General features: G+C 41.8%; 98 protein-coding genes (2 of these 98 cut by a window edge). 36 read left to right on the top strand and 62 right to left on the bottom strand.

From position 1 onward, the window contains the following. The 7 genes from A923_RS0110500 to A923_RS0110470 form a co-directional block, all read right to left on the bottom strand. A protein-coding gene (locus A923_RS0110500; protein ID WP_017221638.1) for an efflux RND transporter permease subunit crosses the window boundary here: on the bottom strand, positions 1-2,114 show its 5' portion. The gene continues 1,213 nt to the left of window position 1, outside the view; the window shows 2,114 of its 3,327 coding nt (coding positions 1-2,114); its start codon is at positions 2,112-2,114; its stop codon lies off the left edge, out of view. Beyond that, on the bottom strand, positions 2,111-4,498 hold the full coding sequence (locus tag A923_RS0110495) for an efflux RND transporter periplasmic adaptor subunit (protein WP_017221637.1): 2,388 nt from the start codon (positions 4,496-4,498) through the stop codon (positions 2,111-2,113). Before A923_RS0110495 ends, A923_RS0110500 begins: the two co-directional genes overlap by 4 nt. Before the next feature lie 139 nt (positions 4,499-4,637). Then, entirely contained in the window at positions 4,638-5,753 is a 1,116-nt protein-coding gene (locus tag A923_RS0110490) for a GNAT family N-acetyltransferase (protein WP_017221636.1), read from the bottom strand. Between the two features lie 53 nt (positions 5,754-5,806). Next, entirely contained in the window at positions 5,807-7,459 is a 1,653-nt protein-coding gene (locus tag A923_RS0110485) for a GH3 family acyl-acid amido synthetase (RefSeq protein WP_017221635.1), read from the bottom strand. A gap of 9 nt (positions 7,460-7,468) precedes the next feature. After that, a complete protein-coding gene (locus tag A923_RS0110480) occupies positions 7,469-8,260 on the bottom strand; it encodes a hypothetical protein (protein ID WP_017221634.1) in 792 nt (263 codons plus the stop codon). A gap of 570 nt (positions 8,261-8,830) precedes the next feature. Beyond that, positions 8,831-9,133 carry a putative signal transducing protein gene (locus tag A923_RS0110475; RefSeq protein WP_017221633.1) on the bottom strand — a complete coding sequence of 101 codons (303 nt, stop codon included), beginning with the start codon at positions 9,131-9,133 and terminating at the stop codon, positions 8,831-8,833. A 36-nt stretch (positions 9,134-9,169) separates the two neighbouring features. Continuing rightward, positions 9,170-9,376, bottom strand: a complete 207-nt coding sequence (locus tag A923_RS0110470) for a DUF3565 domain-containing protein (protein ID WP_017221632.1) — start codon at positions 9,374-9,376, stop codon at positions 9,170-9,172. Between the two features lie 226 nt (positions 9,377-9,602). Here A923_RS0110470 and A923_RS0110465 point away from each other — a divergent pair, with 226 nt between their 5' ends. After that, entirely contained in the window at positions 9,603-10,346 is a 744-nt protein-coding gene (locus A923_RS0110465) for a sulfite exporter TauE/SafE family protein (RefSeq protein WP_017221631.1), read from the top strand. Positions 10,347-10,425: 79 nt separating this feature from the next. Here the strand turns inward: A923_RS0110465 and A923_RS0110460 are convergent, their stop codons facing one another. Further along, positions 10,426-11,361 (bottom strand): LysR family transcriptional regulator, encoded by a 936-nt coding sequence (locus tag A923_RS0110460; RefSeq protein WP_017221630.1) that lies wholly within the window; start codon positions 11,359-11,361, stop codon positions 10,426-10,428. A 218-nt stretch (positions 11,362-11,579) separates the two neighbouring features. Here A923_RS0110460 and A923_RS0110455 point away from each other — a divergent pair, with 218 nt between their 5' ends. The 3 genes from A923_RS0110455 to A923_RS0110445 all read left to right on the top strand — a co-directional run bounded on the left by A923_RS0110455 (position 11,580) and on the right by A923_RS0110445 (position 16,579). After that, complete coding sequence (locus tag A923_RS0110455; RefSeq protein ID WP_017221629.1) at positions 11,580-12,656, top strand: efflux RND transporter periplasmic adaptor subunit; 1,077 nt, start codon at positions 11,580-11,582, stop codon at positions 12,654-12,656. Positions 12,657-12,659: 3 nt separating this feature from the next. After that, positions 12,660-15,728 carry an efflux RND transporter permease subunit gene (locus A923_RS0110450; RefSeq protein ID WP_026006192.1) on the top strand — a complete coding sequence of 1,023 codons (3,069 nt, stop codon included), beginning with the start codon at positions 12,660-12,662 and terminating at the stop codon, positions 15,726-15,728. Positions 15,729-16,093: 365 nt separating this feature from the next. Continuing rightward, the gene (locus A923_RS0110445; RefSeq protein ID WP_026006191.1) at positions 16,094-16,579 is read left to right on the top strand and encodes a L,D-transpeptidase family protein; all 486 of its coding nucleotides are present in this window, start codon (positions 16,094-16,096) and stop codon (positions 16,577-16,579) included. A gap of 18 nt (positions 16,580-16,597) precedes the next feature. On the opposite strand, the gene A923_RS0110440 is transcribed toward A923_RS0110445, so the two are convergent. Continuing rightward, positions 16,598-17,026: a DUF4399 domain-containing protein gene (locus A923_RS0110440; protein ID WP_017221626.1), complete on the bottom strand. Its 429-nt coding sequence runs from the start codon at positions 17,024-17,026 to the stop codon at positions 16,598-16,600. A 274-nt stretch (positions 17,027-17,300) separates the two neighbouring features. Between A923_RS0110440 and A923_RS0110435 the strand changes: the two genes are divergently transcribed. The 5 genes from A923_RS0110435 to A923_RS0110415 all read left to right on the top strand — a co-directional run bounded on the left by A923_RS0110435 (position 17,301) and on the right by A923_RS0110415 (position 23,953). Next, entirely contained in the window at positions 17,301-18,686 is a 1,386-nt protein-coding gene (locus A923_RS0110435; RefSeq protein WP_033197608.1) for a BamA/TamA family outer membrane protein, read from the top strand. 19 nt (positions 18,687-18,705) lie between these two features. Next, on the top strand, positions 18,706-19,827 hold the full coding sequence (locus tag A923_RS0110430) for a hypothetical protein (protein ID WP_017221624.1): 1,122 nt from the start codon (positions 18,706-18,708) through the stop codon (positions 19,825-19,827). A gap of 60 nt (positions 19,828-19,887) precedes the next feature. Next, a complete protein-coding gene (locus A923_RS0110425; RefSeq protein WP_051039743.1) occupies positions 19,888-21,234 on the top strand; it encodes a BamA/TamA family outer membrane protein in 1,347 nt (448 codons plus the stop codon). A 329-nt stretch (positions 21,235-21,563) separates the two neighbouring features. Continuing rightward, entirely contained in the window at positions 21,564-22,874 is a 1,311-nt protein-coding gene (locus A923_RS0110420) for a BamA/TamA family outer membrane protein (protein ID WP_017221622.1), read from the top strand. Between the two features lie 71 nt (positions 22,875-22,945). Continuing rightward, positions 22,946-23,953, top strand: coding sequence for a hypothetical protein (locus tag A923_RS0110415; RefSeq protein WP_017221621.1), 1,008 nt, complete (start codon positions 22,946-22,948; stop codon positions 23,951-23,953). A gap of 117 nt (positions 23,954-24,070) precedes the next feature. On the opposite strand, the gene trhO is transcribed toward A923_RS0110415, so the two are convergent. Continuing rightward, entirely contained in the window at positions 24,071-25,075 is a 1,005-nt protein-coding gene (gene trhO, locus A923_RS0110410) for an oxygen-dependent tRNA uridine(34) hydroxylase TrhO (RefSeq protein ID WP_017221620.1), read from the bottom strand. Between the two features lie 220 nt (positions 25,076-25,295). Between trhO and A923_RS22225 the strand changes: the two genes are divergently transcribed. The 7 genes from A923_RS22225 to A923_RS0110370 all read left to right on the top strand — a co-directional run bounded on the left by A923_RS22225 (position 25,296) and on the right by A923_RS0110370 (position 33,828). Next, entirely contained in the window at positions 25,296-27,122 is a 1,827-nt protein-coding gene (locus tag A923_RS22225) for an HAD-IIB family hydrolase (protein ID WP_017221619.1), read from the top strand. Between the two features lie 54 nt (positions 27,123-27,176). Continuing rightward, the gene (locus A923_RS0110400; RefSeq protein ID WP_017221618.1) at positions 27,177-28,406 is read left to right on the top strand and encodes a glycosyltransferase family protein; all 1,230 of its coding nucleotides are present in this window, start codon (positions 27,177-27,179) and stop codon (positions 28,404-28,406) included. Between the two features lie 29 nt (positions 28,407-28,435). After that, the gene (locus tag A923_RS0110395; protein WP_017221617.1) at positions 28,436-30,286 is read left to right on the top strand and encodes a sugar phosphorylase; all 1,851 of its coding nucleotides are present in this window, start codon (positions 28,436-28,438) and stop codon (positions 30,284-30,286) included. Positions 30,287-30,374: 88 nt separating this feature from the next. Then, positions 30,375-30,914: a hypothetical protein gene (locus A923_RS0110390; protein ID WP_017221616.1), complete on the top strand. Its 540-nt coding sequence runs from the start codon at positions 30,375-30,377 to the stop codon at positions 30,912-30,914. A gap of 398 nt (positions 30,915-31,312) precedes the next feature. After that, positions 31,313-32,062, top strand: coding sequence for a glycerophosphoryl diester phosphodiesterase (locus A923_RS0110385; RefSeq protein ID WP_017221615.1), 750 nt, complete (start codon positions 31,313-31,315; stop codon positions 32,060-32,062). After that, complete coding sequence (locus tag A923_RS0110380; protein WP_017221614.1) at positions 32,062-33,357, top strand: MFS transporter; 1,296 nt, start codon at positions 32,062-32,064, stop codon at positions 33,355-33,357. The genes A923_RS0110385 and A923_RS0110380 overlap by 1 nt, the downstream gene beginning before the upstream one ends. Before the next feature lie 123 nt (positions 33,358-33,480). Continuing rightward, positions 33,481-33,828 (top strand): DUF4156 domain-containing protein, encoded by a 348-nt coding sequence (locus A923_RS0110370; protein WP_017221612.1) that lies wholly within the window; start codon positions 33,481-33,483, stop codon positions 33,826-33,828. A 12-nt stretch (positions 33,829-33,840) separates the two neighbouring features. Here the strand turns inward: A923_RS0110370 and A923_RS0110365 are convergent, their stop codons facing one another. The 6 genes from A923_RS0110365 to A923_RS0110340 all read right to left on the bottom strand — a co-directional run bounded on the left by A923_RS0110365 (position 33,841) and on the right by A923_RS0110340 (position 39,115). Continuing rightward, positions 33,841-34,824 carry a hypothetical protein gene (locus A923_RS0110365; RefSeq protein ID WP_017221611.1) on the bottom strand — a complete coding sequence of 328 codons (984 nt, stop codon included), beginning with the start codon at positions 34,822-34,824 and terminating at the stop codon, positions 33,841-33,843. 92 nt (positions 34,825-34,916) lie between these two features. Next, positions 34,917-35,339: an MAPEG family protein gene (locus tag A923_RS0110360; RefSeq protein WP_017221610.1), complete on the bottom strand. Its 423-nt coding sequence runs from the start codon at positions 35,337-35,339 to the stop codon at positions 34,917-34,919. Between the two features lie 250 nt (positions 35,340-35,589). Further along, positions 35,590-35,976 carry an autonomous glycyl radical cofactor GrcA gene (gene grcA / locus A923_RS0110355; RefSeq protein ID WP_026006189.1) on the bottom strand — a complete coding sequence of 129 codons (387 nt, stop codon included), beginning with the start codon at positions 35,974-35,976 and terminating at the stop codon, positions 35,590-35,592. A 153-nt stretch (positions 35,977-36,129) separates the two neighbouring features. Beyond that, a complete protein-coding gene (locus tag A923_RS0110350; RefSeq protein WP_017221608.1) occupies positions 36,130-36,687 on the bottom strand; it encodes a hypothetical protein in 558 nt (185 codons plus the stop codon). A gap of 109 nt (positions 36,688-36,796) precedes the next feature. Then, positions 36,797-37,531 carry a response regulator gene (locus A923_RS0110345; RefSeq protein WP_017221607.1) on the bottom strand — a complete coding sequence of 245 codons (735 nt, stop codon included), beginning with the start codon at positions 37,529-37,531 and terminating at the stop codon, positions 36,797-36,799. Positions 37,532-37,576: 45 nt separating this feature from the next. Beyond that, the gene (locus A923_RS0110340) at positions 37,577-39,115 is read right to left on the bottom strand and encodes an ATP-binding protein (RefSeq protein ID WP_017221606.1); all 1,539 of its coding nucleotides are present in this window, start codon (positions 39,113-39,115) and stop codon (positions 37,577-37,579) included. 162 nt (positions 39,116-39,277) lie between these two features. On the opposite strand from A923_RS0110340, the gene A923_RS0110335 reads away from it, so the two are divergent. Then, positions 39,278-40,828, top strand: coding sequence for a cytochrome-c peroxidase (locus A923_RS0110335; RefSeq protein WP_017221605.1), 1,551 nt, complete (start codon positions 39,278-39,280; stop codon positions 40,826-40,828). Positions 40,829-41,056: 228 nt separating this feature from the next. Beyond that, entirely contained in the window at positions 41,057-41,818 is a 762-nt protein-coding gene (locus A923_RS0110330; RefSeq protein ID WP_017221604.1) for an enoyl-CoA hydratase/isomerase family protein, read from the top strand. Between the two features lie 11 nt (positions 41,819-41,829). Here A923_RS0110330 and A923_RS0110325 read toward each other — a convergent pair whose 3' ends face one another. After that, positions 41,830-42,735, bottom strand: coding sequence for a LysR substrate-binding domain-containing protein (locus tag A923_RS0110325; RefSeq protein WP_017221603.1), 906 nt, complete (start codon positions 42,733-42,735; stop codon positions 41,830-41,832). Positions 42,736-42,913: 178 nt separating this feature from the next. Between A923_RS0110325 and A923_RS0110320 the strand changes: the two genes are divergently transcribed. Then, positions 42,914-43,582 (top strand): cupin domain-containing protein, encoded by a 669-nt coding sequence (locus tag A923_RS0110320; protein WP_017221602.1) that lies wholly within the window; start codon positions 42,914-42,916, stop codon positions 43,580-43,582. A gap of 121 nt (positions 43,583-43,703) precedes the next feature. Beyond that, positions 43,704-44,825: a flavin monoamine oxidase family protein gene (locus A923_RS0110315; RefSeq protein ID WP_017221601.1), complete on the top strand. Its 1,122-nt coding sequence runs from the start codon at positions 43,704-43,706 to the stop codon at positions 44,823-44,825. 80 nt (positions 44,826-44,905) lie between these two features. On the opposite strand, the gene A923_RS0110310 is transcribed toward A923_RS0110315, so the two are convergent. From A923_RS0110310 to A923_RS22220, 5 genes are all read right to left on the bottom strand, one after another. Continuing rightward, positions 44,906-45,961: a serine hydrolase domain-containing protein gene (locus A923_RS0110310; RefSeq protein ID WP_017221600.1), complete on the bottom strand. Its 1,056-nt coding sequence runs from the start codon at positions 45,959-45,961 to the stop codon at positions 44,906-44,908. 49 nt (positions 45,962-46,010) lie between these two features. Continuing rightward, on the bottom strand, positions 46,011-46,442 hold the full coding sequence (locus A923_RS0110305; protein WP_017221599.1) for a GNAT family N-acetyltransferase: 432 nt from the start codon (positions 46,440-46,442) through the stop codon (positions 46,011-46,013). 192 nt (positions 46,443-46,634) lie between these two features. Further along, positions 46,635-47,942 carry an NCS2 family permease gene (locus A923_RS0110300; protein ID WP_017221598.1) on the bottom strand — a complete coding sequence of 436 codons (1,308 nt, stop codon included), beginning with the start codon at positions 47,940-47,942 and terminating at the stop codon, positions 46,635-46,637. Between the two features lie 62 nt (positions 47,943-48,004). Further along, positions 48,005-49,138 (bottom strand): adenosine deaminase family protein, encoded by a 1,134-nt coding sequence (locus A923_RS0110295; protein WP_017221597.1) that lies wholly within the window; start codon positions 49,136-49,138, stop codon positions 48,005-48,007. Positions 49,139-49,275: 137 nt separating this feature from the next. After that, complete coding sequence (locus A923_RS22220) at positions 49,276-50,196, bottom strand: LysR family transcriptional regulator (protein WP_017221596.1); 921 nt, start codon at positions 50,194-50,196, stop codon at positions 49,276-49,278. A gap of 242 nt (positions 50,197-50,438) precedes the next feature. Between A923_RS22220 and A923_RS0110285 the strand changes: the two genes are divergently transcribed. Continuing rightward, positions 50,439-51,347, top strand: a complete 909-nt coding sequence (locus A923_RS0110285; protein ID WP_237716204.1) for a glycosyltransferase family 2 protein — start codon at positions 50,439-50,441, stop codon at positions 51,345-51,347. A 125-nt stretch (positions 51,348-51,472) separates the two neighbouring features. On the opposite strand, the gene A923_RS0110280 is transcribed toward A923_RS0110285, so the two are convergent. The 10 genes from A923_RS0110280 to A923_RS0110235 all read right to left on the bottom strand — a co-directional run bounded on the left by A923_RS0110280 (position 51,473) and on the right by A923_RS0110235 (position 63,127). Further along, positions 51,473-52,744 (bottom strand): SAF domain-containing protein, encoded by a 1,272-nt coding sequence (locus tag A923_RS0110280; protein ID WP_017221594.1) that lies wholly within the window; start codon positions 52,742-52,744, stop codon positions 51,473-51,475. 23 nt (positions 52,745-52,767) lie between these two features. Beyond that, entirely contained in the window at positions 52,768-53,757 is a 990-nt protein-coding gene (locus A923_RS0110275; protein ID WP_017221593.1) for an SDR family oxidoreductase, read from the bottom strand. Positions 53,758-53,788: 31 nt separating this feature from the next. Next, positions 53,789-54,322, bottom strand: coding sequence for a dTDP-4-dehydrorhamnose 3,5-epimerase (gene rfbC / locus A923_RS0110270; protein WP_017221592.1), 534 nt, complete (start codon positions 54,320-54,322; stop codon positions 53,789-53,791). Next, on the bottom strand, positions 54,323-55,210 hold the full coding sequence (gene rfbA / locus A923_RS0110265) for a glucose-1-phosphate thymidylyltransferase RfbA (RefSeq protein ID WP_017221591.1): 888 nt from the start codon (positions 55,208-55,210) through the stop codon (positions 54,323-54,325). It abuts the gene before it with no gap. After that, a complete protein-coding gene (gene rfbB / locus A923_RS0110260) occupies positions 55,200-56,291 on the bottom strand; it encodes a dTDP-glucose 4,6-dehydratase (RefSeq protein ID WP_017221590.1) in 1,092 nt (363 codons plus the stop codon). Before rfbB ends, rfbA begins: the two co-directional genes overlap by 11 nt. Before the next feature lie 50 nt (positions 56,292-56,341). Beyond that, positions 56,342-57,208 carry a glycosyltransferase family 2 protein gene (locus tag A923_RS0110255; protein WP_017221589.1) on the bottom strand — a complete coding sequence of 289 codons (867 nt, stop codon included), beginning with the start codon at positions 57,206-57,208 and terminating at the stop codon, positions 56,342-56,344. Next, positions 57,201-58,214: a glycosyltransferase gene (locus A923_RS0110250; protein ID WP_017221588.1), complete on the bottom strand. Its 1,014-nt coding sequence runs from the start codon at positions 58,212-58,214 to the stop codon at positions 57,201-57,203. Before A923_RS0110250 ends, A923_RS0110255 begins: the two co-directional genes overlap by 8 nt. Continuing rightward, positions 58,204-59,373 (bottom strand): glycosyltransferase, encoded by a 1,170-nt coding sequence (locus A923_RS0110245; RefSeq protein ID WP_017221587.1) that lies wholly within the window; start codon positions 59,371-59,373, stop codon positions 58,204-58,206. Before A923_RS0110245 ends, A923_RS0110250 begins: the two co-directional genes overlap by 11 nt. Positions 59,374-59,644: 271 nt before the next feature. Then, complete coding sequence (locus tag A923_RS0110240; protein ID WP_017221586.1) at positions 59,645-61,888, bottom strand: peptidase U32 family protein; 2,244 nt, start codon at positions 61,886-61,888, stop codon at positions 59,645-59,647. A gap of 225 nt (positions 61,889-62,113) precedes the next feature. Beyond that, the gene (locus A923_RS0110235; protein ID WP_017221585.1) at positions 62,114-63,127 is read right to left on the bottom strand and encodes a hypothetical protein; all 1,014 of its coding nucleotides are present in this window, start codon (positions 63,125-63,127) and stop codon (positions 62,114-62,116) included. A gap of 393 nt (positions 63,128-63,520) precedes the next feature. Between A923_RS0110235 and A923_RS0110230 the strand changes: the two genes are divergently transcribed. The 5 genes from A923_RS0110230 to A923_RS0110210 all read left to right on the top strand — a co-directional run bounded on the left by A923_RS0110230 (position 63,521) and on the right by A923_RS0110210 (position 69,942). Then, on the top strand, positions 63,521-65,368 hold the full coding sequence (locus tag A923_RS0110230) for a M3 family metallopeptidase (protein ID WP_017221584.1): 1,848 nt from the start codon (positions 63,521-63,523) through the stop codon (positions 65,366-65,368). 476 nt (positions 65,369-65,844) lie between these two features. Continuing rightward, a complete protein-coding gene (locus tag A923_RS0110225; RefSeq protein ID WP_017221583.1) occupies positions 65,845-68,205 on the top strand; it encodes a S8 family serine peptidase in 2,361 nt (786 codons plus the stop codon). 168 nt (positions 68,206-68,373) lie between these two features. Next, positions 68,374-68,568: a hypothetical protein gene (locus tag A923_RS23245; protein WP_237716203.1), complete on the top strand. Its 195-nt coding sequence runs from the start codon at positions 68,374-68,376 to the stop codon at positions 68,566-68,568. A 248-nt stretch (positions 68,569-68,816) separates the two neighbouring features. Continuing rightward, positions 68,817-69,242, top strand: coding sequence for a thiol-disulfide oxidoreductase DCC family protein (locus A923_RS0110215; RefSeq protein WP_017221581.1), 426 nt, complete (start codon positions 68,817-68,819; stop codon positions 69,240-69,242). Beyond that, positions 69,208-69,942: an SDR family NAD(P)-dependent oxidoreductase gene (locus tag A923_RS0110210; protein ID WP_017221580.1), complete on the top strand. Its 735-nt coding sequence runs from the start codon at positions 69,208-69,210 to the stop codon at positions 69,940-69,942. The genes A923_RS0110215 and A923_RS0110210 overlap by 35 nt, the downstream gene beginning before the upstream one ends. Before the next feature lie 99 nt (positions 69,943-70,041). Here A923_RS0110210 and A923_RS0110205 read toward each other — a convergent pair whose 3' ends face one another. From A923_RS0110205 to A923_RS22215, 5 genes are all read right to left on the bottom strand, one after another. After that, positions 70,042-71,742, bottom strand: a complete 1,701-nt coding sequence (locus A923_RS0110205; protein ID WP_017221579.1) for a bifunctional metallophosphatase/5'-nucleotidase — start codon at positions 71,740-71,742, stop codon at positions 70,042-70,044. Positions 71,743-71,896: 154 nt separating this feature from the next. Then, a complete protein-coding gene (locus A923_RS0110200; RefSeq protein ID WP_017221578.1) occupies positions 71,897-72,400 on the bottom strand; it encodes a CIA30 family protein in 504 nt (167 codons plus the stop codon). After that, positions 72,397-73,293: a LysR family transcriptional regulator gene (locus A923_RS0110195; RefSeq protein ID WP_026006187.1), complete on the bottom strand. Its 897-nt coding sequence runs from the start codon at positions 73,291-73,293 to the stop codon at positions 72,397-72,399. Before A923_RS0110195 ends, A923_RS0110200 begins: the two co-directional genes overlap by 4 nt. A 164-nt stretch (positions 73,294-73,457) precedes the next feature. After that, on the bottom strand, positions 73,458-74,663 hold the full coding sequence (locus tag A923_RS0110190; RefSeq protein WP_017221576.1) for a trypsin-like serine protease: 1,206 nt from the start codon (positions 74,661-74,663) through the stop codon (positions 73,458-73,460). After that, positions 74,663-75,343, bottom strand: a complete 681-nt coding sequence (locus tag A923_RS22215) for a hypothetical protein (RefSeq protein ID WP_017221575.1) — start codon at positions 75,341-75,343, stop codon at positions 74,663-74,665. Before A923_RS22215 ends, A923_RS0110190 begins: the two co-directional genes overlap by 1 nt. 254 nt (positions 75,344-75,597) lie before the next feature. Here A923_RS22215 and A923_RS0110180 point away from each other — a divergent pair, with 254 nt between their 5' ends. The 5 genes from A923_RS0110180 to oleD all read left to right on the top strand — a co-directional run bounded on the left by A923_RS0110180 (position 75,598) and on the right by oleD (position 81,677). Further along, on the top strand, positions 75,598-76,800 hold the full coding sequence (locus tag A923_RS0110180; protein WP_017221574.1) for a multidrug effflux MFS transporter: 1,203 nt from the start codon (positions 75,598-75,600) through the stop codon (positions 76,798-76,800). Between the two features lie 127 nt (positions 76,801-76,927). Continuing rightward, entirely contained in the window at positions 76,928-77,977 is a 1,050-nt protein-coding gene (locus A923_RS0110175; RefSeq protein ID WP_017221573.1) for a 3-oxoacyl-ACP synthase III, read from the top strand. A 16-nt stretch (positions 77,978-77,993) separates the two neighbouring features. Beyond that, positions 77,994-78,872 (top strand): alpha/beta fold hydrolase, encoded by an 879-nt coding sequence (locus A923_RS0110170; RefSeq protein WP_017221572.1) that lies wholly within the window; start codon positions 77,994-77,996, stop codon positions 78,870-78,872. A 5-nt stretch (positions 78,873-78,877) separates the two neighbouring features. After that, complete coding sequence (oleC, locus tag A923_RS0110165; protein ID WP_017221571.1) at positions 78,878-80,605, top strand: olefin beta-lactone synthetase; 1,728 nt, start codon at positions 78,878-78,880, stop codon at positions 80,603-80,605. Between the two features lie 22 nt (positions 80,606-80,627). After that, positions 80,628-81,677: a 2-alkyl-3-oxoalkanoate reductase gene (oleD, locus tag A923_RS0110160; protein ID WP_017221570.1), complete on the top strand. Its 1,050-nt coding sequence runs from the start codon at positions 80,628-80,630 to the stop codon at positions 81,675-81,677. A 291-nt stretch (positions 81,678-81,968) separates the two neighbouring features. On the opposite strand, the gene A923_RS0110155 is transcribed toward oleD, so the two are convergent. Beyond that, on the bottom strand, positions 81,969-82,346 hold the full coding sequence (locus A923_RS0110155; RefSeq protein WP_017221569.1) for an Imm51 family immunity protein: 378 nt from the start codon (positions 82,344-82,346) through the stop codon (positions 81,969-81,971). Between the two features lie 410 nt (positions 82,347-82,756). On the opposite strand from A923_RS0110155, the gene A923_RS0110150 reads away from it, so the two are divergent. Continuing rightward, positions 82,757-83,866 carry a site-2 protease family protein gene (locus A923_RS0110150; RefSeq protein WP_017221568.1) on the top strand — a complete coding sequence of 370 codons (1,110 nt, stop codon included), beginning with the start codon at positions 82,757-82,759 and terminating at the stop codon, positions 83,864-83,866. A gap of 168 nt (positions 83,867-84,034) precedes the next feature. On the opposite strand, the gene A923_RS0110145 is transcribed toward A923_RS0110150, so the two are convergent. The 4 genes from A923_RS0110145 to A923_RS0110130 all read right to left on the bottom strand — a co-directional run bounded on the left by A923_RS0110145 (position 84,035) and on the right by A923_RS0110130 (position 89,411). Continuing rightward, positions 84,035-84,889, bottom strand: coding sequence for a mechanosensitive ion channel family protein (locus A923_RS0110145; protein ID WP_017221567.1), 855 nt, complete (start codon positions 84,887-84,889; stop codon positions 84,035-84,037). Between the two features lie 221 nt (positions 84,890-85,110). After that, the gene (locus A923_RS0110140; RefSeq protein WP_017221566.1) at positions 85,111-86,235 is read right to left on the bottom strand and encodes a lipocalin-like domain-containing protein; all 1,125 of its coding nucleotides are present in this window, start codon (positions 86,233-86,235) and stop codon (positions 85,111-85,113) included. Further along, complete coding sequence (locus tag A923_RS0110135) at positions 86,232-88,724, bottom strand: FtsX-like permease family protein (RefSeq protein ID WP_017221565.1); 2,493 nt, start codon at positions 88,722-88,724, stop codon at positions 86,232-86,234. Before A923_RS0110135 ends, A923_RS0110140 begins: the two co-directional genes overlap by 4 nt. Next, a complete protein-coding gene (locus A923_RS0110130; protein ID WP_017221564.1) occupies positions 88,725-89,411 on the bottom strand; it encodes an ABC transporter ATP-binding protein in 687 nt (228 codons plus the stop codon). 235 nt (positions 89,412-89,646) lie between these two features. Between A923_RS0110130 and A923_RS0110125 the strand changes: the two genes are divergently transcribed. After that, positions 89,647-90,123: an LEA/WHy family protein gene (locus tag A923_RS0110125; RefSeq protein WP_017221563.1), complete on the top strand. Its 477-nt coding sequence runs from the start codon at positions 89,647-89,649 to the stop codon at positions 90,121-90,123. 119 nt (positions 90,124-90,242) lie between these two features. On the opposite strand, the gene A923_RS0110120 is transcribed toward A923_RS0110125, so the two are convergent. Further along, on the bottom strand, positions 90,243-91,454 hold the full coding sequence (locus tag A923_RS0110120; RefSeq protein WP_017221562.1) for a DEAD/DEAH box helicase: 1,212 nt from the start codon (positions 91,452-91,454) through the stop codon (positions 90,243-90,245). A 127-nt stretch (positions 91,455-91,581) separates the two neighbouring features. Continuing rightward, positions 91,582-92,553, bottom strand: a complete 972-nt coding sequence (locus tag A923_RS0110115) for a sensor domain-containing diguanylate cyclase (protein WP_017221561.1) — start codon at positions 92,551-92,553, stop codon at positions 91,582-91,584. 122 nt (positions 92,554-92,675) lie between these two features. On the opposite strand from A923_RS0110115, the gene A923_RS0110110 reads away from it, so the two are divergent. Continuing rightward, complete coding sequence (locus A923_RS0110110) at positions 92,676-93,773, top strand: YcjF family protein (RefSeq protein ID WP_017221560.1); 1,098 nt, start codon at positions 92,676-92,678, stop codon at positions 93,771-93,773. Then, positions 93,760-95,301: a GTPase family protein gene (locus tag A923_RS0110105; protein ID WP_017221559.1), complete on the top strand. Its 1,542-nt coding sequence runs from the start codon at positions 93,760-93,762 to the stop codon at positions 95,299-95,301. The genes A923_RS0110110 and A923_RS0110105 overlap by 14 nt, the downstream gene beginning before the upstream one ends. An 89-nt stretch (positions 95,302-95,390) precedes the next feature. Here the strand turns inward: A923_RS0110105 and dsbD are convergent, their stop codons facing one another. From dsbD to A923_RS0110015, 18 genes are all read right to left on the bottom strand, one after another. After that, a complete protein-coding gene (dsbD, locus tag A923_RS0110100) occupies positions 95,391-97,340 on the bottom strand; it encodes a protein-disulfide reductase DsbD (protein WP_017221558.1) in 1,950 nt (649 codons plus the stop codon). Next, complete coding sequence (locus A923_RS0110095) at positions 97,337-98,224, bottom strand: FAD:protein FMN transferase (protein ID WP_017221557.1); 888 nt, start codon at positions 98,222-98,224, stop codon at positions 97,337-97,339. The genes dsbD and A923_RS0110095 overlap by 4 nt, the downstream gene beginning before the upstream one ends. After that, entirely contained in the window at positions 98,214-99,419 is a 1,206-nt protein-coding gene (locus A923_RS0110090) for a DUF3570 domain-containing protein (protein ID WP_017221556.1), read from the bottom strand. Before A923_RS0110090 ends, A923_RS0110095 begins: the two co-directional genes overlap by 11 nt. Before the next feature lie 117 nt (positions 99,420-99,536). After that, positions 99,537-100,187, bottom strand: a complete 651-nt coding sequence (locus tag A923_RS0110085) for a DUF4266 domain-containing protein (protein WP_017221555.1) — start codon at positions 100,185-100,187, stop codon at positions 99,537-99,539. Next, positions 100,184-100,648 carry a TlpA family protein disulfide reductase gene (locus A923_RS0110080; RefSeq protein ID WP_017221554.1) on the bottom strand — a complete coding sequence of 155 codons (465 nt, stop codon included), beginning with the start codon at positions 100,646-100,648 and terminating at the stop codon, positions 100,184-100,186. The genes A923_RS0110085 and A923_RS0110080 overlap by 4 nt, the downstream gene beginning before the upstream one ends. Before the next feature lie 77 nt (positions 100,649-100,725). After that, entirely contained in the window at positions 100,726-101,916 is a 1,191-nt protein-coding gene (locus A923_RS0110075) for a vWA domain-containing protein (RefSeq protein ID WP_017221553.1), read from the bottom strand. After that, the gene (gene tadF, locus A923_RS0110070; protein ID WP_017221552.1) at positions 101,913-102,518 is read right to left on the bottom strand and encodes a tight adherence pilus pseudopilin TadF; all 606 of its coding nucleotides are present in this window, start codon (positions 102,516-102,518) and stop codon (positions 101,913-101,915) included. Before tadF ends, A923_RS0110075 begins: the two co-directional genes overlap by 4 nt. Continuing rightward, the gene (locus tag A923_RS0110065; protein WP_017221551.1) at positions 102,508-102,978 is read right to left on the bottom strand and encodes a TadE/TadG family type IV pilus assembly protein; all 471 of its coding nucleotides are present in this window, start codon (positions 102,976-102,978) and stop codon (positions 102,508-102,510) included. Before A923_RS0110065 ends, tadF begins: the two co-directional genes overlap by 11 nt. Next, positions 102,975-103,781, bottom strand: coding sequence for a tetratricopeptide repeat protein (locus tag A923_RS0110060; RefSeq protein WP_017221550.1), 807 nt, complete (start codon positions 103,779-103,781; stop codon positions 102,975-102,977). Before A923_RS0110060 ends, A923_RS0110065 begins: the two co-directional genes overlap by 4 nt. Further along, a complete protein-coding gene (locus tag A923_RS0110055; protein WP_017221549.1) occupies positions 103,781-104,677 on the bottom strand; it encodes a type II secretion system F family protein in 897 nt (298 codons plus the stop codon). Before A923_RS0110055 ends, A923_RS0110060 begins: the two co-directional genes overlap by 1 nt. Next, a complete protein-coding gene (locus A923_RS0110050; protein ID WP_017221548.1) occupies positions 104,677-105,609 on the bottom strand; it encodes a type II secretion system F family protein in 933 nt (310 codons plus the stop codon). Before A923_RS0110050 ends, A923_RS0110055 begins: the two co-directional genes overlap by 1 nt. Continuing rightward, positions 105,609-106,964: a TadA family conjugal transfer-associated ATPase gene (locus A923_RS0110045; protein ID WP_017221547.1), complete on the bottom strand. Its 1,356-nt coding sequence runs from the start codon at positions 106,962-106,964 to the stop codon at positions 105,609-105,611. Before A923_RS0110045 ends, A923_RS0110050 begins: the two co-directional genes overlap by 1 nt. After that, positions 106,964-107,782, bottom strand: a complete 819-nt coding sequence (locus tag A923_RS0110040; RefSeq protein ID WP_017221546.1) for a CpaE/TadZ family protein — start codon at positions 107,780-107,782, stop codon at positions 106,964-106,966. The genes A923_RS0110045 and A923_RS0110040 overlap by 1 nt, the downstream gene beginning before the upstream one ends. Positions 107,783-107,784: 2 nt before the next feature. After that, a complete protein-coding gene (locus A923_RS0110035) occupies positions 107,785-108,414 on the bottom strand; it encodes a CpaD family pilus assembly lipoprotein (protein WP_026006185.1) in 630 nt (209 codons plus the stop codon). 7 nt (positions 108,415-108,421) lie between these two features. Then, positions 108,422-109,819 carry a type II and III secretion system protein family protein gene (locus A923_RS0110030; RefSeq protein ID WP_017221544.1) on the bottom strand — a complete coding sequence of 466 codons (1,398 nt, stop codon included), beginning with the start codon at positions 109,817-109,819 and terminating at the stop codon, positions 108,422-108,424. Then, positions 109,812-110,678: a Flp pilus assembly protein CpaB gene (gene cpaB / locus A923_RS0110025; RefSeq protein WP_017221543.1), complete on the bottom strand. Its 867-nt coding sequence runs from the start codon at positions 110,676-110,678 to the stop codon at positions 109,812-109,814. Before cpaB ends, A923_RS0110030 begins: the two co-directional genes overlap by 8 nt. A gap of 55 nt (positions 110,679-110,733) precedes the next feature. Beyond that, positions 110,734-110,913 (bottom strand): Flp family type IVb pilin, encoded by a 180-nt coding sequence (locus A923_RS0110020; protein ID WP_017221542.1) that lies wholly within the window; start codon positions 110,911-110,913, stop codon positions 110,734-110,736. 103 nt (positions 110,914-111,016) lie between these two features. Then, on the bottom strand, positions 111,017-114,208 hold the full coding sequence (locus tag A923_RS0110015; protein WP_017221541.1) for a hypothetical protein: 3,192 nt from the start codon (positions 114,206-114,208) through the stop codon (positions 111,017-111,019). Positions 114,209-114,411: 203 nt separating this feature from the next. Between A923_RS0110015 and A923_RS0110010 the strand changes: the two genes are divergently transcribed. Continuing rightward, positions 114,412-115,343: the start of a hypothetical protein gene (locus A923_RS0110010; RefSeq protein ID WP_051039741.1), read on the top strand. It continues 1,117 nt past the right edge of the window; 932 of the gene's 2,049 nt are visible here — the first part of the coding sequence; its start codon is at positions 114,412-114,414; the stop codon falls past the right edge of the window.

Raw genomic sequence — 115,343 nt, 5'->3', positions numbered from 1 at the left:
TCAATACTGTCTTCAATTTCTCCAACCCGATCACGCCAACGACCAATGATGTCATGGCCTGAGATTATCCGGTCGTTCGATACCGATAACTCCAAATAAACTCTGCCAATATGATCATCTGCAGCCGCTTGTGATTCGCGTGAATACTTACTTATCGGAGCCACAACTGAATACACGTGAGCAATAGCAGAAATACCGTATTCATCGGTCAATTCTTGTTGTAATTGCAAGGCTTCATGTTCAATTTTTAACAGCGCAAGTTTGGTTTTCTGGGGATTACTGCCTTCTGCAAACGTAACATTTGCATAGGCAATATCACCTTCAATGGCCGAAAATAATACTGTCCGTAACCAACCACTGGAAAGTAAGGTTAAAGAAATAAAGAATAATCCTAAAAACCCAAGTATATAACTCCAACGCCAGCGTAATACATGGTCTAAAAAAGGCTTATATTGACGGATAACGAACGTTTCTAATGTCGCAGAGAACTTTGTCTGTATCCCTTCCAATACCCGGCCAATCATTTTAACCTTGCAGATGAACCACCTTAATTTTGAAGTAAATAGGCGTGAAGTAGAGTCGTTTGTAGCTGATAACGTCGAGGTAGATTCGTTAGCAGCAGGCAGATTGGCTAACTTGCTCGTATCGTGATCATCGGGTTGATGGCTTAAATGCGCAGGTAAGATAAATAACGATTCAAACAACGAAAACAGCAGCGTGGTAATGACAACCACAGGAATAACCTGCATGAGTTTACCTTCAGGTCCAGGCAAAAACAGCAACGGCATAAAAGCAATTACACTGGTGATAATGGCAAAAGTAATAGGTTTAGCGACTTTGTAAGCACCTTCAATCGCCCCCTCAACGCCTTTGTTACCTGACGCTTGCTCGGTAAAAATACTTTCACCGACAACAATCGCATCATCAACGACAATACCGAGTACCAATAAGAAGGCGAACAAAGAAATAATATTAATAGAACCATCAAAAACAGGTAATAACCAGAAAGCGCCCATAAATGAAATTGGGATCCCCAAGCTGACCCAGAAAGATAAACGCCAATTTAAAAACAACAATAAGATGACAAACAATAAACACAAGCCACTAAACACATTACCAACCAATAAATCGATACGGCTCATGAACAACTTAGAATCGTCTTGCCAAACGTACAAACTGATCCCTTCAGGCAAATACGTTGCGGGCGATTTTACGTACTTATTTATAACATCAGCAACCTCAATAATATTCTGATCGCCCACCCGGTAAACATCTAATGATACCGCCCGTTGACCATCAAGCTGGGCCATTGTGCCCTCATCACGAAAACCATCGTGAATAGCCGCAATATCACTGAGTAAGATACGGCCACCGTCTTCATTCGCTTGTAAAATAATACTGGCAAAGTCATCTGCGCTGTCAATTTTACCTAAGGTTTGAATCAATATGTCACCCTGCTCTGTCGCCAGACTACCACCCGGTAAATCAAGTGCAGTGGCTTTTAACGTATTAACCACATCCTCAAACTTTAAGTTATATTGCGCCAAACTGTCTTCAGATAAGGCGATACTGATTTCGTAAGGTCTGGCATTTTGTAACTCAATAACAGAAATAACCGGATCTTCGAGTAAATCTAAACGAATGTTTTCTGCCAAACGCTTTAATGCCCATTCATCACCAGTACCAGAAATAATAAGCTTTGCAACCCGATAGCGTTCAATCAATTCACTGACAACTGGTTTTGCTACTTCTTCAGGGAATGAGTGTATGCTTTCAATCCTTGATTTAACTTCATCCAATACCGCTTTGGTACTATAACCATCGGCAATATCAATGGTGGTATAACAAGAGCCTGAACTCGCAAATGACGTTAAATCTAACGTCCCTGCAATATCATAAACAACGGCTTCAATACGCGTGCAGACAACCGCTTCCACTTCTCGGGGAGCTGCGCCAGGATACAATGTCGAGATCGCGATACGCTCTAATGACACACCCGGAATTAACTCTTTACGGGTTTCCGGCAACGCTAAACAACCCAGTGCGATGATCACCATCATGATCAAATTTGCAGCGACTTTATTTTTGGCAAACCAAGTAATTAAGATCCTCATGAGCGCACCACGTTCAACTTCATACCATCTACCGCGACATCAAGCGGTGTTAATATCAGTTTGTCGCCTGCATTTAAACCACTGGTGATATAAACCTGTTCTTTGCCTTGATGAAGCACATCAACTAAGACAATTTTAAGACGTTGTTCAGCATCCAACAGCCACACTTTATTATCATTACGCAGTGCTAAACGGGGAATAATAACCACTTGTTCAAATTCACGACCCGCAATTTCGGCAGTCACAAATCGGCCAGGCTGTAGATACAGAGGTTGCTCCGGATCGTTTAATACCTCGGCAACAACGTACTGCAATCTATTCTCGGCTAATCCACCTTCAGTGCCCGTAATCGTCCCTTGCCATTGATAACGCTTATTATTCACACTCACAGACAGGGTAACGAGAGGCATTTTGACTGTGTGCTTGCCAGCTGAATGCTCCGTATGCTCGTCATGACTAAATGAGGTAACTTTGAAGGGTAAGTCCATCAAGGTGAGATATTTATCCGCAACGGGCAGTCGCACATGCATCTTATCTAACGCGTATATCTCGCCAATGATTTCACCCGAATTAACTAACTGTCCTCGACCAACACTCACGGTTTTAACACGACCAGAAAATGGTGCTTTAATAACCGCTCGTTCTAGTTTTATATTGGCTAAACGTAAATCAGCCTCAGCGGCCTTAACTCGACTTTTAGCATCATTAATTTGCGGAATGTGACGAGCAAAATTGGTTGCTTTGCTCGATACCCCTCGTCGGGCGACATGGGCTTTTGCTTTAGCCTCAGCTAAGTGCAATAACGCACCATCTACGGCCTGCTTCTTTTTAATGACTTCAAGTTGATATGCTTCATCATCCATCGATAACAGCACATCGCCTGCATTAAAGTAACCACCAGCAGTAAAATTATCAGCTACCGATTTAACCCTTGCAGTGACTTCGGAATTAAGACTAATTTGTGTTTTAGCCGCAACGATGCCACGACTAAAAATAGGGATCACAGCATCGTCAAAAGCCACATCCATATAACGCACAGATGGAAAACGGTTAATTTCAGGGCTAATCTGACTTTGCGGTCTGATCACAGATAATAATGTCATGCAGATAAAGGTAAACAAGATAATTGATAGCGGGATGGATACATTTTTATAGCGAATAAACAATACTCGCCCTTGTTGCCAATAAGGTGATAACGTTGTTTTAGCTTGCTGAATACCTTTCTGGATCTTAGGTAGCAACACCCGGTTAAACTTACTGGGCTTATGCGCTTTTGATAATGTGACTATCGGCGCGACAGCCTCGCTCATAACAGCACCAGCAAGCGTTTCTTTTGGCGTCAGTAAATCACCTTGTAACAAATGCTGCTTCCAACATTGCATCACGGCTTCTGTCGTATTGATGTCTTTAGCAATATAAGGGTGTAGTTTTAACCCCAAAGACAACTGATCATGCCACAATAAAATACCCGTCGATACGGGGTAGTTTTTGGTACCGATACCACAGCAAACCCACAATTCATCTTGATTAATTGGTGGGTTATTATCATCTTTAAGCGGCCAGTTACCCAAGAAACTGAATGAACCAGCATAGAATTGGCGTTCACTGACATATTGGTAAATACGACGTACGCCGCTTTCACCAATGATCTTACCGATATGCGCTTGCCACCAAAGCTGCCAATGACTTTTGGCTTTAATTTGCTGCTTCACTTGCAACTGAATATCACGCGGTGCAATCGTATTGTTAAGCAGCACATTAATGCCTGAAGAGCAATTACTGGTTTCTGCAATGTGCGGTAATGCACCACGTAGATTCACCGGATAGAGCCAGTAATAATCTTGTTGAGAAGCGAGGAGCTGATCTGCAACCGCTCTATTTAACGCCCAGAAAAGATAGATATTCAGTGCCACTTTATGCTTTTTAGCCAGTTTTTTTATCTCAATCGTTTCAGCTAGACTGAAATATCGATTAACAATAGGGGCATCATTACTGTACTGATAAGTATTAATATTATGATCAGTGACTTGAGCAAGTTTATTCTCAGCGAGGTTCGCGGCGGCATGATCTGGAAAAGTGGTTTGCCAACGCATTTTCTTAGGTACTTTAGATTTGCCACCAGCAAATAACATTTTAATTTGCTGCCAATTTGACGGCGCAACTTTGTCTGCTGTTTTTGGTAACACCTGACACGGATAATCATGCTCACGTAATATGGTGGTAAGTCCACCTAAGCCATCCATTTGACTGTGTGCAAATTCAAACCAGTTAATGTCATCCGTGGTTTTATTTAGCAAGCCGACATTCATCCGGTCACCGATCCCAAACTCTTTACGTGCTTGGAACCACATTGCTATGTAATCTTTATTTTGGCTACTACTCATCGGTTAGCTTCCTTGTTAACCAAACTGAATGCCTCGAAAAAATCGAAACTGCTTTATTCTTGATTCTTGATTCTCTCTGTTTACAATCTAACGACCAATACTCATATTCTAAGTGACTCTCGGCATAAAAATAAACGATTTACAGTCTTGCTGGCTCTAAATATAACGGGTAGGTGGTATCAAATTTGCTGCGAGGGTCATCATGATAACTCGCAATAAAGTGTTTGCTGTGCAGCACTTTAGAACGGTATTGTTCAAGAATACGCTGGCGAGCATCTAACGCCGGTAATCCACAAACTAATGCCTGAAAATTTTGCGCTAAACAATCATTGTAAATATACTGTAACAACCGTGAAAATAACTTTTCATCGTCATTAATCACTAACAAGCTATGTAGCGACACATAACTCAGCTTGTCTCCGGCTTTCGGTAGCATCATGCCGCCAAATAACGTGGAGTAAGCATTATTGAGTAAACGCGCCACCGACATCAATTTACTGTAAGCAACAAAACGGGTTTGCTTAAAACTACTCTGGTCCCAAATACCAGCCATTGCCACTAACTGGTTGCCTTCGAACATCAAGTAATAATTACTGATAACGAGTCCTCGGTAGTACTCATCACCGTTCAACAATTTAATAAAATCATAATGCGGATAAAACTGTTTAGTCTTGGCTTGCTGTTCAAAAAACACTTGCATCATGTCGATATCATTATGATCTGCTTTTCGGATCTTGAACTTACTATCTTGACTTGGACGCGGCCTCGTTAAACAAGGCTTGGTTAAATACAACATATGCGTGGTCATTTCACCAAAGTCATAATAGGTCGGGGTGATACTGCGTCCACTACCCATTGAATTCAATGAGGCTTCGTTATCACTCAAGATCACCGTCTGCATCCAATCACTGCCCATCGCTTTGCGATAACATTTAAGCAGGTTAAATAAAGTACGGCCACTTTGAAACTCAGGGTGAATACGCAAATCATTACCATAACGGACTTTCTGACGTGCACCATTAACATAAACATCACGCTGACCAATACTGAAAATAGCCGCAACACGATCGCTTTCACGCTCAACAGCGACCCACACATCGAGTATTTGAGTCACGACTTTTGTTGCCATGAAGAAATCAGGCGTACGTTCAAAATTGATCGTAATCGCACCAGCCTGAGGTGTCGCTGCGATTAACGCGATTAATTCATCAGAATCACTTGCTTGCGCTGGCCTTGTATAGAATCTGCTTGCCATTTTCTTTACCTCTACGACTTAATGAAGCTTTATACGCTGTGTTTTCGATATCGTTACGCCGCAATGGCCTCTAGAAATACATTTGGCATATCTATATCCCAAAGTACTAAAGGCTCAATTTTGATATTGCCAATTACCATACCGCGCGCTTCACAACGTGAATAATAGAGGTCTCGAGCGTTCTGGCTACAGCATACTTTTAACGCCCCCAACTGACCAAGATCCCTAGCAAGTTGATAATGGAAACAAGCCTTTAATTCAGCTTCGGCATTCGCTGCAACCTGCTTCATTTCAAGTTCGGAAATATGACTATTTGGTTCACACAGTAAAAGATAAAATGGTTTTTCATTTGGAGTATTAGACGGTACAGCAAAAACAGTGATTGCTGTTAAGCGTGGGTTTTGCTCCGCCGACTTCATGATTTCAAGCGCAATTTCAGGACTCATTTTTTCACCGACAAGATCAATACCATCCAAGCGACCTAAAAATTCAAAACAAGGGCAATCTTGCAGAAAACCACTCACACGTAATTTATCTTTCATCGCATAACGCAGCAAGCCACTACCCGTAGTTAATACAGGGCGTACGATTTGATCTGTTGTCAATTGCCAAGCAGGAAATACTTCGTCAGTATCAAGATCGATAAACTCATAAAAATGGCTGCATATAGCCAATGGATACTTATTTTGGAAAGGAATAGTGACCACGCCTTCAGTCGCCCACAACCCTTTGCCCTGGAACTCACCTTGTGGCAGTAAATTTTGTAATTTATTTGCCCATGTAGCAGATGACGAGGTATCCCACGCGCTCACCAACGCGAGTTTCGGCCAAATTTGCTGTAATAGCTCCGCTGAAATACCACCTTGCCACTGTAATAGTAACTCTGCGACACGGTGTGATTTAGGGCATTTTAAGTCAGGTAATGCGGGGGCACGTTTGCCCCACTTACCCGTCGCGAGTACCGACACCAATTCTAATTTATGTTTAATAATATTATCGAACAAGGTAAGCGCAAACGTTGGACTCCATACCGACAAAAACGACAGTGATTTATCAGCGAGTAAATAAGCTAACGTAGCAAACTGAGAGTCCTCTGAAGAGTCAGCTAAAGACACCGACTCCGGTACTGAACTCGTTAACCCCATGAAAATGCGTTTCCACCAAGGTAATAGTTTTAAATCATCATTAACCGCGCCAGAGATCGTGCGTCTTAGTTCAGTCGGAACCCAAGATAATGACCAGTAATGCGTCCCTTTTAACATCCCTGGATTATGCTTATACATATCCATCATCCAGGGAGAAATAGCCGCATCGAGTTCATTCAAAAATGACTGTGTATACGGGATCCATTTGATCTTAGAGGTTGAACCACTCGTCGGTTGAAATCGCTCATTCGCTTCAACACTCAACTCTTGACTGCTACCAGACCTGGCTTTGTCTATTTGTGCTGCCCAGTCATCGTATTCAGTAATCGGTACTTTACGAATAAATTCTTCATAAAATAGCGAACTGGATAAATTATATTTTTTACCCGATACACTCGGTGCAATCACTTTGAGTAATGAACTCAACTTTTCACGTTGCACGGCTTGTGGATGTGCTAACGCTTTACAAAACTGTTTGTATCCACGCGAGCTCAGGCTCTGCGCTACCTTATGGGTGATCTTATAACCGACCTTTCGGGTAATGCCATTTATTAATGCCATAATATCTCCCTACTTCACTAAACGGCGAGTTAAATTGATGAGCCCTAAATCCCAATTAATATTGTTCTTTTGTAATATTTTACGTAATGATTTTTGTGCAAAGAAAGTAAACATGGATGCGTTAATTTCGCCAATACAAGGCAGTTCCTTACCTTCACGCCAGTTAGGATTACGCTCTTCAAAAAAGCCAATTTTAGGCACGCTTCGCTTCAACTCGGCAGTAATTTCGGCCACTTCACCACGCAGCTTTTGATAATCACCACCAAAGTCTAAAATTTGTTGTTGCGCATCAAAATAGCTTGGATACAGGTTCTCGCAATATTGTTCAACAACAGTTGCTAGCTCATCGAATTTGCCTTGATGATGTGGGTAATGTTTAGGGAAGTTGTTGGCTAATAATAAATAGGTTTTATAACCTTTAGAAATAAGTAACCAGAATAATGGTGTGAGTGGATCTCTTAGTTTTTCTTTCAGCAAGACCTTAACAAAACAGATCATCGCCTTATTCGTGCCCCAATATTTACGCTCTAAAATAGTATCACCACTAAAGATACCTTTTACTTCTTTTCCTTTAAGCCTAAAGCGTAATGTTTTAAGGGTACTAAAACCAACAATTCGCTTTGACTTACTCTCTCGAATTAAAATCAATCCGTCTTTTTCGGACAAATCATCGACGAACGTTGAAAACTCAGCATTGTGATAATACTGAATAAATAAGCTATGCATTTCTTTTATTTGTTGTAACGAAAGGTTATCTAACTTGATGTGATTGGCAAATATCTTGTGTTTTTTAGTGTCCATTTGAGATCCATCCTTGGCAAATGTGTGAGAATAAAGCGTATTCTCCTTCAACCTCAAGCCATCCTTAGCTTGACTGTCTTTCAGTGTTCATCAAATGAATCTGAAAGTTAAATTAATGTATCACTAAAATATGATCGCTTGAAGTAAGTTAGCAAACCGTATCTTCACAAAGAAAATCGACACAAACAGGCAATAAAAAGCAAAGTAGCCTTTATATTCAACATATAAATTTCAATAAGCACTATTACTTTAGTTTAATGCGCTAACAAAAAACATTTTAAACCTTTAGATCCGACAATTATATCTGTGGAAAAGTGACCGTAATCACAGGAAATAATACGTGGCGATAGAATAAAGGATCTAACTTTTAACCTGTTAGCATTAGCCCTAATTAGTACTTTTTAACAAGTATTTACAATTAGTTAAGTCGTTGTAATGAATGCGTATGAACAACGACTATTAATGATTAACACCGACTTTCGCGATATCGGCTATCGGTAGTGGCTATGGATAATGGATAATGGATAATGGATAATGAATAATGAAGAGTGAATAAATAGATTCATCTGACTAATGCTCGTATTGGCAATTCCAACAAACATCAAATGAGGCTCCGTTTTCTTCTGCGCATTGCTCACAGAGCCAGTCCGGATCATCCGCTTTACTTTGCATCGTTGAGATAACGTCAAGTGCGCGTTCACAATCGCTATCATTAATGACCCAAAGTTCCATCCAAGCGTCAAATGCGGAAACCTCCCCTACTGCACCAGATGAGAACTCATTTTTAAGCACAACATCAATGCCATGTCCTTCGATAATATTTTTCACATTGTTAACCAGAAAGCCATTTTCATGGGTATAGATTAGTTTCATTGACTTACTCCATCTTCTATTCAATCGGTAAATATATCAATCCTTATCGCGAGGTGCACCTTCATCGCATTTTTTACAGTTAAGTTGAAACCCTAACATAGACTCGCGCCCCTCTATTGTAATAACCCAAGGGCGACAAAACCAAGGTGGGTTGTGGCGCACATGCTGAAAATGATCACAGGCGAGTTCTGCTACCCAATCATCCTCTTCATCTTTATGATATCCAACAATTGGCTGTTGCATCTTCTTCTCCAATAAACCATTCAATAACACAAGCCATTACACCTTCATCGAATTTACACTAAATAACGCCTGAAAGGATACAGAATAATTGAGTAATTGTTATATTCTCAGTACAATACAGACCACTTCGAAAATGTTAAGTCGTTACACATAACAGCGCATTTATGCCAACTTTAGTACGTAAATACCACACGTTCGTATCAATGACCACGATTAGGAATACATAATGCTCGTCGAAACTTTGCTGCCCTTTATGGCTATTATTGCTGTCGCAACCTACGTACAAAGTGTCGCCGGCTTTGCTTTAGGCATGATAGTAATGGGGACAGTGACCACCTTTAATTTAGTGCCCATAGCATTCACCTCAGTAGTGATCAGTTTTGTTACCTTGATTAATAGCATATTTATTCTGAAAGGCTGTATGCAACAACTCAATAGACGTTTAGTGCTGTTGACCGTTGCGGGGATGCTACCGGGTTTAATGATTGGCTTAACATTGCTTGAATATTTAAGTAGTGAATACAATCAAATATTACAAAATATTCTTGGTATCGCGATTATTGGTGCTGGTATTAGCATGATTTTAAAGTCGCCACACAAAGACCGCAAACAATCTCACGAAGGCATGTTCCTTGGCGCGGGTACGGCGTCGGGCATTTTAACCGGACTGTTTAGTATGGGCGGACCACCACTGGTTTATATCTTCTATCGCCAACCTTTTACCCTTAATCTTATTCGTTTATATCTGTTAAGCATTTTCTTTGTTAGCTCAATAAGCCGTATTACCATGGTTGGTATTCAAGGCGGCCTGACGAGTGACATGCTATTGTTCTCCGTTATTTGTATTCCCGTCGTATTGGGTATGAGCTGGATTGCTAAACATTATCCACCCCCTATTAGCCTAGATACCATGCGTAAATTCGCATTTTGTTTATTGATGATTATCGGTAGCAGCTTATTGTTCAGCTAAAATGACTCGGGTGTTTCCTTGCTGACAATCACATAGTAATCAACCGTTATACTGCATCAAAATACGCTCTAGCAAGGCGTTAATACCAAGCTTTACCTTCCCTGCTTTTAGTACAGATAGGCAGACCATCTAACGTCATAAAGTTCAGCATATGATCAATCAAACGTTGGCTAGCCAAACTAACAAAACGGCGTGACGGATAAGTGAGATAGCATTTACCTTCATAGGGTTGGACATCAGCAAACAGTCGTACCAACTTACCTGCTTTAATATACTCTTCACACAAGCGCTCTGGTATATAAGCAATACCGCGGCTAGCGAGCGCACTTTCCAATGCCAGTTGCACGCTGTTAAGGCAAATATTGCCGCTGACAGATAAGAATTCATTGTTACCTAACGGCAGTTCATTAAATACTTGGCCATTAGGAAAGCGGAACATGATCGAATTATGTTGGCTAATGTCACTGAGTTTTGCCGGTGTTCCTGCTTTATCAAGATATTCAGGACTAGCGACAAAATGCAATATCTCACTGAGAACAGGACGCGCGACCATGTCGATATCAATGTTATTGAATGCTTCATCCACCATAAAGGCGATATCAATATTATGGCGGATCATATCAAGCGGTTCTGCATTCACAATAAGCTCCACAGTTAACTTGGGATTAAGATCCATAAATTGATAAATCCCGTTAACAATGAGCATTAAATCTGGCACTGGAAATAGCAGAATACGTAAATGACCACTGACCTCTGCATTTTTATCGGTTATATCAGTGATTGTTTGCTCTAAGCTTGCCAACAAAGACAAAGTTTTATCATAAAAGTGACTGCCTGCAGTGGTTAAGGTCATCGCCCTATTTTGGCGGTGAAATAATTTAACGCCTAAATCATCCTCTAACCCTTGCAAACGCCGACTGATTGTCGATTTAGGCAGATATAATAACCCAGCAGCATCAACCAAACTGCCCGCTTCAACAATCCGGTGGAACAAGGCTATATCTTCTGTTTTCATCTAGTTTCCCCTGATAGTGCAAATAAAAGTGCAAATAAGAGTGCACATAAGAGTACACAAATAAGTGTGCATTACACCACACCACATAAGATCACACCACCGTATAGTTCCATTATATGCAACCGGTAGTTCCATATAGATTCATTTTTATCAACCTTATATATTGTTATATTGCCCTCAATTGTATTATCAACGTCAATATGACTGGAATTAAGGTTATGAACCTCTACATAAAAACCATTGTACTATGCACGATTGCGGCTATTATCAGCGGCTGCAGCGCGGAATCAAAAGAACCTTTAACCCCCTCAATAAGACCCGTTAAATTATTAACCATTGCCGACATGCAGAGCGGTGATATCCACCGTTTTCCAGCCAAAGTAACCGCTACAGAACAGGCAGATCTAGCTTTTCGCTTATCCGGTCAGTTAGTTGAATTATCATTAGTTGAAGGTCAGCATGTGAATAAAGGGGCTGTACTTGTCCGCCTTGATGATAGAGACGCACGTAATACCTTGCTGCATAGGGAGGCCGAGCATGAACTTGCATCGGCAGACTTTAAACGTAAAGGGAAACTGCTCGATACTCAATTACTCTCTCAAGCAGAATATGACCTCGCTAAAGCGCAACTAAAGTCAGCACAAGCGGCTCTTTTTACGGCCCGTGATCAACTCAGTTATACGGTATTAAAAGCACCTTACAGTGGCACGGTCGCCAAGATATTGGCCGATAACTATCAGATGGTGCAAGCTAACCAAACGTTATTAGTATTACAACAAGATCGTAATATCGATATCGTCATTCAAGTATCCGAAACATTAGCAACCCGCGTGACGCAACTAACCCCAGGTACGGCTAATCAAGCGCAGGTTATATTTTCAGCACAACCGCATAAATCTTATCCAGTGACATTAAAAGAATACGCCACACAAATAACCCCAGGTACACAAAGCTATGAAGTGGTATTTACCTTACCGCAACCGAGTAATAACCAAATCTTACCCGGAATGAGTGCAGAGTTGACCTTAGACATAGCCACAGCAAAAAAAACCGTCGCCATATTACCCACCAGCGCGGTGATGAAAAGGGATACCAACGGTCAAAACATCATTTGGTTATACAACAGTGATACTCACACAGTAACACCGCAAACAGTCACCTTGGGTAAAGTCCGCTCACACGGCATTGAAATAACATCCGGTATCAAAGCTGGTGATCAGGTGGTCATCGCTGGTATTCAACAGTTATCCGCAGGACTCGTGGTGAAGCCTTTGCATTGGCAACGTGGAGTATAACCGATGAATTTCGCTCAATACTCAATCCAACACAAGGTCGTTAGTTGGATGTTCGCGCTGTTATTATTGGTTGGCGGCAGCATCTCATTTTTCGGGTTAGGCCAATTAGAGTTTCCTGAATTTACCATCAAACAAGCTTTAGTTGTGACAGCTTATCCAGGTGCATCACCTGAGCAGGTCGAAGAGGAAGTCACATTACCGCTAGAAGATGCGCTGCAACAACTTGATGCAATCAAGCATATCACCTCGATTAACAGTGCTGGTTTATCACAAATTGAAATTGAGATTAAAGAACAATATGGCGCCAACGAATTACCGCAGATATGGGATGAAGTTCGCCGTAAGGTCAACGATGCCATCAAGCTATTACCTCCTGGGGTAGCAACGCCCAATGTCATTGATGATTTTGGCGATGTATTTGGTATTTTAGTCAATATCACTGGCGATGGATACAGCAATAGAGAGCTACAAAATTACGCTAATTTCTTACGTCGAGAATTAGTGCTCGTGAATGGCGTCAAAAAAATTGTGATTGCCGGTAAAGTTGCGGAACAAGTAGTAGTGGAAATATCCCAACAAAAACTCTCGGCGTTGGGACTTAACCAAGATTACATTTATAGCCTTATTAACGCGCAAAACGTGGTTTCGAATGCCGGTAGTATTCGTGTTGGTGATGATCGTATTCGTATTCATCCGACAGGTGAGTTTAGCAATGTAACACAAATGGAACGTCTGTTAGTCAGTGCGCCAGGTAGCACCAAACTGATTTACCTTGGTGATATAGCCAAGATTTATAAAACCGCAGATGAAACACCGTCAAGTCTTTATCATGGTCAAGGGGAAGCGGCTTTATCTGTCGGCATCTCGTTTTCCAGTGGTGTCAATGTGGTTGATGTCGGTGCGGCGGTAAATCAACGACTGGCAGAACTCGAAGGCGAACGTCCCATTGGTATCGAGCTATTGACCGTTTATGACCAAAGTAAAATGGTCGATGATACCGTCAATGGTTTCTTGATCAATTTGGCCGAATCTATCGCGATTGTTATCGTGGTACTACTGGTCTTTATGGGGCTACGCTCTGGCTTATTAATGGGGCTGGTATTACTACTGACGATACTCGGTACCTTCATTGTCATGAACATACTCAACATTGAGTTACAAATCATTTCATTAGGTGCGCTTATTATCGCCCTCGGTATGCTAGTTGATAATGCGATTGTGGTCACCGAAGGTATTCTTATCGGTATCCAACGTGGTCAAACACGGTTGGAAACGGCCAAACAAGTGATATCCCAAACCCAATGGCCACTACTCGGCGCTACCATTATTGCGATTATTGCTTTTGCCCCGATTGGTCTGTCAGATAATGCCACGGGTGAGTTTTGTGCCTCTTTATTTCAAGTATTGTTGATCTCGCTGTTTATCAGTTGGATCACGGCGATGACGCTTACCCCATTCTTTTGTCATTTAATGTTTAAAGACGGTGATAACAAATCAACCCAAGATGATGACCCGTATAAAGGTGTTATATTTCAGTTCTATCGTGGTGCTCTTATGCTGGCGATCCGTTTCCGTATTGTTACGGTTGCCATGGTGATCGCTGCGCTTATTGCTTCAGTTATCGGTTTTGGCCATATTAAGAATGTATTTTTCCCACCTTCGAGTACACCGATATTTTTTGTCGATGTGTGGATGCCTGAAGGGAGTGATATTAATGCCACAGAGCAACTTGTCGCCCGCATTGAACAAGACCTAATGCAACAGCAACAATCTAAGGATGTCGGTTTAGTTAACCTAACTAGTGTGATCGGCCAAGGTTCGCAGCGCTTTGTATTATCTTATGTGCCAGAAAAAGGCTATAACGCCTATGCCCAGCTACTGATTGAGATGACCAATCTCGATACCTTAAATACCTTTATGCGTAAACTAGAAGTAGACCTGTTGCAGGATTATCCTGAAGCCCAGTTCCGCATTAAGTATATGGAAAATGGTCCCAGTCCAGCGGCTAAAATAGAGGCTCGATTCTATGGGGAAGATCCACAAATACTACGCCAATTAGCGGCTCAGGCTGAAGCTATCTTAATCGCTGAACCGACGGCCACCGGTATCCGTCATAACTGGCGTAATCAAGTCACCTTAATCCGACCACAACTGGCATTAGCACAAGCACGAGAAACGGGCATAAGTAAACACGATTTGGATAATGCCCTACTGACCAATTTTAGCGGTAAACAAGTCGGCATCTATCGTGAAAATAGCTATCTGATGCCCATCATAGCCCGCGCCCCTGCGACCGAACGCTTGGATGCCGATAGTATTTGGAAACTCCAGGTATGGAGCGCGGATAATAATCTGTTCGTCCCAGTGACTCAAATCGTCAGTGATTTTAACACTGAATGGGAAGACCCAATGATCATGCGCCGTGATCGTAAACGAGTACTGTCGGTATTAGCAGATCCGATTAATGGCACAGGGGAAACCGCAGATTCGGTATTTAATAACATCCGTACGAAGGTGGAAGCAATACCTTTACCTGCTGGTTATGATCTCGAATGGGGTGGTGAATTTGAAACAACCACAGAGGCGCAGACCTCGGTATTTAGCTCCATTCCTTTAGGTTATTTAGCGATGTTTTTGATCACCGTCTTGCTGTTTAATTCTGTGCGTCAACCGCTGATCATTTGGTTTACTGTACCGCTAGCATTAATCGGGGTGGTATCTGGTCTACTGCTTTTTGATGCCCCTTTTAGCTTTATGGCGCTATTAGGCTTGCTCAGTCTAACCGGGATGATTATTAAGAACGGCATTGTACTCGTCGACCAAATAAATTTGGAGTTAAGCCAGGGAAAAGCACCTTATGCAGCGGTAGTCGATTCATCAGTAAGTCGAGTTCGGCCCGTGTTAATGGCGGCGATAACCACGATGTTAGGTATGATCCCATTACTGTCGAACGCGTTTTTCAGTTCAATGGCAATAACCATCATCTTTGGTTTAGGTTTCGCGTCGATATTAACCTTAATTGTATTACCTGTTACTTACACGTTGGTATTCAAGATCCCTAATCGAGATTAGTGCGTTGTAAATACACCCGACACAACATCTTACTTTGCTTTAGATCTAACTTTAGCGCTAGCAAAAATGTAGTGTCGGGTATCTTTCCAGTTAATACGCAGTTATCACTCTTTAGACCTGTCATTTTGTGTGTTTTTTGAGCATATTCTTATGGGGTTATGATATTTTATAAAGCTTCGTCATAGTTTATATTCTTGGGCCGGTCATAAATAATTATCTATCAACCCCTTATATTCACGCTGTTAATTGGCATTTAAATATGTGACTTAGATCACTTAAAATTATAAGCTAAAAATTGAAGGTGATTAAGATATACGGTCTAATCACCCTATCATTCAATGCCGACAGATTATTCACTTTTTGCCATGACATACCAATTAATACTCTTTTCACTCGTGATATTTACACTCAATAGCTATGCCTCACAACTTGCGCAAGCGGATTATGTATTGGTTAAAAAATCAGATCGGACTCTTTCTCTTTTTAGCAATGATCAGTTGATTAAGTCGTATCAGATCTCCCTTGGAAAAAACCCGATTGGCGCTAAAATACAGCGCGGCGATAGAAAAACACCGGAAGGTTTGTATCAAATTGACTTCAAAAATAGGCAGAGTAAATATCATCTAAGTCTTCATATCACCTACCCAAATAAACGCGATAAAGCACGTTCGCTCGAACGTAATCTCAATCCCGGTGGCAATATTTATATCCATGGTTTACCGAATAAAAACAATGCAGCGTTACTGATTGGATCTGACTGGACGAATGGCTGTATTGCAGTCAGCAATAAAGCCATTCAAGATATCGCTAAATATGTACCCGATGGCACCCCTATCCAGATAACACCTTAACAGTCTATATGCCTGCTACTACTTAACAATCACCGTTATTTTTTTCGACATCAGCGGTTTGTCATGTGGTACATGCGCATAATTTCCTAACAATAACTGTAGAGTATGCTTACCCGGTTTTAGTGTTATTTCGGTTTCCGTTTGACCACCACCAAAATGGCGTACTTTATCTGTCGCTTGTAGCGGTTTGGTCAAATCAGGCAACACCTTAGTATCGATAAGCAAGTGATGGTGAGCGGTTTTATCACGATCGATTCCCGCCGGCGCAATGCCCATTCCACTTAAACCAAAACGCACCGTAAATGTCGGTGAAACAGTCGCACCATCAACCGGACTTATAATGTAAACATTAACCCCAGAGGGTGCTGAACTTGCCGGTTCCTGCTTTAAAGCAAACGTATTTGAACTGACCATAAACATTACAAAAAACAATGATATTTTAAACATAATTAGCACCTCATTAATGAATACTTCACTATCTCACATTAATTGTAGACTAAGGTTCGAATATCCCCGACACCAATTCGTTATAAGTAACATTAATCTAGCGCTCCGTTTTGAACATTTAATTAATAATATTTTGATAAAACCCTAACCACTTGCATGCAAAAAAATCCACACCTAAAATACGCCCTCTTTGTGATAACGCGGCCTTAAATTGATTTAGATATAGCTGATTAAAGTATTAGTAAATCTTATTTCACGTAATTATCCCAGTTGTATGACAACACCCGCCTTGCCTATACTAGCGATTTTTTGGAGACCTCTTATTAAGCGTATTTACTTAGCCTTGCTTGTCTTAGCCTCGCAACTTGTTTTAACACCGTTGACAGCAAATGCCGACCAGCTCACCAAGTATCAATATCTACCGACCAATGTTGCTGATATGCCTTTCTTTACGACTGAAGAACAGGCAGAACAACGCACGGGTGAATATAACAATGCTATCGATGCGATTGATAATGCTTTAGAACGGTGCGAAGAGACTGAGTGTAAAACGTTAGCTCAACGTCAAGCCGATCTAGAATATGCAATTGACGATCACCAAGAAAAAAATGGTGCTTCAATTATGTCTTTGCTTGGCGGGCCAGCGTACACACCTGAAGTTGGCTTAATGCTGGCTGCTGGTGGGTTATTTTCATTTAGCAGTAACCGTGAACAACAAGCACTGCAACGTTCAAGTGTGTCTTTATTTGTAGTAGGAACCCAAGGTGATGCCGGAGTTGGTTATGGGATTCGTTCTAAGCAAAACTTGTTTTTCGACAATAATGATACGCGCTTTACAGGTACGTTGACATTCAGTGATGATGCCGAAAATTATTGGGGTGTGGGTTACGATAAAGGTAAAGCACAAGATGCATCCGCCGATACCTTGATGCGAAATACCGCACTGACCTATGACGCCAATTTGTCGTTTAAAAACGGTTATGGTTTCTATTTTGGTCCTGCTTTACGGCTGAAATATTACCAAGCAGATGAAGACGAAATTCCACTTACTGCACAACAAGATGACGATTTTAACCAATTTAAAGACAAACCCTTATCCATAGGTCTGGGTGTCACATTAAATTACGATACCCGAGATGTCACCGTTAACGCATGGCAAGGCCAGTATTTCAATTTTGAATACATTAACTATGGCTCGAATATCGGTAGCGACAATGATTACCAAAAGGCGCTGATCGATTATCGTTATTACCACAGCTTTAATCCAGGTCGTGTCATCGCCTTTTACAATGCGCTGCAATGGAGTAATGGTGACGTGCCGTTTTACGATATGCCGACACTTGGTGGTAGTTTCTCACTTCGTGGCTTATACGCGGGTCGGTTTAGAGATAATAACGCCATTGAGCATACGACCGAATATCGCCACACATTCTTGCGTGATAACGGCAATTTATCTGCCCACGGCATGACTGTATGGGCGGGTATTGGCTCTGTTGCAGGTGATACAGATGCAGATAATAGCCACTTGTATGAAGATTTATTATATAGCTACGGGTTTGGCTACCGCTATGAATTACAGCCAAGAATGAATGTACGCATAGACTTCGGATTCAGTGCTGATGACAGTGGCTTTTTCCTTACTTTTACTGAAGCATTTTGATCACGACAGGCACTTTACGATGAAACGAATAATACTTACTTTATTAACGGCTTTAACAGCGCCACTCACTTTTGCAAACAACACCAATGCTATAGCAGAAGTTGATACAGCATCTAGTAATGCGTTATTCCCACCGTTATTTGAACTGCAAGATGAAACTATATTTGGTTTACCGTCTCTTATGTCTCAATATATATATCAAGAGCAAAATGCAGCGTTCCTAACACAGGAGGACACTGAGAGTGAAGTTCCCAAATTAGACCTTACAATAGCAGATAAAAAAACAGCTAATCCAGGGAAGAAATGGGAACACGCTTTACCCTTTTTTGCTGAAGACGTCATCATGAATGGTTATGACTTACCACTGCCATTTGGTATCAGTATTATTTATGCCAACGTCCAACAGGATATGACTCTGACTGATTTATCGGTTGGTTACGATGGCAGTCCAAAGTATGACATCGATTTTGTTTCGTTTGATAACACCGAATCCAATACCCACACCCCACAGTTAAAGTTAGATGCTTGGGTCTTTCCTTTTATGAATGTATTTGCCACAGTAGGTAAATTAACAGGAACGGTCGGCATTAACTTTGCTATTGATGGTGACGATGCATTAGAACAAGGAAACGTAGATTGTACTTTAATTAAAAATCGCCCTCTATGTAACGCTTTAGGAGGCGCTAGTCTTGAAGTCGAAGACATTGAAGCTAGCCTAACCGGGATGTCTTACGGTGCGGGGATGATGTTTGTCGGCGGTTGGAACAGTTACTTTATTTCTGTCCCAGTGACATTCACTTGGACTGATATGGATCGCAGTGAAACCGAGGGTTATGTGGTCAATGTGCTGCCGCGAGTAGGTAAACAGTTTCAGTTTAATAACGGCTCAAGCTTATCACTGTACGTCGGCACCAGTTATTTAAAAAGCCAGCTAACCCTGTCCGGTACTCAGTATCTGCCTGTGGGCGAAGACGGATTTAGTGTTGACTACAAAATAGAACAAGAAAATGTGGATAAATGGATGGGACTTGTCGGTGGTAGTTATAACTTAAGTAAACACTGGATGCTGGCCTTTGAGTATGGCGGTATAGGTGGGGCAAGTCGCCAACAATTTATTACCAACCTGTCTTATCGTTATTAACCATTAGTCCATGTATTAGACTAATATTGAAGAGATTGATTATAGGGATATGGAGTCTCCATGCGATTAGAAAGGAAATTCAAGAGCATCACTCGACTAGGGCTTGTTATAGTGACAGCTACCTGTTTCTCTGCATTCAACGTTATGGTCCATGCCAAACCTTCAGCAAAAGTTAAATCAACCCTAAACCGCGCTGAAACCCCGAATAAGGTGACAGAAAAACTAATCCTGCCGTATTTATTTTCTACAGACTCAATGGGGTTAAATATAGGCGTCGGTGGTATGGTCAGCGGCTATTATCAAGATCAAATGACCATAGGTGGAGCCGCATTTGGTGGTGACGTAAGTTATGGCGCAGGGCTCGGCGTTTGGGATTATCGCTTACCAAAAACAGATCGCTTATACTTTAGCATACTAGGCATGCTGGGGTACTATCCTGATCAACGAGCTTATGCCAGCCCCAGAGATACCTACACTCCGATTAGCGATCCATTAGCTGGCAGTAATGATTCATCGAACGACAATTATATTGAAGCTAATGGGTCGTCAAATTGGTGGGAAATGAAATTAGAGTTTTCATTGCCCATCGGCGCGACCCGAACTCAGGGGATGGTTAAATATGAAACTAGCCGTGGTTTATTAACCTCTGAGCCAACTGGCGGAGAATCCTGGAACCCATTAGACACGGGAGTATCAGTATTAATTCTAAGGCAATTTAATCGCTACCAAAGCTTTGAAACTGGACCTGATGCGATTGATGGTACTATCCATGCTTTTGAGCTGGGGTTGTTATACAACAATACTGACTTTGCAATTAATCCCTCAACTGGCAGTAGTCAATATATTGCCATAACCCACGATCCTGCTTGGCTCGATTCAGATCGTCGATGGACATTCATTGATCTCGAAATGAGTAAATATGTCTCGCTTGGACAATCTGAAAGTGCATCACAACGTATTATCGCAATGAATTTTTGGACTGGGTTCTCACCGTCTTGGCAACTTGAGCATGATAATGCCGGAGGTCAACAAGTGACAAATTCAGCACCGTATAATGAAGGCGCTACATTAGGCGGTTTCTATCGTATGCGTGGTTATGATCAAAATAGATTTCATGATAAAGCGGCTATTTATGGTAGCCTAGAATATCGTTATACCTTTAAAAATAACCCTATTGCAGATATACGCTGGTTGAAATTTCTACGCCTTGATTGGTTTCAATTAGTCGGTTTTGCTGAAGTTGGACAGGTAGCGGACGCCTATACGAGCAACGCATTATTTGCGGATATAAAAACCGATGTAGGTCTTTCCTTACGCTCCTTAATGGCAGGGATGGTGATCAGAGCTGATATTGCCGTTTCCGATGAAAGCACTAACCTATGGTTGATGGTAGACCATCCTTTCTAAATCGATTATAAATATACTAAACAACAGGCGTTACAACTTCATCACGCGATGACACCTCGCACGGTATGATTTAGCGTCTAAAAACCTCGTAAAAAAATAATTCCTGCATAGTAAAACATAACATATCTAGTTATTCATTATTGAATACTTTCAACATCTTGCATTCGTTTTGCTGCACACCTAGAATACGCCCTCTTTTGAATACCAATGACTAAAATTGATTCTTCTATTGTCATAAATAAAGTCTCAATTAGCGGTAACTTTCACGTATTTTTCACAACTGGAAATTTACAATCACGCCGCTTATAAATACCATTTTTGGAGATCTCTTGACTAAACGATTTTACGTACCTTTACTTGCTTTCACTCCGTTAATGGTAAATGCAGATCCACTCACCGAGTATCAGCATTTACCTACAGCTGTAACAGAAATGCCTTTCTTTTCGACAGACGCGCAAGCACAACAACGCACTGAAGAATACAACACTGCGATTGATGCGCTTGATACTGCCCTGGATGACTGTGAAGCAGAAGTATGTGAAACGTTAACGCAACGCCAAACTGATCTTGAATATGCTATCGATGATCACCAAGAAAAAAATGGTACATCAATCACGTCTTGGTTAGGCGGTCCTGCTTATACTCCTGAAGTCGGTTTAATGGTCGCTGCTGGTGGTTTATTTTCGTTTAGTACTAATCGTGAAGAGCAAGAACTACAACGTTCAAGTGTGTCCTTATTTGCTGTAGGAACACAAGGTGACGCAGGTTTTGGTTATGGTATCCGCTCAAAACAGAATCTATTTTTTGATAACAATGATACCCGTTTCAGTGGTGCGTTGACATTCAGCGATGACGCTGAGAATTACTGGGGGATTGGTTACGACAAAGGCAAAGCCCAAGATTCATCTGATGACACCTTAATGCGTAATACCTCGTTGACCTATGACGCTAATCTATCATTTAAAAATGATTACGGTTTCTACTTTGGTCCTGCTTTACGGTTGAAATATTACCAAGCTGACGAAGACGAGATCCCACTAACGGCAAGCCTAGACGATAACTTTAACGAATTTAAAGATAAACCTTTATCAATCGGCTTAGGTGTCACGGTCAATTACGATACTCGAGATGTCACAGTTAATGCCTGGGAAGGTCAATACCTTAACTTTGAATACATCAATTATGGATCGGTGATCGGTAGCGATAATGATTACCAAAAAGTGCTACTTGATTACCGTTACTACCATAGCTTTAACCCTGGCCGTGTTGTCGCTGTTTACAATGCGATGCAATGGAGTAAAGGCGATGTACCTTTCTATGATATGCCAACACTCGGCGGTAGTTTCTCGCTACGTGGTTTATACGCCGGTCGCTTTAGAGATAATAATGCCATTGAACACACGGTTGAATATCGTCATACGTTCCAGCGTAATAATGGCGACCTATCTGCACACGGTATGACTGTTTGGGGTGGTATTGGCTCTATTGCTGGTGATGATAGCAATCTGTATGACAACCTTTTATATAGCTACGGTGTTGGTTATCGCTACGAATTACAACCGCGCATGAATGTGCGTATCGATTTTGGCTTTAGTGCCGATGACAGTGGCTTGTTCCTGACGTTCACTGAAGCGTTCTAGCAAAGACCAGTTCGCTTAATAGTTACTTAAATCTTACAACTTAATATTCTCACTTTGGATTTTTACAATTAATGAAATTAACAACGCTTGCTTTATTAACTACATTGACCGCACCGCTTGCATTTGCGAACGACACAACCGTAACCACGTTAACGCCTGAAACGTCAGTAGCTATTGATAGTGTGGCAACCGAGAGTGTTGGATTCCCAGAATCATTCAAACCTCAAGGCGATGCAGTATTGGGTTTACAATCGCTTGAATCTCAAGAAATAGCAATTCAAGAAGAGCATTGGAGTGGCTTACCTTTCTTAGGTAAGAAAGCGCGTGAAATGGGTTATCAATTACCTATCCCACTGGGTTTCAATGTGTTTTATAACAAGCAAGAAGTGGGTTATGTCGCGCAGGATGATTTTAATGTGAAGCTAAATGGGCTTAATGTAATTGTTCCAAAAGACGATGTGACGATCACAGGTGAGGATGAAAGTGTGCAGCTTAAAGTTGATGCTTGGATCCTACCTTTCTGGAACGTTTATGGTTTAGTCGGCCACACGAAAGGCAATAAAAAAATAAGAGTAAACCCTGAGAATGTTTCAAACCCAGCTTTAAGTCTGCTGCCACCATTTACACTACCAATTGAGTACACAGCGAACAATATCGGTATCGGGACTGTATTAGCAGGCCAAGTGGAAGTTATTTCTGGCATGCACCCTTTTATTTTCACCGGTGTTATGGCGTTTACCAATTCGTGGACGACAACCACAGATAGCACCATTCAAACATATATCGGTTCATTCCGAGCAGGACAACGTTATGCTGTTCCCGGTGGACAATTAGCGGTGTTACTTGGTTACAACTATCAGCTAATTAACCAGAACATAACTGGTAATTATGCCTTTCCAGATTTAGGTAGAAATGGATTAGATGTAGAATATGACCTTGACCTTAAAAGTGAAGAAACGGGTAACATGTCTGTAAGCATGGTGTATGACTTTGGTCCAAAACAAGAATGGAACATGTTCTTGGAATACGGTTTCTTAAACTGGAACCAAGTGATCTTCTCTATAGGTCGTCGTTTCTAATATCGACTCTTTAGCGACAGCTAAACACGAATGTATGGATAATAAAAAGCCGCTGTTACTTGCAAAAGTAACAACGGCTTTTTAGTTCTTAGCTAAACACTCAAATAAGTTTAAACCTTATTTTGAATTCTGCTCAGCTTTCTTCTTGGCTTTTTCAACACGGCGTTCGTCAATGATGTGTTTAATCTCACCACCGATGTGTGACTCGCCACGTTTTTCAGCTAATTCCATTTGACGTTCACGTTCAGCAAAACGGCTACGTTGCTCATCTGTCACTTTATCGTGACAACGATGACAGCTAAGGCCCTTCACGTAATGTTCACTTTGCAATTCGTCTTGTGTTAACGGGTAACGACAAGCGAAACACTGGTCACATTCGCCTTGCTCTAGATCGTGATTCACAGAAACACGGCCATCGAATACAAAGCACTCGCCTTCCCACATCGTTTCTTCTTGTGGTACTTCTTCAAGATACTTAAGAATACCGCCTTCTAAGTGATAAACTTCTTCAAAACCTTGCTCTTTTAAATAAGCAGTCGATTTTTCACAACGAATACCACCGGTACAATACATCGCTACTTTCTTGTGTTTTTCTTTGTCTAAGTTGTTTTTCACATACTCAGGAAATTCACGGAAAGTCGCTGTATTCGGGTTCACAGCGTTTTGGAATGTACCGATTTCAATTTCATAATCGTTACGGGTATCAATTAAGATCACTTCCGGATCAGAAATAAGTGCATTCCAATCTTTCGGTTGTACATACGTACCCACGACTTGGTTAGGATCAATCCCTTCCACGCCCATCGTTACGATCTCTTTTTTCAACTTAACCTTAGTACGTAAGAACGGGTTCTCGTCGTTATAAGATTGTTTAACAGAGATTTCGCCTAGACTTGGGTCTTGAGATAAAAAGCTTAATACAGCATCAATACCTGCTTGTGGCCCAGCAATGGTACCGTTGATACCCTCAGCCGCTAATAACAGCGTACCGCGAACATCTTGGCTTTCCATTTTTGCTAATAAAGGCGCGCGTAACGCTTCAAAATTTTCTAAACGTACGAATTTGTACAAAGCACAAACTGTAATTTGAGCGGTATTATTGGTCGTAATTGGTGCTGACATTTGGTTATTCCCCATTGAGCTAACTGGAACGTAAATCCAGCGCTGTAGATTAAGGCGGCGATGGTAACAGAAATGCGATATTGCGACCAGTGAAATTGATCTAGGTCAAAATGTAATCCCAACACCACCGATGAAAACATCCAAACTTATACCTTAGAGGTATACATGGCACGGTTATTGAACAACTCATTATAAGATTCGCTCATTTAGGATGGCTTTTATGATGACAAACCCGCAATTAACCGCATTCATTAAGCGTAATATGCTCGATACATCTTATTTAGCAAATGCGACAAAATGGTACACGACGATCATATCGGCGATCAGAGCGCACCAATACAGTGCAAAAGACCACGCTATCACTAACATAGAAACTAGCCATCACAATCAAGCACCTGTTTTAGTTGGTATTAATGGTTGCCAGGGCGCTGGTAAATCAACGCTTGCAGATTATCTTGCGACCTATTTAACCAGCGAATATAAAATGAATGTCGCAGTGCTATCTCTAGATGATTTTTATTATAGCCACCAGCAACGTAAAAATTTGTCAGTGCACGAGCACCATTTATTACAAACCCGTGGCGTACCCGGCACCCATAATTTATCGCTGGCACACGATACATTAGATAAATTGCAATCGGCGACGAATAATACCGCGCCCGTTGCGCTACCGCGGTTTAATAAAACCACCGATAACCCTTATCCAGAATCAGCATGGCCAGTGATTCACGGTGTTGTCGATGTGATTATCTTAGAAGGTTGGTGTTTAGGTGTGCAGCCACAGACAGATGAAGCCCTGCTAGAGCCAGTCAACAACCTTGAAGCAACAAAAGATAAATACGGTATTTGGCGTCGTTATGTGAACGATCAAATAAAGTATCATTATGCTGATCTTTATAAACGGTTAGATATGTTAGTCATGCTAAAAGCACCTAATTTTGATACTGCTTTTCAGTGGCGATTAGAGCAAGAATTAAAATTAAAACAACAAACACTAACACTCAGTACCTCACTTGACCGTGTCATGAGTGAATCTGAAATAAAGTTGTTTACTGCTTATTTTCAACGCCTCACAGCGCATGGGTTAATCACACTACCAAATTTATGTAATTGGGTATTTGAGCTAGATGCTAAGCGTAATATGGTGCATTCATATACCCCACAATCAATCGAGCTTAATCGTTACCCTGCCATATTCACCGATCTTGATGGCACCTTGTTAGATCATGACGACTACAGTTTCACACCCGCCTTGAGTACGCTTGCTGAATTAAAAAACGCAGCAATCCCCGTGATCCCAAATACCAGTAAAACCTATGCCGAACTGCTCGAGTTAAGACATAAGCTCAATTTGAATGGGCCATTTATTGTTGAAAACGGCGCTGCTATTTACATCCCTGTTAACTACTTTAGCCATCAGCCTATCGGCACAATACAACAAGATGGCTACTGGGTTAAATCCCTCGTGCAGTCACGCGCACATTGGTTATCACTATTACAAACAGTGTCCGAACAGCAGGCTGAGTTGTTTACAGGTATGAGCATGATGACGCTTAACGACATCATTAACGCTACGGGGTTGGACGAGGCAAGTGCTGTCCTTGCAAGTCAAAGACAATATGGCGAACCCCTACTCTGGCAAGGTAATGCAGCTCAGAAACAAGTATTCATCCAGCAACTTAAAAAACAAGGCGCGACCATCTTAGAAGGCGGACGTTTCTTGCATGTCTGCGGTGATAGCAACAAAGGCAAAGCGATGGACTGGTTAATGCAGCAATTTAAATTCTTTAACCTACAACAAACACCCTACTCTATTGCACTCGGCGACGGTAACAATGACATTGCTATGCTAGAAGCGGCGCAATACGCCGCGATCATCTTATCACCAGTACATACGCCACCAAAATTAAAACGTAAACAGGGTTTAACCATCAGTAAGCATACCGGACCAACAGGCTGGGCAGAAGTATTATCGACGCTATTACCCAAGCTGTTATCTGAACGGTTACCAACACGAGTACCAACATTAAAGCTAACAAGCATTTAGTCAATTCAATACTTAGGCTTAATACTGCAATTCAAATATCAAGGAAGGTTTATCATGGCTGATTTCTATCAAAATGGTGTCATAACGACACTGCATAATTTAAACCAACGTCCATTAGCTGCAATGGAAGCAGAGCTCACCGAGTTTGCTAAATTGCGTTCAATGTCGTTAATTTTACCGTCATTATTCTCAGAACTAGAAGGCGAAGCACTGCCTAACATCATTCAGCATTTACAAGATGTGCCGTATTTAAACGAGATTGTCATTGGTTTAGATCGAGCCAATGAAGCGCAATATAAACACGCGTTAAAATTCTTTGGCGCGCTACCACAACATCATCGTATTTTGTGGAATGATGGCCCCCGCCTGCAAGCACTCGATGCTGAACTTGCCAAACTTGGTTTAGCGCCAAAAGAGTTAGGTAAAGGTCGAAACGTCTGGTATTGCATGGGTTATACACTCGCCTCTGGCAAATCAGAATCAGTGGCACTGCATGATTGTGACATTCTAACCTATGACAGATCACTGCTCGCCCGCTTGATTTATCCCGTGGCTAATCCACAATTTAACTACGAATTCTGCAAAGGCTTTTATGCCCGTGTAGCTGACGGTAAGATCAATGGCCGTGTATCGCGGTTATTAATTACACCATTATTACGCTCACTAAAACGCGTTGTCGGTCATAACGATTACCTTGAATACATGGACAGCTTCCGCTACCCACTCGCGGGGGAGTTCTCATTCCGTAAAGATGTACTCAACGACATTCGTATTCCCAGTGACTGGGGTTTAGAGATTGGCGTATTGTCAGAAATGCACCGCAATTATTCGCATAATCGATTATGCCAAGCGGATATCGCTGACGTATACGACCACAAACATCAAGACTTATCCTTGGATAATGAAAATGGCGGTTTGTCAAAAATGTCGATTGATATTACCAAAGCCTTCTTCCGTAAATTAGCCACCCAAGGCCATACTTTCACCAATGAAAACTTCCGTACCATCAAGGCAACGTATTACCGTATCGCCCTCGATTTTGTTGAAACCTATTATAACGATGCGGTGATGAACGGCCTGACACTGGATATCCACGCCGAAGAAAAAGCGGTTGAAATGTTTGCCCAGAACATCATGACTGCCGGACAGAACTTCCTCGATAACCCGATGGAAAAACCATTTATGCCCAGTTGGAACCGCGTTATCTCAGCAATGCCGGACGTATTAGAGCGCCTTAAAGAAGCCGTCGAGTTAGATAGAGCCGACTTTATCTCTCAATCATAGCGGATCAACTTTTAAAATGGATGGTGACGATGTTAAATCCAAAAATTGACTTACAGCTACAATTACAACAACAGTTACAGCAACGCTTAGCGCAACAGCTCAGTACGATTTATGCTGATATTAATTTGCCCATATCAATTGCCAGTTTAGTCGCAGAGTTAATGTCGACGATGCGATTAACAGAGCAGTTGCATACACCGACACCACAAGTGAATCATTGGTCAGAAAAAGACACCATCTTAATTACCTACGGAGACAGTATTGTTCATTCCGATGAAAAACCGTTACAGACACTGCATCACTTTCTCCAACATTACTGTGCGGATACCATCAACAGTGTCCACATACTGCCTTTCTTTCCGTACAGCAGTGATGATGGTTTTTCGGTTATTGACTACGCCAGTGTTAACGAGGCTTTAGGTGATTGGAGTGATATAAAGCAGATAGCCCAAAGCCATCACCTTATGTCCGACTTAGTGATCAACCATTGCTCTAGCCGGAGTAAATGGTTTGATAATTTCATTCGCGGTGAAGGCACTGGTCATGATTATTTTTACACGGCTACCACCTATGCTAATTCGGCATATCCCAACGCCAGCGATACCATAACGCATCGCGATGACAGTATAGAAGCCGTTGTCAGGCCGCGTACTTCGCCTTTGTTTCGGTCAACAACAACCGCCTCTGGAAAACAGCAAGTATGGTGCACATTTAGTCACGACCAAGTCGACCTTGATTTTACCAATCCCAAGGTACTCATCAACTTCGTGTCCATCATTCGTCAATACCTAGACAATGGCATCAAGATATTCCGCCTCGATGCAATTGCCTTTTTGTGGAGGAAAGCGGGCACACCGTGTATTAATCTGCCCGAAACCCACGAAATGGTGCGCCTGTTAAGAACGCTCATCGAGCACGCCCGTGCTGATGCCGTGATCATTACTGAAACCAATATACCGAACAAAGAAAACCTGACCTATTTTGGTAATGGTAACGAAGCACACTGCATCTACAACTTCGCCCTGCCGCCATTGTTGGTTAATACCTTGATCACCGGTAATTGCCTGTACTTAAAACAGTGGATGATGAGTATGCCACCAGCACAAAATGGCACGGCTTACTTTAATTTTATCGCCTCGCACGATGGTATTGGTTTACGGCCCACAGAAGGTTTACTGTCTGATCAAGAGATAGATCAGTTAGTCACCACAATGCAAGCATTTGGTGGCCAAATATCGTGGCGTACAGTCACAGTGGATAATAACAACAGCGAAAATAGACAAACCAAAGAAATACGCAAACCCTACGAATTGAACATTACCCTGTACGATGCATTACAAGGCACAACAAAAGGACCCGATAAGTGGGGACATGCGCGTTTCATCTGTGCACACACTATCATGCTGGCACTGGAAGGGATCCCTGGTATTTATATTCACAGCTTGCTTGGCACCAGTAATGATTATAAAAAGCTCGAACATACCAGTCATAATCGTTCCATCAATCGGCATCGCTGGCAACTGGACGCGCTGAACGAACAGCTTAACGATCCCAACAGCCAGCACGCGCGTGCATTGCACGATATCAATCACCTGATCTCATTACGCACGGCGCAGCCGGCCTTTCATCCAAACGCGACGCAATTCACCTTACAGTTGGGCGAACAAGTTTTTGGATTTTGGCGACAAAGTATTGATCGTAGCCAAAGCATATTTTGCATCACTAATATTGCAGATACGCAGCTGACACTGCCACTAGCGAATGTAAACTTGATCAGTAGCGATTTTTGGTATGACTTAATTACCGGCGATACCATCAAAGACATTGGCCAATTTTTAACGCTTGCACCCTATCAAACACTGTGGTTGAGCAACCGTTAAAATAGACCCATAATATGGCGCAGTAAAATAAAGCAAAGTCATATTGAACTATACTCAGGAGTGACATAACCAAACCGAGGATAACGTAATGAAAGTTACATCCTATATCTTAAGTGCAATATTACTTTGTATCAGTTTTACCGCTACGGCTTATAATGACGGTAAATCCAAAAATTTACTCAACGATGCCTTGAGTGCAGCCCCGATTGCATTGCGTGATGGCGTGACAGTGGTTGATTGGAATAATAATGTATTAAAGAAAGGCACCAACAATTACACTTGTTTTCCAACACCCCCCCACCTAACAGGTAAAGCCCCCATGTGTATGGACGGTCCTTGGATGGCATGGGCGGATGCATGGATGAACAAAAAACCATTCCAAGCTCAAGCAATGGGGATCTCGTATATGCTCGCGGGAGACGAAGGCGCCAGTAATATTGACCCTTACGCTAAAAGTAAAACCAGTGATAACCAGTGGGTCAAAGAAGGGCCGCATTTAATGATTATCACCCCCGATAAAGCCCTACTCGATTCACTACCGACAGATCCCCACTATGGTGGTCCTTATGTGATGTGGAAAGGCACGCCTTATGTCCATATAATGATCCCTGTTGCGACCCAAAAATAAAGCAAACGACAACTTTGGGGCTATCTTGTGATGCCCCTTATTATGTCTATATTAGAATGATGTAGTGAAAGGTACTTAGAAAAATTAACATCTCGTATTTGCCATCTCGAATACATAATAATAACAATACAGTTAACCCCACCTTATTTAACCTAGCCTTAACTCTACTTACAAACACACTCATTTATACCTTCGAATGTAACCTTCAATCGAAACCAAATGTTTTTTTACGTATTTACACTAGTCAAAAAGTAGTTTCGGTTGGTGACTTATCGAACAAACAGTAGCTTATATCGAACATTAACCCTTTCGAAGGGTGATAGTACTATCCATGTCACATTTCATTTATATAATCTCCTTTATTATCTCGACATCATTTAGTTGCAAAAAGGTTAACAATGAAAAGATTGATTGCTCATCGTGGAATGTCATCACTGGCACCAGAAAATACATTAGCCGCATTTTCTTTATGTAAAGAACATAATATCCAATGGTTTGAATGTGACGTCGACATTTTAAAAGACGGTACGATCATTGTTTCTCACGACGATACATTAGATCGTTGTACTGATAAGAGCGGTCAATTATGTAAAATCAGTCATGCAGACATCGGTAATATCGATGCAGGCAGTTGGTTTGCAGATGAATTCATTGGTGAAAAACTACCGACCCTGCAAGAGTTAATTGCATTAGCCAATAAGCTTGAGCTAAACATGAACATCGAACTTAAATCATGTGCGGCAAGTGCAGCGTTAAGTTATACCATGATTGATAACCTCATTGTTGGTTTGAAAGAACTGAACCCTGAGCGTGAGTTAATCGTATCAAGTTTCAACCACCTTGCACTAACCGAATTTAAACGCCGTAGCCCAGATACTCAAGTTGCTTGTTTATTTGAAAGCCATACCTTGTGGGACGATTGGAACTCAATTTTAGATTGGTGTAACGCCGATTATATCCATCCACAAGACAAAGGCTTAACGCAAGAAATGGTACAAAAATTTAAAGCTGCAGGTTTTAAAGTTAATGTGTGGACTGTTAATGATCTTGCGCGCGCAAATCAATTATTCAACTGGGGCGTTGACGGTATTTGTACCGATATCGCTCATAAATTCCCATCAAAATACAAAACGTTAGGTAATAAATAATGAGCTTATTAAGCAAAATTGGTTTCGACTCAAAAAGCCGTTTTTACGGTTTCTTGTCTGTCGTGCTATCAGGACAAATCATCTACTCTGCTTTTGAAGCATTTAAAGGTACGTTTTATAACTTACTGCTAGAAGTATTAAGCATCGACAATACACAGATGGGTGTATTATTTACCTTAATCGGTTCTGCGATGTTCTTCTATATTCCAGCTGGTTGGGTAAATAACCGTTTCTCTGTGCGCTCTATTTTGATGACCAGTATGTTCATCCGATTCTTGAGCATGATGGTCATTATCATTTTCCAACCACAGTTTAGTGTGTTAATCGTGATAGCCGGTCTTTGGGGTCTAATCGACGCTATCTTCTGGCCAGCAGTTGTTAACGGCGTGAACTTAATGTCAGGCGATAACAACAAAGGCATGGCGTTTGGTTTATTAGAATCAATCCGTCGTGCAACAGAGATGAGCATGAACGCGATTATCGTTGGTATCATGGCGCTAGTGAGTGGTTCAATCTTGGTTTTCCAAGGTGCGATCGTATTCTATACCCTGCTTATCCTACCAATGATCTTCTGTGTATGGAAATTCGTACCAGACAATCAACTAGAAGTTAAAGCGGGCGAAAGTAAAAACAAAGCGGCATTACAAGGTTTATTCTACGTATTGAAAATGCCGACAGTATGGTTAGCGGCGCTTACCTCTCTGACTGTTTACTGGACTTACATTACGCTTATCTACACGGTGCCATACCTGCAAGCGGTATTTGGTTTAACTACTGCAGAAGCGGCTATCTTCGGTATCATTAATACCGGTGCGATGGGTGTTGTTGCAGGTCTTGTTGCTGGCTCAATTGCTGACTTTGTATTCAAGTCATCGATTAAAATGATGTTGTGTGCACTTGCTCTTACCGTTATCTGTTTAGGCATTACCATTATGCTACCGAAATCAGCTGAAATGTTAGTGATGAACATGATTTTATTAATGTGTTTCTCGTTCAGTATCTTCCTAGCAAAAGGCATTATCTTAGCGCCGATTGCTGAAGCTGGCGTGCCAAAAGAATTCAGTGGCGCGGCGATGAGTGTTGGTTCATTTGCAGCTTATGCGTCAGTGTTCTGGGCTTACGCATTAAACGGTTGGATCATTGATACTTACCCTGCGATTGAAGCTTATCAAATGATCTTTGGTATTGGACTAAGTGTGTCTGCATTTGGTATGTTCACTGCAATTTGTCTGCTGTTATTAAAACGCAAACAAGGTGATGGCGATATCTCTGCGGATGACGCAACACTAGCTTAATATTTTGCCTCTAAAAATAAAATAGCCGCAGTAATTGCGGCTATTTTTAAAGCGCTGTACACTTTAATAATTAAAGTAAAAAATAACTTAATTATTAAAATCACAAAACAGCGGCCAGACAACATGATATTCAATCATTTCAAAATTTTATTCATCTTTATTACTGCTTTAACACTTACTTCTTGTAGCCTATTCGATATCCAGCCACTCGATGACACAACCAACGTCATTAAAATTTATGATAGATACGAACATATTGCACAATGTACATTCGTCAATGAGTTAGTCGGCTCTGAAGGCACTTGGTACAACTATTTATTTATTTCCAACACAGACCTCACGCTTGGCAGTATTCATGATTTAAAAAACCAAGCCAACGCAATGGGCGCTAACGCGATCCACATTCAATACAACTTGAGCTTTAATACATCGGTGACCTTTTTTGCTCAAGCTTATGACTGTCCGCAATAGCCGGCATTATGATTAATGGCCATAATAACTGATTAAGCTAAAGATAATACCAACCTCAGTGTTAAAGTCATTAGCTTGATTAAATTCAGCAAATGGTTCTACTTCATAGTACATCCAGGACTTATACATAAGGTTTCGATAACGGATCGAAATGAAGTAATTTTCATTGGGAATATCTTCTGCATCATTGCTTTTACTGTATTGAACACCACTGACAAGTAGCTGATTTTTACCGGTAGGCTTGATGTGATAAAAACCTATCTTACGCCTGGTGTTTGCTTCTGTCTGCAACTGTTGCCAACTGGCGGATAAAGACAAAGAACTGCTTTCCAGCGGATAAGCAGCAGCCGTTTTGATACTTGGTTCCCAGCCGTCTTCTAGAAAATAAGTTAAACGAGGCTGTAAACTAAAATCAACATGCTGCACCTGCCAATTAAACTGTATTTCACTTCTTAGGTATACCTGACTTCGACTAAAGCCAACTCTATTTTTAACCTGCCTGTCTTGACCAAACCGCTTAATATATTGAAATGCAAAATTGATCCCCTCTTGCTCGTTATCAATATCCTTTGATTCATAATCTAATAAGAGTTCATCTTCATCATTATTATCAATAACCAAAGCAAACCTTTCATCCCACTTTGGTAAATGCAAAGACACTTTAAAATTAACATCCACATCGCCTAAATCTGCGGTTCGCGGTAACCAAGATAATTGTAAATAGCCATTCGCCGAACCCTTATTCTTGTTCCCGTTACTGTCATCACTACCGATATCATCAACCCAAGCAGCTGTATCTTGCATCATGGTATTAAGCTGGCTTTGTAGCACGTCAACCGTGGGGACATTTTCTTTTTCCGAGACGATTTCTTCTACCGAGACGATTTCTTCTACCGAGACGACTTCTCCTGTCGGGGGTATGCCTTCTGCCGTTATCTCTTCTGATAAGGCAGCGAAAGAACTTGATAAACAGATACAGGCGATAATGACCTTCATGCGTAATAACACTCTACAAACAAGACATTGTTAAGATGAACTAGGTAAAGTGTATAAACATTAATGCGATCCCGCCATAATAAAATCGATGACTAGATATTCATCATGATATGTACCGAGGTTTGAATTAACAGCAGTAACATTGCCACTAAAGACAGCGCAAACGCACGTAAACGATATGGAATATAGTTAGTACCGACATGCACATAAGCATGGATATATCTGAACACCACATATGCAACTGACAATCCAATAGCAAAACCATTCACGGCGCCCACCAGTACTGTAATGATACACAATCCATAAAATACCAACGGAGATTCAAACTGATTATCTAAGTTATTAGATACTTGCACCACATCTTCCGGCCAAGCTTTGTTGTTTAACGCGGTTTTATTAAAATCGACTGCCTTGGCTTTAATCGCTTTTGACTTACGCATTATCAACAGAATATACAGTGATATAACTAACAGCATATGTCCAAGTAGTGGATATAAAATGGCTATTCCATCCATCGTGCCTTTCCCTTTTGTCTAAATTAGATAGCACTAGATATAAAGTAAAAACCAGACGATGGGAAATGATTAATCACAATTGAATTAGATAAATAAGGAAAGAGTGACAGGTGTTGAATAAAGAGTTAAATAAAAGGCTGAATAAATAGAAAGGTTAAAAATAAAAAAGCCCCAGTAAAAAACAGAGGCTTTAGGGACGTAATTAAGTCATACCGTTAAACGGATCTTGAAACCACGTCACGAAATAGCATTACATTGTTTTAGAGAATGTACGGCTGATAACGTCTTGTTGCTGCTCAGATGTTAATGAGTTAAAACGCACAGCATAACCCGATACACGGATTGTTAACTGTGGGTAAGCACTTGGGTTTTTAATTGCATCTTCAAGCGTTTCACGTGTTAATACGTTCACGTTTAGGTGTTGACCACCTTCAATTTTAGCAGGTTCTTCAATTGCAACATCACGCGATTCAAAGTTGCCTAGCTCAGATAAGCTAACCACTGCATCTTGCGCAATGAAATCATCCACAGTACCAATACATCTAGCTTGTTCTGCACTTTCATCAATGAGCCAAATTGAATTATTTAGACGCTGATCGTCAGCTTTAGTGATTTGAATACCTTTTAATTTACTCATTGTCTTACCTTCTTGTTGTATGGTTAAGCTCACCATACAACAAGAAACCTTAATAATACAAGGGATAACCGATAAAAAGATAACACTTTATGAGTAGTTTGAATTTTTGTACTTATTAGGTTAACAATGGGTTAATTCAGAGCGTTAACACTGTTAAAATACACGTTTTTTAACATTTTCTAAAGTATCTTGACAGCTAACAACCCAGTGCGGTGTCGCTGCACCACAACCTGCGGCTTTAACACGTGGATGGGTTTTCATTATCTCTCTAAAATTATGTTCTTGCACTGGGTCAACATCGACAAACAAAATATGCTTGCCTTTCTTGAGTAACGTTTGAAATCGACAAAAACGCGTATTCGGCTTTTTGAAACCTAAAAAACCACCTTCCCAAGTACAAAAGATGAAACAGCACAGGGCTATAATAATAAATGTTTCCCAACCGATAGGGCCATAATGCCAACCCGCCATATAGGGAATAATGAGTGCTGCTAACGCCAATAAACTACCGATACCAGCACCGATACCCGTTCCTCTAATAACATCTTGTTTAAATAAAGGGTCGACGTTATTCAATTTATGTTCCGAAATACTGGCATTATCTAAGCTTAATACATGGATTTGCGGTTCGGTAAACCCTTCGTCTTCAAGTTCCCTTTCAACAATAACAAGTTCGTCAAGGTCATCTGCGATGTAATAGTGTCTTAACATATTATTCACCCCCTAATACAGCTGCAATAAATACAATAAAAAGGCATAATCTTGCTAAACTTTAGTTCGGTTATTAGTATAAGTGAAGTACAAAAGGTCAATTAATGCATTATAGCGCTAATTTATAACCCACACTGTATACCGACTGCACCAGGTCCATATCGGGTTTAATCCCATTTAACTTCTTCCGCAGTTTCTTCACGTGGCTGTCGATAGTACGCTCACTGACGACACGATGGTCTTGATATACCTGCCCTATTAATTGTGAACGAGAAAATATTCGCCCCGGGTGCTTGGCTAATATTTGTAATAGATTAAACTCAATCGCCGTCAACTCGACCGGACAGCCAAAGACATGCGCTTGGTATTTATCGGGATCTAATTCGATGACCTTGGGCGTTGAGCTTGTAGTATTCGCTTCACTCGCGGCAATATTTAACGCTTGTATCGATACCGGAGATTGCGTGCGTCGTAATACCGCTTTTACCCTTGCAACCACTTCTCGGGGTGAAAACGGTTTACAAATATAGTCATCAGCACCCAATTCTAAACCAATCAACCGATCTATCTCATCGACCTTCGCTGTCACCATAATAATTGGCACAGCAGAAAACTGACGAATTTCCCGGCACAGCGTGACACCGTCTTTACCGGGCAACATGAGGTCTAACAAAATAATATCAAAAGCGTGTTCACGGGCAAGCTCAACATTGTGTTGATAAACAAGTTCAACAACATCATTGCCATCATGTACCATCACGGTTTCTAAATCCGATTGCACCAAGTAATCCGTTAACAACTGAGCAATTTTGACTTCATCTTCAACGATCAATACCTTTGACATGTTCCCTCACTTATCGGTATTAATGGGACGTTTCCTACTTTCAGGTTAGTTTAAGGGTAATGTAATTTGTATACCTAATCCACCTTGCGGTGATGCAAACGCATTTATCGACCCTTGGTGTGCATGAACAATATTCTTACAAAGCGCCAATCCCAAGCCTGAACCACCCGTTTTACGATTACGAGAACTTTCTACCCGATACAAATGTTCGAATAACTTAGCAAGCGCACTATCTGGTACCGCTGGCGCACTGTCTTCAATAATAATATCGACGCTTTGTTTATTTCTCGTTAACGTAACGAATAGCTTACCTGGGGCATCGGTATATTTAAGACAGTTTGACAACAGATTATCGAGAAGCTGATTAATACGTGTTTCATCGGCCCATACAACAACTGGTGCACTGGTGAATTGAGTATGAACGAGCAAGCCTTTTTTATCTAATATGGTTTGATGACGTTCTACATTTTGAGAGACTAGCTGAGTCAAATCAAGCGCGTGCTTTTGATAACGTAACGCCCCGATTTCAGCATTCGTCAGTTCATTGAGATCGTCAATCAATTTTTGTAAATGCGCAACCTCTTCTGATAAAGACAATAATCCGGCTTTATTTAACGGCCGAATGCCATCTTCCATCGCTTCGATTTCACCTTTTACTATCGCTAAGGGTGTTCTCAGCTCATGAGAAATATCAGCAAGCCAACGTTTTCTTGAATCTTCGTTTTGCTCTAATGTCGCAGCAAGATCGTTAAAGTTTCGCGCCAATGTCGCTAACTCATCGCGGCCAACAACGGCTAATCGGGTTTGTAACTCACCTTTATTCAACTTAACGACGGCTTTTTTTAGTTTGGTGATCGGTAATACAAAGTGACGTGATAACGGCAGTGTTATAATAAAAATCAGTCCAAACACACCGGCAATAATAACCCCAATGTTCTGGTTGTTCTCGGCCACAAACGCGATATCAAATTCATCGGTTAACGCCTTACTCGGCGGTAAGGCAATGTAACCGACAATCTCGCCATTAAGTAAGATCGATTTGGTATTATATTTATCTTTAAACCGCCCAATTAGGCTCAGTTTATCTTTGTCTAATAAACTAATCCGTAGCGCATGTTGCTTTGGTGGGTAGTTGTTCACTTGTTCCGTCATACCCGCAGGGTAATGTAAACCTTGGGCTGATAACGCTAATATCATAGGCCAATAGTCTGCTTCAGTTCGCTGTCCTCGCCGCCTCGGTGGTGGTGGCCGACGCTCAAACTCTCGATGTCTAAATTCGCGAGGTCCGTTGCCTCTGTTGTCTTCTCGTCTCTGTTGATTAGGTCTATGCTCATTCGGGCGCTCACCTTTCCTTGGTGGCGGAGGTCGCTGCAGAGACGATGTTACCAATTCATCCCAACGGCCTTTTTGTTTATAAAAAGAGGCGAGATTATCAGATAACAACTGCATACTTTGAAGCTCGCGCTGATTAACATAATTCAGCATGCCGCGATCAAAGCTCCACTGCATCAAGGTATATAAAAGTGATAAAACCATGGCGCTGGTTAATAATAGAATAAGTAATAATTTAGGAAATATACGCATCGAGTCTCCCTACCGATATCTCTAAGTTATACCTTTAAATGGCATAAATGTCTCAACTTAGTATCACTTTGCACATTTGTTCCTTATTTATTGCATCGTTCTTCCATACTCCTTCATTAAACTGAATGTAATCAAATAAAATATAAATGAATGGAGTCTGATATGATATTTACAGTAAAGCAGCCATTGGTATTCGCTGTCATGTTATCCCTACCCTTGGTGTTATCAGGGTGTAATACCAGTGAAGATACCGCCACCAATGGTGCTACAGCCGATAGCACTGAGCCAACCGAATTCGACATTTCCCTACAAGCAGTCATTAGTCAAAAAAACCTGGATCGCTCTGCGATTGCAAACCGAGATATCCCCTCGATTGATTCTCCACTTGCTAACCTAGGTAAAAAACTATTTTTTAGCCAAAGCCTCGGGGGTAATTTTGATACCGCTTGCGCCAGTTGCCATCATCCAACTCAGGGTGGCGCAGACGCGCTAAGCCTGCCTATTGGTGTCGAAGCAATCAACCCACACGTGCTTGGCCAAGGCCGTGAAAATAGTGGTGGTATCCCCGTTATACCACGTAACAGCCCAACCATATTTAATGTCGCGTTATGGGACAGTAGTTTATTTTGGGATTCTCGTATAGAAAGCTTAGGCAAAGAAAATAATCAAAATGGTGCCGCGTCAGGCATTAGTACCCCAGATAGTGGCTTTGGTATCGCTGACAGTAACGCTGGTTCTAACTTAGTGACCGCACAAGCTAGGTTTCCAGTTACGTCAGCGGAAGAAATGAAAACCACTGATTTTGAAAATGGCAGTAGCAATGATGTTATTCGTCATCACCTTGCTGCACGTTTAGGCGATTATGATGAAGGGGCGGGCGATCTAAGTCGAAATGAATGGTTAAGTGAATTCGAAACTGCGTTCAACAGTAATGTCGATGCCGAAGATCTGCTTACATTCGAAAATACCGCAGAGGCCATTGGTGAATATGAACGCTCGATGGTCTTTATTAACTCACCTTGGCGGGATTATCTCGATGGCGATATGAGCGCATTAACAGAACAGCAAAAACAAGGTGCGTTATTATTCTTTGATGCTCCTGACGAGGGTGGTGCAGGCTGTTCAGCTTGCCATAGCGGCCCGCTGTTAAGTGACGAACGCCACAATATTGTCGCCTTTCCACAGATAGGTGTTGGTAAAGGTGATGGCAATAATAGCGATGATGATTTTGGTCGAGAACAAGTTACTGGTGATGAGCAAGACAGATATAACTTCCGTACACCAAGCTTATTAAACATTGCCGCTACAGCACCTTACGGGCATGCGGGGACATTTGATTCACTCGAGAGAGTGGTGCGTCATTATAACAACCCAACTCGCAGTATTGATGATTATGCGGATGATAATGAGTGGTGCCAATTAGCGCAATTTGATAATGTCGCCAACTGCACCAACTTGTATCCTAACGTACGAGAAAACGGCGAACTTGCACTGGATAAACTTGACGATGAACGTCAAGAAGGCACATCGCGATTACCCAATATTAACTTAAATAATGATGAAGTTGACCAGCTGGTGGCTTTCCTCAATAGCTTGACTGATCCTTGCATTGAAGAGCGTGAGTGTCTTGCGCCGTGGATAGCAAATGACACCACAGATAATCCCGATGACCAAGTACTGATTGCCACGGATGTTAATGACAGTCCTTTATAACCGTTAACGACTTATACCTGAATTCATGACTGAAATAATGACTAAAAAAGGTGTGAACTAAGCTGTAAATATATAATATAATTATTGCCTTAGTTCACAAAACTCATCATCACTCACGTCATAAAAAACACACGTGATTCATGCGACAAATCTGTCATTCAAGTCATGCTAAAGTAAAACCTTAATGGATATTATATAAATATCCAGCTCAAATTTAAGGTTTATAACATGGATAACTTCATTACTTCAGTTGTGCAGGATAATATTTTAACCCTAACAATCAACCGTCCTAAAGCGCGTAATGCCTTAAACCAAGCCATGTATTTATTACTCGCGCAAGGATTTGAATCAGCACAACAAGACGATGCAATTCATGTCGTCACGCTTCAAGGTATGGGCAATATTTTTTGCGCCGGTAATGATATGCAAGATTTTCAAGCCATGTCACAAGGCAAACCAGATCAATATGGTGCCCGCTTTATGCGCGCATTAATCAACTGTGATAAACCGATTGTTGCCGCTGTTAATGGCTCAGCGATGGGGATCGGCACCACAATGTTACAGTTTGTTGATTTCCTCTACTTATCGCCAACAGCAAAGTTTCAAACACCATTCGTGGCGATGGGCTTATGCCCTGAACTCGGCTCTAGCCAATTATTAGCACAACAGATAGGCGTACGTAAAGCGCGGGCGATGTTGTTAGCGGGAGAGTCGATGCTGGCAAGTGAAGCGGTTACGTTAGGGTTTGCGAATGAAGTCTGTGACTCACCAGATAATGCAGCAATGCAAAGGTCAATCACACTTGCAAAACTGGCACCGATAGCCATGCGCACCAGTAAAGCCATGTTGATGAAAGAATCTCGACAGCAGCTATTAGATATCGTCGAATATGAAAATAAAAGCCTTGCTCACTTAGTCACTCAACCAGAATCCCGTGAAGCGGTTAGCGCTTTTATGGAAAAACGCCAACCGGATTTTAGCCAGTGCTAGCTAGCATTATTTTAAGTTACAACAGTTGTTAATAACCAGGTCTTAAAGGCCTGCACTTTTGTTAACGAGTTATGCTCAGGTCGCCAAACAATGTAATAAGCGAGCTCTGTACTGCTATCAAGTGCTGGAAATGGTTTAACTAAACGCCCACAAGCAAGATCATCTTTAACCAATACACTGCGGCCTAATGCAACGCCCTGCCCAGCCACGGCCGCTTGTATTACCGACGCTGAGTTATTAATTTTCAAGCCTTTATTGGTATCCACACCATTAATTCCCTGCACCGCTAACCAACTAGCCCAGGTCGGAAAGCCCGAACTTACCGGCATGGAATGATCGTGTAACAGTGGGAAGTTAGCTAAGTCCGTCGGCAGAGCCATCCCCTGTTTAATCAGGTCAGGTGAACACACCGGAAAGATATCTTCATCCATCAGTAATGTTTGTGATAATCCCGCCCAATTGCCTTTGCCATAACGCACGCCGATATCAATGTCTTCAGCAAAGTAATCAACCGAACGCGAATTGGTATTTAAGCGTAGGTCATAGTCAGGGTGCTTAAGTTGAAAATCATCAATGTGCATTAATAACCACTTCGCGGCAAACGCAGGGCTCACTGACACAGTAATGGCATTATTGATAATCGGTTTTTGTAATAACGCCAACCCTTGTGATATATGCTCTAAACCGAGACTGATTTCGGGCAGCGCAAGCTTAGCCTGTAGCGTCAATGTCAAACGTGAAGCACCACTACTGGCGCGGATAAACAAGCTTACGCCTAGCCACTCCTCCAATAAACGGACTTGCTGGCCTATTGCGGCAGGGGTGACACTCAGCTCTTTTGCCGCCAAAGAAAAGCTAAGGTGTCTCGCAGATGCTTCAAAAGCACGTACTGCATTTAAATGGGCTATATTATTCATGTACGACATGACCTCACTGCAATTAACCACTAAACAAAAACTATATCGACAGTATAGAAGTAGTGCTTTGTCTTATGCAAAGAATAGCCCCATAATTAATGCATAAATCTAACTCTTATCTAATGCAGACACGAGATGCATTTACCCACTCCCTATAATGAAACAGTGGAATAACAAGATGAACATTAATAGCGACCTAACCCAACCTGCAAAGGTATTCTTTAATGTATCAACATGGACACCCTCTCCGCTTAAAGGTGTATCACGTAAAATGCTAGAACGTGACGGCGATGAATTTGCAGCAACGCCAACAACACTGGTTGTGTATGAACCTAACAGTGTTTTCACTAATCACGTGCATACTGGCGGCGAAGAGTTCTTAGTTTTAGAAGGTGTATTTGGCGATGAACACGGTGAATATCCTGTTGGCACGTATAAGCGTAACCCTGTCGGTACTGAACACGCGCCAATCGTCAAAGACGGCTGTATGATCATTGTAAAACTCGGTCAGTTCCAAGACGGTGACGACCAAGATGTAGAGATCAATACCGCTAATCAAGCTTTTATCCAAGATGAAAAACGCGATGCGGTGCAATACCAATCACTGCATGCTTTCAAACAAGAAGTCGTGCGTTTAGAACGTTGGGCGCGCAACTCACATATCACCCTAGACAACCCTGGTGGCATTGAAGTGTTAGTGGTTGCTGGTGAGTTAAATCATCAGGGTGAGGTTTATAGCAAGTTTGACTGGTTACGATTGCCGGTTGGTGAAGCGCTAGATATCACCACAACTGCTGACGACTGCGTTGTTTGGATCAAAATGGGTCATCACAGCTATCGTTTATAAAAAAGCATATACAAGAAGTCGGTATACGACATCGGGTATAAAAAATGCTTATAAGACGCTGTGACTTAAAAATTTATAAACGATCATTTCGATATTTACATCTAACAAGGTCTAGTTAAAGATGAAAACAGAATTTGTCATTATTGGCGGTGGATTAAGCGGTTTATATGCAGCTTATTTATTAGAACAACAAGGTAAAGACTATATTTTACTCGAAGGTCGAAATAGACTTGGTGGTCGTATTTATACCGAAGACCAGTTTGATATGGGACCGTCTTGGTTTTGGCCAGATATGCACCCGCGCATTACTCAGTTGATTGATGAACTGCATTTACCTGTATTCCCACAACATGATAAAGGCGCATTCTTGTTTGATAAATACGAGAACAAAGCCCCACTACGTTATGAATCAGGTTATGCCGGTTCACCACCATCAATGCGGGTTGCTGGCGGCATGCAAACCGTTATCGATGGTATCAAGACTAAGCTAACCGATGAGCATATTATTTGTAATGCCAAGGCCACTCACGTCGAGTACTATGCAGAACACAGTGCCGAGCATCAAGATCGTTATTCTATCGTTACCGCAGAAATAAACGGTGCAACACAAACAATCCAAACGCGCCAGGTCATCTTTGCGATGCCATTACGCTTACTTGCCAATAGTATTAAATTTACGCCAGCTTTACCGAAGCAAGTGCAGAACAAGTTTGCAGCGACTGCGACATGGATGGCGGCGCATGCCAAATTTTTCGCTGTTTACGATACACCATTCTGGCGTGAAACAGGTTTGTCCGGTTCTGCCAGCAGCCAAGTGGGTCCGTTAGCAGAAATACATGACGCCAGCACTATTGATGCGACAAATAGCGCGACTAGCAGTGGTAATGGTGCGCTATTTGGCTTTGTCGGTATCGATGCCCACACTCGCCAATCGGCAGGTAATGAACTCATCAAATCATTAGCCGTCAAACAGCTTGTACGGATGTATGGTGAACAAGCGGCGCAACCAATTGATGTGAAGTTAGTGGACTGGAGCCAAAAAATACTGACAGCAACTGATGCCGATAAAAATGCACCTAGTGCCCATCCACATTATGGATTACGCGATATTCATTCAGCGCTAATACCTGTTAATCAACAAGGTTGGTACTTCGCGGGAACAGAATCTGCAGAAGAAAACGGCGGTTATATCGAAGGCGCATTAGAGGCAGCTGAAATGGTAATGTCACGAGTAAAGCTTTAGCCTTAAGCCTGTTTATAGTGACTGTTATAGTAACTTTCACGGTCAACAGGCTTATCCATCCCGACCACTGATTATCAAGACTAGTGATTATCAATCGCGGTTTTTAATAACTGCTTTCTCAGCTGATCATGATAATAAAACACTCGCGTCATATCTTTGGGATACCAAGAAATATTCTCAAGTAAAATCATGCTGGTATCTGATTCTGGGTAATAACTTAGCGTTGAAATATAACCGAGTACATAGCCGCTGTGACTCCACTCTTTCACCGTACCAGTATCTGATAACTGCAGGCCAAAACCATATCCTAGGTCACCCCAACGGTGCTGTCTTGTCGCTGCTTTCGATACCATTTGCAAGTGTGACTTAGCCGATAACAAATCACTATTATGTAAACACTGATTCCATGCAACCAAATCTTCGGCGGTAGAAATAATACCTGCACTCGGCGCGAAACTAGCAGGTAAATCTTTAGTCATCGCCACCAGCTCACCAACAGACTTTTCGTGATAGCGTACTGCATTATTGGTATTACTTGATGCGTTCGTATTATCCATCCCACAACGTTTAAACATCTCAGAGGCTAACAAGGGATAACCTTCACCTGATGCCTTAACGACTATTTCACCTAATATGTTATAGCCTGTATTTGAATAAGCGAATACTTCACCTGGGATCGTTTTAAGTGGCTTGTCGATAGCAACAATACCAGACAAATGGTTAAGCAATTGTCTGACAGTAATAACTGCATCCCACTTGCCGTTCAAGTATTCAAGATATTGGGTAATAGGGGCATCAAGTGTGATTCGACCTTGGTCAACTTCTCGCATGACTAACGCAGCCGTCATTTGTTTACTTAATGACGCGGTAACAAAAGGGGTTTGTAATGTAAATGCCGCAACCTCCAAGCCATCGACCACAGGCTGAGATGTCGATGCATAACTAAACGTAATATCACTCCCCTTTGCGATAACAGCTATGCCACTAAATACTCTTGGTGCATTCGTACTCGTAAATACTGATTGCAGATCTGTCTCATTATTTACAGCAGCAAGGCTTACCATTGGTAATGTCATAGCCAAGCTATACACCAAGCCATGTGCCAAACGACAGGCAAGTACGTTCGTTTTTATCATTTTATAAGTCCATGTATAAAGGTTGTGAGCAATTATCTAAATTTGCTGTTTATTGACGTGACATATAAACAAACTGTTCATCACAGCTATCAATCACAAAGCCAAAACGTGCATATAACTCACCTACTCGATTACCTTGTAAATGGCTTAGCTTGCAAGGTAATTGCTTCTCTTTGGCAAGAGTAATGAGCTGCTTTAATACCTGACTACCAATCCCTTTACCTTGATGTTCCGGTAATAAGAAAAAGCGACAGAAATGAATGTGGTTATTTTCCACTTCAATCTTATAACTGCCGACCGCTATGCCATCAATACAGATCAACATAGGCTTACCATCAGCCCACTCTTGCGCATGCATTTGCTGCTGGACGATTTCATCCCAACCAAAAATAGCTTTAATCGGTTCGTATTCCGCCGCTTTTTTTAACTTAAACGCGAAATCATAATCTTGCTCAGTCGCAAGTCGGTATGCAATATTCATTAGCCCTACATTCTGAATGTATTTTAAGAAGTTTGATTGATAACTAAAAAACGAAGAGTACCTATAAGTAATTAATATAACAAGTTTATTAGATTAGAATTTAGAAACAAAAAAGCCAACACAAACCTAAGTCTGTGTTGGCTTTTTACTATAAGTTAATAACATTGTTATCAACTCATTCAGTACTCAATATTAGTGGCTAGCGACTACCGAGAAGTAGTAAATCATCGCAAGGGCAATAACATATACTGACCAATGATCTTCTTTCATACGACCAGTCGCGATCTTAAGGAAAGCATACACAACCATGGCCGCAGCAATACCGTTACCAGAATTGAAGCTAAAGATAGTCATAGCAACACAGATGAACGCTGGGAAGTATTCAGTAATATCTTCGTAGTTCACTTTCTTCATTGACGACATCATCGAGAAACCAATGTAGATAAGCACAGGTGCTGTCGCAACAGTTGGGATCATCGTTGCTAGTGGTGACAAGAACAAGGTAAACAAGAACAAGATAGCTGTAACAACCGCAGTGAAACCAGTACGACCGCCCGCTTCAACACCCGCAGAACTTTCTAGATAAGTAGTAAGCACAGGACATGAGAAGAACGCACCAAAGGTCGTTGCACATGAATCTACGTGGAAGTTCTTTTCAATACCCGGTAAGTTACCATCTTTATCCAAGTAACCCGCTTGTGAACCCACGCCCAACAGCGTACCTAACGTCGAGAAAAAATCAGGAATAAAAAACGCCAACAAAAAAGGCAGATACTTAGGATCTAACGCACCAATAATATCTATTTGAAACAGCATGCCTTCCATGCTACCCGGCATAGCAAACAATGAATCAGGTACTTTAGCGAGACCAAACGGAATACTAATCGCCGTCGTAATCAAGATAGCTAAGATGATACCGCCACGGGTTTTCTGCGCGACAAAGAACATCACCAAAAAGAAACCAAGCATCGACATCAGCGCTTTAGCAGAAGATAAGTCACCCAGGTTAAGTACATTCTTCGACGGGTTAGCAATGACAATACCCGCTTGTTTCAAGCCTAGTAACGCAATAAACAAACCAATACCAACACCAACAGATACCTTGATGCTATGCGGTATAACGCGAACAATAAAGTCACGAATACCTAAAAATGATACCGCCATAAAGATCGCACCACTGATAAACACGATACCCGACGCAATACTTAGTGGCACGCCGTCACCTAACAAGGTAAACGAGAAGATCGCCACACTGCCTAAACCAGGACCCAGTACAAACGGACGATTGGTGTAAAACGCCATCGCCAAGGTAGTCAGCACTGTCATGACGATAGTCACCGTCATCGCTGCCGAGAAAGGTAAACCACCTTTACTCAACATCCCAGGTACAACTGCAATCAGATAAGCCATCGTTGCAAATGTTGTAAAACCAGCAATGACCTCAGTCCTTAAGTCCGTGTTGTTCTTCTCGAACTCAAAGAACTCCTTTATTTTAAACATTACTGATTTCCTTTCCATTTATAGTTTTATGCAAGATATAAGAGTGTTTTATGTGCGGGTAGTTAATCTTTATTAATGTAAAACTTTTGTTTTGAAACTGGGTGGCGGCGATATTCAATTAAGTGTTCCGGCGCTATTTCAGGGTCTTTATCTATTTGCGCCCGCAGTAAATCAAACTCAGCCGCCCACTCTAAACGCAATTGCTTTCTGGTCTCTTTCGGTAACCAACTCGCGTCTAGGCTATTGAGCATAAAGTGTTTCAGGCTTTCGATATCAAAACCAAAGTCTTCCACCATCACCCGATAACAATTAGTACTATCCGTCGCGTGCATATGCCAATCATCAGTACACGGAATTATATTTAATCCCGCTTTGGCCATGGCTCTTATCGGGTGTTTAACCTGCCACTCTGCATGATCAGGCCACTGGCTTAAGAAATATGTATTCGACGGCACCACGGTAAACGGAATACCCTGCTCCGCGTATTGCGCGGTTAGCTCAGGATTGTCGATAATGCTGTACCCGTGATCAATACGATCCACTTCCACCAGCTCGATACCAGCAACTACATTACGCCAATGCAAACCGAATTCAGAACAGTGCGCTGTCAATTTGTAACCATTGTCTTGTGCTAAACGATAAGCCTGCCAGAACTGTTCTACCGACGCGTTATGTTCTTTATAATCAATGCCAATACCCAATACATAGGGGTGTGGGTGCTGCAACATAAGTTCAACCATTTCCACAGCAAGTTCTGGGGACTTTTCACGATTGATTGATGGAATAAGGCGGATGGTAATATTAAATTGCTGCAAGGCTGTTTCGATGCCTCGAACGAGGGCTTGGTTCACGTCTTGATAACGAAGAGCAGTATCAGAAGGATTCCAAAAGGTTTCGATATATCGAACACCACAGGCATGGGCATCTTCTGCAACTTCCAAGAGTACGCGTTCGTAGTCTTCAACCTCTTGCATCAATTCATACAGAAAGGTTAATGCCGCAATACCGCCTTTGGTAGAGCCGGTTTCGGCTTTATGTGCGCGGTAATAACTCTTGGCTTCCAATTCCGATAATGGATAATCGTACTTTTTCGCAAAGGCCAGCATGGTCTCTAAGCGCACGCCGCCAAGCAAATGATAATGTAAGTCGGCTTTAGGAAACTGACTTAAAAACTGATGAAATGATATTTGACTCACAACGACCTTCTAAACAAAGTAAGTAAGCCGTGAGTATCGCTGATTTAGACCCAAGAAAGAAATGCAAAAAATGGTATGGCAATGCAAAAATAGCATCACCGCAATGCAGGATCCATTATCGACACTTTGTCATATAATTAAGCGCTATAAAACGCCTCGGCAATCTGCCAGTCTTCATTGGTTTTGTCTTGCAAAGTACGCCAAAATTGTTCAGCTTCGATAGATAAACGTGCGCGATTACGATATAAGCGCACTTGATAAGGAATGCGGTAAACGGCTGGATTAATCGGTACTAATTTACCCGACTTTAACTCATCTTTAATCAAGCAATCAGGTAACCACGCAATCCCCTTGCCGCGTAACGCCATTTCTTTATGTAACTGACAGACAGATGATTCAAACACCGGATGACAATTAAAGCCCGGCTGTTGTATCTGCGCGCTGCTAATTAGTCGTGCACTGTAGCTTTCTGCAGAATAGCGTAAATACGGCACCGACTCTTCACCTAACTGATACATAGGCAAACCGACATCATCTGCTTTAGTGACCAGTAGGAAATCACCATCGCCTAAAAATAGGTTCTGATACGGAGGTTGTAACAGGGATAAAATATCAAACGCAAACAGAAAATCACACTCGCCATTCGCCAAGGATTTAACGGCTAAATCAACTCGTAAAATATCCACACTATAGGTCAATGATTGCGGGCTTTCGGCAATATCCATCAATTCAATTAACGTCGGAGAAGACAGTGAATGTGGCGAGGCAATACGTAAGGGATCAAGGATAGGCTGATCAATACCATTGATCTCATCTAAGCCTTGGTTAAGCTGTTTTAACAAACTTTGTGCTAGGCTACGGAACTGCTTACCTGCTGGTGTGAAACAAATCGGCTGTGAACTGCGGTCAACTAACTGCTGACCAACCGCCGCTTCAAGGGCTTTAATATGCCGACCAAAAGCAGGCTGGGTAATGTGCCTTAATTGCGCCGCTTTCGAAAAGTTACGAGTTTCATTGAGGGTTAAAAAATCCTCTAGCCATTTACTGTCAAAACTCATTATGCACATCCTTGCGAAATCAGATCGCTAAATTAGGCGGCTATTGTAGCAACACTCCCTGCAGGATAAAAACCATTAACTGCATAAATGATGATGACACTTTGCCTTAATTGCGGTAAAGCACTGTACTCACAAGTTTATTAATTACAAATAATGGCGTATTTTGCTCTCGACAATCAAGCAGAATAATAGCTAAGCCCAGCTTAAGTCACTACAATTATATCAAGGTCATCAATTGATAAGTGAAAACAGAAATGCTGATATCTATTTGTATGTGTACATATCAACGATCCCATGTCGTCGATACCCTTAAGAGTATTGCCGCATTACGCCTGCCAGAACACGTCAACCTTGAAGTGATCGTCGTTGATAATGATGAATACGGTTATGCCGAAATGCTCGTCAAAGCTCAAGCCAATATCATGGATATTCCGGTTTATTATCGTCAAGAAACGGCTAAGAATATTGCCCTCGCGCGTAATTGTTCGATTGCCAATACCCAAGGTGAATGGGTGGCGTTTATCGATGATGACGAGGTAGCTGACCCAGATTGGTTAGCACAACTATTAGTAACCGCGCAAACTTACCAAGCAGATGCTGTTTTCGGTCGTGTTAAATCAACCTATCCGAGCGATACGCCGCAATGGATCATCAAATCAGGGGTGTTTGAACGGCTGCCAGTGAGTAACGGCCAAGCGGTCACCAGTGGTGCGACTAACTCAACATTAGTCAGCCAAGCTGCTATTAAAAAATACCAACTTCAATTTGATTGCAACTATGGTCTCACAGGGGGTGAAGATGCCGATTTCTTTTATCGACTGTATCAGCATGGCGGTAAATTAGTTTGTTCAAATGAAGCGTTTGTCACTGAAGAAGTCGCAAGTAACCGATTAAATCTCAATTACTTGTTAAAAAGAGCGATGCGAATAGGCGAAACCTATACCCGTTATCGCATGCAGAAAGCACCGTTAGTTAATAAATCTGCTTACTTTACTGATGTGTTTCTCAAACTGATTATACTGTTGTTTATCGTTCTGGTTAAACTCCCTTTCGGTCAATCTAAATATGCAAAACCCCTACTGCAATTGGTTGATAAGTACGGAAAGATAAAGGCTTTATTCAGTAATAAGACCGTCAAACTATACAGTTAGCACAGGCTGTTTTTAATAACAAGCGAGTCACTGATAGCAGTGACTCGTTTTTTGATAAGCTAGGGCTAGACCTACACCTACACCTACACCTACACCTACACCTACACCTACAATTAGACTTAGTATTAACCTAAACTAACCCGTTTAAGCTGACTTAACTCTAAGCGCTGTTTCTCCAAAACCATGTCACTAAATCGTTGTCGTAATTGGCAACCATCTTTATGACCTAAGATTTCCACTTGATGAAATAAGATAGGCTCGCCCTTATTCACATCAACCAGTAATGTAGCACCAGTAGCTAGCCCTAAAGGCAGAGCATGATCGTTTACCGAACTTTCTGCGCTGGTCATTTCGCCATAATAATCATAACCACCGATACAATCGAGTTTATCGCCTTTTTTAAGGTCTCGTTTAGCACGGGTGATCACATCTGATACTGGCGCGCCCATTGGACGTACCACAGATTGATGCTCAACAACATTGACGTATAAACCGTACAAGGCTTCAATACCCGGCATATGGTACGGTAAATACAGTAGGTAGTTGGGACCATCACCCATTTTATAATATGAAAGCGAATCTAATATTTCTGGTTTTTCAGTGGATATAACCGCAAATACCCCACCACTGGGTTCAACCCCACAAACAACTTCAATCACGCCAGTTTGATTCAAAATACCGCCGTCTTCTTTTAACTTCAATAAACCAACAATATCTTCAAGCGTCCCTTTAGCTAAATGCATACCTGGTACATCAGCGACTAATCCCGTTGCATTAGAAACAATAGTCATTTCCATCGACATTTTCGAGCCATCTGCAAAGGAAGCAATCATAGTAGGTTTCTGGCCTGATTTTTCAGCCCAAGGTAATACTGAATCAGGGTTAGCAAAAGAATCATGAAAACCTTTGAATTTACCCACGGCCACAATCCCAAAGCCCAACACATCAGCATAATTATACAGGTGCTTGATTAAACCCGGTTCATCGCCCCACATATTACTGTAGATCAGATCTTTTTCGCGAAATAGCTCAGCAAGTACAGGGCCAACAAGTGCATCAGTTTCAGCGCTGACAACAAAATGTTTATTAGCTGCTAACGTAGCAAGTGCCAGTTCACAGCCAAACTCAGTATCACCGGTCAACTCGACCACAATATCAGCATCGCTGGCACAAAAATCTTCAATATTGTCGGCAATAATCGATAAGGGTAAGTTAGCATCTTTCAGCAAGGCTATAATTGGTGCGCGTGTTTTGGAATAAATAGAAACCACATCAATAAAATCCAGCAGCGTGATCTGCTGTATCAAGCCTTTACTAATATAGCCAGCACCCGCGATAGCAACCTTAATATTGCCATGTTCTATTTTATACGCATCTAACAAATTTCGATTAATCATTTATGTTCCCCAGCAGCAAACAGTTATGCCATTGTTGTTTCAATTACATGGCGTAACTTACGCCGCCAATCCGAAGGTCTAAATATCGGTGAAATTTTGTGACAATTTAAAATACCATTTTTAGGCCGTGTGGCAATTGAAGCATATTCTTCACTTGTCACTCCTGTTAAATTACGGCGCTGCTCACCGGGTTGGTATTTATCTAATTCTTTAAAAATAGCGCGAGCAAAATCGAACCAACTTACCCCGCGATTTTCAGTACTATCACCTGCACTATCACCTGCACCATCACTGGCACTATCTCCAGTACGATTACCAGCAGTATTCTCAGGACTATTATCCTCACAATTCTCTGAGCTGTTACCACAAAAGTTATAATCACCAAATTCGTATCGATTGGTTTCAGCCGTGTAGTCCTTAGCCATATCAAGTACCAAATTTGCGACATCACCAGCATAGGTTGGACAACCAAACTGATCGTTAACAATGCGGATCGGCTTTGTGCCACGACTCAGGTCTAACATAGCAGTGACAAAATTTGGCCCATATTCACTAAACACCCATGACGTGCGAACAATAATGTAATGGCTCAAATAAGCCTTTATATATTGTTCACCTTGTAATTTAGTTCGCCCATATACATTCAATGGCGCTGGCGTATCGGTTTCGACATAACGACAATGATTTTTCCCATTAAAAATATACTCGGTGGAAAAATGAATTAATAATGCCCTTGTGCTATGACATTGTATGGCCAATAAATAGGGTCCATAGGCATTAATAGATTCAGCGGCACTCGTCTCTTGTTCCGCCCTATCGACATCGGTATAACCGGCCGCGTTAATCACCACATCAGGCTTAAATACGTTAAACACTGTCGATACTTGTTCTGCACTCGTAATGTCTAATGTCTCTATATCGGTGAGTAATACATCCCATTCTTGATCATCTATACGGTCTTTAATCGACTGGCCTATCTGCCCGTTTTGTCCTGTTACCAATAGTCGATACATAGGGCTATCCTTAAAACGGTTTAAAAAAGCCTTAAAACAAGTTCTTAAACTTAAGGCCCATTTTATCTTTGTCTGACAGTAAGGGATTCGCACAAGGCCAATCTATGTTTAATTCAGGATCATTCCAAATCAAACAGCCTTCATCGCTGTTGTCATAATACTCAGTACATTTATATTCAAAATCAGCAAGGTCAGATAACACCACAAAGCCATGTGCTAACCCTGGCGGTAACCAAAACTGCAATTTATTCTCAGCGTTTAATCGCACCCCACGGCACTGGCCATAAGTCGCTGAATCTAAACGGATATCAACGGCAACATCGTACACTTCCCCCATCACCACGCGCACTAACTTACCTTGCGGATTGGTTTTTTGAAAATGCAGCCCACGCAATACGTTTTTTGCAGAGCGAGAATAGTTATCTTGCACAAAATCAAACTCACCCCCAATCACATCGCGATAACGCACGGCTTGGAATGTCTCCATAAAGAAACCACGATCATCACCAAATACATCCGGTTGGATCACCAACGCCCCCTCAATGGCGGTTTTTGTTACTTTCATCTAAAACTCCTCACGTAATAAACCGTAGAGGTATTGCCCGTACTCTGTTTTCTGTAATAAAAATGCTTGGTCTTCTAATTGCCCACGGGTGATCCAACCTTTAGAAAATGCGATCTCTTCTAAGCACGCCACTTTCAAGCCTTGGTTATGCTCAATGGTTTGTACAAACATAGCCGCTTTCAATAATGAATAATGGGTGCCGGTATCAAACCAAGCAAAGCCACGTCCAAAGCGCTCAACGTAGAGCTCTCCTATCGCTAAATACATGTTGGTAATATCCGTGATCTCGACTTCATTACGGGCAGAAGGCGTTAATGACTTCGCCATATTAATAACCCGGTTATCATAAAAATATAAACCGGTAACGGCATTATTCGACTTTGGTTTCTCGGGTTTTTCTTCAATGCTTATCGCGTTACCGTCCTTATCAAATTCCACTACACCAAAACGTCCGGGATCTGTTACTCGATAACCAAATACTGTCGCGCCAGTATCTTTACTGGTCGCATTTAAGAGCTTGCCAGTGAAGTGTTGTCCGTAGAAAACGTTATCACCTAAAATGAGACAGACGTTGTCCTCACCAATAAAGTTTTCAGCGATGATAAAGGCTTGTGCTATACCATCTGGAGTCGGCTGCTCGGCGTATTCAATATTGAGCCCAAAGCTACTACCATCACCAAACAAAGCTTTAAAATGTGGCAAGTCATCAGGGGTAGAAATTATCAAAATATCTTGAATATCTGCCAACATCAGCACTGACAGTGGATAATAGATCATCGGTTTATCATAAATCGGTAATAACTGTTTTGAGACAGCTTTAGTAATGGGATGTAAACGCGTGCCTGAGCCACCCGCTAGCACAATACCTTTGTATTTTTTATTGCCCATTCGCATTTACTCCTCGACGTGTTAACTGATAATCACCACTTAATACACGCTGCCACCAGCTGGTATTGTCTAAATACCATTGCAGTGTTTTGGTGATACCCGTTTCAAATGTTTCCTCTGGTTGCCAGCCTAATTCACGTTGAATTTTACTCGCATCAATCGCATACCTCAGATCATGTCCAGGTCGGTCACTGACAAAGGTAATAAGGTCTCGGTAATGCTCGACCCCATTCGGTTTATCAGGCACCAGTATTTCCAGCGCATCACACAAGGTATTCACGACATCTATATTACGTTTCTCGTTGTGCCCGCCTATATTATAACTTTCGCCAATTTGACCTTTTATCGCCACCAGCACCAAGGCTCGAGCATGATCATCGACATACAACCAATCTCGGATTTGTAGACCATCACCGTAAACAGGCAAGGGTTGCCCGTTTAACGCATTCAAAATCATGTGCGGTATGAGTTTTTCAGGAAAGTGATAAGGGCCGTAATTATTTGAACAGTTAGTAATTAATGTCGGCAGACCATAGGTTCGTAACCACGCCCGTACTAAATGGTCAGCACTTGCTTTGGTCGCGGAATAAGGGGAACTCGGATCATAAGCCGTGGTTTCAACAAACAACCCATCTTGGCTATCTTTACTTCCTCGACAAGCTAAATCACCAAACACCTCATCGGTCGAAATATGATGAAAACGAAAACCGGCTTTTTTGTCATCGGCCAATGACGACCAATAAACCCGCGCGGATTCAAGTAAGTTGTAGGTCCCAATAATATTGGTTTCAACAAAACAGTTCGGATTTTCAATTGAGCGATCGACATGGGATTCCGCAGTAAGGTGCATGACAATATCAGGCTGATGCTGCTGAAAGACGCGATTCACTTGTGCTTTGTTACAAATATCAACACATTCGAATACATACTGCGACGACAGCAGAGTCGCTGGAATAGAATCGAGGTTTCCAGCGTAAGTTAAACTATCGAGGTTCACCACCTGATAGTCTGTATCACTCAATATGTGTCTAATAACGGCGCTGCCAATAAACCCAGCGCCACCTGTTACTAATATCTTCATATTACGGTACTCATCATTAACGCATTACGACTACTCACAGCTATGCACAACTATTCACAACCCACGTTTGAAGACCTTTGCCCATCTGATTTTCGAGCACTCGGTATACTGGGTTTGAATAAATACTTAAAATGGTAAATAAACGCATCACGAATATGAAAGCGTAAAACCCGGCTACTAAATACATCTTTAAAGCCACCGTCACTGCAACGTAAACCATCCGCACCCACCACGATCTCACTCTCATAATGGACTTTGTAACCGAGTTCCCAACACTGATAGCAAATGTCCGGATCGGCCATAAAGATAAAGTAACGATTGTCATAACCACCAATTTCGTCCCAAACCTGACGACTTATCGCCATAAAGGATGATTGTAACCAGTCTACATTCGCCGGTTTAAAATAATCGAACTCGACATGCTCATAGTGATCCGCCATACCTTTTAACAGCGGCCAGTGTCTAAGTGATGACCTGCGAACGACTTGTGCAAGCAAGCTCGGAAAACGACGCACGGTATCGGGTGTCGAACCATCATCATTAAGCTGCCGAGTACCAACAATACCGATGCCAGGGTCGCGTTTATAAATAGCGATAATATCACCCAGTATACTGGGTGACTTCCATTCAATATCCGGATTCACAAACAATAGATAATCACCAGTGCATAAGTCAGCGCCCTGGTTACTGCCTCTTGTATAGCCATTATTTTGCTGATTAAAAATGAGCGTTACACTCTCCGTATCTTGGTATTGAGACAGGATCTGTTGATTGCCACTGTCCATTGAATTATCAATAATGATCACTTCTGTATCAAAATCGCCTTGCTGTGCCAGTATCCTTTCGACATTATTGACAACGCGTTCCGCTTTAAAAAAATCAACAATAACAACAGAAATTAATATTTTCTTAGCCATAGGAATCTTCTCTTTGCTCAACGAATAATTTTTTATCGATAACAGCTGCAAAATCATGATTAGTAATATCAATGGTTTGGTCGTACCTTGGTATCGCTATTAGCTCTGTCACTGAATACACAGGCAATAACTGTTCAGGATAAACAACGGTCATATTAGGATTACTTAACTCTTTAGCAATTTGCAGTTGATGATCATCTGAAAATTCACCAAACTCCTCTAATCTCGGTACAAATATCACTTTCTTTTGATAAATAAGCATGTGATTAATACTGCCAACACCACAATGACTAATAACCAAGCTGCTCTCTTTTACCAAGTCATCCATTTTTTCTTTGCCTACCATATCGACAATCTCGCCATTGGCGGGTTTCACATCAACGTCAAAACCACCAGTTTGAATAAACCACCGGACGTTTGGATCATGATAAATATCGAGTTTTGCCATTGCTGCAATCAAACGTGGAAAAGGATAAGAATTCGTGCCGGTTGTCACTAAGACCAACGGCTTCTCTGGCGGCGATAATGGCATAACGACCTTGTTGACCTTGCCTTCCAAATCAAAGGTTTTTCCCACATAGTCGACATTATATTGGCGAGCAACCGACTCCCATTGCGACATAAACTCATCGTATAGCTTATATTTATGGATCATTTTTCCGGTATTAGACAATTCAACAACCCGTGACAATGTATCCAAATACACAAACTTTACCGGTAAAAACTTACACACTAATGCAAACGGTAAAACGAGCGGCCCACCTGTGGTAAATACGGTTCTCGGCCTTTCCTTTGCAAGAACATACAAAGCATAAAATATATTAACGAAGTGAATAAACGCATTTTTTTGAGTATTCCAGACCTTATATACTTTCTTAACTTTATTGTCATTCACTAATGTGTGAGTCGTGACGAGCACAATATCGTCAACATGATCACAGGCGCAAAGTGCTTGCGTCAGGTGACCACCTGCGGATGCAACAACAAGAACTTTTCTATTCGTCATTTAGTTTCTCCAACTTAAGTGCTTCAATTAAATATTGGTAATGACTAACCACCGTTGTTTTCTCAAAGATGTCCAACAGATTAGTTTCTAACGCCCTATTGATTCGAGCGTTAAACAAATCATGTTGTAAAATCAGCGATTCCACTTTATTAACTAATTCGTCAGTATTTTGGTTATCAACTTTAACCCCTGCATCAATCCCCTCTAAGTAGCCATCAATACCGGTATTCGCATGATATAAAATAGGTAACCCAGAAAATAAAGCTTCAACGAATACCATACCGAATGACTCGTTCTGACTCGGTAACAAAAATGCTGAATACTCCGTTAGTTTTTTTTGTAATACTTTATTATCAATGCGTCCTTTGATCGTGACGTGTTTACCTAAAGACAATTCGGATATTTTACCCTGCACTATTTTCATCTTATTTTCAGGTCCGCAACCGTATATATCCAGCTTAATACTCGGATAATCAGCTATAAGTTTAGCGATAGCTTCTAACAATGGCATTATTCCCTTGCGTTCATATTGGTCGAAACGAAAAACGGTAACAAAATTAGCGGCTTTTTTAGGGACATGCAGGTGAGATAATTGTTTCATTTCGCACAGGTTAGGCAACAGACTCGATTTGTCGGTATCGTTATTGACGCTTATGTTAAGCAATTGCTTGATTGGATTTTGTGCCCAAGCGCTGACCCAGAAAATATGTTCAGCTTCTTCGAGCACTTTTTTCCAACGTCTTCTTAGCAGTAATTTATGTCGTAAAATACGCACATCAGTGCCACCACGAACAGAAAGGAAATAAGGTACTTTGGCCCATTTTGCTAATGCTGCGCCTAACGTGCCATCAATGGCGAGTTTATGCCCATGCACAAGTTGATAATCAATGTGCTCGTTTTGAATTAGCTTTAATAGTAAATGCCGTGCAAGAAAGAGAGATAGCGTTAAGCCAAGACCGAACGGCAGTCCCCAATAGTAAATGGAGTAAAGCTGAGAATCATTTTGGATAACCTTAACTTGCCAAGGCCATGGGGTACGATGAATAACAAAAATAGTATGTCGAATACCAGAGGTGGCATCGAGTAGTAATTTTACTGCGGGCGTACTTGAACTATTACGACCATCTGGATAATCTGAGTGTATATGTAAAACATTCATATCATAACAACCTACCACAACCGGCTTTTAATTAGCAGGTAACCACTGTTAAATAGGAATTATAGGCATTAGATGCTGGTATTGGCCACATTAATGGATAAATATGATGATAGTAATTCATAAGTACATAAAAATAAAGCCAAGTTTCACATCATGTATTTTCGATACAATCAGCGACACCTGGCTTTAATAATAGATTAAGCAGTTGGGCTTAAATCTTGATGTGAAGGCTTATAAACCTTGTTACTATTTTTATAAACCTCGCTACTTCTTATAAACCTTGCTTGTATTGCGCATTAGTAGATACAGGTACTAGGTTGTTTAAAGCGGATTTTGATGCTTCATCGCCTGCAAGCAATGCCTCAAAGTACTTGATTAGCTCAACCTTATCCTGTTCTTCTTTAGAGCCTGCACCGATATTAGTTAAATCGATAAAGAACTCGTCGAACAGATCAGAGAAATCATTTACAACATCAAAGTTTAAGAATTGCTCGTCGTTGTAAATGCTTGGGTAGCCACCCTTTTGTTTATCAACAGCAAACGAAATACCTTTCACATTGGTAATTGTTGTCGCTTTTTCACATTTCAGCATGCAACCATCTTCAATCGCCGGTTTCTTACAGCCAACCGTTTGTTGGAAGAAACACTGACGACTCGTCATCATCAGGATTGGATGGTAAATACTGTAGAACATTTTGAAGTTTTTCGGACGAGTAATGTTTCTGATTTGGATACGGTTAATTTCATTAGAAATAAACGCACCAGCGCAGTTTAACTCTTCTTGTAGCGTTAATAACGCATGTGAGTTAGTTGTATTCAAGAACGGACCAGCAACCCACTCAATACCCATTTCAAAGGCTTTATAAGCAATACCAGTATTGTTAGTAACGATACGTTTTGGTTTTACTTGTTCAAGGATCTTCACTGACTCGAGGTAATCTTTACCAATAAGCACAGCCGGGAACCAAGGGATTAGACGTGGATTTTCTTGCAGTAATTTAATGTGCTTAGGGCAGTTCTTTTTCAAGCTTTCAGGGATCTTGAAGTAGATATCAGCGTCTGTTACATCCGCAAGGTGTAGATCTTTCGCATTAGCTATCATCAAGGATAACTTCGGCGTTTCTTCTATCTTAGGATGTTTAGGTAATGCCGGTAAATCAACATTTTTAATCACTTCACGTGAACCATTTAATAAAAACGCCGCTTGGTTTTTCAGGTCGGTAAGCTCTTTAAATGGTACCGTTAAGTTGGCATCGAAATTGTCGAAATTCATTGGTGCAAGATCGAATGTCGCATTACTAAAACTACGGAAACGTTTTTCAACAGTCTCAGGGGTAATTGAAATTTCATCTGCAACGCGTAATAACGACGCACTTTTCACTTCAAATGACGTAGTGCCAGCCATAATATTCAATGTTAACGGGCTATTTTCTTTGGCAGAAAACGCTAACGTTAAGGCAATTTTATCTATGCTTAAGTCTTTAATCTTGTCTGCTAGTTCAGCACCCAAGGCATTCTTATCAGTATAAAGGTCTTGTTTCACATCATGGATTTGGACTACAGAGATCGCATCACTTTTTTCAACTGCGTAGTTCACACTGTTGTCACGTGGGTTATCCGTAAACATTTTTTTGTTTAGATCGCCCTGCAGGAATGAGTTAGTGAAGCTACGATTAAATACTTTATGTAGGTTACCGTCGTCTGCTAGTAATTTACCTGAGTCAACAAAGTTGTTGATCTGCTTACGCCATGTATCAACAACAGTGTAAACATAGTGAGCGCCTTTAATACGGCCTTCTACTTTTAATGAATCAACACCAGCGTCAACCAATTGCGGTAAGTCAAAGTAGGCAGAGTTATCTTTTAAGTTCAGTGGGAAACGATGACCTTCAGCAGTCACTTCGTATTCGTCACGACAAGCTTGGCTACAACGACCACGGTTACCTGAGTTACCAACACTTACTGAACTTGAATAACATTGACCAGAGAAGGCAATACATAGCGCGCCATGTACAAATACTTCTGTTAATACGTCATGGTCATGTGCAACTGTTGTTAATTCTTTAATTTCAGTTAGGTTTAGTTCACGAGATAAGTTGACGCGCGTTGCACCAATTTTCTGTAAGAATAAAACCTGACCTTCGTTGTGTGTTGTTAACTGAGTAGAAGCATGAATGTGTAATGATGGAAAATGCTTTTTAACAATGTTGAAGACACCTAAGTCTTGTACGATGATGCCATCAATACCACTGTTAACCAGTTTATTAAGCAAGCGTACCAAGCTAACAACTTCGTGTTCTAATATCACGACATTAAGGGTTAAAAAGACTTCACAGCTGTGATCGTGTGCAAGTCGTAATACGCCATTTAGCTCATCAAATGAAAGATTGGACGCACGGTTACGGGCATTGAACATATCCAAACCACAATAGACTGCATTTGCACCAGCTACAATGGCCGCTTTAATTGCTTCTACGTCACCACCCGGTGCCAATAATTCTATTTTTCTACTCATGCGAAATAACCCACTTAATGCTTTTATTGTAATTTTTTGAGGGGGCATTCTACCTGTATATGCAGGTCAATGCTATGAATTAGGCTTTATTGATCTAGATCAATAATTCTAAACCCCTTTTCGTCCCCTCAAATTATACAATAAACGTCATTTCAGCACGATGTATAAACTGGATATAAAATCGATAACATCCCGTTATCTTATCCAGCCTACTAATACCAAACGTTACTTAGCGTCGGGTATAAACTGCTTGATAGTATTCGGTAATACCGTCACGATCATGCCGCGAACGGGATGCCATAATGCTGATAACAGTAATAGCGCAGCGCCAATTGCCATGCCGGTCATCGCAAAATTAGTACCAACATCGCCATACATACTCATCAAACTTGAAATGGCATACAGTACATAGACCAGGGATGACACCATAAAGGCGCGGCGATCGATAATAATAGAAATCAATGACATTGATATATACAGCGCAATGATCACGGCGATACTACTGATGCTCTCATCACCATTCAAAATACCGACACTTAAGAACACCGGATGAATAATCAAAGGCGCAGAAAGTAAGTGTAACCAAAATGCAGTATCAGTGCGGTTTGTCACACGTTCGCGATCTGACGAATCCCAGTACATGGCAAACAGGAAAGTTAAAATACCACAGATAAAGATCAGCACCAGGATCCAGTCCGTTAATACATTTAGCATATCGGGCGTAGCAAACATAGATACAAATGACGACACAATAAAGCCAATGGTCGCCGCCGTACCTGCTGCGATCGTAATAGGCACATTGAAACGACGCCAGTGACAATAAGCAGCGATGACAGACGCGCCAGTTGCAACCATCATTGCTTGATCACCCAAGGAGCCAAAGACTTCCATTGATAATTGAAACACACCACCAATAAAGGCGAGTAATAACATAATCGCGGGAAACGCCATTTTTCTTTTCAGTACAAAGAATTCAGCAAGTGCCCATGATAGCGCGGCAAACGTCGCTAAACCCAAACCCGGATCAATCGTTCTGACCGCCCACAATGATGAAAACAACAATAGCGCACAAGCAATAACAATAAATATGTCATTAAACCCGCCGATTAAACGAATGTTTTCTTCATCAGCAACAGTCACTTGCTTGGATAACACTTGCTCACGTCGAAATTCGTCAACGGACGAAGCAGTAAAAATTCCTTTATCTACTGCATTGTTAAGATCTTCATCTGTATACATAATGGCCCTAAAAATATTATTAATATAAATTATTTATTATAAAGTGCTGAAGTGTATTGGCTTTATTTATATGGGACAAGTGAACCGTTAAATAAATTCAAAAAACGTGTAAACAGATTGCAAATTCAGCACACTGCCAGCCGTTTTTATGAAAGTGTGACATACTCCCTACCACTGGGAATTAATTTAGTCGTATTTTCCAATTATATTTCTTACTATTTAATACATATCTTAATTGTTTATTAAAAACGTCCGTATAATCACTTAAGACAAATAACGTTTAATAGATTCATTTTTAATGCCTTTCATTGTCAGTTAAACAATAACGTATGCATTCATTCAGTGCTTAACATGCTCTATCACCGTGATACGTTATTTCAACAAGGAGATATTTTGAACCCACAAGATTATTTTAATCAACTTAATGATGATTACTTAGCACTACACCGCCGTAAAGAAGATCTGTTTTGGCAAACGTACATGGGCACCAGCGATGACCATGACGGTTTTGCCGCTGCAGAAGAAGCGCTAAGTGCATTTATATCACAGCCACATCATATTCAAGCGACACGTGACAACCTTGAAGTGCTATTACAACTAACGAGTGAAGATGATGAGCTGGTTAAAGGATTACAAGGTTGGCTCGCCTTTTTCGATGCCAATGCCATTGAAAGCGCTGAAGGCCGAGATAAAATGGCCGCCCTTATTCGTAGCGAGTCGGCATTGTTTGCTAAGCGTCAAGATTACCTGATGCATTTTAATGATGAGAATGGCGACAACCAGCAAGCCTCTTTAACTGTGCTTTCCGCTAATATTCGTACCAGTAATAACGAAAGTGTACGTCAATCAGCGCATCAAGCATTATTAGACCTTGAACAATGGGTGATGAATAATGGCTATATCGAACTGATTAAACAACGTAATGACTTTGCTCGTCAACAAGGCTTCCGTAACTTTTTCGATTATAAAGTCAATAAAACCGAGCAGATGACACCAGAGCAACTGTTTACTGTTTTAGATGATTTTGAATTACGTACCCGTGAGCGCAACCTAAGCAGCATTCAACATTTAGCAGCAACTAAAGGTGACAGCGCAGTTCAAGGCCACAACTTTAGCTTTATGTATGCAGGTGATGCCGCACGTCAACTTAACCCTTATGTGCCGTTCTCAAAATCATTACGTCGCTGGATTGAATCATTCGGCCGCTTAAATATCGATTACTCACAAGCTGACATGACCTTGGATTTATTAGATCGCCCAGGTAAATACCAAAATGGTTTCTGCCACGGTCCTATCCCGTCGTTTTATGCAGAAGATAAATGGCAGCCAGGTAAAATCAATTTCACCAGCAACGCAAAGCCAGATCAAATTGGCAGTGGTTACGATGGTATCAATACCTTATTCCATGAAGGTGGTCATGCCGCGCATTTCGCCAATGTGAAACAAAACTCACCGTGTTTCTCGCAAGAGTTTGCACCAACGTCGATGGCGTATGCAGAAACGCAGTCTATGTTCTGCGACAGCTTGTTAACCGATGGCGATTGGTTAAAGCAGTATGCTTACAATGCTGATGGTGAAATCGTACCTGATGCTGTGATCCAAGCATTAATTGCCGCTAAGCAACCGTTTAAAGCGTATGAAGAACGCAGTATTTTGGTTGTACCTTATTTTGAATGGGCAGTTTACAGCGCTGACGAAGACTCGCTCACGCCTGAGTACTTAACGACACTCGCACGTGCTACTGAACAACGTATTTTGGGTTTAACTGCAAGTCCACGTCCATTACTGGCTGTACCGCACCTATTGTCACAAGAAGCAGCTTGTTCGTACCAAGGCTACCTACTTGCGCACATGGCGGTATATCAAACACGGGCTTACTTTACCGAAAAATTTGGTTACCTCACGGATAATCCAGCCATTGGTCCGCTACTTGCCGAGCATTACTGGAAACCGGGTAACAGCATCAGCCACGATGCCACGTTACGTAGCTTAACAGGCGAAGGTTTCTCTGCCGCTTACCTTGCTGATACCTGCAATAAAACCAGTGACCAAGCTTGGCAACAAGAGCAAGCTAAGATCGTCGCTGCACAAGCGAGAGTGCGCGCAGTACCGGTTGCGCTTAACGCTAAAATTAGTATTGTTGATGGTGCCGAGACTATCGCTAACAATGCTGTTTCTGATAACCAACTATGCAATAACTTCGAGACTTACATTACTCAACGTTACGGTAGTGACTGTTAGTTAGATATAAGTACGTATCATCTGCCAATATTGAGGGATACGTACACTTTTCTAATCATGTTTCCCCCTCGGTTTGTCTTCTAATATCCCACTAAAATAACTAACTACCTCTTGATCAACACTTGATCGGAATTCAACCAACCCTTGTTCTATATTTAACCATCATCACAATCCCTCTAATTTACATTTCACATTTGGCTATTTAAATCAGTTAGATAATAAAAATACGGCTAACCAGTCGTGGTCAATAAACACACAAAGAACAAACAGTACAGATACTAATAAATAGGTACAACACGTGTCAATGAAAATCATTTTCATTATCATTTAATGCGATTACGTTCGCTTTAAATGATGTTCAACATTGATAATTCGAATTTATAAATCTATAACTCAGGTTCTGCAAGTCGAATAGGAAAGTATCTCGACCATTTTTCAGCAGGTAATAACTTTCGCTCAATAAGGAACCGGGCAACATGAAAAACAAACTCAATAAAAAAAATAAATTATTAAACTCAATGGCAATAGCGACAGCTATTTCAACCTTAGGAATTAACTATGTAAACGCTTTTCCTCAGTTTGATGAACTCGATTTACCGATGAAATACATAGTTAAATTCAAAGAAACCGACGCTGATGCGCCTTCTATGATGGGACTCAATCCAGTTTGGGGCGCCAAGCTACTTCAAGAATCCGTTCTCGAACAAGTAAACGCTAAAAAAGTGGAAAAACTCGGAAGTAAACCGCTTTATAGTGTCGAAATTGAACCACGAGCACTTACGGATTTACAGCTCAACGCTGAAATTGAATATGTAGAATTCGACCCGCCACGTTTCTTACTAAGTGAGTCAATTCCTTGGGGACAAGGAGCGATTAATACAGCGGGCTTAAACGACAGTAATACTGGGAATCGGACTATTTGTATTATCGATTCTGGTTACGACTTGACTCACAACGACCTTAGCGGTAATCAAGTATCAGGCACCAATGATAGCGGCACCGATAATTGGCACGATCCAGGTACTCATAATGCACATGGCACTCATGTCGCAGGTACGATAGCTGCGATAGCCAATGGTGACGGTGTTGTGGGGGTAATGCCAAATCAAAATGTAAACTTACATATTGTGAAAGTATTCAATGAATCTGGTTGGGGTTATTCATCCAGCCTAGTCAAAGCAATTGATACCTGTGCGCAAAACAGTGCCAATGTCGTCAATATGAGCTTAGGCGGCAGTCAATCGAGTCGAACTGAACGTGATGCGCTGCAAGAACTATCTGACAATGGTGTACTGCTTATTGCCGCTGCTGGCAATTCTGGGAACACCGCACACAGTTATCCTGCTTCATACGATTCTGTTATGTCAATTGCAGCGGTAGATAATCAAAATAACCACGCTGCATTCTCCCAAGCCACAAATCAAGTTGAAATTTCAGCACCAGGGGTAGCAATTCTTTCAACAGTCACTGTTGGCGAAGGTGTCCTGTCTGATATTGTGATTAACGGCCAACACTATTTTGACCGTGGCATTGTTCCGCACAACCGCAAAACGCTTGATGGCAAAGCTAATTATCAGTCGAGTCCTGTTGCTGGTTCTTATACAGGGAAACTCGCACGTTGCGATATTTCAGATAACAGTTATAACTGTGGTGACATGACAGGTAAAGTTTGTTTAACCGAGCGTATTGAGAATCAACGTACTGGTTATCGACCAGAAATTAATCCTGTAAAAGCTTGTCATAGCGCAGGCGCCAAAGCCGCTATAATCTATAGTAATGATGCCTTATCTGGTCTGCAAAATCCGTTTGTATTAGATGACAACAATAGTTATACAATCGTTTCGGTTTCAGTCGACAGAGCACTTGGCCTTGAACTATCAGCAATGCTAGAACAAGACGTCACAGTGTCTACAACAACAGGTGAAGACTATCAATATTATAATGGGACCTCTATGGCGACACCACATGCAGTAGGTGTCGCGGGTCTTGTTTGGAGCTATCACCCTCAATGTAGTGCTGCACAGATTCGCTTTGCATTAAAAGCTTCAGCAACAGATATCGATGTTGTAGGTCGAGACAACAGAACTGGCTATGGATTGATAAATGCGGCAGCGGCCAATGACTATCTAGCTGTAAGTTGTGATGGTCCAGGCGGAGGTAATAATAACGATGACACGAGGTTGGAAAACGGCATAGCAAAATCCCCAATGTCAGGAGGCAATCGCTCAAGCACTCTATATAATATTGACGTTCCTGCTAATGCAACTGCATTAACGTTCACCATGGGTGGAGGATCAGGTGATGCAGACCTTTACGTATTATTTAACGGTTCACCCACAACAAAGAATTATGATTGCCGCTCTTGGACTAAAGGAAATAATGAAGTTTGTAGTATTGATAACGTTCAAACAGGCCAATACCAAGTGCTTGTCTATGGCTACGAAAAGTACGATGGAGCGTCACTTACCGCGACTTATAAAAATACTAACGGTGCGACAGAATATGCCAATAGTACAAGAGTCGTTATCCCAGATAATTCATCTTTCGGCGTAGTCAGTAACATAGACGTTAAGCGTATTGGCGATGCTGGAATGGTGAATATTCAGCTTGATATCAAACACAGCTACGTTGGTGATTTAAAAGTAACATTGACTTCACCAACAGGTACCAAGGCTATACTGCACAACAATAGCGGTGGTTCAGATAAGAATCTAAATACAACTTATGATGTTGACTTCTCAGGCAATGAATCAAAGGGTCGTTGGCAATTAAAGGTCGTCGATACGAGCAGTCAAGATACAGGGAGCCTAGAAGGCTGGGAAATAAACTTCCAATAAGGAGCCGTTATGGCAAAACAAGGGACTCGTTTTAAAATTCGATATCTCAGTATTTTCTTGGTTCTGCTATTCGTAGTCCCGGTGAGTTATTCACATCAGTCCCCCCCCGTAACAGAGTCAACAAACATAACCGACCTAACAAAGGAAAACAGGTTGAATCGGTATTATGTGAAATACCAAAAGGGAGGTGAAGGCGTAGCGACAGCACTAGTGAAGGAACATAAAATCGCTATCGTTGATGTAATACCAACGCGTAACATACTGATTGTATTTGCAAGTAAGCAGTCCATTCAGGAGCTGGTTCAAAATGCTGTTATTGAATATGTTGAACTAGAGCCAGTACGCAGTTTTTATTCACAATAATAATCAGCCCCACTATACGTGGGGCTATGCGATAACGTCGAGATTTATATTACTCAACATTATGGTTGTGACAGTTAGTTGGTAGACTGTTTTTCATCCGCTAACCTTTATTAACATTGAATAATTAGTATCAATACTGATCTAAAACCCGTTTCATGACGTATTACTCCCTACAATTTATAGTCATATAGTTTAAGTACACATATTTAACTATATAGCTCAGTAAAGGCCTAACCAGGAATAAGAGCATGACGTTAACGATATTTTATGATGGTCAATGTCCATTATGTACCAGCGAAATGCAACACCTAAAACAGCACGATAAAGGTGATGTAATTCAGCTAGTCGACTTACATCAAACTGACTTTAACACCCTCTACCCAGAGATAAATGTGGATGACGGTATGAAGATATTACACGGTACTTACCAAGGTAAACGCCTGCTAGGACTTGAAGTCACTCACAGGGCTTGGACGTTAGTAGGTAAAGGTTTTTGGGTCGCACCACTTAATTGGCCAGTGATTAAAACGCTGAGCCATTGGGTTTATTTAGTGGTCGCCAAATATCGTCAGCCAATATCCGCTTTCCTCGCGAAACGTTTGGGTATCAGCACGACTAACTGCAATTCAGGAACTTGTTATGATAAAAACACAGACACTGATCATCGGCGCTAACAGCGTCATCGCTAGATCAATCGCCGCTAAAATACAAACCGATGCAGAGATGGGACTAATCGTCATCAGCCGTGATTTAAGCGCTTATTCAGCGATGCCAGACACCAGTATCAAACAGATCACAGTGCCAAACTATCAATCAGATTCGATTGAACAAGCGGTCATCGCACTAACGCAGTGCAACCACATACCGATTTCCCAAGTGTTTATTTGCAACGGTGTATTACATAACGCGCAATTGCAGCCAGAAAAACGCTTAGAAGATTTTAGCGAGCAAGCATTTCAGCAAGTCATGCAGATTAATGCCCTCATCCCTATGTTGTGGATACAAAAGCTAACCCCGGTATTAACGGGTAAAACGCCCTGTACACTCACGGTGTTCAGTGCTCGTGTGGCCAGTATTAGTGATAATCATTTAGGTGGCTGGTATAGTTATCGCGCATCCAAAGCAGCCCTTAACATGATGCTAAAAACTGCCGCGATAGAATTATCTCGACGTGCTAAGAATATCAAACTCATCGCTTTTCACCCTGGCACAACGGATACACCGTTATCGAAACCGTTTCAAAAGAATGTGCCTGCGGATAAGCTATTCACCAGTGATTTTGTCGCAGAACAACTTCTAAATATTGTTGAGAATATCGCACTGGATGGTGAAGCGAGCTATTTGGATTGGCAAGGTAAGTCGATTGATTGGTAATTATAGCGTTGATGCACCATCACACATTCGACTGTGCATCAACATTGGCGTTAGAAGTAGTATCAACTGGCTGTAAAGTGCAATAAGGATGCCCTCAATTTACAGTCTGTGTGGAGCATCTTGAATAAAATCAATAAAGCAATCAGCCATTGAATGGTGGCTAACAACCCCGTCACCATCCATCATAGTGAGCGCTTCATAACCCTCTTTCCCTTTCATGGTATACGCGGAAGAGCTACCGTAATAATGCTTTTCGTCGTCAATATCGACCCAGCCATCTTGCGTTGTATTAATCATGAGCCCAGCAATCCGTTGACCAAGAGGGCGCTGCGCGTGATAGCTAAAATCCAGATTATAGGTATAAGGGTAACTACCCGAACCTGTGCCTATTACGCCATTATTGGTTGCGTTGTTGATAGCACCTTCGAGTGCTTGCGCTATATATTTGCCTTTGATGTGATAAGCACCAATGGGAACGGCAAAGGGCAGTAGCTTGCCTGCTATGTCACAAATTGAAATATTACCTTGGAATAGCGACGTTCTTACACCACCGGCATTATGAATGGCAAAGTCGATTTGATGACCATCTTTATTCATCATATGGGCAAACGATTCAGCCACTAACGGGGCAATCTCACTACCGCCGTTCAGATCGGGAATGCGGATATGGCGCATATCTTTTGTTAAGTTAGCGATCACTGTACTTTGCAGCTTACGCACTCGTGGGATGTACTTATCCTGTAGCAAACTTTGTAGTCGTGGATCTTTTTTACATATCACCACGTTTTCATGTTCAGTGAGGTAGAGGCTCGCCTGAGCATGGATAGCATCGTCATTGGCTGTTAACAAGCTTGCATCCGTACAGAGTCTGCGACCAATCAGCAGTTCATTCTTGCCCTTGAAAGCACTAACAGAACCATCGGCGGCGAAATCAATTTCGCAGTGACCAAGCGCCTGTGAGTGGAATCCTGCTTGCACGATATAGGTATCATTAACTTGATGTCCGTATTCAGCTTCCTTTTTCAGTCCTAAGTCGCTGAAATCCCCTAGCAGGTTGTGGCTATGACCACCGACAATCAAACTGATGCCATCCACTTTCTCCGCAAGCTCACAATCCCCAGTAAAACCAAGGTGACTTAATAATATGATCTTATTAACCCCTGATTCTCGGATAGCGCGAACAGTATTTCTGGCCGTTTCAGTGGCATTAACAAATGGCGTATCTGGATCGACATTGGCTATATCGGCCATCTTATCCAGTGATACCCCAAATATTGCCACTGACTCGCCATCGACAACACGCGTCATCCAGCGTGCAGTCTGCTGCGCTGGTTGATAAGAGAGTAAGTTAGGGCGACCCTTTAAATAATGAGACTTGGTTGTTAATTCGTTAGTCAGATCCCAGTTTCCTGCTAATAATGGAAACTCAATACGGTCTAAAAATTCAGCCACTGGTTCATTTCCCATATCGAGTTCATGGTTACCAATAGTCATGACATCAATACCTAATGCGTTGAGCATATCGGAATTGGCTTTACCTTTGAACAACGAGAAATAGAGCGTGCCTTGAAAGCAATCGCCAGCATGGACAAATATGAAGTCACGATTCTTCTGCAGGGCGGTGACTTTAAGCTGTTTAGCGCGCGTGGCGATACGAGAAAACCCGCCATTGCTGACATAAGGCGATATCATTTTGCCATCAATATTCAGCTGTAATTGCAGTGACTGAGGTTCAAAGTAAGAGTGCGTATCATTTATATGCGCCAGTGTTATTTTAACTGGCTTATTCTTTTTCATCATAATGTTTCAGTTTTTATCTGTAGCTGAATCGATAGTAACAAATGAATGATCATATTATCATTCATTTGTTACAGTGAGGAATCCGAAAGTTATTCACATCATATAACGCGGAAGAAAGAATAAATCATATTACCAACTATTTAGCCCTCCCCGCTTACAGATCCAAAAACTCAATCCCAAAAACTGACAACGCAAACTCCCCTGCAGTGTGATTATTCACTAAGAACCCCACTTCTCTTACGTCTGACGATGCCAGTATCGGTGCATTGCTGATTAACCGCCCACGGAAAGAGGCTTTAAAGTCGACAAGCGGAAAGGTGAATATTTGGCGTTGGCCTGCAACAGTTTCAAAATCATGTTTGTACGCTAAGCGATAGCCATTATCGAAAACCACGGCTCTTAATTGATAACATTGACCGTCACCTTGTACCTCTATTTGAATGCTATGCAGTTTTGTCGGCACACCCTTAACAGGCCGAAAAATCGAACTAAAACCACCGTTGTTTTCAAGCGATATATTTCCGGTAAATATGCCATGATCACGGTTGAATAACATGCGCCCTTCAGACAAACCTCCCATGACGCCATCATTGGATACTCGCCAAAGGGCTATACTTTCTGCGCTGCTTAAATCTACCGCACGCGTTAAATCAATCATGATATTTCCTTAATTTGTTCGTTGCTAACACGTTCTTTCAGGTACTTAATAAACAACTGCGTCCGAGTATGTTCATAATCAAGGGTTGGGTAATAAGCACATACTGAACCATGATCAATCGTCACATCGGGTAATACCTGTATTAACTCCCCGACTTCCGTTAAATCTTCCAGCATTTTTTGGCTGGCAAGTAATACGCCCATGCCACATTTAGCCCCGTAAAATAACGCTTCAGGATTGGTAGTCGCAAAATTACCCCGTAAGGTAATGCGATTACCCGTCGATAATTTCACTTCGCGTATCGGGCGTTCGCCCCAAATAAGCATATTGTGCGATTCAAGATCTTCAATGGTTTCAGGCTTTCCATACTTGTCAATATAGTCTGGCGAAGCAAAGAACTTGGCATCGTTTTTAAACAGTTCAATGGCTTTATAACTGTGGGAGTTGAGCTGTTCTAAATCACGGCTGATAAACACATCGACATGACTCTCGGGCATTTGCCCTGGTGATGTGGTTAGCAACTGTATTTTGATTTTAGGATACATTAATAAAAAGTCGTTTAAATACTTGATGATAAATTTAGAGCCCACTGCGGTAGTAGCGCCAATTTTTAACAGCCCTGTAGGCGTTTGATTAACTGAACGCGCTTCGTCCACCAGCGACATCCATTGATCAAGTTGCAATCGGGAACGCTGATAAAATAGCTGACCCGCTTCTGTTTGATCTAACGAGCGCGTGGTGCGCTTAAGTAACTGCACGCCGACTTTATCTTCTAGCCAGTTAATGCGCTTACTGATCGCAGAGCCTGTGGTATTAAGTTGATAAGCCGCGCCATTAAAGCTGCCTTCTTCAACGACTTTAATGTAACTACGCACACACATTATCCAATCCATCCCAGCTCCTCTTATTACGATCTTGAGACTGAAACGAATACTCAGTCCTAATAAGAGTTAATCTAGCATGATTATATTCTTTTATAGCGAAAAAAAAGTCTTAACCCGATAACCCCCTATATCACTGGCATTAAGGTTAAGACTTAATTTACCATCTCGTTATATTATTTCGCCGCTTTCACCGTCGATTTTACCGCAGCTTTCACTGCAAAATAATCTAATACGATTTTAGTTTTCCCAGTTAAATCACCAACCGGTTTAAACTCAACATTGATGTTATCAACATCAATCTTAAAGGTATTTACCTTAAGGAAAAGTGCATCGGTTTTAGCTGTATTGACGTCAATATTAACCGCGACAACACGGCCATTCACGAACAAGTCAAACGCAGGGGTATTTTTATCCTTCGGAATCACCAGTTCGATACTGTAGCTTGAACCCGCATCCGCATACGCCATGGTTTTTAAACCACCGTCATCAGTCCAAAAGGTCTCAGACATACCAATGTTTTCTGCTTTCCAATAACTGAAGTACGCATGGTAGTCATCGGTATTTTCTGGTGACGCAGCACTCCACATGACGTTATCAAGTTCCACTTCTTCAGTAAAACTAAACCCGTGCTCTTGCATCGCTTTATTAATCCAAGGCAGTTTGATCGCCACGTCTTCAAACGTATCAGTCCAACCAAACTCAGTATAATATTGCAGGCCAATCTCACCTAGTAGATAAAACTCACCGTCTTTTTCAACCGTAATGCCAGAGCCACTATCACCATGAATTGCTAACCACTGCAACTCACTTTGCTTAAAATGATCGGGGTTGAAAGAATATTCAGCCAGCCATTTCTTATCAATTTCATTGTATTCAACGTACTTTTGGCCACCGTTGCGACCATTATAATTACCAAAACCGACGCTATTCACTTCATAACGTTTATCTTTTGGAAACATTTCTTCCGTTGCTAGCTTCGCTGGTTTAATGCCGCGAATTGGGGTATCCAAACGAACCAGTGCGAAATCATATATATCGTCTTTAAACTCATACTCCCCGTACTCACCGTTAGGATCGGTTGATGCAGAAACCGACTTAACCGTTGTGTATTCGCCATTTTCATCTTTTTCAAACGAAGTACACGTCACCGTATTACGATATGATTGTGATTTAGAACCGGATACGTGATTTGCAGTGATCACCCAGAACGGGTCGATTAACGTCGCAGAACCAGCATTCATATGACATGCAAAATCAAACTTACTCTGTAATGCAAAAGTCTTATGTTGCGACACTGAACGGTCATAACGCGCAAGCCCGGCATTCGCCGTCATCGAAATAGACGCTAGAACAGCTGTAGCAATAAGTAATTTTTTCATTATTTAACCTCACTTAAATTGATTGCTTCTAAGCTGTGATAGCCTTCTGACTGCGAGTAGTCCCACTGACGAGCAACACGTTTATAAGTCACGATTAATTGATCATCAATCGAGGTGGTGTTAAATACAATACTGTTTTGAACCCCTGTCATGTGCGTTGTAATATCATTTTTGATGGTCACGCACTGCTGATTTATACAGGCCGTCACATCTGACGACGAAAGCCAGTTATGGGTATAAAGGTCAAGTTGGTAGCGCCCTATCCCTTGCGCTTTCACGTTAAAACTAAAGCCACCATCATTCAGCACCATGGCATGATTAAATTGATCGGCATAATCAGCATAACTACCGCCATCCCAGCTATAGCGATTGGCGTGGACAGGTTTATCCCCAGGCATATGCTCGATAGAACCTATGTCTGTTAACGCACCGATTTTATCGCTATTCGGTTTTTCAACAAATGTATCGACACCATAGAAAAACAGCCAATCAAGTCCCGCTAATTGAATATCTTTACGATGACCAGCACCCGATAATTCATAACCATTAAACTCACTGATGATGGATAGATTATCTGTACCTGCTTTAGAGATATTCGATAGGTTATTTAAATCTACCTCGATCTCGCTGGCCGCAACAGATGAAGAACATAGCAAGATTGCTAGCATTGATTTTTTCATAACTTTTCCTTTGTAAGATGAAAGGAATAAGTTTATAGCCCGCGCTGTCATTGGATTGTAAGTTTTTGTAAGTAAATCGAGCATTAAAATACTTATGCTAAACCCTTAACATAATTGACATTTATTCTTACTATAAAGGTGATCTAGGTAGGATTTATACTGTATGAAAGCTAATCAATTAAGTCCCTTCAGGACTTAATGAGCATCCAAACTAAAGGATTATCAGTTATACAGTCTTAATATACACTGTCCGCATGAATATAAATAAAACCCCATTTAACAAAATCCCACTTGCATTAGCGATGATGATCATTGCTACAGGACAAGTCGGTGTCAGCATTTATTTGCCATCATTGCCATTAATCCGCAGTGATCTTGGTGTGTCTCAAGCCGACGTTCAGCAACTGGTCACTCTATTTTTAATGGGGTTTGGCTTATCCCAACTTTTTTACGGTCCACTGTCTGACGCAATTGGTCGTCGCCCAGTGTTTCTACTTGGTCAGGGTATCTATCTGGCCGGTACACTCATGTGTGTATTATTACCCGACAGTTATACCGCGCTTATTACCGGTCGATTATTACAAGGCTTAGGCGCTGGTAGTGCTTCGGTATTGGGACGCAGTGTGATCCGCGATAGCTACAGCGGTGCGCAGTTAACACAAGCCATGTCGTATATGTCGATAACGGCGTCTATATTACCGATTGTCGCCCCTGTGGTTGGCGGCTGGGCAGCATGGCATTTTGGCTGGCAGTCCGTGTTCAGTTTTGTATTATTGTACCTATTGGCTATTTTGACTCTCGGTTATTTTGTATTACCAGAAACCCTGCCCCATGCCGTCACTAAGTTTAAGATTAAAGATACAATACGAGGTTATTGGCATTTATCTCGAAACTACCAAGTTATCTCATCGGCGAGTTATAACTGGATTGGTTACTTATCCACGTTAGTATCCGTGTCACTGTTACCTTTCTTATTACAAGAAGGGTTAAAAATGAGTGCGGCAGATTATGGGGAAGTGATGATAATCCCTTCAGCAGGTCTGTTAATCGGTAGTTTGACACTCAATAAATTGAATAAACGTTTCACCACCAATCAATTGATGTACCTCGCATCGAGTATCATGATGATGGCGGGCTGTTGGTTAGTCTTTAATGAGATGACGTTAGCGAACTTGATATTTGGTTTTACCCTGCTAACAATCGCTCAAGGCATCAGTTTTCCACTGTCTATAAGCATGTTACTCGCGCCACACAGTAAACAAGTCGGTGCGGTGTCGGCACTATCAGGGTCTGTGCAAATGTGTATTGCTGGACTTGTCGGGGGCTTTTTAATCGAACACTTGATCAACAATCAAACAAGTTTGGGGATATTCTATTTATTTACCGGATCAGCAATCGCGCTAGTATTAACCCATAGTCGACATAAACATATAAAAAACAACCTTATTTGCTCATAAAATTTCATAACTCTCAATAAGTTTTAGTTGAATCTGCACCGCTTTCTTGCTCAAATAACGTTAACGTAATTTAAGTAATTAAAATAAGGCGAGAATTCGCCTAACTATTGAGCAAAATAACCTATATATGAAATATAACCGCGTTTTTATTAATAGCCTGACTTATGAATTAGCGCCAGAAACCATAACGAGTACTGCACTGGAGCTTCGCTTAGCACCTTTATATCAAAAGCTGCGTATTCCTGTTGGCCAACTTGCTGCATTAACTGGTATTACCGAACGTCGCTGGTGGCCGAAAGACTACATGTTATCTGATGGCGCGTTACTTGCTGCACAAAAAACCCTTGATGAAACGGGCATTGATGTCAGTGATATCGGCGCTGTCGTGTATACCGGCGTTTGCCGCGATCAACACGAACCCGCCACTGCATGCCGTATCGCAGCCAAACTGGGCGTATCAAAAAACACCGCCATTTATGACATCAGTAATGCCTGCTTAGGGGCTTTATCCGGTATGTTAGATATCGCGAACCGCATCGAATTAGGCCAAATCAAAGCCGGTTTAGTGGTGTCTTGTGAATCTGCACGTCACATTGTTGATGTGACTATCGATGATATGCTGGCAGATCCAACCATCAGAAATTACGCTACCTCATTAGCGACCTTAACAGGCGGTTCTGGCGCAGTTGCGATATTGCTTACCGACGGCAGCTTAGATTTAGCTGGCTCGTGCAATCACCAATTATTAAGTGCAGCCCACCTATCCGCACCTGAACATCACGACCTATGCCAATGGGGATTGAAAGAAATCGATACCCAGTTATACCGTGAATACATGCGTACCGATGCCGTGAAATTACTTAAAGAAGGCGTCGAATTAGCGCAAGAAACGTGGCAGCATTTTTTGGAGCAACAGCAATGGGCTCCCGAAGATGTCAATAAAGTCATTTGTCATCAGGTCGGCGCTGCGAACCAAAAGAAAGTATTAACCGCCTTAAATATACCTATTTATAAAGAATTTCCCACCTTCAAATACCTCGGTAACATGGGCACAGTATCATTGCCTGTCACCGCAGCAATGGCCGATGAACAAGGCTTTTTGAAAAAAGGTGATAACGTCAGCTTCCTAGGTATAGGCAGTGGCTTAAATTGTATGATGCTTGGATTAAAGTGGTAACTTGGATACTTCAAATATGTTAAATAAATTATTCCCTTTTAAACGTAATTACCTTGACCGTAATGGCCAGCAATATCATTACCTTAATGAAGGCACTGGCGAACCCGTAGTGATGGTTCACGGTAACCCAAGTTGGTCGTTTTATTACCGTAATCTAGTGTCGGCATTAAGCACTAATTATCAGTGTATTGTACCCGACCATATTGGTTGTGGTCTTTCGGATAAACCGGATGACAAAGATTACGACTATACCTTAACCAATCGAATTGATGATCTAGAAGCGTTACTTGAGCATCTAGGTATTACCGAGAACATTACCTTAGTGGTCCACGATTGGGGCGGCATGATTGGTATGGGTTACGCAGCGCGACACCCAGAGCGGATCAAACGCCTGGTGATCTTAAATACTGCGGCCTTCCACCTGCCATTATCAAAAGCTTTTCCATTACCATTGTGGATCTGTCGTGATACCGTTGTCGGCACGTTTTTAGTGCGTGGTTTTAATGCCTTTTCATCTATCGCTTCTATTGTTGGCGTACGTCGCAAAGCAATGAGCCGTGATGTGCGCCGCGCTTATGTGTCGCCTTTCAATTCTTGGCGTAACCGTATTTCTACTTTACGCTTTGTGCAGGACATTCCACTAAAACCAGGCGACCGTAATTACGAGTTAGTCTCTGATATTAGCGATAGCCTGAGCAAGTTTGCAGATGTACCGACCCTAATCTGTTGGGGACTAAAAGATTTTGTCTTTGATAAACACTTTTTAGCACAATGGAAACAACGTATGCCGCACGCGCAAGTGAATGAATTTGATGACTGCGGTCATTATATTCTTGAAGATGCCAGTGATGAAGTAATTGGCTTAATCACCGATTTCATGACAGAGAAGCGTTGAGTTCTATGACCATTAATAGCACAACGTCAGAAGCGATAAACTTCTGTCGTCATCTCTCACACGCCGCATTAGCAACACCCGATTCGCTCGCAGTTGCAGTGCAGCGCAGTCGTAAAGGCCAGCTTTTTTATGACGAAATTAACTTATCGTCGCTTAACCAGCAAAGTGATGAGTTGGCTTATGCGTTAAATGCTTACGGCATAACGCGAGGTATGAAAGCGGTATTAATGGTCACGCCAAGCATCGACTTTTTCATTTTAACCTTTGCGTTATTTAAAGCCGGTATCGTGCCGATCTTAGTGGATCCAGGCATGGGAGTACGCAATCTAAAACAATGTTTTAGTGAATCAGCGCCTGATGCCTTCATTGGTATTCCCAAAGCCCACCTCGCGCGTAAACTGTTTGGTTGGGGTAAACAGAGTGTCAACTTTAGCCTTACCGTCGGCGGTTGTGAAAAGCTGTCTCGTCTTACGGGCCAAATGAGCCTCAGCCGCTTATTAACAAATTACCGCGCTAGCGCTCCAGAACAAGACCAAGTTAAGCCTTATCCTATCGCGCTGTTTGATAAACGTGATTTATGCGCCATTTTATTCACCAGTGGTAGTACTGGCGTGCCTAAAGGCGTTGTTTACAGTCACCAAATGTTTGAAGGCCAAATACAAGCACTCCGCGATGACTACGGTATCGAATCTGGCGAAAGAGATCTAAGCACTTTCCCATTATTCTCATTATTTGGGCCTGCGCTGGGCATGGCATCCATCGTACCTGATATGGATGCCAGTAAACCGATAACCGCAAACCCAGACTTTATCTTTGCTGCCATTGAAAAATACCAATGTACTAACCTGTTTGCTAACCCGGCCTTAATAGAAATCCTCGGCCAAGCGGGCTGTAAACAAGATCCACAGCTGTTATTAACCAGTTTGAAACGGGTTATATCAGCTGGTGCTCCAGCAACCTTATCATCAATATCACGCTTTACCCGTTTACTTAAAACCGATGTCGAAGTATGGAACTCTTACGGTGCCACAGAGTCATTACCCCTGACCAAAATCGGCAGTAAAGCGCTACTAACCATGCAAGACATCACCGATAATGGTGGCGGTATTTGTGTGGGTCAGCCAATCAAAGATGTTGAAGTCGCGATTATTGCGATCACCGAAGATGTTATTGCAAATTGGCATGACGAGTTAAGCTTACTCACCAACCAAATTGGTGAAATAGTAGTGAAAGGACAAGTGGTCAGCCAAGGCTATTACCGTCGTGACGGTGCCACCCAACTGGCCAAAATTAAAGACCCAACGAGCACAGAGCAGCAACCCGTGTTCCGCCACCGCATGGGCGATCTCGGATATTTGGATGAACAAGGCCAGTTATGGATGTGTGGACGTAAAGCGCACAGTGTTATCACACCTAGCCAATCCTACTTTTCAATCCCTTGTGAACGTATCTTCAATACCCATGAACAAGTGAAACGCACCGCGCTGGTGGGGATCCAATACCAAGGTCAAACCATACCGTTACTGTGTGTCGAATTAAAAGATGATAGTAACCTCTCAACTGAACAACTATTTAGTGAGCTTAAAGTCATTGGCAGTACACACCAGCAAACAGCTGCAATAAACGCGTTTTTGATTCACCCTAATTTCCCCGTAGATATTCGTCACAATGCTAAAATATTTCGTGAAAAATTAGCCGTGTGGGCACAAAAACAAGCACCCTATAATCGTTAACCCCCCTAAACAAGGTTTGAACATGATGGAATTCAGCTCGCGGCCAGCAGCAGAACAGCAAGCGTTAACGGCATTATCTGCAACGACCAGACATGCCTTTGTCACCGGCGCGGGGGGGTTTTTAGGGACTAGCATCTGCCAAGCATTATGCGCGGCCGGTATTAAAGTCACAGGGTTCGCCCGCGGCCATTATCCACACCTCGTCAAGCTAGGTATCAACATGGTGCAAGGCGATATTAGCGATTTACCGACGCTGACGGCAGCGATGCAGGACTGTGATCTAGTCTTTCATGTCGCATCAAAAGCCGGTGTATGGGGATCGAAAGCTGAATATTATCAACCCAATGTGCAAGGCTCGGAAAATGTGATTAAAGCCTGCCAGTCGCTAGCTATCACACGCTTAGTCTATACCAGCACGCCAAGTGTGACGTTTACGGGGGAAGACGAAGCTGGGATCGATGAATCACAACCGTATGCTCAGTCATTCTTAAATTATTATGCCCAATCCAAAGCACTTGCCGAAAAAATGGTGCTCGCCGCCAATAGCGATAAACTAAAAACTGTCGCGCTAAGACCGCATTTGATTTGGGGACCTGGCGATCCACATTTGGTACCTAGGGTAATTGAACGCGCCAAACTTGGGCGATTAAAATTAGTCGGTAAACAGGATAAACTCGTCGATACTATCTATATCGACAATGCCGCTTATGCGCATATTCTGGCAGCATTAAAACTCGCAGAGCCCGCACCCGTTTGTGCCGGTAAATGTTACTTTCTGAGTAATGACCAACCGATCACGATGGCAAGTATGCTTAATAAAATACTCCATTGTGCTGATTTACCACCAGTAACAAAACGCGTACCAGCCCCACTGGCCTATGTAGTTGGCACCATTCTAGAATATCTGTACTTGTGGCTTGGCAAAACCCAAGAACCGATGATGACACGTTTTGTCGCACGCCAATTATCGACCTGCCATTATTTTGATATTAGCGCAGCAAAAGCAGATCTGGGTTACCAGCCTTTGGTATCTATTGACGAAGGAATGCAGCGTTTGAAAGTATCATTATAAGACAGTATTGAAGTCTGAACATTATAATAAGATACCGTAATAAGATATTGGAATAAAACAGTGTAACTGAGTCAGTCTAGTTCGACTGACTCGATAATGGGCATAAATGACTTAGCGCTTGAGAAGGGAAAATGCGTATTACTGAAAACATAACTAAATACTAAATACTAAATACTAAATACTAAAAACTAAAAATATAACAAATTGAAAATAGGACTAAATTAAAAACAGGGTTACATTGAAAGTATGTCTAAATTGCAATTAGCGCTTAAATCAAATGCGTTGAAGGTATTAACCGGATTTACTTGCTAGTTCAGGTGCGACTACTAGCTCTGGTTCAAATTCATACTGAGCATAACGGGTGATACACGCATCTAATAATTCTTCATTATCATAAAATTCACAGACCATTTCAGCAATTGTATGCAATGCATCTCGGTCTTCACTGTGAATGGTAAACATCAGTGTTTCATCACCAAAAGTTAGTTTTTCTAATAAGCTTGGGTTCTTTTCTGAAAGCATATTTTCTATCAGCAACGCCCAATCTTCACCATCGCCTAAAAAGTCATGAGATTCAAACGCTTTCCATTTTAAATCACTTAGCATCAAGCTAAGGTCGCGTTTGAAAGTTGAAAACTGAAATGGGTGGAAAACATTTACTTGCTTCATAATATCTCTCTAATCTGAGGGGGGATAATCAATAAATCATCAATAAATAATCAATAAATACCCATTAAATAACTTCTCCGCAGAGCGCAAGAAGTTAGGATGTCTCCACCCTACTCTTTGTATTGTAATTAAATGATAGATACATCATGTTTTACCTTATTAGCAGCCATAATGACCGATTACAGCACCGCTATTTGTGATATTTGTGAGCGCGACATAAACTAAACATTATTCAAGAGATTATCGAACACGATCATCACTGTCATCACGTTTTTCTCTTTGTTATACTCTGCCGTCGGCGAACACGCTGTGACGACCGTAACTTACTCTCGATTACACTTTATTTATTACACGATTTCTCTTTTACACTATTACTCGGCATCACTGCTGCATAAATATAAAGGCTTAACTTGGAATTATTAAACATTGACTGCCTTGGCAAAAATTTGCGCCTAGAAGGTTCACTAGCAGGCTGGCAGCAAGTATTTTGGGACGATAATCTCGTGTCAGTGATCAACGCCTCTAGTGACAATGAAGGCAGTAAAACCCATGAATTTGAACTCAGCCAGCACCATGATGATGCGTTAGCAGAACAGCCACCAGCCAGTATTCTCATCAAGCTCACCACCGAACTGCTTTGGCAACCTTTCAAAATAGACTATACCTTGTACGTTAATGAACAGGTCATTACCCAAGGCCAGCGTGATACCAAAGATATTGAACGACAAACCCCACAACATCCGGTTGTCGTAAAGCAAAAATTTAGCTTAATTGGCTTAGGTTCACTGGCGTTAAAGTTATTGAAAAGTGCCAAGGTTATTAAGGTAGTACTAGCAGGCGCCAGTCTGGCCGCTTATTCATGGTTATTTTCATGGCAGTTTGCCCTCGCCTTAATTGCTTGTCTGGTGTTTCATGAATTCGGCCATGTTAAAGCCATGAAATATTTTGGTATGAAGACCAAAGGCATTTACCTGATCCCATTTATGGGCGGGTTAGCATTAGGCGATGATAAGATTAATACCCGCTGGCAAGATGTGGTGATCTCGATCATGGGTCCTACCTTTGGCTTGATCATGTCCCTGTTATCTCTTGTCGCTTACTGGATCACAGGTGAGATATTCTTTGCCGGGCTGGCCAGTTTTAACGCGTTGCTGAATCTCTTTAACCTGCTGCCGATTTTACCACTCGATGGTGGCCACATACTCAAAAGTATTAGCTTTTCGATGAACAGTATTGTCGGTCTGGTTGCTTGTATCGCTGGTGCAGTGGCGGGGATATTTATCAGCTATAGCTTAGGCCTAGCCTTACTTGGCTTCATGCTGTTAATTGGTAGCGTCGAGATCGTATTTGAATGGCGTAGCCGTCACCAGAGCCATCTGTTACCTCTCGACAAATACGGACAGCTGTTTTCCGCTATCTGGTATGTAGCAACAGTTGGCGCGCTAATTGGTGTGATCTGGTACTTTGCCGGTATGGGTGATGAGTTACTTTCTCTACCACTGCAGATATTAAAAAGCTAATAGCCTGCGCTCCGACCTGGCCATTGTTACCAGTCCATTGCGACTAGTTTACTGCAATGGCCTTGTTCTCCGCCCAAATGGAGAATGGCTATCGCCTGCACGACGCCGATTCTCCTTTGAGCATAACGCTCACATTAAGTAATCAAAATACGATCATCGCTGTTGTGCTTAGGCCGTTTTTGACAATACCCGAACTTCACGTTGCGGAAAGGGTATCGTAATACCGTCTTGTTTAAGTGCCTGAAACATCTTCAGATTCGCGCTGTATTTCACTTCATAATAGCTTTGCGTTGGCACCCAGAAACGTACACCCAAATTGACTGAGCTATCGCCAAAGGCTTCAATACCGATTTGTGCAGCACGATCTTTGGCTACTGTTTCTATACTCGCCAGCGCAGTATTCAAGGTGGCAATGGCCTGCTCTGGATCGTCGCTGTAACTAATACCTATGGTGGTTTCCACTAACATGTACTCGAAGGAATTATGCAGAACTTCACCAACGATGTGCTTGTTAGGAATACTGATCTGCTCACCCTCTTCATTAGTGAGAATCGTCATCCCAAGTGTGATCTCTTTAACCACACCGACAACACCCTCAATTTTAACCGTATTACCCACCACAAATGGACGGGTTAAAATAATGGTAAAACCTGCGGCATAGTTTGACAACATACCCTGTAGGGCGAAACCAGCACCTAATGCCAAGGCACCGACGGCAGCAACGAACGGCGCTACACTTATCCCGAGTTTGCCCAGCGCGATAACCGCGACCATCACAATGACGAGTAAGCGCACAACGTTGGAAATAAATCCGCTTAGGGTGACATCAACATCATGCTTTATACACTGGGCAGCAATAATGCGTTGCATTTTACCGGCTAGCCATAAGCCGATGATGAAGATAATTATCGCACCAAAAATTTGGAAACTGTATTGCACCAAAAACTCAGTGATCATGGTGTACACACCCTGCAGTTGATCCAGTTCTTGCTGTAGATCTTCTTGTAACGCGATTTCGTCCATAGTTTCGTCCTTTATATCCTTGAATAATGATATTGCTTGCCAATACGCATTCACGTTTAATCAATTGGAAAACAAGGTTATACTTTAAATTGATTGATTGTATTGATATTAATTTCAGATACAAAACAAACCTGACTATTTTGTGACAAATTAATACTTTTTTTGCAAAGCTTATGCATTAGTACACTTTAGTATCGCTATGTTAACGATATAACCCAACTTCATGGACTATAACCCGTCATTTCCACAAACCCTTCTCCGACATGAGTCCCCTTAAAACTCACCATGCCCTCAAAATATTCAATCCCAAAACGCATGATCTGCTGTTGATTAATGACCGTGACACGTACATCAACATTCAAACCGATACTTTGTTTTTTCACCTGCAAGTCAAACGCATGGGGATAATCTAGCGTATCACTAACATGGCTAACCAACTTAATATCATTCGTATCAAGAATTTCAATACGGCCATCACTGTACATCAAACTGCCATAAACATAATCCTGTTCAGACGAACGAATACGGTAAATCATCAAGGCCTTATCGGATGATAAACGCAGCGAAAACCAATCCCATCCCTGTTGATCATCTGCCAGCATTGCCGAGCCCCATTCGCGGTCAAACCAAGCTGAACCCGTCACATTCAACCATTGCCCCTGCCATAATACTTCACCTTTTACATCAATGAAGGGTTGAGAATAATAATGGCTAGCGTTTGCTTCGCGCTGATGTTTTTGGCTATAACCCTGCTCACCTTGCAGAAAAAAGGGACTCGTTGTCTGTAACGATAATTTGGCCTGCCACGCGGCATCATCTGTACGCGCAGAACCATAACTGAGTTGCGCTGGTAACAGGTTTGAAGGTAATAGCGCAGCCGACGACTGCCATAACCAATCATCGATAGCTGCGCTAAAAGGTTCTGAGGTAATAGTGACATTGCCGAATTCTTCGCGACCATGTCGAAATGCCGCAATATGATCGTTCGTATCCGCCAGTGCGGCATGGGCAAAGTACCACTGCGCTTGACCCACCGAAGTACGAAATAACGTCCACTGCGTCGCAAACTGTATTCCAGTATCGCTCTTTAGATTTGCGGTTAAATACCACCACTCATGGCGAAAATCTTTATGCGGCGAATGGGCTTGTGGAAAATCAATCTTATATCCTGCTGACGCTTGGGTGTATTGCCGCTCTGCAGTCTCTTGATACTTAAGCGGGTTTTGCATTGATCCAGCCGGGTTTTGACTTGGCTTTTCATTCAGTATTAATACCAGTGCTAACAAGAATAAGGGTGTTAACAATATAAAGCTCAAGAAAAGTATTACACGTTTACGAGACTTCATCTGCGCCGCCTTAAGTTCAGTTTATACAGCGGGATACTTAACGCTGGTATCAAAAATAACAATCCGAATATACTGCTAACAGCAAAGGAGCCGACATTGAATATCAGCGGCATCGACCAACCAAACGAAGCCGGTAAAGCCTGACTCACCAAAGCATCAGCCAGTATTGTCGCAATTGGCCAACTTAAGAGCACACAACCACCTGCAAGTAACAGCCATTGCATCAACATATGAACAAACAACTCTCCCTTGCTATAACCCAAACTGCAAAGAATAAATAAATCCGCTTTACGCGCGAGCTCTAAACCATTCGCCGATAAAAACAGACCAAAGCACGCGATCACCAACAAGATAACCGCGATCAATTGCGTCAGCAAAAAGGTTTGCGAAAATATCTTCAGTGCTAATTTTTTAACTTGTGACGCTTGGTATATTTGTTCATCTGTTAAGCCCAATGCAATACTCACAGCTTGCTTATCGATAACGGTATCAGGCTTAAAATACACACCGAAACCACCATAAACCCAACCACTAAATTGCGGATTGGCTTGCTGTGCCCCTAACGTCAGTGAGAATCCCGGATAACCGTATTCATAGTAAATACCTTGGATATCACAGCTATATTGATTATCGCCTTGGCGAATGATGATGGCTTGATCTACCGTCAATTGTCGTTTCAACGCCAGCTGCTCGTTAATGAAACAACCGTGGGAAGTGTTAGTTGATGACGATTTTAACAGTAGTGAGGTAAGCTGCCGTGGAGATTGATAACCGAAAATTTTAACCGAATCATCGGCACTTTTCGCCCACGTATGTTGATGCAACACATACTCGTCAATATCAGCGTTATGCTGCAGCCAATCTTCTACCAGCTGTTTTTGGCCATGATGATAACGGATCAACAGATCTGCACTTAGTTGCTGATCGAGAAAGCGCACAAACGCCCGCTCAAAACTATGTACCATTAAGGCGGCAGCAATACTGGTGGTAAGTGCCAGATAGAAAGCCGCCAAGGGTAAATAACGCCGTCCAATCTGGTTACTGGCATCTTTAAAAATGTAGTTAATTCGAAAAGACTTAGCCCAAGCTCCACAGAGCCATAGCAATCCTTGTAAAAAATGCGGTAACAGCGCGACACTGGCGCTCAATAATAAACCGTATTTGAACATGATTTGATACCAGTCATGACTCGGCCACCAGCCAAATAACAACAATAACCCAACGGCTAAGATCAGGGTTATAAATCGAGGAAACCGTTCTGATACTGCGTTGTCTGAACGCGCGATATATGCAGTGCTAATGCGCTTGAACTGCTTAGTTAATGCCAGCAATACCGCAACCGATGAAATAATCACAGCCCATAACGCGTATTGCCATTGCCAAGTAAAATGACCACTCATATTAAGTGAATACAACTGACTAAACGTTAATCCCAGCAAGGGTAACAACACTGTCACCAAGGCGACGGCAATTAAAATACCGACAATACTGGCAATCAGTATCAGCCATAAAGCTTCCAGTAACATCGCCATTTTAATCGTCTGTAGCGTGACCCCTAACAAACGTAATTGCATCGCTAGTGCTGCACGTTTATACCATGCTTGCTCTCCTGCCTGAAACGCAATAAACATGCTCACAACAAATCCTAATGACGCTAATGCCATTAAATTTAGGTGTAGCGCATCGGCAAAGCCACTGCGTTCTTGATATGACCAAGGCTCGTTGAGAGATAAATGCGCAGGCAATACCGCCTCTAACGCTTCTTTTTGTTGTGCTATCGATGATGTAGAAGATGATGCAGAAGATGGCGATACCATTAATGCACTAAAATCAATCTGCTGGGGAAATAACTGCCACGCGAGTCCAATATCAAGCAATGCGACTTTGCCCCATTCCTCACTCGTTGTTAAAGCGATAGGGATAGTGGTGTTGTCAGCTAAGGTAAGTACTGCACTCTTATCGGCACTCTCATCTGTATTAATATCTGTATTAAAGTCTAGGTTAATGTCACTGTCAGCCGTCAGTGACGCCAAGTGGGCTTGAGTGAGTAACACCGCTTGGTGATTATATTGCACGGGGTTGGCAATGCTCAGCGCCAGCATATCAATCGCCACAAACTTCAGCCGTTTGCCATTCTTCAGATGTTTTCGGAACGTTAATACCGGCGTAATTTGCGTAAATCCTTGTCTGCGCAAGTCCGAAAAATCACTTTTAGTCACTCGCCCACCCTGCTCGGCAACGATATAAAAGCCGACCGGACTGGTTAACTGGGTATTAGCTTGTTGATATTGTTGTTTACTCGCATGATTTAACACCAGAATACATAACAAGGTACTGGTGGCGATAGCTAAGCTGAAGATAAAACCCAAATGTAATAAGCGATGCTGCTTATATTCTGCCATTTGGGTTTGTAATACCAACCAGAGTTCTTGCCGACCTGGTCTGCTAAACAAACAGCGAAGAAAATGAATAATATGGTGTTCCGTCACTTAACCGTCCCTCTTTGGACTCTGATTAACTAAGGTTAGCTGACCATTCGCTAATTGATAACGCTTATCCATTGTCGCCGCGACATGAACGCTATGGGTGACAAGTACCAGTGCGGTATCGTGCGACTTTACTAACTTCATCAACAATGCCACCACACGGTGACTGTTATTGTCATCAAGATTACCGGTTGGTTCATCTGCCAGTAATAGTTTAGGTTGCGCGCTCATCGCTCTGGCAATTGCGACGCGTTGTAATTCACCACCAGAAAGGGTTTGTGGGTACTGCGTTAATAAGGATTCAATCTCCAACTGTTGGGCTAATTCACGGCACAAGTCAGCATCATAACGTCCAGCTAGTTTGGCACTAAAAGCTATGTTGTCCTGTACCGACAAACTAGACAATAAATTATACTGTTGAAAAATGATCCCCAGCTTTTGCTTTCGCAGCTCACTCAGTTGCTTGTCATTCGCTTGCGCCATTAGCACACCCGCAAGCGTGATCTGGCCTTGCTGTATCGGCTCAAGTCCGGCAATAAGGTTAAGTAAGGTCGTTTTTCCACTGCCACTGTCACCCATTAGGCCAATACATTCGCCAGCTCCCACTGCTAAGCTGACATCTGACAATAATTGTCGCTGACCATGGCCGTCGGTTATTTGGTGACTCAGAGATTCGATGGTTAATGACAAATGCACTCCTTGGCAAACAGTAATAGTGGCGATATAGATGGCAAAATACCACCGTCCGTTTAAGAATAGGCTTTACGTCGGCAACAGACCAATTAATACTGCACCAATAAACAAAGCACCAAGTAGCAGAAAACCAAATCGCACAGCAATGCCGTCATTGTTAATGAATGATATAAGAACACACTGCTATTCTTTGCTATTATTATTGATTATTAAATTTAAGAAGGTAGGCAGTATGTCAACTTGGAAGAGTCTTGTGATGGTATGTGTTTTGGTACTGAGCGGGTGTACTAACATACAAAATTTACGCGATCTGGACGTGAGTTTAATTAAGATAGAATCGATACCGTCATCTGGGTTATCGCCCCGTTTTAATGTGCACTTGTTAGTCTCAAACCCCAATGCACAAGACTTAGATATTGAGGGGCTCAGTTTACAACTTAATGTCGCAGATAAAAAAGTACTGTCAGGTGTATCAAATCAGCTGCCGACACTAAAAGCCTACAGTGAAACGCCAATCGAAGTACAAACCAACGTCAATTTATTTTATATATTCAAAGTCCTCACATCCTTAAATCAACAGTCAGGTGAAGGGATCAAGTATCAGCTTAAAACAACCATAGATCCGCAAGGCTTTATTCCATTAAATGTCACTAAAGAAGGTATTTTAGATGAGGATATTTTACAGGGGCTTTCTACAATAGCTAAGTAGCATCACTACATAGTGGCGAATGGCATGATTAAAAGTAAATATTGAGATAAAAAAATACCGCTCACCATAAAGTGAGCGGTATTTTTATACTATCTTTTTATACTACAGAAGCCTAACCGTTATTTTTTAACTGGACGGCGACGACGTGGTGGCTGTGAACGTTTTGGTACATAACCTAAAATAGAATCAGGGATACCCACTTTCGCTTCAAAACCTTCCACTTCTTTACGTTCAATAACGTGCTCTAGCAATTGTTCGATAGCACATAAGCTACGGAAATCATCACGAGATACCAGTGAAATAGCTTCACCCGTTGCACCAGCACGGCCAGTACGACCGATACGGTGAACATAATCAGCCGCTTCTTCAGGTAGATCGTAGTTAACTACACGATCTAAATCATCAATATCAATACCACGAGAAGCAACACCAGTTGCAACAAGTAGGCCTAGCTCACCGGATTTAAATTCTGCAAGTAACTGCTCACGCATCGCTTGACTACGGCCACTGTGGAATGATTCCGCTTTGATACCGCGTTTTTCAAGCTGGGCAACTAATTTAGCCGCGCCACGTTTAGTCTCAATAAAGATCAACGCTTGCTTCCAGTCATTTTCAAGGATCATATGGCTAAGCAATGCAGATTTAACATCTTTATCAACCACTGTTAACCATTGATCAATTTCTGGCGCAGTTGTGTTTTCTGGTTCAATCGAGATTTCCAGTGCGTAGTTAATAGCAGTTTTTGCTAAGAAACGTACTTTGTTCGATAACGTTGCCGAGAACAATAAGTTTTGACGTTCTTGTGGTAAACGCTCGATGATTTTGTTGATGTCGTTAACAAAACCCATGTCTAACATTCTGTCCGCTTCATCAATAACTAATACTTCTAGTTCATCAAAATGAAGTGCACGTTGATGGATCATATCTAATAAACGACCTGGCGTCGCAACCAGAATATCAACGCCTTCGATTAGACGTTGTTTCTGTGGATCTATGTCAACACCACCGTACATCGCCATTGATGTAAGGTGTAAATGACGACCGTATTGTTCAACATTTTCAGCTACCTGAACCGCTAGTTCACGTGTAGGTGTTAAGATCAGCGCACGAATACGTTTACCACGTAATGTATGCTTGTGGCTGAACATTTGTAATAATGGTAATACAAAACTTGCTGTTTTACCTGTGCCTGTTTGCGCAGCTGCGATCAGGTTTTTACCCGATAAAATAGCCGGTATTGCTTTTTGTTGAATTGGAGTTGGTTGCGTATAGCCTTGTTCCGCTACCGCTTGTGTAATTAATTTGTTTAATCCAAACTTAGAAAATGGCATTTTTAATCTCAGGTATTTGATAAATAGGTAAAATAAACTTCAATAGGTAATAAACTGTTAAGGTTGGAATAAGTAACAGTTGGATATTGGCGTGCATTCTAACACGAAGCAAGGCTCGCGGGGTAATTTAACGTTTACTGTTTTTATTTCGATACATAACTTGATCTGTTTGTGCAATCATCTCTTCAAGTATCGGCAGGTGCTCATGATGGAAGGCTCGATAACCATAACTAAGCGATGTTATTTCATTTGTATCGAATTCTGACACCGCACTATTATAACCGCCCAATACACGCAATGAGAGTTTTTCCAAGTGATGTTCATCATCAGCAAAGGATGTCATGATAATAAATTCATCGCCACCGATACGGGCAATTATATCACTTTCACGGCAGCCCGCTTTCAGAACCTTCCCTAATACTGCAATACATTGATCACCGAACTGGTGCCCCTGTTTATCATTGATCTTTTTAAGATGATCAATATCAAGATAAACCAAACCGATGATTTCCTTTGCACGTCGAGCATCTTTAATACGCTGATCACCAAGAATAGATAAACCTCTGCGGTTGTTAATTCCCGTCAATTCATCCGTTAATGCCAATTCGCGAATCGATTCGTAATCTCTTAACATTTTTAAGTCAGCAGTGATTAATCGGCAGCACTGTTCAAGTAATTTAATCAAGACTGGTGAATGATCTGTTGTTTTGGTATCTATGATACAAATCGTGCCGAACAATTCACCGCAAGGCCAAAATATTGGCAAACCACAGTAAGAGCCTATTTTACCGTCAACGACTGGCGGCGACACTTTCCAATAAGGATCTGATAGTGTATTTTGAACATCTACCCCTTGCTGGTTTTCGATTATTTTTCGACAAAAGCTATCGACATCCCATGCCCAAGTATCATTTTTAGAAAGAAAGTTACTTTCGTTTTTGCTGGCTACAACGACGTTAAACTCATTTTGACGTAACTGAACTATCGTACCGCATGCCGAATCAAATAATTCAGCAATAAGATCCACTGTTTGCTGCCACTTATCCAAATTAATCATACTCTGCGGTGAGCGAGATAAACAAGCTTGACTATCGAACATACTAACTTTCCTTTTCCTTAACTAATGAATACTATACAACTGAAAGTAGTTATGAGGATATACCCCTGTAGCATTACTGAAAGTATAAATATCACTAACCAAAACTCAAAGAGCACTTGAAAATGTTTGATGCCATAAAAGAATTTATCAATCCAAGTAAAAACCCAGATATCGCCAAAGCATTCGAGTATCAAAATACACATTTGCCAACACTGTGGTTATTAGGTAAAACAGGCGCAGGTAAATCTTCGTTAATACAAGCTATCACTGGCGATAGCGATGTTGAAGTCGGTAATGGTTTCGAACCTTGTACCATGACATCGCACGCTTATAACTACCCTAAAGCAACGCCCCTACTGCGCTTTCTTGATACCCGTGGATTGTCAGAAGCAGATTATGATCCAGCAGAAGATATTGAGATCAGCGCGCAACAAGGCCATGCTTTACTTGTCATTGCTAAAGCTGAAGAACCAGAACAAAGCGATGTTATCAATGCATTGCAGAAGATTAAAAAGCAAAATTCAATCAAACAAATCTTAATCATCCACACAGCGGTTAAACAAGTAAGCGCCGATGAGCAAGCTAAAACGGTGCAATATAACCAGCAACAGTTCGAGAAAATATGGGGTGAGCAGCTCGCTTACCTTGAAGTTGATTTTGAATTGGCCAACGGCGAGACATTCGGTATACCCGCACTAACAGAAAAGCTGGCCGAACTATTACCGATCATCCAACAATTTAATCAACAGCAGCAACATGACGATACCGAAGGCGCTAACTTTCAAAAACTAAAAACTGAAATACTCTGGTACGCAGGTTCCGCTGGCGCGGCTGATGCAATACCCGCCGTGGGTTTAGTCGCCGTGCCAAGCATTCAAGCAAAAATGCTCCACAGTTTGGCAAATCAATACGGTGTCGATTGGGATAAACAAGCCTTTGCAGAGTTTATCGGTACCTTAGGATCGGGCTTTGCCTTTCAATATGCGTCCAAACTCGGTATTCGCCAATTAGTTAAACTCATTCCAGCTTATGGACAAACCATCGGCAGTGCATCTGCTGCAGTCATTAGCTTTGCATCCACCTATGCTATTGGTCGCGCCGCATGTAAATACATGTACCATAAAAGTAAAGGTGAAACGGTGTCTAATCAAGATATGCAGGACGTATACAAAGACGCATTAGCGAATATTAAAGAGGTAGCAAAAAGTGAGACGCGTTAAAAACAGCCTGACTCAATTAGACAAGCTTTCAAGTGGTGTCACCGCCGTGCTGACTTTAGCCATATTACTGCCGATATTGGTACTGTGTGGCTTTGGTTTATACGCCATTATCCAATATGGTTACACCTTACATTTTGCTATCGCGCTGGTCGCTAGTTTTTTCCTTTTCTACATACCCTTGCTATGGCTACGCAGAAAAACCAACATCAAAGTAGCGGCACAGGAAGTCAGCGACGACAGTCTGGTTCAAGCTTCTGCTGACTGGTCTGAAGCTGAAAACGTAATTTGGCAGCGCCTTAATGAAAATATTGACACACAATTAGCCGAAGATGATGCCTGGGGATCGTTAAAAAGCCATGGTTTAGTTATCGCCAATGTAACTGCACAAGCATTCTCGCGCGGAGATCTACAATTTTCAGTCACCGACGGTTTAAAGCTACTGGAAGAAGTCAGCAGACGTTACCGTGCAACCCTCAAAGACAATGTGCCTTTTGTTGAAAGCATTAAAGTCTCACACCTCAAGTTTGTTTTTGATCACCAAGACAAAATCAAAACCGGCAAACAAGCGGCGGACTTACTCAGTAAAGCCTATCGCGTTTATCAATTTATCAACCCTGTTGCAGCGCTCACTAAAGAAGTGCGCAACAAGTTGCTCGGCGATATTGCTGGTAACGTCGGCGATAATTTACAACTCAATATGAAACGCGCATTTCTGCAAGAAGTGGCTGCCGTTTCGATTGATTTATACAGTGGTCGCTTTTCGATTGAAGATAAAGACATTAAGAAAAGTACTATCGCAGTGGAAGATGAACAAAGTGAACCTAAACCACTAGAGCCTCTACGCATTGCCGTTATCGGACAAATTAGTGCGGGTAAGTCATCGCTGATTAATACAATTAAAGGCGCTCTGGATGCAGAGGTAAGTGCACTGCCCTCTACTAACGCAGTGAATGTCTATAGCTGTGCTGTCGGTGATATTGAAGTGCTGAACTTGGTGGATTTACCCGGCCTTGATGGTAATGATAAAACCAACAAAACAGTACTCAAACATGTCACGAATGCAGACATGGTGCTGTGGGTGTTAAAAGCCAACCAATCATCACGCCAACTCGATCGTCAATTTATGCTCAGCTTAGAAGCGTTTTACGCGCACAAGGATAACTTACATCGTAAGAAGCCTGTGTTTACCGGGATCTTAAATCAAGTTGATAAGTTAAAACCGTTAGCGGAATGGTCGCCACCTTATGATTTAAACCAGTCGGATTCGCCCAAAGTGGATACCATCAATAAAGCCATTGAGTACAATCAAAAACTGCTCAACTTGAATAACATCATCCCGACATCGTTTTCTAGCGAATCACAGGTCTGGGGGCTTGAAAGCTTAGAACAACTGATTGCCACTAATCTCGATGCAAGCATCAATGTACAGCGTAACCGACAACGTTTAGAGGGTGGCAATACCAGTGCATCGGCGCAATTTAAACGGGTCTTCAGCGGTGGTAAAAGCTTGTTTAAGAATATGATCTAAGCTAACTAAAGTAGGTCGTCGATATGACTGAATAACCATATCGACGACACGAGATCATAAGATCAGCATCTTACTCACTAATTTACTTACTAGCTCACTGGCACAGCAGCTGAGACCAGTTCCAGATGCTCCAAGAACTGCTGTTTATCCATTTCTCCAACAACGCGTAATTGTTGCAACTCCTGACCATCGGCATCAAAGAACAGCATACTTGGTGGACCAAATAACTGCGCCTTCGCCATCCAATCTGACTGCGCTGTTGAATTGTCGGTAATATCAAACTTCATTGCATTAATGCCTGTCATTTTAGCGACCACGTCTGCATGAGAAAATACCTGCTTATCCATCACTTTGCATGATGTGCACCAGTCTGCGTACAGATCCACCATAGTCACCGCTTTAAGTGCAGGTAAGTTATTAATTGCAGTTTCAATCTTAGTTACCGACGCTGTTTTCATAAATAACGGTTGTGAACCTTGTTCGGTACCTTTATTCATCACACCACGTTGGGTAATATGCTGCAGCGGATCTGCCATATCATCAGCCCCCGTCACCACACCAATCATAAGCATCGCGCCATAAACCAAGGACACGAACACCACCACGTGACGTAACCACAATCGACTTACTTGTATATCAGTAATACTATGGATGTACATCGCACAGCTGATAATCAACAGTGCCCATAATCCAAGTGTCACCGACGGTGCTGCAAAGCGGCTTATCAGTAATATCGCTATCGCTAATAACATCACGCCAAAACCTTGTTTAACGCGGATCATCCAAAGGCCACTACGCGGTAAAAACTTCCCGCCTGATGTACCTATAATAACTAAAGGTACGCCCATGCCTAACGCCATTACAAATAATACACCACCACCGAACAACCAGTCTTGCGTAGTCGATACATATAATAATGCCCCCGCTAAAGGTGCAGACACACAAGGTGAAACAACCAAGGCAGAAATCGCGCCCATCATGAACACGGTAAATACCTTCCCGCCAGATAATCGTTGTGATTGGTTATTTAACGCCACCTGTAATCGAGACGGTAATTGCAGTTCATAAACCCCAAACATAGCTAAAGCAAGTAAGACAAACAGTCCAGCAAAAATCACCAACAACCATGTTTGTTGCATCGCGGCTTGAATATTAATACCTTGACCCACTGTCGCCATCAGCACGCCAATCATCGCATAGCTCGATGCCATGCCAAGCACATACGCTAACGAAATATAGAAACCTTTCCACCCCGTCATGCCATCGCCTTGACCACCAATAATACTCGATAAAATCGGGATCATCGGCAACACACAAGGCGTAAATGCAAGTCCTAAACCGAGTACGAAGAATAACAATAATGCTTGAGCACGCCCGGTACCTGCGAGCATGCTAGCCAAACCTTGACTGTCATTCGCCGTATCATTAACAGCCGCTACCAATGAACTACTTGCTGCTGTTGTTTGTGCTTTTACCGCAGCAGTTATAACAGCAGGAACCTTATTTTCATTCACTCCCTTAGCATCGTTAACATCAATGCCATTAGAATCAATCGCACTCACATTAATTATTTTACGTTGTGGTAAATAACATAAACCACTATCGGCACAGCCCTGATAACTGACCTTCACATTACCGCTACCTGTGAAAGGTAACGTGACAGTTAACGCTTGATGATAAACTTTAACCAAGCCAAAGTTAGGATCCTGTTTCTGCTCTGCGACCACCGAAAATTGCGGCTTAGCTAAACTAATATCGCCATCAAGCTCATCACTAATAGCTTTAAACGAAAATCGTTTATGGTAAAGGTAATAGCTCGCTTCAGTCGCAAAGTTAAGCACCAATTTATCGCCATCAGTCGAGCGAGATATTTGAGAGGTGAATGGAAAAGCCTCGTTTACCGTTAAAAATTTGGCCTGTGCATTACTGCTCGCTTGCGCCCAGGTTGATACGCAGATACTTATGAGTAACATCAGGAAAATAATGCACTGCGCTACAGCCTTATTTGTCTGTAGTGATGTTTTTAAAAATGACTTCATAGTAATAAAAAATCCGTATTTTGGTGAACGTTTAATTGTTCATCTACAAGTACAAAACCAATCTCTTCAGGAACGGCTAAGCGAGGGTTAATTGTTAATGCGGTACTCATGATCCCAGCTTGTAAAGCCGTGTTCGCGACAACGGTTACAGAAATAACCTGTTTATGAGTATCCTGCGAAGCTAGTATGTGCGAGCTGTCATGATCAGAAAACTGCTGTCGCCTTGCATAATGTGCCGACGTGGTCAGCGCTTGATTACGTAACGGTAAGGCAAACAACGCTTGTGTTTGTTCATGGGGATTAACCACCCCCACAATAAAATCATCACCATCAGATTTTTTACCTGCAACACGAATATCACCACCAAAGTTAATCAGTACACCACTACTCGCTGCTGATACCATCGCCAGCGCTTGATCAACCGCGACTTCTTTAATCACACCACCAAGGTCTAACTGAGTAAGTGGAAAATGTAAGAGTAAGTAATCATCTTCAATCTCCCATGCACTCAGCCCCATATAAGGCGCCGCATCTTGATATATTTGCTCTCGCGTTAGGGTAGTGCGCTGTAATAATGCTTTTACAGTACCTACGGTAATATCAAAAATCCCCTGCGTTAATGCACTGTAATCGCGCACCTTAGTTAAAATATCGCGAGTCTCAGCATCGACCATTACTCGCTTTCCCTCTCGCTGATTAATCAAGGTAGTGAGCATGGACGTATCCGAATAGAAGTTAAACTTGGCTTCCAATCGTTTGGTATTAGCTTCAATATCAAGCGCAAGCTGCGCCGCATTAGACGCAGCATCAATCGTAATTAAAGTCACTTCACAAGGTACAGTCATTGCCATGAAATGGTGCGTATAGGCTTGGTTAGTAGTCATAGGTAACTCCCACTGCCCACCAATTACTCGCATAACCATTACTCTGTTCATAATAAGCAGCCAAGGCATTCATACGCCATTTAGACGATAACTTAATGCTTGCCCCCAGTTCATAGGCATTAGCATTAAAATCACCTAATCGAATATCTGAAGTGGCGTAACCTGTTGATGCAAAAGTAGGATCTTGTGCTTTAGGATCAATAAAGAAGTTCGCCCCTTGTTGGGTGTACCAAAAATAACCTGGCGCAAACGTTAACCAATCAGTTACTTTGACACTCATTTTACCGCCGAGTTGATGTGACGTTACGCCCCAGTCATCGGTAAAGAATTTATAACGAGGACGAACAACAACGCTGTCGCTAACGCTGTAGAATGCTTGCAAGTTTACGCCACCAGAAATACGAGTATCAGGACGTGAATCTTGTCCTAAAAACACCTCATCATCACCAATTGAACCGTCACCATCAATATCAACTTCACGTAGTACGGTCAAATAATGATTACTTAAATAACCACTTTTATAACCGCCATAAGCCGTGAAAATGGCATATAAATTAGGTGTGAATACTTGTGACATGCCCACTTCCATGCTCGATGTGAAAATGTCTTGCCATTCTTGGGCATTGCCACCATTTTGATATTCTTGGAATGCTAATGTCTGATCCGTCAATATCGAGCCGCCAACACTAAACGAACGGTTTTTAGTATTGTCGGTATAGAACAGCGCTTTCGCATTGGCGCCCATACTCTTGTAATCTTCCTCTTGCGAATAGTTTACCCCGGCAGTCCATTCATCACGGTCTTTATCCCGGTAGGTCACATTAGTTGACGCAGAATAACGGGTATCTTCTAGCTCAACAGGACGTATTTCATAATTGCCACGATGGGGGTCATAACCCGCTCGGATCACTTCCGAGGTCATATTTTGTGCATCTTGGGTAATTTGGTCATGTGAGCCAGATGATGGTGTCGTCGCGACCCAAGCTGGAGAAGCGCCAGAAACAGTGTCATAGCCCAATTCAGCAGTGATAGTCCAATCTAAACCAATATTTTTTTCTAATGACAACACATTATCACCGGCTTTAACTTTATCGCCGTATTCTTCAAAGCTCATATGATGGATAGAAATGTGATCGGCTGCAGATGCTGAACCTGCAACAAGACCAAGTATCGTTAACGGTAATTTTATATTCATTATTTTATTCATCTTTAATTAGTTACAACAGTGGTTTATCAACAGTGACTTATCAGCTATTCCTTATAAACCACTCACGATAAAACAGGATAAGTTTACAGGCGGTGATAGGTATATTTAGTTACAGCCACAACCGCCGCCCCCTACACCATTACCGCCAATAGAACCCTGTTTATAGGCAAATACTTTTTCTGAGAAAAAGTCAAACTCAGGCACCTCTCCTCCTGGTTTCATGGCCTTTTTCGCCAACGTACCTTTTTGCCAGGGCTTAACTGGTTTCACACTAAACCAATCACTTATCGCAGAGAACAATGACGGTTCTTCCAGCTCTTCACTTTCTTCTTGGTGGGCTAATGCGCGGGTATTTAAAATGGGATTCACCGGTATCGTTGTAGGCATAAGCGGAGATGTGACCGATAACGGTACTAATACGGGTACTAATACAGGTACTGCAACGGGTAACGCGGCAGTATCAACGCCCGCACCAAGCCTTGGCGTTATCTTTAGCGGTAAAGGTTGAACAGTTCCTACTTGTTTGGTTTTAGCTTCCAACTTAACAACTGATTCCGTTATCACTACTTTAGGTTTATTGTGAAAAGGCTTAATCGTCACAGGTACCACCGATGGTTCGACAGTCGCTACCGCTTTATCGCCTTGGTAAACAACGCGGGAAACCGACTCGGCCATGTGAACAACTTCTGCTTGCAGACTAAAGCTAGCGAGAAACACCACCGAAGATAACAAGGTTAAAAGAGAATAATGCTTCATTGACTTAATCCCATCGCTTTTAGGTCACTCATCACGACGTCACCGATATGGTTAATCGCACCATAACGTACCTTAAGTACTTGCCCTTGATAAACGTAATACAAAGCAGGCATACCAATCGGTTGAAAGTCATCAACTAATGCTTGTTCATCGTCATTTACGACCCTGAAATTGAGCCCAAGAGATTGTTGAAATGCAATCCCTACAGCCATATCCTCATCAACATCAACGCCGACTACATCAACCCCTAATGCACTCAATTCGGGGGTATGTTCATTCACTTCCGGTAATTCCGCACGACAAGAAACACACCATTCGGCAAAAAAATCAATCAGCGATACACGGTTTGGATCTAACCCTAATTGCGCCTGTGCAGATGCTGATAGCATCTCACCTTCTTGATAAGCATGTGCTTGGCTAGACAATAATAATGTGAACACCACAAGCCATTTTTTAAACATAACTACCTCTAATATAATAAATAAAACATTTCTTTAAAATTAAAAGCTTGAAAACTAAAAGCTTAAAAACTAAAACGCTACTGACCCAACACGAGCCTAGGCTTGGATTCAACCTTAAGTGCCTTCTCAAAATAATCAGCTAGATCGGCACTATCTTTAGCATCAAACACCGCACCAAGACCGCCTGCGCATTGTTGAAATTGCTTAATACGATTAGCCGAGACACCAAAACCGATAAAACTCACTTCAATGTTTAAGTTTTGTTGGATTTCGTCACACAAGCCCGCGTTCATTAAGTCATCAAAGTACCGACCTCCTCCGTTATCAGACCCATCGGTAAACAAAATTAATCGTTGAGTTAGTGACGAAGACGTCACAGGGGTAATCTTCCACGCCTGCTGCCATTTTTCAGTAAGCGTTCTAACGCCCCAAATCAAGCCTTGATAAGATGCGGTAGTACCACTGGTACTTAAGCTGTTAACATACTTAATCACGTTATTGAGATCGTTTGTAAGTGGTAAAATAAATGCCGTCTGACTACAACGATCCAACCAAGGTCCAGGTGTAACTTCTTTGAAATCTAGGCTCTTGGGTGACGAATTTAACGACCTCACTGTTTTATCAGCATCAAAATCACTACCGCGATAGGCCAAACCATCAACACATTTAGGGCTTGCTTTAGAGCTCGAAAGCCAAGGTGCTGCCATCACCCCTACTCCGGTTTGAAAAGGCACAATAGAAAAGCGAACTTGATTATTACTCGGGTCAATGTCGCTTATCACATCGGTAATGATTCTTTTTAATTCAGGTAAATCCGATCCCATCGAACCTGAAATATCCAGAACGAGTGAAAAATCAGTCGGATTTTGAATCACATTCGCCACTAATTTAGCGCTAGAACCGCTATTTGATGCAACCAGGCTTGAACTATTAATTTCAACTGGCAGTAATTTTTTCATTGCAGGTTTAAAATTATATTGCACTGATATATTGCAACCCTTGTCACCATCCAAGCTGACATTATTACCAAGCGCAGGCAGCACAAAATTAGGGCGGTAATAATCTAAAATACCGTCAATAACGGTTCGCTCATCACTTTGCTGATACCCGCAGGCAAGCCCTGCGGCTTCAGCAGCTTGACCCGTTCTAATCACAACTTGGCTGTACATCGAAAAAAACACAGTCATGGCTAATAAGCTCATAATCGCGGGTAACATAAACGTGAATGTGAGTGCTATTGCGCCACGTTGACGTGATATGGACATCATATTTTACGCCCTATTAATAACGCCGAACTTTGATAATAACGGTCACTGAAGTTACGTATAAATAAAGGGGTAATACCATTACCAAAGCTCTCGATACCCTTAATACACAAAGTGACTTGAAATAGTTCAGCCTGCTGTCCAGCATTTATGCCGGGCTTTGTACCTAGCGGTGATAAATCCTTTAATGATGATAATGGCGTAGCCGCAGTGCATTCAGCCCCTACATTTATAGGACCCGGTTGGGCAGTTAAAGGATCAAAGACTAATTGTTCAAGGTGGAGTCCAATATCAACTGACGACTTAACAATTAAATCGTTGAAATGCCGCTGTGCAACTTGTAATAACGCATCCGCTAATTGCGTCGAAATGATAGGTTGAGTAGCAGGACTTGAAGCTGGTTTATTCATGCCATTATCACATTTAGCGCAAACTACAATTGATGTAAGTGAATAAGCTAACGCATTAAGTTGGTTCTTGTGGTTGATCCCTTGGTTTATCTTTAAAACAAATAAAACCAGAATAACCATTACTAATGTAATGATAGGGAATTCGATGACAATACTGCCACGCTGAACAGCATGCGGTCTGCGTTTAGTTCGCATAACTAGCACTCCGCTCTACAGTCACTAACGTCGTGCGTTTAAAGTTTGATAAACGCTCAAAACTATCAGAAAACCCTGCAACAAATAGCGCTTTATACGGATACAACAAGGTAAACTCAGCGAAGTCTTGCCCGTCAAAACTGGTTACAAAATCATCATTTTCTAATGCAACCAAACTGGTAAAATAATGAGCTTGAACAGTGATTTTGTTACCATTCAATAATGGTAATTGTTGTTCTGACAGGGTTAATTGTAATTTGGCGGTTAAATCTTCACGCGAACTATCAACCACTAACTCTCGCGTTGCTGAAGCTAAGGCAACATCAAGCATACTGCTCACCATCATAAAGCGGCTAATTTCGATAAGCCCCAACAGCAATACAAAAAATGGCACAATCGTCACTGCAAATTCAATGCTAACGCCACCTTGCTGTCGATTTCTCATGTTAGACAGAATCATTGTTTAACCTGCTCTGTCAATAATGACCCTTGCTGTGATTGGCCTTGATAAAGCTGCTGATAATAAGCAAGATTATTTTCTAATTCAGCTTTAGTTAGATCTTGTTTTGCAATGGTTTCTGCAGCTTCAACATCGCCCTTCATAGCAAAAGCTAAGGCCAAATTCTGACGGCTTTTAGACGTCGAACTACCACGTAAGTAATGTGAATAAAGCACACCGATACCTTGCTGTGGTTGCCCATCTAGAATCCAAGCGAGTGCTAAATTATTACGGTATTCTAAATTATCTGGAGCATTAGCAAGCGCACCTGTGAACGCGACTCTTGCTTGAGGGTAGTCCTTAAATAATGCGTAATTAATGCCTAAACTGTTTAATGCTTTAGCATCGTTAGGTAATAATTCAACCGCTTTTTTTAAATCTAAAATAGCGCCCTCTAAGTTACCTAAACCTTGCTGTGCATTGCCTCGTTCACGTAATATTTGACCACGTATCACAGATGATTTATTGGTCTCAATTAGCACCAACGCCTGTGCTTGATTAAGATAATGCAGTGCTAAATCAAATTCAGACATTTTGTTGTAAGCAGTCCCTATCGCTAACAACAGGTCGGTATCGTTTGGGTGCAAATCGAGTTGCTTACGATAAATAGAGATCGCACTGTCTGGTCGGCCACTATCAAGTGCCAACTTTGCTAGATCACGATCCGACTGCATTTCTTCGGTCTGGCTTAATTGATTAGTACTACAACCAGATAAAATAAGTAAGCCAAACATAAGAAATACTTTCACCAGTGATTTTTTCATCACATACCTCCAAGGCTATCTAATAATGCGATGATCGTTGGTGAAACAATCAGGACGACTACAGGCAGCATGATTAATACCACCACAGGTAATGACATTTTCGCGGGGATCTTACCGACCCTCTCTTCTAGACGTAAATATTGATATTGACGGCTGTCACTGGCGATTAAACGCATCGTTGGCGCTATCTTACTGCCATATTTTTCAGCTTGAGATAAGGCGATGACCATGTTTTCAACTTCCACTAATCCCGTTCTCTCCGCCAAGTTATTTAATGCCGTAATACGAGAGTCCAATAAACGTAACTCCGCTTCAGTGATTAACCACTCACGTGATAACTCGGGAGTAACGGTAGTCATTTCACGGCCAACACGTTGAAATACGGCTTCCAATGTTAAACCTGATTCAACACAAATAACCATTAAATCGAGCGCATCAGGCAGTGCTAGCGCAATACGGTAATTAACCGTGCGGGCACGCCATTTCAGCCATTGTTCAGCAACAAGTCCACCAGAAATAGCAAAGATTAAGGTCTTAGCCATGACGAATTTATCGGAATCAAAATCGACATACCACTGCCACGCCATCGCACTAATAAGCATTAAGCTTACTTTGCACAATAAAAATATAGCGCTTGCTCTTGGGCCATGAAATCCAGCTTTAACCAATAGTGCGCTAATATCAGGCGCGACAGTTAAACGGCGTAACCAGCCAATTTTTGACGCTGACTTACTTAAACCAAGGGACGAATATTGCTGTTGTGCCGATTCCGATGCTGATACCAACACCAGTCGTTTTAACAGTTGCTCACGGCGCTGTGCTGGAGCACTAAATAACAGTGCTATAACCGCACCAGTAATAAGCAAAGTAACGGCTATCCATAAAGATAAAGACATTAAGCTCTCACCTTCGTTAACAAATGAATAATAGCGAAACCAAGCGCCATACTGGTAACCACATAACCTAAGACTAAATGTCCACTCTGGTTTTGAGTTAACGTAATAAATGCACTCGGATTTTTAAAAAACATCACCGAGATAAGGACTATCGGTAGGCTTGCTAAAATAGCGGCTGTCATACGCGGCTCTGCCGTTAAACTTCTGATCTTCATCTTAATAGCGGAGTTGTCATGCACTGTTCGACTCAAACTATGTAATACCTCACGCAACTGACCACCATTCTCTTCGTTCAAAATTAATGCCACGCTAAAGAAATGAAAACTCACATAAGGCAAACGAATACGGGCCTGGTTTAGCGCTTGCTTTAGGCCTATACCAATCTCTAATTTATCGCGGATCAAACCAAACTCGCGACCCAATATCCCTTGTTGATAACCGGCTATTTGAGCGATAGCTTGCGGCACTGAAATACCTGCCGACACAGCCCGTGACATTTGACCTAATACTTGCGTGAAACCAGCATTAAATTCACTATGTTGACGCACAGTCATGATCCAATAGCTCACAGCCAACACCGAAAATATGATAATCGCAATAATCATCATTCTCATTGACGGCGTAAAAAAAGGTAACGTAAACCAGACAGCAACAGCCAAAATAGCTAACAATAGTTGTATAAGACGCTTAGCTTTACGCCCAAATAAGGCGTCGACACGCGCTTTCAGATCGTGGCTATATTGCAATAAAGGGCTCGTTTTTTGCGCCCAATGAAATAAAGTTGATGTCGCTTTATTATCTGTACTGTTCACTGTTGATATCGAACTTAACCGACGCTTTAATACCTGTCGTTGACGCTGATGCTGTAAGGCTTTATAACTGCTAAATACAAACATAATCAATAACAACAGGGCTGTCACCATGACTGACATTATCGAACTCCCATGGCTTGTTTCAACTGAGATTCAAGTTGGTAGTAACGCGCCTTCTCACTAAAACGCGGCAATATTTTCGTGGATAGAAACTCCCCAACAAGATCACCGTTAACGTCCATTTTCTGATAATCAAAATGGAACAAATCATGAGTAAGGTATTGATCACCTTCAAGGCCGACGACTTCGGTAATATTAACCACTCGACGTTTACCGTCTCGCATACGTTCCACTTGTACAACCACATCCAAAGTACTAGCGATTTGGCGGCGTAAAGCAGACACAGGTAAATTAACCTCTGCCATTAACAACATGTTTTCTAAACGGATTAACGCATCGTGCGGTGTATTAGCATGCAGCGTTGACATAGAACCATCATGACCTGTATTCATCGCCTGCATCATATCAAACGCTTCAGCGCCACGGACTTCACCTAAAATAATTCGATCAGGACGCATCCGTAATGCATTACGTAACAATTCTCGCTGACCAATGGCTGCAGCGCCTTCGACATTGGCAGGCCTTGTCTCAATACTCACCACGTGTGGTTGCTGTAACTTTAATTCTGCAGCATCTTCAATCGTAATGATGCGTTCGTCGGGTGAAATACCAAACGACAATGCATTCAGTAATGTCGTTTTACCTGCACCTGTACCACCTGAAATCAATACATTAACTCGGGAACGAGCAATAATATTTAGCACATCCGCCATCTCAGACGACATGGCTCCGAGCGCAGCAAGTTGCTGCAAGCTATGTTTTTGCTCATTAAATTTACGGATAGAAATACACGTACCATTTAATGCCAATGGTGGAATAAGCACATTCACACGGCTGCCATTAGGTAAACGCGCATCAACCATCGGCGTTGTTTCATCCACACGGCGACCGATACGGCTTACTATTCGGCGCGCTAAATTCAATACATGTTCTTCATCGCGAAAGCGAACATCAGCGCGCTTGACCTTACCGCGATATTCAACGAATACCTCGGTATGACCATTAACCATGATGTCTGTTATCTCAGGATCATCCATTAACACTTGTAAAGGCCCCAACCCCAGCATTTCATCAACAAGGCGCTGGCTAATATTACGCTGCTCAGTCCCCCCAATTGGAAATTGCTGACGAGCAGCAATGTCACCGACGGCTTCAAACGTGCGAACTTCAAGTTCTTCAGGCGTCAGCGTGACAACGACAGCAGGAGCAATAATCGCCATTATCTCTTGTTGGATAACACGAAAACGTTGCTCTTCAACATTACTACTCGGTGTTACGTCCGCAACATCTGCGGATACGGATAATGTCAGTAATGACTCCGTTGGCGTCGGTGTTACTGTATTAGTTCCAAACATTACGCCCCCTTACGCCAGCGAAACACACTAGGCTTTGATACTTTTGATTCACCACTAATAACAGCAACCAATTTTTTCAATGCTTTTGCACTGCGGCTTTTTTGATTAATAGCCAATAAACCGAGCGCATTACCGGTCCGCATATCCTCTGGAGAATACGGGATTTCAACATCCAATTTACGGTCCAAAGTCGCCGCAACATCATTAGCCGTAATTAAAGATTGTGCTGCGGGTTTGGTGTGATTAAGTACCACTATCGTGCGAGTATCTAATGCGCCTGTAGATGCTAATTTCGTCAATAGCTGGTTGGTACTGCGGATAGATGCTAATGTCGGTTCAACAATCACCACACGGATATCACTGTGATTTAATGTTTCAAAGCCCACTTTATCGCGTAAACAGAATGCAGGAATATCCCAAATAACATGGTTTGCTTGTTCTAGGCAAAAATCAGACACTTTATCCATACTTGCAACATCAGGCCAAAAGTGCAGTTCAAAACCAGACGCATAACCGGTAAATAGGTATAAATCATCATTAACCTTAACCCCGCTACGTTGATAGATAACAGGCTCTAAGCGATCAGGGAATTGCAGCATTTCTAGCAATGCGTTATTCGCTTGTACACTGAATTGTAAGTCTAAATCACCGGTCAAAAAATCAAGGTCAGCACAAGCGACACTGGTCTGACTCAATTGAGATAAACCCCAAGCAATATTGGCGATTAACGAGGTTGTACCAGCGCCACCTTTGGCACTCACAACTGCGATCTTATTACGCTTTACATGATCATTCGCGATTGGATTAGACGCTTGCATTATTACTGCCCTCCTAAGCTAGATGAAATACTACTGCTGTTATTTTTATCTGCTTGATCGCTATTGCTGGTCGTTGGCTGATAATAAGTATCCACTCTTGATACAGCTTTACGACCCTCTGTTGCATCGAGCGTACGCCCAATAGCAAGATCTCTTGGTGTTGCAACCATTTGCGCTAAAGCACTCGCATTGGCGCAACCAAAGTTAGGGCTCGATTTAAATTCATTTAACACACTGTGTTTCTGCTTCCCTGCAGCACAATTCGGTACTAGGCTACGATAAGATTCAACGAATAAGGCTACATCAGCTACCGTTGATGTTTCAGCTACTTCGCTTGTTACCTGAGATGGATACACACCGGCCTGTTTTAACAATGCCGTTAATGCAGGTACTGCACTCGCGCCTTTGCTGCTATAAGTGGCTATCTTTATCCGCAATGCTGACGAATCACCTCTTTGATAAATAAATTCATTCAACGCGGCCTGATCACTTTTTGATAATCCCTTTTGATCCAGTTGTAACGCTATTTTGTGCGTAACGGCTTCTACTTGAACTTCAGGTTGACGCTGCACAGAATCAATTGCACAAGCACTCAACAAACCACACATTATTAATATCGAAAATATCCGCATAACTACCTCAGTAATAAAATCCGTTATCGCCAAGCAGTCGCGGTTGGCGATTGTCAGTACGATCTTCATTTGCTGTTGAACTTGTTGTTTGTTTGTCTATTGGCCAGGCTAATAAGCGTTCAACATCACTCATCGGGATCAAACCATCTGTTGGCAACGCGAATGTGTCAGAACGAGTCGGTTGCACTAAATAAGCCGTCGCAATAATAATGAGTTCCGTTTCTTCACGTTGAAACTCAGTTGAACGAAATAGCGCACCAAGTACTGGAATATCACCCAACAATGGCATTTTTTGTAACTGCTCAATATCTTTTGATTGTAATAAACCACCTAGTGCAAAGCTTTGACCACTAGCCAATTCTACCGTCGTTGCAGCGCGGCGCGTCACAAACGTAGGGAATGAAGAACTGCCTTCCTGTCCGCCAATTTGTACGCTTGTTTCCGAAGATACAGTGCTTACTTCAGAAAATACTTGCAGGCTAATTTGATTCGCACTTAATACCGTCGGTTTAAAATCAAGCTTCACACCAAACTGCTTATACTCAACAGATGCAGTGTCGTTATAAACCAAAGGTAGCGGGATCTCGCCACCAACAAGAAACGAAGCTTCTTCACCACTCATCGCGGTTAAATTAGGTTCTGCGAGCACCGACATCATGCCGTTAGTTGCCAAAGCATCAACAATTACCGATAGATCAGCCCAACCAGCAGGGTTCACACCACCCAGTTTTCCGCCGTAATTATCTAAAAAGGCAAATGTACCAGTACCAAAACCTTGTGAACCCCATTTGATGCCCAATTTGTTCGACACTTTACGAGATACCTCGGCAATACGAATACGTAAATTAACCTGATTTGGCATAGTGACTTGTAATTGATTAATCAATTCATCGTCATCCGTTTTAGCGACTGGCGCGGCAGCAGGTGTCCCACCTTCCGAGCTAGCACCTTGCTGAGCCTCACTTGATTGTGCTAACGCCGAGACATAACCTTCAGATAAACGAACTATCTTTTCCGCCATGCTGGCTGTCGGTACTTGCCCTTTCAAAAACAACTTACCGGCGGTGGATTCAGCGTTAAATAATGCATCAGGAAATTCATCATGAATGAGATCGTTAAGCTCTGTGACATTATGATTAACCTTCACTGTCGCTGAATAAATAACGTTTTCTTTAGCATCCAGTACATACAAAGATGTACTCCCTGTTTTCTTGCCGAACACCATGATCTTGGTATTGGTTAAAGTTTGGTAATCGGCAATACCACTACTCGCAATGAAAATAGACTTAGCAGTACTTGGCAGTACCACTAACCGCGCTTTGTTTAATACCACATCCAAAGTCTGCGCTTGTAATACTGTGCTCAGTAGTAATAACGACAATACGCTCACTAATTGTTTAATCATTTTCGGTTCCTGCATTACTCATCACTCGTTTTTCTTTAGCGCGAAATTCAACTAAACCAATATCCGGTTGGACTTGTTTAATTGCAGGTAAAATATCATCGACATTGATAGCTGCGATTACCGCATTATCTGTATCTAAGTTGTTTTTACTGCGTAAGACCATCGACAATGTACCCAGTTGATTGGCTAACGTAATTTGATTTGCTTGTGTCGGTGACACTTCTAACGTCACGGTGCTGTTATCTGGCAATACGCCTTTATTATTTTTTTGCTTTTCCATATAACGCGTAAGCTGTAAAGCGTCATTAAAAGCCAATACTCGGACGTTCTGCGCAATAGTTTTAACGTATAAACTTTGGGTTTCATTACCACGAGAACGCAGTTCTTTTTCTTTTGATGCCAGCAGTAATACATCAACATGATCACCTGGGCCAATTAAGCCAGAGTTAGCAGTTACTTGATCAACAGGTACTGACACTGCGCGATAACTGGGGCGTAGCATCACCGACAAAAAACCGCCTTGTTCAGGTTTCAAAAAATCTGATGGGCTTAATATTTGTCCTGCGACAAAATCATTTGCAGCCACAGTATTGTCTAACGTCGATATTAAAAATGTGGCTTTATCAATAAAATCGATACGAGTACTAACATCCTGTTCATTTACCGTTTTCCAGGCAAATAACGAGGCACGATAAGGACGACCAATAGCGATATCCTGTGTGGTAACAAGTACTTCATAATTATTAACGAGATCCTGTTTAGATGTACTTACCGCTGGTGCTGACAAGCTGAAAAATAGCCAAATCAACCCAAGTAAAGACGTACAAACAGACAGATAAACTAAACGTTTTGCATGCATAATTGTTACTTCTATTAATACGGCCGAAACCGTATATTCTCTGAGTTAATGTTTATTATTTATCAGCTTTAACTGTATCTAGTTTCTCAATGACAGACTCATAGGTCTGCTCAATCGCATTCGAAAGCTTGCCGTCAGAACCAAAAAATTGCAGCATAATAAGTGACATAGCAGCCGCTAAAATTGCATATTCAATTGCTGCAGCGCCACGTTGTTTTTGTTTGTTGTTTTCCATTTATTGGTCTCTCTGTTTTTATTATGTTGTTTTTAATTAATTTATAATTTATCGCTTGGCAGTCTGCTTCCGTCACAAGCTGCCAAGTTTAAGTACCTATCGATTATTCAGAAGCCGTTAAACGATAGACATATTTTGAACTCCAACTATTTATCGCTTTATTAACATCACTAATACCGTCAGTCCGCATGTTGTAGCATTTATTGCGACTAAATTGAGCAGTATCAGCGCTCACATAACAAAGCGAAGAACCCGATTTTTCCACATTATTAAAACGGAACACGGTACTATCAACAGGACTTAAGCCCTGCAGTTCAGCCAAACTTGGTACACGCCAATTAGTCTTGTTACACAAGCCTTCATTATTAATTCGTTCTACTTCAGCTAATACCGTATCAACTTCAGAACTTGAGTTACCATGATTTTTAATTCGTATCGCAGTATCTGCAGTATCAAACAATTGCCATGTTTGTTTTGACTCAGGTTGATAAGCACATACAGCCGCATCAACATCTGTCGTCATACCTCCAGCACTATCCAGCAATTGATATGTCAATTTAATTTCACTTACTAAACGGCTTAGTACGACTTTATCCTCATCACCCTGTTTTGATGCTGAGCTACTCGTCGCAGACTTATTATCCGTTTTATAGTGGTAAATTTTTGCATTTTTATTAACATCGTCAGCAGTCCAGTACCAAAATACGGTTCCGCCACCAGTATGATAGGCAATGTCATATTCAGGTTTCAGTGCAAGATGATTTCGGAAAACATCAACATCAATCGTCTTGCCACTATTAACCATGGCGGTTTCCAATGACTTTAACTGATTTGTTTTTGGTAATGACCAATCACTACGACCACAAAACTGTACGTTATTTTTCAGTTCAATAAGACCTCCAGCCCCCATCACACTTGCAATACCAGCACTAGATGCATCAAATGCCAAATCATCAGCACCATTTGGCAGCCCGTCCTTAAGCAATGTCCATATACGTTTACGCACAAGATCGCGGCTATCCATCACACAACGCCAGCCTCGTGCATACGTTGTGGCGCTTGGTAAATAGTCACCATTAATGTCTAATTTAGCAAAGTGAGTACCAATAACAGCATCCGCAGCAGCAACGCTATAACCCGCACTTGATGCACGTTCTAATCCTTTAATAGCATGTGCAGTAAGGGCGTCTGCATCAACAGCCGTCGGTAAGTTGTTAAACATGATAAGTAACTTATCCAGCGCCGAAATAAGTGCTGTATTACTCGCAACTGGTAGTTCTGAAGTAGCGCTATTCAAGTCTGCAACAAGGCTTACATTCGCTTTAATAAAGTCGTTTATTAAAGCCGCTGCAGCAAATAAATCTAAACTACGGCCATGAATATCAGCGCCATAATTGGCCGCTAATAACGTATCTCTGACACTATTCGCAGTCGTTTTTTGATCTGTTAACTTAATCAGTGCTGATAACGCAGGAGTCACTTTTAATACAGATTTGAATGAAGTATGTAGCGAGGTTAGATTAATAAAATCGACTTTAATCGAGGCTATATCGTTATTGAGCGTCGCTTTAAGTGCTTTATCAACACTGCTATCGCTTTCGAGCATAGTTGAGTAAAGCGTTAATAGGTTAATTTTATCCTGGTATTCAGTTAGCGCTAACGCGAGGGAATCAAATGTTGTTTTAGCTTCTGTTTCAGTGGTTGTTACAGCAGATAATAATGGCGTCAAAGGTTGATCCACTAACGAGTCAATATTGTTGATAACAGCAATTAAATCAGTTGATGTTGTTTGCCAATTACTATTCTGCGATGACACTAGAGCGTTCAGAGCGGTATTCGTAGATGTAGTCTCTGTTAATATTTTCGCTGTATCTGGTAATTCCCATTTTTGAATCACTCTCGTACCATATGAAGCGCTAACCTCTTGACCTGCACTAATTGCTTTCAGTGCTTCAAGATCACTAACCGTTTCAGATGCCCAATGTTTATAATAGCTGTCGCTAGTCACTAAATAACTCTTGAAAGTTCCTGCTATATAACTCGAATCAACTAAGGTTTTAACTTTCATTTCGGTCGAACCTAATAACTGCCAGTTTGGCATGTCACAAAATTCTTTGTTTAATAATTCAGACACTTTATTTGCACTAGAAGCATCGCCAGCATAAGCCCAGAACTGTGGATTTTCACCCTGAACATCATATTCAATGTAGCAACCCATATTAGAAGCTCTGTTCCAATTGCCATTGTATGTAAGAGCATTTGCTTGTTTCCAAGTAACCATTGGCACGATACGTGTCACATAAAAATCACTCGTTGCAGCAGTAGCATAAAGCGTCTGACCTGCAGGATTGATCTGATTCGAAATCGCATTTTTCTTAACACGCACACCGACTTTATTTTTAGCATAAGCTTTGGGGCCAATATGCTGCGGTCGACTAGTGACAGTCTGCCAAGTCATGCCGCCATCATTGGTAAATTCATAATGCTCAGGCTCATCATAATCCGCGCCAGTATTACTATTTGTTACCCAGTCCCAACTAAAACCATTCGTTTTAACTTCATACGGGTAATTTGTATTACCGATATTTGCATTTACAATGACCGGTGCAGTAGGAGCCGCTATCACGACTGAAACACCAGATGTAAAGGCTTGCGTGCTGATTAATACAGCGCCTGCAACAGTGCCATCGGCAGTATTTTCTTTAACACGCACTTGTACATGGCCAACATCAATATCAACATCGCCAACGTTCAGCGGTTTATTGGCCACCGTAGTCCAACTTACGCCACCAGTGAGTGAGTATTCATATTCGTTAGCCGTGCTAAAACTACTAACAAACTCCCAATCAAAGGTATTCAGGCTGTCATTCTGCACTGGGTTAGTTGGGGATTTGGGGCGTTTGACCAATGAATTAGCAGTATAAATAATGGGATTAACTAATACGTCACTTGCTGTTCGATTCTTGCTTGAGTCTGCCTTTACACGGATTTGAATATCACCCGCAGCATAAATACCATCAATAACGAGTTGATGAGGATTACCATTCACCGTCGACCATGGCTGATTCGGTATTTTTATTTCATAAAATTGTTTATCACTCAAATTATGACTCCAAGACCAGCCAAACTGATCAAGGTCATCATTCACGATAGGTCCAACGGGAGCATCTGGTTTAACGATATTTTGCGTCGGATTTGTTGATTTTTGATCTGGGCTTGCTTCATTACAACCCGTTAACAACGTACCTGTAACCACTGTCAACGCGAGCAGTGACTTGTTTACTCCTAACAACATTTTACCTATCCCTTTTATGTAATTATAAATAACTTTATGAAAACTATAGTCAAACATAAATTTTCGCATATACTAACGGGAATGAGAGTGATTATCAATTGTATTTGATACATATATTTTACTAATCATCTTTATTTACATTAAAATGACTGGTTTCCAAAAGGTAACCGGTATAAAACTTCAATCAACAAAGTGTTATCTATATGAATGGAAAATTTAAACTATCTAAAATAGCGGTTATTCTAGCGGGATGTAGTCTCGTGATTAGCTGTGGCGGCGAAGAAAGCAGTAATACAAAATCAGATCTCTATGACTACAGTAAATTATCAATTTGTGTCGATGCAGATCGTAATTATGCTTGCGGAGCTCAAGAACAAAAGGTGTCAAGCTTATGGAGTGTTGCGGCTGATAACACAGCTCCATTCGTCATCGATAATGTGGCATATTTACTTACCGCACCAGCAAGTGCCAATGTAGTGAGTCCGTTTACGACATTGATTCAAAATGAAGTGTTATTTAACCCACAAGTTTCCGGTAGTGTTGCGCAAGCACAAGCGCATTTACAACAGCTATTTGGGGATCAATATAATCTTGATTTTCATAAGCTAAATACCGAGCATGGACCAAAAGAAGCGACTAATCTATTACTCGCTTCTTTTGCCCATGCATTGTCATTAGAGGGGGATTCTAAAGCGTTAAAAATCTCGGCTGCTGTAGATAAAATGGTAAGTAGCGGTAATTTTGATATAACTGGAAGCTTGCAACAAGCAGATTTAGATAATACCTATGTGAACTTAAATAAGCGCTATTTAATTCCTGGTTCATATCCGATGCGCACGCTATTCAGTGGTCGTGCAATCACGATGAATGAAAATACCGGCATGTTACTTGCGCTTACCTCTGGCGACAAATTACTACAAGTTGATACCGCCACAGGATTAAGTAACACCTTCACTCCTGCAACGACGACGCAAACATCGCCAGTGATAAGTACGTACGATGACCATGATGACGACGACGACGACGATGATGATGACCATGACGGGGATGATTGTGATGATGATTACGGTTCCCTTTTCGGTGATGACTGCAATGGCGGCGGCACAACCCAACCGGCATCAGCCATTTTATCAGC

Source organism: Moritella dasanensis ArB 0140 (genome assembly GCF_000276805.1).
Lineage (GTDB): Bacteria > Pseudomonadota > Gammaproteobacteria > Enterobacterales > Moritellaceae > Moritella > Moritella dasanensis.
The sequence above is the reverse complement of the archived record's forward strand: the minus strand, read 5'-3'. Positions and strand labels throughout refer to the sequence as shown.

What these genes read in the sequence shown, in the direction of transcription:
- A923_RS0110495 (WP_017221637.1), bottom strand. Translation starts at nt 4,498, where the DNA reads ATGAGTAGTAGCCAAAATAAAGATTACATAGCAATGTGGTTCCAAGCA.
- A923_RS0110490 (WP_017221636.1), bottom strand. Translation starts at nt 5,753, where the DNA reads ATGGCAAGCAGATTCTATACAAGGCCAGCGCAAGCAAGTGATTCTGAT.
- A923_RS0110485 (WP_017221635.1), bottom strand. Translation starts at nt 7,459, where the DNA reads ATGGCATTAATAAATGGCATTACCCGAAAGGTCGGTTATAAGATCACC.
- A923_RS0110480 (WP_017221634.1), bottom strand. Translation starts at nt 8,260, where the DNA reads ATGGACACTAAAAAACACAAGATATTTGCCAATCACATCAAGTTAGAT.
- A923_RS0110475 (WP_017221633.1), bottom strand. Translation starts at nt 9,133, where the DNA reads ATGAAACTAATCTATACCCATGAAAATGGCTTTCTGGTTAACAATGTG.
- A923_RS0110470 (WP_017221632.1), bottom strand. Translation starts at nt 9,376, where the DNA reads ATGCAACAGCCAATTGTTGGATATCATAAAGATGAAGAGGATGATTGG.
- A923_RS0110465 (WP_017221631.1), top strand. Translation starts at nt 9,603, where the DNA reads ATGCTCGTCGAAACTTTGCTGCCCTTTATGGCTATTATTGCTGTCGCA.
- A923_RS0110460 (WP_017221630.1), bottom strand. Translation starts at nt 11,361, where the DNA reads ATGAAAACAGAAGATATAGCCTTGTTCCACCGGATTGTTGAAGCGGGC.
- A923_RS0110455 (WP_017221629.1), top strand. Translation starts at nt 11,580, where the DNA reads ATGAACCTCTACATAAAAACCATTGTACTATGCACGATTGCGGCTATT.
- A923_RS0110450 (WP_026006192.1), top strand. Translation starts at nt 12,660, where the DNA reads ATGAATTTCGCTCAATACTCAATCCAACACAAGGTCGTTAGTTGGATG.
- A923_RS0110445 (WP_026006191.1), top strand. Translation starts at nt 16,094, where the DNA reads ATGACATACCAATTAATACTCTTTTCACTCGTGATATTTACACTCAAT.
- A923_RS0110440 (WP_017221626.1), bottom strand. Translation starts at nt 17,026, where the DNA reads ATGTTTAAAATATCATTGTTTTTTGTAATGTTTATGGTCAGTTCAAAT.
- A923_RS0110435 (WP_033197608.1), top strand. Translation starts at nt 17,301, where the DNA reads ATGACAACACCCGCCTTGCCTATACTAGCGATTTTTTGGAGACCTCTT.
- A923_RS0110430 (WP_017221624.1), top strand. Translation starts at nt 18,706, where the DNA reads ATGAAACGAATAATACTTACTTTATTAACGGCTTTAACAGCGCCACTC.
- A923_RS0110425 (WP_051039743.1), top strand. Translation starts at nt 19,888, where the DNA reads ATGCGATTAGAAAGGAAATTCAAGAGCATCACTCGACTAGGGCTTGTT.
- A923_RS0110415 (WP_017221621.1), top strand. Translation starts at nt 22,946, where the DNA reads ATGAAATTAACAACGCTTGCTTTATTAACTACATTGACCGCACCGCTT.
- trhO (WP_017221620.1), bottom strand. Translation starts at nt 25,075, where the DNA reads ATGTCAGCACCAATTACGACCAATAATACCGCTCAAATTACAGTTTGT.
- A923_RS22225 (WP_017221619.1), top strand. Translation starts at nt 25,296, where the DNA reads ATGATGACAAACCCGCAATTAACCGCATTCATTAAGCGTAATATGCTC.
- A923_RS0110400 (WP_017221618.1), top strand. Translation starts at nt 27,177, where the DNA reads ATGGCTGATTTCTATCAAAATGGTGTCATAACGACACTGCATAATTTA.
- A923_RS0110395 (WP_017221617.1), top strand. Translation starts at nt 28,436, where the DNA reads ATGTTAAATCCAAAAATTGACTTACAGCTACAATTACAACAACAGTTA.
- A923_RS0110390 (WP_017221616.1), top strand. Translation starts at nt 30,375, where the DNA reads ATGAAAGTTACATCCTATATCTTAAGTGCAATATTACTTTGTATCAGT.
- A923_RS0110385 (WP_017221615.1), top strand. Translation starts at nt 31,313, where the DNA reads ATGAAAAGATTGATTGCTCATCGTGGAATGTCATCACTGGCACCAGAA.
- A923_RS0110380 (WP_017221614.1), top strand. Translation starts at nt 32,062, where the DNA reads ATGAGCTTATTAAGCAAAATTGGTTTCGACTCAAAAAGCCGTTTTTAC.
- A923_RS0110370 (WP_017221612.1), top strand. Translation starts at nt 33,481, where the DNA reads ATGATATTCAATCATTTCAAAATTTTATTCATCTTTATTACTGCTTTA.
- A923_RS0110365 (WP_017221611.1), bottom strand. Translation starts at nt 34,824, where the DNA reads ATGAAGGTCATTATCGCCTGTATCTGTTTATCAAGTTCTTTCGCTGCC.
- A923_RS0110360 (WP_017221610.1), bottom strand. Translation starts at nt 35,339, where the DNA reads ATGGATGGAATAGCCATTTTATATCCACTACTTGGACATATGCTGTTA.
- grcA (WP_026006189.1), bottom strand. Translation starts at nt 35,976, where the DNA reads ATGAGTAAATTAAAAGGTATTCAAATCACTAAAGCTGACGATCAGCGT.
- A923_RS0110350 (WP_017221608.1), bottom strand. Translation starts at nt 36,687, where the DNA reads ATGTTAAGACACTATTACATCGCAGATGACCTTGACGAACTTGTTATT.
- A923_RS0110345 (WP_017221607.1), bottom strand. Translation starts at nt 37,531, where the DNA reads ATGTCAAAGGTATTGATCGTTGAAGATGAAGTCAAAATTGCTCAGTTG.
- A923_RS0110340 (WP_017221606.1), bottom strand. Translation starts at nt 39,115, where the DNA reads ATGCGTATATTTCCTAAATTATTACTTATTCTATTATTAACCAGCGCC.
- A923_RS0110335 (WP_017221605.1), top strand. Translation starts at nt 39,278, where the DNA reads ATGATATTTACAGTAAAGCAGCCATTGGTATTCGCTGTCATGTTATCC.
- A923_RS0110330 (WP_017221604.1), top strand. Translation starts at nt 41,057, where the DNA reads ATGGATAACTTCATTACTTCAGTTGTGCAGGATAATATTTTAACCCTA.
- A923_RS0110325 (WP_017221603.1), bottom strand. Translation starts at nt 42,735, where the DNA reads ATGAATAATATAGCCCATTTAAATGCAGTACGTGCTTTTGAAGCATCT.
- A923_RS0110320 (WP_017221602.1), top strand. Translation starts at nt 42,914, where the DNA reads ATGAACATTAATAGCGACCTAACCCAACCTGCAAAGGTATTCTTTAAT.
- A923_RS0110315 (WP_017221601.1), top strand. Translation starts at nt 43,704, where the DNA reads ATGAAAACAGAATTTGTCATTATTGGCGGTGGATTAAGCGGTTTATAT.
- A923_RS0110310 (WP_017221600.1), bottom strand. Translation starts at nt 45,961, where the DNA reads ATGATAAAAACGAACGTACTTGCCTGTCGTTTGGCACATGGCTTGGTG.
- A923_RS0110305 (WP_017221599.1), bottom strand. Translation starts at nt 46,442, where the DNA reads ATGAATATTGCATACCGACTTGCGACTGAGCAAGATTATGATTTCGCG.
- A923_RS0110300 (WP_017221598.1), bottom strand. Translation starts at nt 47,942, where the DNA reads ATGTTTAAAATAAAGGAGTTCTTTGAGTTCGAGAAGAACAACACGGAC.
- A923_RS22220 (WP_017221596.1), bottom strand. Translation starts at nt 50,196, where the DNA reads ATGAGTTTTGACAGTAAATGGCTAGAGGATTTTTTAACCCTCAATGAA.
- A923_RS0110280 (WP_017221594.1), bottom strand. Translation starts at nt 52,744, where the DNA reads ATGATTAATCGAAATTTGTTAGATGCGTATAAAATAGAACATGGCAAT.
- A923_RS0110275 (WP_017221593.1), bottom strand. Translation starts at nt 53,757, where the DNA reads ATGTATCGACTATTGGTAACAGGACAAAACGGGCAGATAGGCCAGTCG.
- rfbC (WP_017221592.1), bottom strand. Translation starts at nt 54,322, where the DNA reads ATGAAAGTAACAAAAACCGCCATTGAGGGGGCGTTGGTGATCCAACCG.
- rfbA (WP_017221591.1), bottom strand. Translation starts at nt 55,210, where the DNA reads ATGGGCAATAAAAAATACAAAGGTATTGTGCTAGCGGGTGGCTCAGGC.
- rfbB (WP_017221590.1), bottom strand. Translation starts at nt 56,291, where the DNA reads ATGAAGATATTAGTAACAGGTGGCGCTGGGTTTATTGGCAGCGCCGTT.
- A923_RS0110255 (WP_017221589.1), bottom strand. Translation starts at nt 57,208, where the DNA reads ATGGCTAAGAAAATATTAATTTCTGTTGTTATTGTTGATTTTTTTAAA.
- A923_RS0110250 (WP_017221588.1), bottom strand. Translation starts at nt 58,214, where the DNA reads ATGACGAATAGAAAAGTTCTTGTTGTTGCATCCGCAGGTGGTCACCTG.
- A923_RS0110245 (WP_017221587.1), bottom strand. Translation starts at nt 59,373, where the DNA reads ATGAATGTTTTACATATACACTCAGATTATCCAGATGGTCGTAATAGT.
- A923_RS0110240 (WP_017221586.1), bottom strand. Translation starts at nt 61,888, where the DNA reads ATGAGTAGAAAAATAGAATTATTGGCACCGGGTGGTGACGTAGAAGCA.
- A923_RS0110235 (WP_017221585.1), bottom strand. Translation starts at nt 63,127, where the DNA reads ATGTATACAGATGAAGATCTTAACAATGCAGTAGATAAAGGAATTTTT.
- A923_RS0110225 (WP_017221583.1), top strand. Translation starts at nt 65,845, where the DNA reads ATGAAAAACAAACTCAATAAAAAAAATAAATTATTAAACTCAATGGCA.
- A923_RS0110215 (WP_017221581.1), top strand. Translation starts at nt 68,817, where the DNA reads ATGACGTTAACGATATTTTATGATGGTCAATGTCCATTATGTACCAGC.
- A923_RS0110210 (WP_017221580.1), top strand. Translation starts at nt 69,208, where the DNA reads ATGATAAAAACACAGACACTGATCATCGGCGCTAACAGCGTCATCGCT.
- A923_RS0110205 (WP_017221579.1), bottom strand. Translation starts at nt 71,742, where the DNA reads ATGATGAAAAAGAATAAGCCAGTTAAAATAACACTGGCGCATATAAAT.
- A923_RS0110200 (WP_017221578.1), bottom strand. Translation starts at nt 72,400, where the DNA reads ATGATTGATTTAACGCGTGCGGTAGATTTAAGCAGCGCAGAAAGTATA.
- A923_RS0110195 (WP_026006187.1), bottom strand. Translation starts at nt 73,293, where the DNA reads ATGGATTGGATAATGTGTGTGCGTAGTTACATTAAAGTCGTTGAAGAA.
- A923_RS0110190 (WP_017221576.1), bottom strand. Translation starts at nt 74,663, where the DNA reads ATGAAAAAATTACTTATTGCTACAGCTGTTCTAGCGTCTATTTCGATG.
- A923_RS22215 (WP_017221575.1), bottom strand. Translation starts at nt 75,343, where the DNA reads ATGAAAAAATCAATGCTAGCAATCTTGCTATGTTCTTCATCTGTTGCG.
- A923_RS0110180 (WP_017221574.1), top strand. Translation starts at nt 75,598, where the DNA reads ATGAATATAAATAAAACCCCATTTAACAAAATCCCACTTGCATTAGCG.
- A923_RS0110175 (WP_017221573.1), top strand. Translation starts at nt 76,928, where the DNA reads ATGAAATATAACCGCGTTTTTATTAATAGCCTGACTTATGAATTAGCG.
- A923_RS0110170 (WP_017221572.1), top strand. Translation starts at nt 77,994, where the DNA reads ATGTTAAATAAATTATTCCCTTTTAAACGTAATTACCTTGACCGTAAT.
- oleC (WP_017221571.1), top strand. Translation starts at nt 78,878, where the DNA reads ATGACCATTAATAGCACAACGTCAGAAGCGATAAACTTCTGTCGTCAT.
- oleD (WP_017221570.1), top strand. Translation starts at nt 80,628, where the DNA reads ATGATGGAATTCAGCTCGCGGCCAGCAGCAGAACAGCAAGCGTTAACG.
- A923_RS0110155 (WP_017221569.1), bottom strand. Translation starts at nt 82,346, where the DNA reads ATGAAGCAAGTAAATGTTTTCCACCCATTTCAGTTTTCAACTTTCAAA.
- A923_RS0110145 (WP_017221567.1), bottom strand. Translation starts at nt 84,889, where the DNA reads ATGGACGAAATCGCGTTACAAGAAGATCTACAGCAAGAACTGGATCAA.
- A923_RS0110140 (WP_017221566.1), bottom strand. Translation starts at nt 86,235, where the DNA reads ATGAAGTCTCGTAAACGTGTAATACTTTTCTTGAGCTTTATATTGTTA.
- A923_RS0110125 (WP_017221563.1), top strand. Translation starts at nt 89,647, where the DNA reads ATGTCAACTTGGAAGAGTCTTGTGATGGTATGTGTTTTGGTACTGAGC.
- A923_RS0110120 (WP_017221562.1), bottom strand. Translation starts at nt 91,454, where the DNA reads ATGCCATTTTCTAAGTTTGGATTAAACAAATTAATTACACAAGCGGTA.
- A923_RS0110115 (WP_017221561.1), bottom strand. Translation starts at nt 92,553, where the DNA reads ATGTTCGATAGTCAAGCTTGTTTATCTCGCTCACCGCAGAGTATGATT.
- A923_RS0110110 (WP_017221560.1), top strand. Translation starts at nt 92,676, where the DNA reads ATGTTTGATGCCATAAAAGAATTTATCAATCCAAGTAAAAACCCAGAT.
- dsbD (WP_017221558.1), bottom strand. Translation starts at nt 97,340, where the DNA reads ATGAAGTCATTTTTAAAAACATCACTACAGACAAATAAGGCTGTAGCG.
- A923_RS0110095 (WP_017221557.1), bottom strand. Translation starts at nt 98,224, where the DNA reads ATGACTACTAACCAAGCCTATACGCACCATTTCATGGCAATGACTGTA.
- A923_RS0110090 (WP_017221556.1), bottom strand. Translation starts at nt 99,419, where the DNA reads ATGAATATAAAATTACCGTTAACGATACTTGGTCTTGTTGCAGGTTCA.
- A923_RS0110085 (WP_017221555.1), bottom strand. Translation starts at nt 100,187, where the DNA reads ATGAAGCATTATTCTCTTTTAACCTTGTTATCTTCGGTGGTGTTTCTC.
- A923_RS0110080 (WP_017221554.1), bottom strand. Translation starts at nt 100,648, where the DNA reads ATGTTTAAAAAATGGCTTGTGGTGTTCACATTATTATTGTCTAGCCAA.
- A923_RS0110075 (WP_017221553.1), bottom strand. Translation starts at nt 101,916, where the DNA reads ATGATGTCCATATCACGTCAACGTGGCGCAATAGCACTCACATTCACG.
- tadF (WP_017221552.1), bottom strand. Translation starts at nt 102,518, where the DNA reads ATGCGAACTAAACGCAGACCGCATGCTGTTCAGCGTGGCAGTATTGTC.
- A923_RS0110065 (WP_017221551.1), bottom strand. Translation starts at nt 102,978, where the DNA reads ATGATTCTGTCTAACATGAGAAATCGACAGCAAGGTGGCGTTAGCATT.
- A923_RS0110060 (WP_017221550.1), bottom strand. Translation starts at nt 103,781, where the DNA reads ATGAAAAAATCACTGGTGAAAGTATTTCTTATGTTTGGCTTACTTATT.
- A923_RS0110055 (WP_017221549.1), bottom strand. Translation starts at nt 104,677, where the DNA reads ATGTCTTTATCTTTATGGATAGCCGTTACTTTGCTTATTACTGGTGCG.
- A923_RS0110050 (WP_017221548.1), bottom strand. Translation starts at nt 105,609, where the DNA reads ATGTCAGTCATGGTGACAGCCCTGTTGTTATTGATTATGTTTGTATTT.
- A923_RS0110045 (WP_017221547.1), bottom strand. Translation starts at nt 106,964, where the DNA reads ATGTTTGGAACTAATACAGTAACACCGACGCCAACGGAGTCATTACTG.
- A923_RS0110040 (WP_017221546.1), bottom strand. Translation starts at nt 107,782, where the DNA reads ATGCAAGCGTCTAATCCAATCGCGAATGATCATGTAAAGCGTAATAAG.
- A923_RS0110035 (WP_026006185.1), bottom strand. Translation starts at nt 108,414, where the DNA reads ATGCGGATATTTTCGATATTAATAATGTGTGGTTTGTTGAGTGCTTGT.
- A923_RS0110030 (WP_017221544.1), bottom strand. Translation starts at nt 109,819, where the DNA reads ATGATTAAACAATTAGTGAGCGTATTGTCGTTATTACTACTGAGCACA.
- cpaB (WP_017221543.1), bottom strand. Translation starts at nt 110,678, where the DNA reads ATGCATGCAAAACGTTTAGTTTATCTGTCTGTTTGTACGTCTTTACTT.
- A923_RS0110020 (WP_017221542.1), bottom strand. Translation starts at nt 110,913, where the DNA reads ATGGAAAACAACAAACAAAAACAACGTGGCGCTGCAGCAATTGAATAT.
- A923_RS0110015 (WP_017221541.1), bottom strand. Translation starts at nt 114,208, where the DNA reads ATGTTGTTAGGAGTAAACAAGTCACTGCTCGCGTTGACAGTGGTTACA.